At 68.6% G+C, this 110490-nt stretch carries 128 protein-coding genes and 1 pseudogene (2 of these 129 running past the window's edge); 85 read left to right on the top strand and 44 right to left on the bottom strand.

What is annotated here, in order from left to right; translation table 11 throughout:
* A protein-coding gene (locus tag ACIBK4_RS07020; RefSeq protein WP_328680157.1) for a DNA-directed RNA polymerase subunit beta' crosses the window boundary here: on the top strand, positions 1–1415 show its final stretch. Its footprint begins 2485 nt before the window's first position; only the last 1415 of its 3900 coding nucleotides appear in the window; the start codon falls outside the window, past its left edge; its stop codon occupies positions 1413–1415.
* Positions 1416–1501: 86 nt separating this feature from the next.
* Here ACIBK4_RS07020 and ACIBK4_RS07015 read toward each other — a convergent pair whose 3' ends face one another.
* From ACIBK4_RS07015 to ACIBK4_RS06920, 20 genes are all read right to left on the bottom strand, one after another.
* Positions 1502–1765, bottom strand: coding sequence for a hypothetical protein (locus tag ACIBK4_RS07015; RefSeq protein ID WP_369186288.1), 264 nt, complete (start codon positions 1763–1765; stop codon positions 1502–1504).
* Entirely contained in the window at positions 1752–1979 is a 228-nt protein-coding gene (locus tag ACIBK4_RS07010; RefSeq protein ID WP_398992795.1) for a hypothetical protein, read from the bottom strand. The genes ACIBK4_RS07015 and ACIBK4_RS07010 overlap by 14 nt, the downstream gene beginning before the upstream one ends.
* 26 nt (positions 1980–2005) lie before the next feature.
* On the bottom strand, positions 2006–2875 hold the full coding sequence (locus ACIBK4_RS07005) for a peptidoglycan-binding protein (RefSeq protein ID WP_398992793.1): 870 nt from the start codon (positions 2873–2875) through the stop codon (positions 2006–2008).
* Between the two features lie 113 nt (positions 2876–2988).
* Positions 2989–3636 carry a hypothetical protein gene (locus ACIBK4_RS07000; RefSeq protein ID WP_398992791.1) on the bottom strand — a complete coding sequence of 216 codons (648 nt, stop codon included), beginning with the start codon at positions 3634–3636 and terminating at the stop codon, positions 2989–2991.
* On the bottom strand, positions 3633–3923 hold the full coding sequence (locus ACIBK4_RS06995) for a hypothetical protein (protein WP_398992789.1): 291 nt from the start codon (positions 3921–3923) through the stop codon (positions 3633–3635). Before ACIBK4_RS06995 ends, ACIBK4_RS07000 begins: the two co-directional genes overlap by 4 nt.
* Positions 3916–6291, bottom strand: a complete 2376-nt coding sequence (locus ACIBK4_RS06990) for a hypothetical protein (RefSeq protein WP_398992787.1) — start codon at positions 6289–6291, stop codon at positions 3916–3918. The genes ACIBK4_RS06995 and ACIBK4_RS06990 overlap by 8 nt, the downstream gene beginning before the upstream one ends.
* On the bottom strand, positions 6278–7099 hold the full coding sequence (locus ACIBK4_RS06985; protein WP_398992785.1) for a hypothetical protein: 822 nt from the start codon (positions 7097–7099) through the stop codon (positions 6278–6280). Before ACIBK4_RS06985 ends, ACIBK4_RS06990 begins: the two co-directional genes overlap by 14 nt.
* A gap of 131 nt (positions 7100–7230) precedes the next feature.
* On the bottom strand, positions 7231–8289 hold the full coding sequence (locus ACIBK4_RS06980) for a hypothetical protein (RefSeq protein ID WP_398992783.1): 1059 nt from the start codon (positions 8287–8289) through the stop codon (positions 7231–7233).
* 31 nt (positions 8290–8320) lie between these two features.
* Positions 8321–8926: a hypothetical protein gene (locus ACIBK4_RS06975; protein WP_398992781.1), complete on the bottom strand. Its 606-nt coding sequence runs from the start codon at positions 8924–8926 to the stop codon at positions 8321–8323.
* Positions 8927–9037: 111 nt separating this feature from the next.
* Positions 9038–9469: a DUF3592 domain-containing protein gene (locus tag ACIBK4_RS06970; RefSeq protein ID WP_398992779.1), complete on the bottom strand. Its 432-nt coding sequence runs from the start codon at positions 9467–9469 to the stop codon at positions 9038–9040.
* 136 nt (positions 9470–9605) lie between these two features.
* Positions 9606–10439, bottom strand: coding sequence for a hypothetical protein (locus tag ACIBK4_RS06965; RefSeq protein WP_398992777.1), 834 nt, complete (start codon positions 10437–10439; stop codon positions 9606–9608).
* Positions 10440–10529: 90 nt separating this feature from the next.
* The gene (locus ACIBK4_RS06960) at positions 10530–10859 is read right to left on the bottom strand and encodes a hypothetical protein (RefSeq protein ID WP_398992775.1); all 330 of its coding nucleotides are present in this window, start codon (positions 10857–10859) and stop codon (positions 10530–10532) included.
* Between the two features lie 148 nt (positions 10860–11007).
* Positions 11008–11658 (bottom strand): hypothetical protein, encoded by a 651-nt coding sequence (locus ACIBK4_RS06955; RefSeq protein ID WP_398992773.1) that lies wholly within the window; start codon positions 11656–11658, stop codon positions 11008–11010.
* A gap of 137 nt (positions 11659–11795) precedes the next feature.
* Complete coding sequence (locus ACIBK4_RS06950; protein ID WP_398992994.1) at positions 11796–12146, bottom strand: hypothetical protein; 351 nt, start codon at positions 12144–12146, stop codon at positions 11796–11798.
* 65 nt (positions 12147–12211) lie between these two features.
* Positions 12212–12502 (bottom strand): hypothetical protein, encoded by a 291-nt coding sequence (locus tag ACIBK4_RS06945; RefSeq protein WP_398992771.1) that lies wholly within the window; start codon positions 12500–12502, stop codon positions 12212–12214.
* 101 nt (positions 12503–12603) lie between these two features.
* A complete protein-coding gene (locus ACIBK4_RS06940) occupies positions 12604–13182 on the bottom strand; it encodes a phage tail protein (protein WP_398992769.1) in 579 nt (192 codons plus the stop codon).
* Positions 13183–13276: 94 nt separating this feature from the next.
* Entirely contained in the window at positions 13277–13687 is a 411-nt protein-coding gene (locus ACIBK4_RS06935) for a hypothetical protein (RefSeq protein ID WP_398992767.1), read from the bottom strand.
* 339 nt (positions 13688–14026) lie between these two features.
* Complete coding sequence (locus ACIBK4_RS06930; protein WP_398992765.1) at positions 14027–14407, bottom strand: phage holin family protein; 381 nt, start codon at positions 14405–14407, stop codon at positions 14027–14029.
* A gap of 85 nt (positions 14408–14492) precedes the next feature.
* Positions 14493–14702 (bottom strand): hypothetical protein, encoded by a 210-nt coding sequence (locus tag ACIBK4_RS06925; protein ID WP_266860972.1) that lies wholly within the window; start codon positions 14700–14702, stop codon positions 14493–14495.
* A gap of 874 nt (positions 14703–15576) precedes the next feature.
* Positions 15577–16092, bottom strand: coding sequence for a helix-turn-helix domain-containing protein (locus ACIBK4_RS06920; RefSeq protein WP_398992763.1), 516 nt, complete (start codon positions 16090–16092; stop codon positions 15577–15579).
* Between the two features lie 217 nt (positions 16093–16309).
* Here ACIBK4_RS06920 and ACIBK4_RS06915 point away from each other — a divergent pair, with 217 nt between their 5' ends.
* The 19 genes from ACIBK4_RS06915 to ACIBK4_RS06825 all read left to right on the top strand — a co-directional run bounded on the left by ACIBK4_RS06915 (position 16310) and on the right by ACIBK4_RS06825 (position 37727).
* On the top strand, positions 16310–16933 hold the full coding sequence (locus ACIBK4_RS06915; RefSeq protein ID WP_398992762.1) for a WhiB family transcriptional regulator: 624 nt from the start codon (positions 16310–16312) through the stop codon (positions 16931–16933).
* Positions 16926–17597 (top strand): hypothetical protein, encoded by a 672-nt coding sequence (locus ACIBK4_RS06910; RefSeq protein WP_398992761.1) that lies wholly within the window; start codon positions 16926–16928, stop codon positions 17595–17597. Before ACIBK4_RS06915 ends, ACIBK4_RS06910 begins: the two co-directional genes overlap by 8 nt.
* Complete coding sequence (locus ACIBK4_RS06905) at positions 17594–17803, top strand: hypothetical protein (protein ID WP_398992759.1); 210 nt, start codon at positions 17594–17596, stop codon at positions 17801–17803. The genes ACIBK4_RS06910 and ACIBK4_RS06905 overlap by 4 nt, the downstream gene beginning before the upstream one ends.
* Before the next feature lie 168 nt (positions 17804–17971).
* Positions 17972–18529 (top strand): DUF1707 and DUF4190 domain-containing protein, encoded by a 558-nt coding sequence (locus ACIBK4_RS06900; RefSeq protein WP_398992757.1) that lies wholly within the window; start codon positions 17972–17974, stop codon positions 18527–18529.
* Positions 18530–18919: 390 nt separating this feature from the next.
* On the top strand, positions 18920–19291 hold the full coding sequence (rpsL, locus tag ACIBK4_RS06895) for a 30S ribosomal protein S12 (RefSeq protein WP_003948652.1): 372 nt from the start codon (positions 18920–18922) through the stop codon (positions 19289–19291).
* 3 nt (positions 19292–19294) lie between these two features.
* A complete protein-coding gene (gene rpsG, locus ACIBK4_RS06890) occupies positions 19295–19765 on the top strand; it encodes a 30S ribosomal protein S7 (protein WP_005481264.1) in 471 nt (156 codons plus the stop codon).
* A 39-nt stretch (positions 19766–19804) separates the two neighbouring features.
* Entirely contained in the window at positions 19805–21934 is a 2130-nt protein-coding gene (gene fusA / locus ACIBK4_RS06885) for an elongation factor G (protein ID WP_328830998.1), read from the top strand.
* A gap of 176 nt (positions 21935–22110) precedes the next feature.
* A complete protein-coding gene (tuf, locus tag ACIBK4_RS06880) occupies positions 22111–23304 on the top strand; it encodes an elongation factor Tu (protein ID WP_019072299.1) in 1194 nt (397 codons plus the stop codon).
* Positions 23305–23519: 215 nt separating this feature from the next.
* Complete coding sequence (locus ACIBK4_RS06875) at positions 23520–26651, top strand: glycosyl hydrolase 115 family protein (RefSeq protein ID WP_398992754.1); 3132 nt, start codon at positions 23520–23522, stop codon at positions 26649–26651.
* A gap of 33 nt (positions 26652–26684) precedes the next feature.
* Positions 26685–27095: a hypothetical protein gene (locus ACIBK4_RS06870; protein ID WP_398992752.1), complete on the top strand. Its 411-nt coding sequence runs from the start codon at positions 26685–26687 to the stop codon at positions 27093–27095.
* 119 nt (positions 27096–27214) lie between these two features.
* The gene (locus tag ACIBK4_RS06865; protein WP_398992749.1) at positions 27215–29230 is read left to right on the top strand and encodes a hypothetical protein; all 2016 of its coding nucleotides are present in this window, start codon (positions 27215–27217) and stop codon (positions 29228–29230) included.
* Positions 29231–29427: 197 nt separating this feature from the next.
* Positions 29428–29757 (top strand): hypothetical protein, encoded by a 330-nt coding sequence (locus ACIBK4_RS06860; RefSeq protein ID WP_398992746.1) that lies wholly within the window; start codon positions 29428–29430, stop codon positions 29755–29757.
* A gap of 193 nt (positions 29758–29950) precedes the next feature.
* The gene (locus ACIBK4_RS06855) at positions 29951–30301 is read left to right on the top strand and encodes a hypothetical protein (protein ID WP_398992744.1); all 351 of its coding nucleotides are present in this window, start codon (positions 29951–29953) and stop codon (positions 30299–30301) included.
* Positions 30302–30419: 118 nt separating this feature from the next.
* Positions 30420–30947, top strand: a complete 528-nt coding sequence (locus tag ACIBK4_RS06850) for a hypothetical protein (RefSeq protein ID WP_398992742.1) — start codon at positions 30420–30422, stop codon at positions 30945–30947.
* Positions 30947–32683 carry a translation initiation factor IF-2 gene (locus ACIBK4_RS06845; RefSeq protein ID WP_398992740.1) on the top strand — a complete coding sequence of 579 codons (1737 nt, stop codon included), beginning with the start codon at positions 30947–30949 and terminating at the stop codon, positions 32681–32683. The genes ACIBK4_RS06850 and ACIBK4_RS06845 overlap by 1 nt, the downstream gene beginning before the upstream one ends.
* 96 nt (positions 32684–32779) lie before the next feature.
* Positions 32780–34012, top strand: coding sequence for a type VII secretion-associated serine protease mycosin (gene mycP, locus ACIBK4_RS06840; RefSeq protein WP_398992738.1), 1233 nt, complete (start codon positions 32780–32782; stop codon positions 34010–34012).
* A 200-nt stretch (positions 34013–34212) separates the two neighbouring features.
* Entirely contained in the window at positions 34213–34695 is a 483-nt protein-coding gene (locus tag ACIBK4_RS06835) for a hypothetical protein (protein ID WP_398992736.1), read from the top strand.
* A gap of 14 nt (positions 34696–34709) precedes the next feature.
* Positions 34710–37001 (top strand): hypothetical protein, encoded by a 2292-nt coding sequence (locus tag ACIBK4_RS06830; RefSeq protein ID WP_398992734.1) that lies wholly within the window; start codon positions 34710–34712, stop codon positions 36999–37001.
* A 75-nt stretch (positions 37002–37076) separates the two neighbouring features.
* Entirely contained in the window at positions 37077–37727 is a 651-nt protein-coding gene (locus ACIBK4_RS06825) for a hypothetical protein (protein ID WP_398992732.1), read from the top strand.
* A gap of 18 nt (positions 37728–37745) precedes the next feature.
* Here the strand turns inward: ACIBK4_RS06825 and ACIBK4_RS06820 are convergent, their stop codons facing one another.
* From ACIBK4_RS06820 to ACIBK4_RS06805, 4 genes are all read right to left on the bottom strand, one after another.
* Positions 37746–39149 (bottom strand): S41 family peptidase, encoded by a 1404-nt coding sequence (locus tag ACIBK4_RS06820; RefSeq protein WP_398992730.1) that lies wholly within the window; start codon positions 39147–39149, stop codon positions 37746–37748.
* Between the two features lie 317 nt (positions 39150–39466).
* Positions 39467–39820 carry a hypothetical protein gene (locus tag ACIBK4_RS06815; RefSeq protein ID WP_398992728.1) on the bottom strand — a complete coding sequence of 118 codons (354 nt, stop codon included), beginning with the start codon at positions 39818–39820 and terminating at the stop codon, positions 39467–39469.
* Positions 39821–39870: 50 nt separating this feature from the next.
* Positions 39871–40617: a hypothetical protein gene (locus ACIBK4_RS06810; protein ID WP_398992726.1), complete on the bottom strand. Its 747-nt coding sequence runs from the start codon at positions 40615–40617 to the stop codon at positions 39871–39873.
* A 4-nt stretch (positions 40618–40621) separates the two neighbouring features.
* Positions 40622–40945 (bottom strand): hypothetical protein, encoded by a 324-nt coding sequence (locus ACIBK4_RS06805; RefSeq protein ID WP_398992724.1) that lies wholly within the window; start codon positions 40943–40945, stop codon positions 40622–40624.
* A 302-nt stretch (positions 40946–41247) separates the two neighbouring features.
* Here ACIBK4_RS06805 and ACIBK4_RS06800 point away from each other — a divergent pair, with 302 nt between their 5' ends.
* The 32 genes from ACIBK4_RS06800 (at position 41248) to truA (ending at position 59469) form a co-directional block, all read left to right on the top strand.
* Positions 41248–41436 (top strand): hypothetical protein, encoded by a 189-nt coding sequence (locus ACIBK4_RS06800; protein ID WP_398992722.1) that lies wholly within the window; start codon positions 41248–41250, stop codon positions 41434–41436.
* A 652-nt stretch (positions 41437–42088) separates the two neighbouring features.
* The gene (gene rpsJ / locus ACIBK4_RS06795; protein ID WP_003948644.1) at positions 42089–42397 is read left to right on the top strand and encodes a 30S ribosomal protein S10; all 309 of its coding nucleotides are present in this window, start codon (positions 42089–42091) and stop codon (positions 42395–42397) included.
* A 17-nt stretch (positions 42398–42414) separates the two neighbouring features.
* Positions 42415–43059 carry a 50S ribosomal protein L3 gene (rplC, locus tag ACIBK4_RS06790; RefSeq protein WP_019072287.1) on the top strand — a complete coding sequence of 215 codons (645 nt, stop codon included), beginning with the start codon at positions 42415–42417 and terminating at the stop codon, positions 43057–43059.
* Positions 43060–43064: 5 nt separating this feature from the next.
* The gene (gene rplD / locus ACIBK4_RS06785) at positions 43065–43721 is read left to right on the top strand and encodes a 50S ribosomal protein L4 (protein ID WP_037747970.1); all 657 of its coding nucleotides are present in this window, start codon (positions 43065–43067) and stop codon (positions 43719–43721) included.
* Positions 43721–44140, top strand: coding sequence for a 50S ribosomal protein L23 (gene rplW / locus ACIBK4_RS06780; protein WP_200681734.1), 420 nt, complete (start codon positions 43721–43723; stop codon positions 44138–44140). The genes rplD and rplW overlap by 1 nt, the downstream gene beginning before the upstream one ends.
* Before the next feature lie 38 nt (positions 44141–44178).
* A complete protein-coding gene (gene rplB, locus ACIBK4_RS06775; protein ID WP_007494772.1) occupies positions 44179–45015 on the top strand; it encodes a 50S ribosomal protein L2 in 837 nt (278 codons plus the stop codon).
* A 12-nt stretch (positions 45016–45027) separates the two neighbouring features.
* A complete protein-coding gene (rpsS, locus tag ACIBK4_RS06770; RefSeq protein ID WP_019055518.1) occupies positions 45028–45309 on the top strand; it encodes a 30S ribosomal protein S19 in 282 nt (93 codons plus the stop codon).
* A gap of 40 nt (positions 45310–45349) precedes the next feature.
* Positions 45350–45697, top strand: coding sequence for a 50S ribosomal protein L22 (gene rplV / locus ACIBK4_RS06765; protein ID WP_003974262.1), 348 nt, complete (start codon positions 45350–45352; stop codon positions 45695–45697).
* Complete coding sequence (gene rpsC / locus ACIBK4_RS06760) at positions 45697–46548, top strand: 30S ribosomal protein S3 (protein WP_398992718.1); 852 nt, start codon at positions 45697–45699, stop codon at positions 46546–46548. Before rplV ends, rpsC begins: the two co-directional genes overlap by 1 nt.
* 5 nt (positions 46549–46553) lie before the next feature.
* Positions 46554–46973 carry a 50S ribosomal protein L16 gene (gene rplP, locus ACIBK4_RS06755; RefSeq protein WP_010986348.1) on the top strand — a complete coding sequence of 140 codons (420 nt, stop codon included), beginning with the start codon at positions 46554–46556 and terminating at the stop codon, positions 46971–46973.
* Complete coding sequence (rpmC, locus tag ACIBK4_RS06750) at positions 46973–47197, top strand: 50S ribosomal protein L29 (protein WP_005481220.1); 225 nt, start codon at positions 46973–46975, stop codon at positions 47195–47197. The genes rplP and rpmC overlap by 1 nt, the downstream gene beginning before the upstream one ends.
* Complete coding sequence (gene rpsQ, locus ACIBK4_RS06745; RefSeq protein ID WP_019072282.1) at positions 47197–47484, top strand: 30S ribosomal protein S17; 288 nt, start codon at positions 47197–47199, stop codon at positions 47482–47484. Before rpmC ends, rpsQ begins: the two co-directional genes overlap by 1 nt.
* Before the next feature lie 97 nt (positions 47485–47581).
* Positions 47582–47950, top strand: coding sequence for a 50S ribosomal protein L14 (gene rplN, locus ACIBK4_RS06740; protein ID WP_003998823.1), 369 nt, complete (start codon positions 47582–47584; stop codon positions 47948–47950).
* A gap of 2 nt (positions 47951–47952) precedes the next feature.
* Complete coding sequence (gene rplX / locus ACIBK4_RS06735; RefSeq protein WP_019072281.1) at positions 47953–48276, top strand: 50S ribosomal protein L24; 324 nt, start codon at positions 47953–47955, stop codon at positions 48274–48276.
* Positions 48276–48833, top strand: coding sequence for a 50S ribosomal protein L5 (rplE, locus tag ACIBK4_RS06730; protein WP_019072280.1), 558 nt, complete (start codon positions 48276–48278; stop codon positions 48831–48833). Before rplX ends, rplE begins: the two co-directional genes overlap by 1 nt.
* A 5-nt stretch (positions 48834–48838) precedes the next feature.
* Positions 48839–49024, top strand: coding sequence for a type Z 30S ribosomal protein S14 (locus ACIBK4_RS06725; protein ID WP_003948630.1), 186 nt, complete (start codon positions 48839–48841; stop codon positions 49022–49024).
* A gap of 213 nt (positions 49025–49237) precedes the next feature.
* Positions 49238–49636, top strand: a complete 399-nt coding sequence (rpsH, locus tag ACIBK4_RS06720) for a 30S ribosomal protein S8 (protein WP_013001411.1) — start codon at positions 49238–49240, stop codon at positions 49634–49636.
* Between the two features lie 22 nt (positions 49637–49658).
* Complete coding sequence (rplF, locus tag ACIBK4_RS06715) at positions 49659–50198, top strand: 50S ribosomal protein L6 (protein ID WP_318018230.1); 540 nt, start codon at positions 49659–49661, stop codon at positions 50196–50198.
* A 3-nt stretch (positions 50199–50201) separates the two neighbouring features.
* Positions 50202–50585, top strand: a complete 384-nt coding sequence (gene rplR / locus ACIBK4_RS06710; protein WP_019055526.1) for a 50S ribosomal protein L18 — start codon at positions 50202–50204, stop codon at positions 50583–50585.
* 37 nt (positions 50586–50622) lie between these two features.
* A complete protein-coding gene (gene rpsE / locus ACIBK4_RS06705) occupies positions 50623–51228 on the top strand; it encodes a 30S ribosomal protein S5 (protein ID WP_006376045.1) in 606 nt (201 codons plus the stop codon).
* Positions 51228–51410: a 50S ribosomal protein L30 gene (gene rpmD, locus ACIBK4_RS06700; protein ID WP_006376032.1), complete on the top strand. Its 183-nt coding sequence runs from the start codon at positions 51228–51230 to the stop codon at positions 51408–51410. Before rpsE ends, rpmD begins: the two co-directional genes overlap by 1 nt.
* A 2-nt stretch (positions 51411–51412) precedes the next feature.
* On the top strand, positions 51413–51868 hold the full coding sequence (gene rplO / locus ACIBK4_RS06695) for a 50S ribosomal protein L15 (RefSeq protein WP_019055527.1): 456 nt from the start codon (positions 51413–51415) through the stop codon (positions 51866–51868).
* A 258-nt stretch (positions 51869–52126) separates the two neighbouring features.
* Positions 52127–53440, top strand: a complete 1314-nt coding sequence (gene secY, locus ACIBK4_RS06690; protein ID WP_366431054.1) for a preprotein translocase subunit SecY — start codon at positions 52127–52129, stop codon at positions 53438–53440.
* On the top strand, positions 53440–54105 hold the full coding sequence (locus ACIBK4_RS06685) for an adenylate kinase (protein WP_398992713.1): 666 nt from the start codon (positions 53440–53442) through the stop codon (positions 54103–54105). The genes secY and ACIBK4_RS06685 overlap by 1 nt, the downstream gene beginning before the upstream one ends.
* A 129-nt stretch (positions 54106–54234) precedes the next feature.
* Positions 54235–55071, top strand: a complete 837-nt coding sequence (map, locus tag ACIBK4_RS06680; protein ID WP_318018233.1) for a type I methionyl aminopeptidase — start codon at positions 54235–54237, stop codon at positions 55069–55071.
* A gap of 238 nt (positions 55072–55309) precedes the next feature.
* Positions 55310–55531, top strand: a complete 222-nt coding sequence (gene infA, locus ACIBK4_RS06675; RefSeq protein ID WP_003948620.1) for a translation initiation factor IF-1 — start codon at positions 55310–55312, stop codon at positions 55529–55531.
* Between the two features lie 59 nt (positions 55532–55590).
* Positions 55591–55704, top strand: a complete 114-nt coding sequence (gene rpmJ, locus ACIBK4_RS06670; protein WP_003998809.1) for a 50S ribosomal protein L36 — start codon at positions 55591–55593, stop codon at positions 55702–55704.
* A 205-nt stretch (positions 55705–55909) separates the two neighbouring features.
* The gene (rpsM, locus tag ACIBK4_RS06665; protein ID WP_019055531.1) at positions 55910–56290 is read left to right on the top strand and encodes a 30S ribosomal protein S13; all 381 of its coding nucleotides are present in this window, start codon (positions 55910–55912) and stop codon (positions 56288–56290) included.
* A gap of 69 nt (positions 56291–56359) precedes the next feature.
* Positions 56360–56764, top strand: coding sequence for a 30S ribosomal protein S11 (rpsK, locus tag ACIBK4_RS06660; protein WP_003956432.1), 405 nt, complete (start codon positions 56360–56362; stop codon positions 56762–56764).
* Positions 56765–56890: 126 nt separating this feature from the next.
* Complete coding sequence (locus ACIBK4_RS06655) at positions 56891–57913, top strand: DNA-directed RNA polymerase subunit alpha (protein ID WP_019055532.1); 1023 nt, start codon at positions 56891–56893, stop codon at positions 57911–57913.
* 83 nt (positions 57914–57996) lie between these two features.
* Positions 57997–58497, top strand: coding sequence for a 50S ribosomal protein L17 (gene rplQ, locus ACIBK4_RS06650; RefSeq protein ID WP_398992710.1), 501 nt, complete (start codon positions 57997–57999; stop codon positions 58495–58497).
* A 126-nt stretch (positions 58498–58623) separates the two neighbouring features.
* Positions 58624–59469 (top strand): tRNA pseudouridine(38-40) synthase TruA, encoded by an 846-nt coding sequence (truA, locus tag ACIBK4_RS06645; protein ID WP_398992708.1) that lies wholly within the window; start codon positions 58624–58626, stop codon positions 59467–59469.
* A gap of 36 nt (positions 59470–59505) precedes the next feature.
* Here the strand turns inward: truA and ACIBK4_RS06640 are convergent, their stop codons facing one another.
* From ACIBK4_RS06640 to ACIBK4_RS06630, 3 genes are all read right to left on the bottom strand, one after another.
* Positions 59506–61572: a glycosyl hydrolase family 28-related protein gene (locus tag ACIBK4_RS06640; RefSeq protein WP_398992706.1), complete on the bottom strand. Its 2067-nt coding sequence runs from the start codon at positions 61570–61572 to the stop codon at positions 59506–59508.
* Positions 61573–61645: 73 nt separating this feature from the next.
* Positions 61646–62020 (bottom strand): hypothetical protein, encoded by a 375-nt coding sequence (locus ACIBK4_RS06635; protein ID WP_398992704.1) that lies wholly within the window; start codon positions 62018–62020, stop codon positions 61646–61648.
* A gap of 142 nt (positions 62021–62162) precedes the next feature.
* A complete protein-coding gene (locus ACIBK4_RS06630; protein WP_398992702.1) occupies positions 62163–63041 on the bottom strand; it encodes a hypothetical protein in 879 nt (292 codons plus the stop codon).
* A 348-nt stretch (positions 63042–63389) separates the two neighbouring features.
* Here ACIBK4_RS06630 and rplM point away from each other — a divergent pair, with 348 nt between their 5' ends.
* The 3 genes from rplM to glmM all read left to right on the top strand — a co-directional run bounded on the left by rplM (position 63390) and on the right by glmM (position 65955).
* The gene (gene rplM, locus ACIBK4_RS06625) at positions 63390–63833 is read left to right on the top strand and encodes a 50S ribosomal protein L13 (RefSeq protein WP_013001400.1); all 444 of its coding nucleotides are present in this window, start codon (positions 63390–63392) and stop codon (positions 63831–63833) included.
* A gap of 44 nt (positions 63834–63877) precedes the next feature.
* Positions 63878–64405 carry a 30S ribosomal protein S9 gene (rpsI, locus tag ACIBK4_RS06620; protein ID WP_328831012.1) on the top strand — a complete coding sequence of 176 codons (528 nt, stop codon included), beginning with the start codon at positions 63878–63880 and terminating at the stop codon, positions 64403–64405.
* 191 nt (positions 64406–64596) lie between these two features.
* Positions 64597–65955, top strand: coding sequence for a phosphoglucosamine mutase (gene glmM, locus ACIBK4_RS06615; protein WP_398992700.1), 1359 nt, complete (start codon positions 64597–64599; stop codon positions 65953–65955).
* Positions 65956–66103: 148 nt separating this feature from the next.
* Here the strand turns inward: glmM and ACIBK4_RS06610 are convergent, their stop codons facing one another.
* The 6 genes from ACIBK4_RS06610 to ACIBK4_RS06585 form a co-directional block, all read right to left on the bottom strand.
* Positions 66104–67033 carry a DUF389 domain-containing protein gene (locus tag ACIBK4_RS06610; RefSeq protein ID WP_398992698.1) on the bottom strand — a complete coding sequence of 310 codons (930 nt, stop codon included), beginning with the start codon at positions 67031–67033 and terminating at the stop codon, positions 66104–66106.
* A 44-nt stretch (positions 67034–67077) separates the two neighbouring features.
* On the bottom strand, positions 67078–68046 hold the full coding sequence (gene coaA, locus ACIBK4_RS06605; protein WP_266776500.1) for a type I pantothenate kinase: 969 nt from the start codon (positions 68044–68046) through the stop codon (positions 67078–67080).
* A 114-nt stretch (positions 68047–68160) separates the two neighbouring features.
* Positions 68161–69069: a CbrC family protein gene (locus ACIBK4_RS06600; RefSeq protein WP_398992695.1), complete on the bottom strand. Its 909-nt coding sequence runs from the start codon at positions 69067–69069 to the stop codon at positions 68161–68163.
* A gap of 91 nt (positions 69070–69160) precedes the next feature.
* On the bottom strand, positions 69161–69586 hold the full coding sequence (locus tag ACIBK4_RS06595; protein ID WP_398992693.1) for a hypothetical protein: 426 nt from the start codon (positions 69584–69586) through the stop codon (positions 69161–69163).
* Entirely contained in the window at positions 69583–70050 is a 468-nt protein-coding gene (locus ACIBK4_RS06590; protein ID WP_398992691.1) for a hypothetical protein, read from the bottom strand. The genes ACIBK4_RS06595 and ACIBK4_RS06590 overlap by 4 nt, the downstream gene beginning before the upstream one ends.
* On the bottom strand, positions 69966–71315 hold the full coding sequence (locus ACIBK4_RS06585; RefSeq protein ID WP_398992689.1) for a hypothetical protein: 1350 nt from the start codon (positions 71313–71315) through the stop codon (positions 69966–69968). Before ACIBK4_RS06585 ends, ACIBK4_RS06590 begins: the two co-directional genes overlap by 85 nt.
* Positions 71316–71628: 313 nt before the next feature.
* Between ACIBK4_RS06585 and glmS the strand changes: the two genes are divergently transcribed.
* Complete coding sequence (gene glmS, locus ACIBK4_RS06580) at positions 71629–73476, top strand: glutamine--fructose-6-phosphate transaminase (isomerizing) (RefSeq protein ID WP_366431067.1); 1848 nt, start codon at positions 71629–71631, stop codon at positions 73474–73476.
* Here glmS and ACIBK4_RS06575 read toward each other — a convergent pair.
* Together ACIBK4_RS06575 and ACIBK4_RS06570 are read right to left on the bottom strand one after the other, a co-directional pair.
* Positions 73437–73643: pseudogene (locus ACIBK4_RS06575) on the bottom strand (DUF397 domain-containing protein); the annotation flags it as partial. The gene glmS and the pseudogene ACIBK4_RS06575 overlap by 40 nt on opposite strands.
* A 28-nt stretch (positions 73644–73671) precedes the next feature.
* On the bottom strand, positions 73672–74025 hold the full coding sequence (locus ACIBK4_RS06570; RefSeq protein ID WP_398992687.1) for a hypothetical protein: 354 nt from the start codon (positions 74023–74025) through the stop codon (positions 73672–73674).
* Between the two features lie 292 nt (positions 74026–74317).
* Here ACIBK4_RS06570 and ACIBK4_RS06565 point away from each other — a divergent pair, with 292 nt between their 5' ends.
* The 8 genes from ACIBK4_RS06565 (at position 74318) to tsaE (ending at position 81639) form a co-directional block, all read left to right on the top strand.
* Entirely contained in the window at positions 74318–74725 is a 408-nt protein-coding gene (locus ACIBK4_RS06565) for a hypothetical protein (protein ID WP_398992685.1), read from the top strand.
* Positions 74726–74909: 184 nt separating this feature from the next.
* A complete protein-coding gene (locus tag ACIBK4_RS06560; protein ID WP_398992683.1) occupies positions 74910–75461 on the top strand; it encodes an RICIN domain-containing protein in 552 nt (183 codons plus the stop codon).
* Positions 75462–75499: 38 nt separating this feature from the next.
* Positions 75500–75871 carry a holo-ACP synthase gene (locus ACIBK4_RS06555; RefSeq protein WP_398992681.1) on the top strand — a complete coding sequence of 124 codons (372 nt, stop codon included), beginning with the start codon at positions 75500–75502 and terminating at the stop codon, positions 75869–75871.
* Between the two features lie 183 nt (positions 75872–76054).
* Positions 76055–77491: an NAD(P)H-hydrate dehydratase gene (locus ACIBK4_RS06550; protein ID WP_398992679.1), complete on the top strand. Its 1437-nt coding sequence runs from the start codon at positions 76055–76057 to the stop codon at positions 77489–77491.
* Between the two features lie 205 nt (positions 77492–77696).
* Positions 77697–78599, top strand: a complete 903-nt coding sequence (locus ACIBK4_RS06545; RefSeq protein ID WP_398992677.1) for a L,D-transpeptidase family protein — start codon at positions 77697–77699, stop codon at positions 78597–78599.
* 55 nt (positions 78600–78654) lie between these two features.
* The gene (gene alr, locus ACIBK4_RS06540) at positions 78655–79923 is read left to right on the top strand and encodes an alanine racemase (protein WP_398992675.1); all 1269 of its coding nucleotides are present in this window, start codon (positions 78655–78657) and stop codon (positions 79921–79923) included.
* Positions 79920–81152 (top strand): alpha/beta fold hydrolase, encoded by a 1233-nt coding sequence (locus tag ACIBK4_RS06535; RefSeq protein WP_398992673.1) that lies wholly within the window; start codon positions 79920–79922, stop codon positions 81150–81152. Before alr ends, ACIBK4_RS06535 begins: the two co-directional genes overlap by 4 nt.
* Complete coding sequence (gene tsaE / locus ACIBK4_RS06530; protein ID WP_398992671.1) at positions 81118–81639, top strand: tRNA (adenosine(37)-N6)-threonylcarbamoyltransferase complex ATPase subunit type 1 TsaE; 522 nt, start codon at positions 81118–81120, stop codon at positions 81637–81639. The genes ACIBK4_RS06535 and tsaE overlap by 35 nt, the downstream gene beginning before the upstream one ends.
* A gap of 392 nt (positions 81640–82031) precedes the next feature.
* Here the strand turns inward: tsaE and ACIBK4_RS06525 are convergent, their stop codons facing one another.
* Positions 82032–82592, bottom strand: coding sequence for a hypothetical protein (locus ACIBK4_RS06525; protein WP_398992669.1), 561 nt, complete (start codon positions 82590–82592; stop codon positions 82032–82034).
* Between the two features lie 171 nt (positions 82593–82763).
* Between ACIBK4_RS06525 and tsaB the strand changes: the two genes are divergently transcribed.
* The 6 genes from tsaB to ACIBK4_RS06495 are packed head-to-tail and all read left to right on the top strand — an operon-like array spanning position 82764 to position 86034.
* The gene (tsaB, locus tag ACIBK4_RS06520) at positions 82764–83417 is read left to right on the top strand and encodes a tRNA (adenosine(37)-N6)-threonylcarbamoyltransferase complex dimerization subunit type 1 TsaB (protein WP_398992667.1); all 654 of its coding nucleotides are present in this window, start codon (positions 82764–82766) and stop codon (positions 83415–83417) included.
* Positions 83418–83446: 29 nt separating this feature from the next.
* Positions 83447–83965 carry a ribosomal protein S18-alanine N-acetyltransferase gene (rimI, locus tag ACIBK4_RS06515; protein ID WP_398992992.1) on the top strand — a complete coding sequence of 173 codons (519 nt, stop codon included), beginning with the start codon at positions 83447–83449 and terminating at the stop codon, positions 83963–83965.
* Positions 83958–85064, top strand: a complete 1107-nt coding sequence (gene tsaD, locus ACIBK4_RS06510; protein WP_398992665.1) for a tRNA (adenosine(37)-N6)-threonylcarbamoyltransferase complex transferase subunit TsaD — start codon at positions 83958–83960, stop codon at positions 85062–85064. Before rimI ends, tsaD begins: the two co-directional genes overlap by 8 nt.
* A gap of 14 nt (positions 85065–85078) precedes the next feature.
* Positions 85079–85348 (top strand): hypothetical protein, encoded by a 270-nt coding sequence (locus tag ACIBK4_RS06505; RefSeq protein ID WP_398992990.1) that lies wholly within the window; start codon positions 85079–85081, stop codon positions 85346–85348.
* Between the two features lie 24 nt (positions 85349–85372).
* The gene (locus ACIBK4_RS06500; protein ID WP_398992663.1) at positions 85373–85645 is read left to right on the top strand and encodes a hypothetical protein; all 273 of its coding nucleotides are present in this window, start codon (positions 85373–85375) and stop codon (positions 85643–85645) included.
* Positions 85642–86034, top strand: a complete 393-nt coding sequence (locus tag ACIBK4_RS06495) for a type II toxin-antitoxin system VapC family toxin (RefSeq protein ID WP_398992661.1) — start codon at positions 85642–85644, stop codon at positions 86032–86034. Before ACIBK4_RS06500 ends, ACIBK4_RS06495 begins: the two co-directional genes overlap by 4 nt.
* A gap of 12 nt (positions 86035–86046) precedes the next feature.
* Here the strand turns inward: ACIBK4_RS06495 and ACIBK4_RS06490 are convergent, their stop codons facing one another.
* The 4 genes from ACIBK4_RS06490 to ACIBK4_RS06475 all read right to left on the bottom strand — a co-directional run bounded on the left by ACIBK4_RS06490 (position 86047) and on the right by ACIBK4_RS06475 (position 91579).
* Positions 86047–88365: a glycoside hydrolase family 3 N-terminal domain-containing protein gene (locus ACIBK4_RS06490; RefSeq protein WP_398992659.1), complete on the bottom strand. Its 2319-nt coding sequence runs from the start codon at positions 88363–88365 to the stop codon at positions 86047–86049.
* A 34-nt stretch (positions 88366–88399) separates the two neighbouring features.
* Positions 88400–89272, bottom strand: coding sequence for a carbohydrate ABC transporter permease (locus ACIBK4_RS06485; RefSeq protein WP_398992657.1), 873 nt, complete (start codon positions 89270–89272; stop codon positions 88400–88402).
* A gap of 31 nt (positions 89273–89303) precedes the next feature.
* A complete protein-coding gene (locus tag ACIBK4_RS06480; RefSeq protein ID WP_398992655.1) occupies positions 89304–90119 on the bottom strand; it encodes a carbohydrate ABC transporter permease in 816 nt (271 codons plus the stop codon).
* Positions 90120–90250: 131 nt separating this feature from the next.
* A complete protein-coding gene (locus ACIBK4_RS06475) occupies positions 90251–91579 on the bottom strand; it encodes an ABC transporter substrate-binding protein (RefSeq protein ID WP_398992653.1) in 1329 nt (442 codons plus the stop codon).
* 108 nt (positions 91580–91687) lie between these two features.
* On the opposite strand from ACIBK4_RS06475, the gene ACIBK4_RS06470 reads away from it, so the two are divergent.
* The 5 genes from ACIBK4_RS06470 (at position 91688) to ACIBK4_RS06450 (ending at position 97231) form a co-directional block, all read left to right on the top strand.
* Positions 91688–92746, top strand: coding sequence for a LacI family DNA-binding transcriptional regulator (locus ACIBK4_RS06470; protein WP_398992651.1), 1059 nt, complete (start codon positions 91688–91690; stop codon positions 92744–92746).
* 132 nt (positions 92747–92878) lie between these two features.
* Positions 92879–94228 (top strand): endo-1,4-beta-xylanase, encoded by a 1350-nt coding sequence (locus tag ACIBK4_RS06465; protein WP_398992649.1) that lies wholly within the window; start codon positions 92879–92881, stop codon positions 94226–94228.
* Positions 94229–94360: 132 nt separating this feature from the next.
* Positions 94361–95413, top strand: coding sequence for an LCP family protein (locus ACIBK4_RS06460; protein ID WP_398992647.1), 1053 nt, complete (start codon positions 94361–94363; stop codon positions 95411–95413).
* 151 nt (positions 95414–95564) lie between these two features.
* Entirely contained in the window at positions 95565–95921 is a 357-nt protein-coding gene (locus tag ACIBK4_RS06455) for a YciI family protein (protein ID WP_019055574.1), read from the top strand.
* A 44-nt stretch (positions 95922–95965) separates the two neighbouring features.
* A complete protein-coding gene (locus ACIBK4_RS06450) occupies positions 95966–97231 on the top strand; it encodes an RNA polymerase sigma factor (protein ID WP_398992644.1) in 1266 nt (421 codons plus the stop codon).
* Between the two features lie 7 nt (positions 97232–97238).
* Here ACIBK4_RS06450 and ACIBK4_RS06445 read toward each other — a convergent pair whose 3' ends face one another.
* Positions 97239–98420, bottom strand: coding sequence for a methyltransferase domain-containing protein (locus tag ACIBK4_RS06445; RefSeq protein WP_398992641.1), 1182 nt, complete (start codon positions 98418–98420; stop codon positions 97239–97241).
* Positions 98421–98521: 101 nt separating this feature from the next.
* Between ACIBK4_RS06445 and ACIBK4_RS06440 the strand changes: the two genes are divergently transcribed.
* The 5 genes from ACIBK4_RS06440 to groL all read left to right on the top strand — a co-directional run bounded on the left by ACIBK4_RS06440 (position 98522) and on the right by groL (position 103090).
* The gene (locus tag ACIBK4_RS06440; RefSeq protein ID WP_398992639.1) at positions 98522–99481 is read left to right on the top strand and encodes a polysaccharide deacetylase family protein; all 960 of its coding nucleotides are present in this window, start codon (positions 98522–98524) and stop codon (positions 99479–99481) included.
* On the top strand, positions 99478–100173 hold the full coding sequence (locus ACIBK4_RS06435; protein WP_398992637.1) for a polysaccharide deacetylase family protein: 696 nt from the start codon (positions 99478–99480) through the stop codon (positions 100171–100173). Before ACIBK4_RS06440 ends, ACIBK4_RS06435 begins: the two co-directional genes overlap by 4 nt.
* 76 nt (positions 100174–100249) lie before the next feature.
* Positions 100250–100672: a hypothetical protein gene (locus tag ACIBK4_RS06430; protein WP_398992635.1), complete on the top strand. Its 423-nt coding sequence runs from the start codon at positions 100250–100252 to the stop codon at positions 100670–100672.
* 348 nt (positions 100673–101020) lie between these two features.
* Complete coding sequence (gene groES / locus ACIBK4_RS06425; protein WP_008747517.1) at positions 101021–101329, top strand: co-chaperone GroES; 309 nt, start codon at positions 101021–101023, stop codon at positions 101327–101329.
* Positions 101330–101464: 135 nt separating this feature from the next.
* A complete protein-coding gene (gene groL, locus ACIBK4_RS06420; RefSeq protein ID WP_398992633.1) occupies positions 101465–103090 on the top strand; it encodes a chaperonin GroEL in 1626 nt (541 codons plus the stop codon).
* 122 nt (positions 103091–103212) lie between these two features.
* Here the strand turns inward: groL and ACIBK4_RS06415 are convergent, their stop codons facing one another.
* Both ACIBK4_RS06415 and ACIBK4_RS06410 read right to left on the bottom strand, forming a co-directional pair.
* Complete coding sequence (locus ACIBK4_RS06415; protein WP_398992631.1) at positions 103213–103986, bottom strand: SDR family NAD(P)-dependent oxidoreductase; 774 nt, start codon at positions 103984–103986, stop codon at positions 103213–103215.
* Positions 103987–104094: 108 nt separating this feature from the next.
* Positions 104095–104763, bottom strand: coding sequence for an MOSC domain-containing protein (locus ACIBK4_RS06410; protein WP_398992629.1), 669 nt, complete (start codon positions 104761–104763; stop codon positions 104095–104097).
* An 80-nt stretch (positions 104764–104843) separates the two neighbouring features.
* Here ACIBK4_RS06410 and ACIBK4_RS06405 point away from each other — a divergent pair, with 80 nt between their 5' ends.
* The gene (locus tag ACIBK4_RS06405; protein ID WP_398992627.1) at positions 104844–105743 is read left to right on the top strand and encodes a LysR family transcriptional regulator; all 900 of its coding nucleotides are present in this window, start codon (positions 104844–104846) and stop codon (positions 105741–105743) included.
* Positions 105744–105821: 78 nt separating this feature from the next.
* On the opposite strand, the gene ACIBK4_RS06400 is transcribed toward ACIBK4_RS06405, so the two are convergent.
* Positions 105822–106148, bottom strand: a complete 327-nt coding sequence (locus tag ACIBK4_RS06400) for a WhiB family transcriptional regulator (protein ID WP_019055584.1) — start codon at positions 106146–106148, stop codon at positions 105822–105824.
* 380 nt (positions 106149–106528) lie between these two features.
* Here ACIBK4_RS06400 and ACIBK4_RS06395 point away from each other — a divergent pair, with 380 nt between their 5' ends.
* The 4 genes from ACIBK4_RS06395 to ACIBK4_RS06380 all read left to right on the top strand — a co-directional run.
* Positions 106529–107140 (top strand): response regulator transcription factor, encoded by a 612-nt coding sequence (locus ACIBK4_RS06395; RefSeq protein WP_003948568.1) that lies wholly within the window; start codon positions 106529–106531, stop codon positions 107138–107140.
* 266 nt (positions 107141–107406) lie between these two features.
* A complete protein-coding gene (locus ACIBK4_RS06390) occupies positions 107407–107994 on the top strand; it encodes a sigma-70 family RNA polymerase sigma factor (RefSeq protein ID WP_366431100.1) in 588 nt (195 codons plus the stop codon).
* Between the two features lie 177 nt (positions 107995–108171).
* Complete coding sequence (gene guaB / locus ACIBK4_RS06385) at positions 108172–109677, top strand: IMP dehydrogenase (RefSeq protein WP_398992624.1); 1506 nt, start codon at positions 108172–108174, stop codon at positions 109675–109677.
* A 104-nt stretch (positions 109678–109781) separates the two neighbouring features.
* Positions 109782–110490, top strand: partial view of a GuaB3 family IMP dehydrogenase-related protein gene (locus tag ACIBK4_RS06380; protein ID WP_033280066.1) — the 5' portion only. It continues 416 nt past the right edge of the window; only the first 709 of its 1125 coding nucleotides appear in the window; it begins with the start codon at positions 109782–109784; the stop codon falls past the right edge of the window.

Raw genomic sequence — 110490 nt, 5'->3', positions numbered from 1 at the left:
GTCCGATCAAGGCCTCCTTCCGTGAGGGCCTGTCGGTGCTGGAGTACTTCATCTCGACTCACGGTGCTCGAAAGGGTCTGGCGGACACGGCTCTGCGTACCGCCGACTCGGGTTACCTCACCCGTCGTCTGGTCGACGTCTCCCAGGACGTCATCATCCGCGAGGAGGACTGCGGCACCGACCGCGGCCTCAAGCTGCACATCGCGGAGCGCGGCGCGGACGGTGTCCTGCGCAAGGCCGACAACGTCGAGACCAGCGTGTACGCCCGTGCGCTGGCCGAGGACATCACCGTCGACGGCAAGGTGCTGGCCCCGGCCAACACCGACCTCGGCGACGTCCTCATCGACGAGCTGGTCAAGCACGGCATCGAGACGGTCAAGACCCGCTCGGTCCTGACCTGCGAGTCCGCCGTCGGCACCTGCGCCATGTGCTATGGCCGCTCGCTGGCCACCGGCAAGCTGGTCGACATCGGTGAGGCGGTCGGCATCATCGCCGCCCAGTCCATCGGTGAGCCCGGTACCCAGCTGACGATGCGTACCTTCCACACCGGTGGTGTGGCCGGTGACGACATCACCCAGGGTCTGCCCCGTGTCGTCGAGCTCTTCGAGGCTCGTACGCCGAAGGGTGTCGCCCCGATCTCCGAGGCCCAGGGCCGCGTGCGGATCGAGGAGACCGAGAAGACCAAGAAGCTCGTCGTCACCCCGGACGACGGCAGCGACGAGACGGCGTTCCCGATCTCGAAGCGTGCCCGTCTCCTGGTCAGCGAGGGCGAGCACGTCGAGGTGGGCCAGAAGCTCACCGTGGGTGCCACCAACCCGCACGACGTGCTGCGCATCCTGGGTCAGCGTGCCGTCCAGGTCCACCTGGTCGGCGAGGTCCAGAAGGTCTACAACTCGCAGGGTGTGTCGATCCACGACAAGCACATCGAGATCATCATCCGGCAGATGCTCCGCCGTGTGACGATCATCGAGTCCGGCGACGCCGAGCTGCTGCCCGGCGAGCTGGTCGAGCGTTCGCGCTTCGAGCAGGAGAACCGTCGTGTGGTCCAGGAGGGCGGTCACCCGGCCTCCGGTCGTCCGCAGCTCATGGGTATCACCAAGGCCTCGCTGGCCACGGAGTCCTGGCTGTCGGCGGCGTCCTTCCAGGAGACGACCAGGGTGCTGACGGACGCGGCGATCAACGCCAAGTCCGACTCCCTGATCGGCCTCAAGGAGAACGTCATCATCGGTAAGCTCATCCCGGCCGGTACGGGCCTGTCCCGCTACCGCAACATCCGGGTCGAGCCGACCGAGGAGGCCAAGGCCGCGATGTACTCGGCCGTCGGCTACGACGACATCGACTACTCGCCGTTCGGCACGGGCTCCGGCCAGGCCGTTCCGCTGGAGGACTACGACTACGGTCCGTACAACCAGTAGGCGAGCAGGCTGAGTTGAACTGAAGGGCGGTCACTCCGTTTCGTACGGGGTGGCCGCCCTTCGGCGTTGTATGAGCAGGCGTTGTCTCAGTGCGCGGTGATTTCGAGCGCGGTGACCACGACCGTCGCCACTGCGGCCAGCGCGCCGATGCTCGCCAGTGGCCAGCGGGACCGCTCCAGGGTGTCCAACCGCCGCTCGTGGTCGGCGAGTTGCTTGTCGGTCTGGTCGCTGCGCTGGACCAGCAGCGCGAGCGAGCCGTCGACCCGGGCGAACCCGGCCTCCAACGAGCCGCGCAGCCGCTCCAGTTCGAGGGCGACGGTGATCGCGTCGTTCGGATCAGTGTCGTTCATCGGCGTCCCCCGTCCGCAGCCACGCGGGCAACAGCGCCTGTACGGCGGGCAGGGCCATGACCCTGGTGACGCCGGCGGCGACGGCCAGGGCGCCGGCCACCCACGGGATCGTCTCGGCGACACCGGCGGCGTCGACGACCGCAGGAAGAAGGACACACAGGCCGACAGCGGTCTGGACTACGGTGCGGAGGGTTCGCTTGGCGGCCTCTGACATGGGTGGACCTTGCCTTTCCGTGGGGTTCAGGAGCTGTACGGGACCTTCAGCGCGGCCCAGGACGTGGCTCCCGGCCAGCCGTCCGCCGCGGTGCCGGTGTAGCCGAGCTTGCGTTGCCACTTGGCGTAGGAGGCCTTGTCCACGGTGGTCCACTGAGGGCCGGGGCCGGTGGTGTACGCCGAGCAGCCGACGGCGACCAGGCGCTTGCCCATCGCGGTGACGATCGCCGACTTGGGGTTCTTCTTGAACCAGTCGGCGCCGGGGAAGGGCTGGTAGGTGGGCTTGGCCGGTGGTGTCACCTTGGTGCCGAGGCGGGTGGTCACCCGGGTGCGGAAGTCGGCCATCGTGAAACCCCGGGGGTCGATCTTGGTGTTCGTCCACTCTTTGTGGCCGATCACCGAGTGGGCGTTCCAGCCGTGGGCTCGGCAGAGGGCGGCCGCGGCTCGGACCATCGCGTCCAGCTGGACTGCCGGCCAAGGGTCCTTGCCGTCGCCGAGGTTGACGCACTCGAAGCCGTAGAAGTGGACGTTGCCGTCCGTGTTGTTCTGGTTCGGGGCGGGGAGGGTGGGGCTCTGGGCGATGACTGCCTTCAGTACGTCTCCGTCGCCGCTGCCCGCGTGGTTGGCTCGGCCGTTGCCCACGAGGTGGACTGTGCCGTCCTTGGCGATGACTCCGTGGCAGAGGGGGCCGGGGAGGGCGGAGTGGCCGTTGAAGCAGAGGCTGACGGAACCGGTGGTGCCGGAGGTCACGGTGTGGTGGATGACCACGCCGTTGACCGGGCCCCAACTGCCCTTGCTGTTGCGGTTGTTGGTGCGCCAGCCGGAGTGTTCTACGACGGTGACGCCCTCGGCGCGCAGCGCGGCGACGAGGGCGTCGGCGGACAGAGGTGTGGACATGCGGTGGCTCCTTCGGCTTCGGGCGGATGCGGGTGAGGACAGACGAAAGCCCCGCGCCGCCGCCTGGGGGAGGGCGGCGGCGCGGGGCTCGGGGGAGGGGAGCGGGGGCGGGGCTACAGCACCGGGTCGACCCGGACGAACATCGTGTCGAAGGTGGCGGTGCTGGTCGCGTTGGCCGTCCAGAAGCACGGCACGGCGTTGTAGACCGTGCCCGCGGTGAGTCCCGTCACCAGGAACTGGGTCGAACAGGACGCCCTGTTGGTGCTGTTGACGACGGCGGCCCGGTCCTGGGACGAGGCCAGGAAGACCGACTTGTCGGAGGCCTTGTAGATGGTCGCGGACATGTAGGAGCCGTACGCCGCCGAGCTGTACATGTACGCGCCCAGGCTCACGATCACCTGACCGGTCGGCGGTGCGGTGAACGCGGCCGTGACCGCGGTGGTCGAGGAGTCGGTGAGCACCTCCACCGCCGTGGTGGAGACCGTCGTACCCGCGTCGTTGTTGAACTTGAAGACGGGGACGGGCGCGACCGGTGCCCACACCGTGCCGGTGTAGTGCGTGAGTTGGCCGGGACTGGACAGCCAGGCGACCATGCCGGCCACGGGTGTGGTGATCGCGTTGTCGCGGGCGGCGGCGGTGGCGTAGCGCAGGACCGTGCGGCCGTCGACCGCCTCGGCCATCGACTGGAAGTGCAGCGGCAGGTTGGCCGTGTCGGTGGGCTGGGGGTAGGGGAGCGAGCCGAGGGGGGTGTAGCCGGTCATGCGGTCTCCGTTTCTGATCCACCCGCGTCGGTGTCCGCGGCCGGTTCCTCCGTGCTGCTGACGGAGACAGCGGGCACGGTCTCCTGCGTGCCGTCGTCAGGCGCTTGCGGCTCCTCGGGCGGTTCCTCCATCGGCTCCGTCGCGACCTCCGTCACCGCGGCGGGTGCGGCGGTGACCGGGTCCGGGACCAGGTACTCGGCGAGCCCGCTGGTGACGGCGGCGGCGAGCTGGGCCAGCTGCTCGTCGTCCAGGGTGACCGGCACCGGTTCCGTCGGGTTCTCAGACATACGCCGACTCCTTGATCTGGCCCCAGGTGAACCCGGAGGCGGTGAGCGCGGCCAGGGTGGGGAAGGCCGAGGCCACGTCGGAGTAGCGGGACAGGGTCACGACGGCCGGGTCGGACGCGGTGTCGGGGGTCAGCCCGGTGTCGGCCGGTGTGCCGTTCGTGCGCGTGCCACGCAGGGTCAGGGTCTGCCGTACGCCGGTGTCGGCGGACTCCGTCGTGCTGATGCCGACCACCCAGGCCAGGGTGTTCAGCAGCGTGCCCGAGGTGTCGGTCAGCCGCACCACGTCACCGAGCTGGATGCGGGGGTCGTACAGCACCTCCACGTCGCCGATGACCGGCACGGGGTACAGCCCGGCGTTGTACATCGCGTCCGCGAGGGACTTGGCGGAGGCCAGGTCCTGGATCCAGTCGGTGCTCTCGCCGGTGTGCTCCTGGCGGCCGTAGTACCTCTCGCTCGCGGTCCCCGCCACATACGCGGTCGCCGACCGTTCCACGGGATCCGCCTTCGGCTTCAGCGTCATCAGGTAGACGGACGGGGTGCCGTCCTTCTTCGCCGTGTAGAGGGTCTGCGCGGTGCGGTTGGTGAACCGTACGACCAGATAGCCGTCCTCACGGCGGGTCAGCACGTCGACCGCGCCCTTGACCGCCGTGGTGCCGGCCGCGGTGGTGGCGAAGCGGACCTGGGAGCCGGCGGTGGTGACCGAGTCGTCGTCGGTGGCCGGCGGCCCGATGTCGAACTCCTCGTCCGCCATGACGTACGACACCGTCAGCGTGCCGTTCGCGGGGACGGACCGTACCGCCGTGTCGGTGTAGGTCGTGCCCTCGTCGACGCCGAAGTTCTCGAAGACCTTCGCGGGCTGGACGACGTAGTTGCGGCAGGCGTCGATCTCCTCGGTGAGGGTGAGCGAGGCGATCTCCCGTACCGAGGTGAGGGTGAGGTCCGCCGCCGTGGGTGTGGTGCGGAAGCGGGTGTGGTTGCGCCAGCGGAAGACACCGCGTTCGTCGAACTCGGCGGTCGACATGGCCGCCTTGGCGATCTGCCCGATGACCTCCCACTGCGATCCGGAGACCCGGGGCACCGCGTGCAGCGGGAGGATCGCGTCGTCGAGTTCGGCGGCCTTGGTCCAGGTGCCGGTCTGCGCGAAGACCGACGCCGACGGGAAGGCGCTCAGCCCGCTGGTGAGCTGGACGCCCTCGACGGCGACGCCGGTGACGAGCTTCAACTCGCGCAGTTCGGCGGCGGGTTGGATGCCGTACGGATGGGTGATCGGGAACGGCGCCCACTCCAGGACCGTGCCGTCGGGGCCGGTCAGCCGGGGCTGCACGGTGGGGTAGACGGTGTTGCCGGTGCTCACGCAGTCGAAGTAGGCGCCGATGTGCCAGACGCCCTTGAGGGCCTGGACGGCGGGCCAGTCGAAGTAGACGTGCAGGAGGTCGCCGCCGGCCGTGCCCGAGGTCATCTGGACCCGGCCGGTGGCGAAGTCGACGTTCATCGAGAGGGTGCCGGTGGCGCCGCCGGTGCGGTCCAGGACCAGTTCCGTACGGAACGTGTCGTCCGAGCCGACCGCGCAGTTCACCCAGGCCTCGACGAACAGCCGGCTGCCCGGCACGGTCACCCGGGAGCGCGGGAACCAGCTCGCCGTCACCGTGGTGGCGTCGGTGGGTTCGGCGGGCCCGGGCAGCAGGGCCATCTCGTGCGGGGCACCGTCCCGCGTCCAGGTGTAGTCGGCCGGGGCCGGCAGGGTCTCCGGCTGGCCGTACGGCGTGGCGAAACCGCCGTGCAGGGAGGCGTGGACGAGGGTGAGCGGCTGCCCCGCGACGAACTCCGGGTAGCGGGGCGGCGGTGCGGAGTGGAGGCCGGCCTGGCGCAGCAGCTCGTCCACGCACCAGGTGGCGGAGGCGACCGGCCGGCCGAGCCGGAATCCGGCGTACGGCTTCGGCAGCAGCGCGGGGCCGCGCAGCCGTTCGGCGCCGTCCAGGGCGGTGATCTGCACGGTGTCCGTACCGGCCTGCGCGGACCGGGAGCGGACGGTGCCGCGGAAGGCGGGCAGGGTCGTCGTGCCGACCCCGCCCCGGTGTACCACGGACTGCCCGGGGCGGGCGAGGTCGCCGGTGGCGCGCGGCGCCCAGGGGGCGTACAGCTCGGGCGCCAACGCCCCACCCGTACCGGACAGTTGGACCTGGAGCTGGGCCGCGGACGAACCGGAGAACGCCCGCATCGCGGCGGGCAGATCGGTCGCGTACGACCGCTCGATCTGCCAGGACTGCACCTGCGCGGAGACGTCCTTGCCGCCGAGCCGGGTGGTGTGCGCGGTGGTCCGTTCGCCGGCCGCGAGTGCGGCTTCGGCGGTGTCGTCAGCCTGTTGCACTGGATACCTCCACGAGGTCGAGGCCGATGGCGCGGTAGGGGAGGGGCCGGCCCGGGGTGTCGGTGTACCCGGTGACGGACATCGGGGGCAGGCCGTCGCCGGGGACGCCGTTCTCGGCCGTGCCGCCGTAGGTGAGGCAGGCGCCGGCGAGGGAGTACGTGCCGATCGCGCCGGGCATGGAGTACGGCGTCAGATAGCAGGCCCCGGCGGGCGCGGTGGCGGTGAGGACGCCGCCGGTCACGCCGGAGGTCGACAGCGCCACGCCGGTGCTGTCCCGCCAGGTGATCTGCACGGTCTGGGCACCGGACCCGGTGAAGGAGGGTGGCGGTTTGAACGACACCACGATGCCGGGAGAGACGGGGAAGAGACCGCTGAGCCAGCGCGGGTTGCGCCAGGCGGCCTTGCCCGCCGCGTCGGTGGAGTTCAGTACGTAGTCGCCGGCGGCTGTCGCGGAGATGGAACCGGCGCCGTTGCCGAGATACCACTGCATGCTCGCCAGCCCGGGGTCGCTGCGGCCCAGCGCCTGCTGGGGGTCGAGCACGTTGCCCGCGGCGGGGTCGACCACGGCGAAGGGACCGGCGCTCTCGACGCGGCGGGCGATGCGGTCCAGGGCACGGGCGTGCACGGGGGCGAGGAGGTCCCAGGCCAGCTTGAGCCGGCGGACGGGGGTGGGGTTGCGGGTGAGGGTGACCCGGCCGCCGAGAGAGGTGAACTCACTGGTGCCGAGGTCGGCGGTGCGGTCGAAGGACTTGGCGGCCTGGTCGATCTCGACCATGGCACCGGGCGGGCCGATCCAGAGGTTTCCCATGAGGGCTCCTGGGGTGGGCGGCGGTGTGCGGGCAGGCGGGAGGGTGGGCATGCGAGCGGGTTGGCATGCGGGCACGCGGGCGTGAAAAAAGCCGACAGCGGATGGGCTGCCGACTGCGGGGTGGGGCTGAACTACCGCCTGGCGAGCTGCCGTTGTCCCAGGAACACGGCGCGGGCGATCTGCTGCGAGTCGACCTGTACGACGACGGGTCGATCGGCGAGTTTCTCGACGGCGGCGGTGAGGGTGCGCAGGCCACCGCCGGAGCCGAGCATCCGTTCCAGCTTGCTGAGCGGGATCACGGCCTCGTGTTCACCGGCCTCGCCGAGGAGGGCGAGGGTGCCGCCGGTGCGGGCCTGGACGACCCCGCCGGCCGCGAGGCGGGGCACCGGGACGCTCAGGCGGGGGAAGGAGAAACCGCGTCCGCCGTACTTGGGGACCCAGTCGGGGATGCTGATGTGGATGCCGGCCAGGATGCCGAACAGGGCGTTCAGCGCCATGGCGAGGCCGGTCCACGGGGCGAGCATGGCGTTGCCGAGGCCCTTCAGCATCGGCCCCGCGCTCTTCACCAGCGAGCCGACCGCGCTGCCGATGTGCTTCATCGCGTACTCGACGCCCTTGCGCAGCACCGCGGTGATCTTGTCCATGTTGACGAACTGCGCGATGAGCGGCGTCAGCAGCGTCATCACCAGCCCGAACGGGCTCGCGGACATGGCCAGGTTGAGGCCCTTCTGCGCGAGCGAGGCACCCTTGAGGCCCTTGCCCAGGCCGCCCATCGACTTGCCGCCCTTGTCGGCGTTCTTGGCGGCCTTTCCTACGGAGGTCTCGACCGCGTCGGCCTGCTTCTTGACGGTCTGCAGCTCGCCGTGGGCGCCCTTGGCGGCGGACTTGAGCTTGTCCAGGGAGGACTTGAGCTTGTCGGTGCCGGTGCGGGCCTTGCCGAGGCCGCCGTCGGCGTTGGTCGCGGACGTCTTGAGCTTGCCGAGGGCGGTGTGGAGCTGGTCGGTGCCGGTCCTGACCTTGGTGAGGGCAGGGGTGGCCTGTCCGGCCGTCGACTTGATTCTGTTCACGGCGGTGTCGGCGTTGCCGGCGGCCTGACGCAGGGTGCCCACGCTGCCGGCCGCCTGACCGAGCGCCGTGCGGAATCTGCCCATGCTCGCAGCGGCCTGGTTCAGTGAATTCGCGAGACCCACGATGCCTCATTTCCTTGGGGTGGGAGGGGGTTCAGAGGACGCCTTCGAGTTGCTTGACCCGCTGTTCGAGCCCGGCCAGGCTCGCGCCGGCCCGGGTTGCCTGACCCGCGGCCCGCTGGGCGCTGTTGGTGGCGCTGCGCAGCAGGTTGTCCGCTCGGCCGGCGTCCTGCTGCGCTTTGCGGGCGTCGTCCCGCGCCTGGCCGGCCAGGGTCTTGGCCTGCTGGACGTGTCGTTTGATCTCGGTCTCGTAGTTCTTGACCTGTTCCCGTACGGCCTCCACACCGTCCAGGGCGTTCTGGACGGCCTGCTTCTGTTTGGCCTTGTCTTCTTTGTCCTGCTCGTTGGCATCACGGTGGAAGGCGCCGTTCAGCGAGAAGTTGGGGCCGATCTGCCGCCCGGCGAAGGTGAAGCCCTTCTCGTCCCACTTGAAGAGCGAGTGGTCCATCTTGAAGAGCTGGCTGCTCAGGGCGGTGGCCTGAAAGTCTCCCTTCGCCACGCTGAGCTGGAGGTCCTTGATCAGTTCCAGCTTCAACTTCGGAAGCTGCGCCGCGAGCACGGTGTTGGTCGTCTGCTGAGCCTGTTGAGCGGCCACCAGACGGGTTTGGTTCGGATCGAAAGGCTGAGAGGTCGCTCCCATGAATCCTCCTCGTGCGAATACGGGCAAAATGCAAAAAAAGGGGGCAATGGAAATGCCCCTGACCGGATCCGGTCAGGGGCGAAGCGGCGGCGGACGAGAGCCGAGGCCGGGTCAGGCGAGAGCGAGGACGACCTGGGCGGTGAGCCACGCGTCGAGGGCGGCGAGTCCGGCCAGCACGGGTGCGATCCACGCGAGGACGCGCCGGTGGGAACGGGTGGCCACGTTCAGGAAATCGGTCACCTCGGCCGTGGCCGGAGACGTCGGGTCGTACACGATGGGGAAGGTGCTGCCGGGCGAGAACGATGTCGAGGACACGCGGAACGAGTCCGCCTGGTGCTTCGTGCCGTCCGCGAGGGTGTAGGCGAAACGTACGGAGACAAGGTTCTCGCGCCATGACAGCGCGGTGCACTGTCCCGTCGCCGCCACACCGGAGGTGCTCAGGCGCAGGCACGCACGGTAACGGCGGAAAGCGTGGACGGTGACGACGCCGAGGCCTGTGCACGCGAGGGTCAGGATCAGCGCGTAGATGAAGGCGCCCGCCACGTCGATCCCCCTGTCGCACGTCGGCATCCGGTCGCCACATGATGTCGCAACCGCTGTGTGCTGTCGATGACTTGTGGGACGCCCGGAGAAGCTCTTCTTGCCGAAGAGGCCGCGTGCGATCTCGGTGGTGGTGCTGTCAGCCCGTCGGGCCGGACACCTCGACGAGGTCGAGGCTGATCGTGCGGTAGGGGAGGGGGCGGCCGGGGGCGTCGGTGTAGTTGGTGACCGACATCGGGGGCAGCCCGTCGCCGGGGACGCCGTTTTCCGCCGTGCCGCCGTAGGTCAGACACGCGCCCGCGAGCGAGTAGGCGCCGGCCGCGCCCGGCTTGGCCGTCGGGGTGAGGTAGGCGGCGTCGGCGGGGACGGTGCCGGAGACGGTCGCGCCGGTGGCGGTGGTCGAGCCGAGGTAGGTGCCGTCGGCCTTCTTGAAGTCGATGCCCACGCTGACGGTGCTCACCGCCGCGATGGCGGTCGGGGCGCGGAAGGACACCTGGAGGCCGGGGGTGGCGGGGAAGTTGCCGACGGTGTCGACGCAGCGCCAGGCCACCAGGCCGGTGGTGTCGGCGGCGGTGAAGAGGTAGGTGCCGGGTGCGCCCGTGGTCTCGGTGACCGCGCCGGTCGTCACCTTGAACCACTGGGCGAGGCCGGTGATCCCGGTGGCCCCGGCGCTGCCGAGCCCGGCGGCCTGGGCGGGGGCCAGGACGTTGCCGGCGGCCGGGTCGACGACGAACACCGGACCCGGGCGGTCGACGCGGCGGGCGATGCGGTCCAGGGCGCGCGCGTGCGCGGGGGCCAAGAGGTCCCAGGCCAGCTTCAGCCGGCGTACCGGACGGAGATCGCGGGTGAGGGTGGTGCGACCGCCGATGGACTTGTACTCACTGACACCGAGGTCGGCGGTGCGGTCGAAGGACTTGGCGGCCTGGTCGATCTCGACCATGGCGCCGGGCGGACCGATCCACAGGTTTCCCATGAAGTTCCCTTGTCGGTAGGCCTGTTGGGCACGTCCAAGCGTGCCGAGGGCAGAAAAAAGGGCCGACGGCGTGCGCGGTCGGCCGAGCCGCTACGACGGCTCGTCACCCGCCGGCGGTGCGGGGCGCCGGGCCGGGGCGGGCGGTGATGTCTGCTTCTGGCGGGGGAAGGCCAGGACCTGCGCCTGCGGGTCCCGGGCGGTGCGGGCTTCCTCGGCGCGGTGCTGTTGCCGGTGTTCCACGCAGTCGTGCCACCCCCGGCCGTACGCGGTGAATTCGCGGGCCTCGATCTCCGCCCGCGTCGTGATCACCAGGTCCGCCGGCAGGGCGTACCCCAATTGCCGGGTCAGCACCCGCCGCAGCTCGGCGGTACCGAGCTGTTCGCCGCCGCCCCGCGCCATGCCGTCGTCGTCCTTCGTCACGCGACCCCCACCCTCCACGCCGGCCGCGTTCCCGGCCGGCGACCGCACTGCCGTCTCTCTGCCGAACCCCTCGTTCGAACATGTGAACGATAACTCTTCGAGAGGATACATGAGCTGCCTGTGAGCGCCAGGGGAGCGAACGGGCCGGTCAGGCCACCTCGTACGTGCCGTTGACCCGGATGAAGTGGCCGCTCGCGAAGGCCGCGCCGAACAGTCCGCCGCTGCCGATCTGGGCGATCGCGGAGGACGTGGTCGACGACGGACCCCACAGGGTGTACGTCGTCGCTCCGCTGGTGGACGAGGGCTGGCAGGTGATCTGCGCACGGCCGCCGCCGCTGATCGCCATGCCGTTGAACTGGATCAGACCGCCGATCGGCCCCGTCGCGACGGGCAGGCTCAGGCCGTAAGCGCCGCTCCCGTACGTCGTCGAGGACCCGAACGCGGCGAACGCGGTGAAGTGGCAGACCTTGCCCACCACCGCGTACCTGCCGGTGAGGGTGCCGTCGCCGATCGCCGGGTTGGTCGTGGCGGCCGTCCAGACCGGGGTGTACGTGGTCCAGGCGCCGAGGGCGATCCAGGCCGTCCCGGTGTAGTAGCTGAGGGTGCCGGGCGTGGTGAGCCAGGCGACCATCCCCGCTGCCGGAGTGGCGACGGCGGCATCGCGTGCGGCGGCGGTGGCGTACCGCAGGACCGTGCGGGCGTCGATGCCCTCGGCGAGGGACTGGAGGTGCAGGGGGAGGTCGGCGGTGTCGGTGGGGGTCGGATAGGGCAGGTTGCCGAGCGGGGTGTAGGAGGTCATGGGGTGGCGTCCAACTCGTGGATGGGGAAGGGCTGTTACGGGGCGAGGCGGCGCGGAACCTGGAGCCCGGCGGGGGCCGATCGGCACTGCTCGGCCCTGCTTCGGCTCTACTGGGCTCCGCTCGACCCTGCTCGCCTCTATGCGAAGAACCGGGCGAGTTCGGCGGGGCTCGGGTTGTCTTCCGTCGCGGTGTCCGGCGGCGGGGCGGAAGTCCCGTGCGCGGGGGACGAGTTGTGCGTTTCCGGGCGCGGTACCGGCTTCGGGTACTCCAGCGGGTCGGCGTCCTCGTCCCGGTTGACCGTCGCGAACATCCAGTTCGCCTCGGCGAGTTGGTCGACGGCGGAGGCCAGCAGATAGTCGGTGACCGACCACTGGGCCGCCTCGCCGTGCAGGCCGTCCAGGGTCGCGCTGTCCCGTGGCAGGTGCTTGACGAGTACCGCGAGCCGGCGGGAGGAGAGCCGGCCGCGGTGCCAGTCGAGCAGATCCACGCCGTAGTGGCGGAGCAGATCCGCTTCGAGGGCCTCGGCGTGTTCGTCGACGAACACGCCGAGGCTCAGCCTTCCCCCAGGCCCAGCCCCGTCTCCTTGCCGTACGCCTCCAGGATCGCCGCGATGTCCTGCATCGTGACCTCGTGGCGGTCGAAGCGGGTGAACTGGGCATCGCCCATGAGCGCGCGCAGCAGGCCGTCCACGTCGTTGTCGTCCAGCTCGCGCAGGGTGCGCGCGGTCTTGCGGGACAGTTCGGTCGGGAGCGTGAAGGTGTCCTCGTCGAGGGTGAAGGACCAGGCGCGGCCGAGCGCCTCCTGACGCTGGGCGCGCGCGGCGCCGACGTCGAAGCTTGCCATGGAGCAACTCCTTGTGCTGGTACGGGAGATGGGCCGGGAGGGGGAGGCGGGGGGGGCCGGGGGAGGGTGTCCGGCCCCGCCCGCCGCTCAGGAGAGGTGGATCAGGAGGCGGCGTTGTACGCCGGGTCCTTCATCAGGAAGGTGGCCAGCGGCTTGGTGCTGTCGATCGAGAGCGCGGTGAAGGTGACGCCGAGCTTGATCGAGGAGGTGCGGGTGAGCGACAGCTCCTCGGTGTCGGTGACCTGGCCGCGGGCGACGACGAAGCGGTACGTGATGGCGGAACCGTCGGTGAACTCGACGCCCAGGGCCTTCTCGTTGAACTTCGGCTCGGAGGACAGGTCGTACTTGTAGATCCCGGAGCTGGTGGCCGTCTCCGCGGTCGCGTCGCCGCCCATGAAGAAGGGCAGCGTGTCTTCGTTGAGCTGGAGCATCTGGAACTTCAGCGTCAGGTCGCGGTCCGAGTAGATGAAGCGGGCCGGGGAGACCGACTGCCAGGTCTCGACCGGGTCCAGCTTGTCCTTCTTGGACAGCTTGATGCCGTCCACCGAGGTGTAACCGAGGTCCTTCCAGCCGGCCGCCCAGGCGGTGGTGACGTCGGTCGGCGCGGTCGTACCGACCGGGGCGACCAGGATGCGACCGGCTCCGGCGACGCGGATCTCGCCGGCGTTGTTGCCTGCCATGGGTAACTCCTTCTGAGGATGGGCGCGTCGGGACGCGTCCGGACATGACGAAGGCCCCGCCGAACGGCAGGGCCCGATCAGGGGGTAGGGGCGCTCAGGCGGCGGGACGGATGTGCAGCCGCACCGTGGAGTAGTAGCGATGGGCCGCCGACCGGTTCCAGTCGGGCAGCCAGCGCGGTCCGTCCGCCTCGGCGACATCGGAGACGTACGCCGTTCCGTACGACGTGCCGCGCAGCGCGAGCAGCGCCGAGCGGACCAGCAGGGCCAGGGTGTGGGCGCCGGTCTTGGTCGGGCCGTAGACCTCGAAGTCGACGAGGGGCTGGTCCAGGTGCTGGTCGTCGATCCAGGCCCCGCCGGAGCGGGAGACCAGGACGACCGGCTGGGTGCCGTCGAATCCGGCGGGCGGGACGTTGTCCACGGTCGCGGCGGCGAGTTCGGTGCGGTCGGTCAGGAAGTCGACGACGAGTCGTTCGACATCCGGGAAGGTGACCGTCGGATCGGCCAAGGTGCGGCCTCCCTTCGAGCGGGGGCGGGCGGGTTGTCGCGGGGGAACGCGGGAAGCTCTGCCGCTCCGTGGTTCCGTCGCGCTACGCGAAACGGCGGGGCCGGCCCGGTGTCAGGCACAGCTCCGCCGCTGCACCAACTGTGACATGTTGCGGGCGCGCGCGCAACCAATTGGGTTCCGGGGTGGCCGGCGAGTGTCGGTGAGTGCCGGGGACGGCGGTTGCCCCGCCGCGCCGGAGGGCGTGACGGGGCAACGGGTGGAGTGAGGTGGGTGGTTGCGTGCGGGGCGTCCGGTGTCCGCGATCTCGCTCCCGTACGTCGACTGAAGCCGGCCTGCGGGCTACGAGTCCTGCGGGACCGGTCGTGGGCCGAGTGCCAGCAGGACGAAGGTCGACGCTCGGACAACGACCCCGCCCAGCAAGGCGGTTGGGAAGCCGTCGACGTGCAGGCCGTCGCCCATCTTGCCGCTGAGCCAGGAGACGAGCAGCCAGATCAGGGTGTCCTGGACGATGCCGACCGCGCCCAGGGCCAGCAGCACGATCGGGTGGGCGCCCCTGATGTCGTCGGGGTAGGAGTAGATCAGCTGGTTCACGGCGGTGAAGACGATGCCGGCCACGAGCGCGTCGAACAGACGTGAATCGCCCAGCGCGTGGATGCCCGACAACAGGGCGGCGGCGAGCGCCACTCCCAGGTACGTGCCCAGTATTCGTCTGCCCCTCAAGGCGATCCCCCAGTCGCAGAAAGAAGATCGGCAGTGTATGCCGTACCGCGGACGCGTGCTCAGGGGTGGCGCACGGGCAACTCCCTTACCGGCGGCCCGAACGCGCCCGCCGCGCCTCCGTCAGCGCGTCCGTCCAGCCGGCGGCGTACGCACGCGACTCCCGGGTGAGCAGCTCCTCGTACACCTGGTCGAGCAGGGCCGTGCGGCCGGAGCCGGGGGCGTGCAGGAGGCGGGCGAGGCGCGTGTAGGTGTCGGTCGGCTGCTCCGGGGGATTGCTCGTGTCAGCTGTCGCCATGTCGGCCTGCTTTCCGATCTGTCCGCTGGGCTGGTGGTGCGGGAGGCGCTCCGGGGGCGCCCGAAACGCGTGTTCGAACTAGTGTACGAGTGATCCTGTGGTGCCGTCCTGGGTTTGCCGAGGAGTCTCTGTCGCTCGTGGTCCGGACCTGCGGTGATGCGGAATCCGGTGGAAGTTCCGCCAGGTTGGTGAAACAGGGTCCGCCCGTCCTCGCGCGGGGGTGCGCGCTGGGGCAGGGGACGAGAGCAAGGCTTACGGGGTGGATGCGGACGCGAGCGACGCGCGGCACGAGCATGCGATTCTCCAGGGCCACGAAGACGCCCGCGCCGACCGCGGACCACGCCGGACCAGTCCACCCTCGGAAGTTGCGCGGGTAGAGGAGCGGGGTGAGCGGGAACGGTCGGCGGCGGACGGGGTGCCGGTGCGGGGCGACGAGGGTGAGGCGCTGTCGCACCGGGGGCCGAACCGTCGTACGACGACGAGCCGGCACCCGAGCCCGCGGCCGACCCCGTACGGGACAAGGGTCGCCGCCCGCGGGAACCGTCCGAACCGCAGGGCGCCCGGGACGAGGACCGCCCCCGGCTCTCGGACCGGGCCCGGGGGAGGAGCGGGAGGAGAGCGGCGAGCGGGACGAACGGACGCCAGGGCCTCGCCGAGCCGGGGCCCGTACGAGTGCGCGGTGTCCGTACGGCCTGGCCTGCCACATCGGCGGCGGCTCAAGTGCGCGGGGGAAACGGGGAGTTGGTGGTGGGGGGCGAGTGGGGGGAGGGGCTGGTCCACGGTGACCTGGAACCTGGTGCACCCGTCGGCCCACGGGTGCCGTGCCTGCTCCGTCTGCTGTACGTGCCGTGCGATGACGTACCGCCGGTGAGGGTCAGTCCGCGCTCAGGGACGTCCCCGTTGCCGCTTCCGCCGGAATCCGCGCGCCCGCGCGACCGTGACCCTGCCTCGCCGTTGCGGCCTTGATCTCGACCTCGGTTTCGCTCGGCAGGAACTGTTCCACCACCTTGACGAACATCTCCCGTCGGTCGGCCGGCACCCCCAGCAGGTCCGCGACCTCCTCAAGGGTGGGGCGGCGGCCGAACTCGGTGCCGGGTGCGGGGGAGGCCAAGTGGTCGTGGGGGTCGGCCAGTTCCTCCGCGGTTAGCCGGCCGGAGCGGATGAGCATGTCGCGGACCGGCACGCCCAGTACGCGGGCGAGCCTGCGTGTGGTCTCCAGGTCCGGCATGCTCTGGCGCTGCAGCAGACGGGTGACGGCGGCGCGGTGGACACCCGCCTCGTCCGCGATCCGGGACTTGCCGCCGCCGCGCGGGCTGTCGATGTCGTAGCCGCGGTCGCGCATCAGGGCCTCGACCCACGCCGCGAACGCGTCCAGATCCTGGGTGGTCATGTCTGCTCGCTTTCTTCTGGATGGGGCGAGTTTAGCTTGCTTGCGCGCGCGGAATTACGTGCATGCGTGCAATTAGTGAGGAAAATCGTTGCCATGCAGGGGTGTTGGGCGTGGAGTGGGTGCCGGGAGTTTGGCATATGCATTGCGAGCGCGCACGCAATCTGTAAGGGTTGGGGCTTCGCTTCGCATGACTCGTTCACGTCGCCAGGGAGGCTCCATGCCCGAAGCCAGTTCCTCCTGCCCATCGGACCGCCGGCCGGACCGGCAGACCGCGCGGACCGCCGCCTGCGCCGGCCTCCCGCCCAAGGCGGTCTTCTCCAAGAAGGTCAAGGAGGCCGCCCCGGTCCTGCGGGCCTGCGCCCGCTGCCCGGTACGGCGGGAGTGCGAGCGGATCGTCGCGCCGGCCGACAACTGGTTCGACGGCGTCTGCGGCGGCCGTCTCTACCGCTCCGGGCGCCCGGTCGAGATCCCCGCGCACCTCATGCCGACCGCGCCGACCGGACCGGCCGCCTCGGCTGCCCTGACCGTCCCGACCGTGCCGACCGCTCCGGCTGCCCCGACCACTCCGACCACTCCGACCGCTCCGACCGCTCCGACCGCCCTGACCGTGCCGACCGCTCCGGCTGCGCCGACCGTCCTGACCGCGCCGACGACCCCGATTACTTCGGCTGCTCTGACCGCCTCGGCTGCGCCGGCCGTGCGGACTGGCCTGACCGCCTCGGCTGTGCCGACTGCACGGACCGGCCTGATCGCCCTGGCGGCCCCAACTGCCCGGTCGGCCCGGTCGGTGCGGCCTGCGCTGTCGACCACGCACGCTTCGCGGGGAGGCTCCCTTGCCTGATCCGAGTCCGGGGTCCGCCGCGGCGGACCCGACCACACAGGCCGCGCTCTGGATCGGCACGCTGCTCCAGCAGTTCCCCGAACTCGGCGTCGAACTCGCCCCCGGCCGCACCTCGCCGGCCCGCCGCGCACTCGCCCTGCCGCCCCCGGCCGACCTCGCCGACCGGCTTCGCGAGGAACGTGCGGAGGCCCTTCTCCTGGAACAACGGCACGGACTCGTCGCCCCCGGCCACAGCGCGGCCCCGCTGCGCCTGCACATCTCCGACACGATCCGGGACATCACCGACGGCGTCGTAGAACTGGAAGAGGCCGTGCGGGAGCGGCTCGGGCTGGCTCGTGTGCGGCGGGCGTCCGTGCCCGAGCGGTTGCGGCGGATCGCCGGACTGCTCGACGAGGTGGCCGGCGATGCCGTACTCGCCGCGCATGTACGGGACGAGACGCGGCGGATGGCTCGGCGCTGTGCGCGTGCGCTGGGGGACACCGAGACGGTCGTACGGGTGTCGGGGCGTTGCCCCTGGTGCGACTCGGTGTCGTTGCGGGCGTTCCCGGACCGGGGGGCGGTGCTCTGTGTGAACCCGGCGTGCCGTTGCTCGTTGCCGGACTGCGGCTGTCACGACGATCCGGCCTACCGGCACACCTGGGACGAGGGGGAGTGGGAGCGATGACGACATTCACCGGGGGCGGACTGCCGACGCTGATTCCCGGGCCGCTCGCCGCGCAGGAGGCCGGGGTCGCGCCCGCCACGATTCGCAAGTGGGTTCAGCTCGGGCGTCTGACGCCGGTCGGCAAGGCGGGGCGGGCCCAACTGTTCCGGCTGGAGGACGTGTTCGCGGCGGAACGTGCCGCCGGGGGCGGTCGCCGGGCACGTTGAGGGACGGCGGTGGAGGGCCACCCCGCTCCCCTCTATAGGGGGTTCAGGGATCTGTACGGGGGGCGGGGGTGGCCGACCTCTTTCGGTATCGGTGGGGAACCCGTGCCGTTTTCGGTGCGTTGGAGCATCATGGAGGCATTCGGTCTCCGGCGCCGGGGGAGGTGTTCCGTGTCGTACCCGACACCGTGGCAGGGGCAGTGGCAGGGACCGCACCAGCCGCCCCAGGGACCGAACGGGGCGTCGATGCTGGCCGCGACGGCGGACCGGGAGCGGACCGTGGACGTTCTCCGGGCCGGTTTCGCCGAGGGGCGGCTGCGGGAGGACGAGCTGGAGAAGCGGGTCGCCCGGGCCTACGACGCCCGTACGGTGGGCGAGTTGATGCTTCTGGTCGCCGATCTGCCGCAGGGTCCGCAGGTGCTGCCCGCCGTCCAGGCACCGCCGCCAGGGTTCCGGCCGGTGCCGCCGACGTTCCTGCCGCGCCCGGTGCCGCCGACCAACGGCAAGGCGGTCGGTTCGCTGGTCTGCGGACTGCTCATCGTGCCGACCCTGGGCCTCACCGGCATCCCCGCGGTGATCCTCGGCCACACCGCCCGCGCGGAAATACAGCGAACCGACGAGGGCGGCGACGGCCTCGCCCTCACCGGCCTGATCTTCGGCTGGCTCGCGGTGACGGGCTGGGCTCTGATGCTCCTCCTGATGATCGCGGCGACGGCGAGCTCTACGTGACGGTTCCCGTACCGGCTGGTTCCACCTGACGGTTCCCGTACCGGCGAGCTTCACCTGAGCGCTCCCGTACCGTGGATCCGTGAGCTCCGAGCCGTAGATTCGAAGATCGCGGACGAGGCTCGGCTTCGGCTTGGTTCCTGTCGAGCCGTGGGTGGCACCCATTTGTTTTGACCGCAGCGAATGAGGTAGGTACGCTCAGACCTTGTGCCTGGGGTGTGCCCTGGCTCTCGTGCGTGCCTTGAACCGCACTAAGGGAGCCGACACTGGCCACCGCAATCTGCGCCCCTTTTGCTTACCGGCGAAAGTCTGCGGGATTCGACACACCCGACCGCGTGGGTCGGCGACGTTCCAGGTTAGCTTCACCATCGGCACACAGAAACCGGAGAAGTAGTGCCTACGATCCAGCAGCTGGTCCGGAAGGGCCGGCAGGACAAGGTCGAGAAGAACAAGACGCCCGCACTCGAGGGTTCCCCTCAGCGTCGTGGCGTCTGCACGCGTGTGTTCACGACCACCCCGAAGAAGCCGAACTCGGCCCTGCGTAAGGTCGCGCGTGTGCGTCTGACCAGCGGGATCGAGGTCACCGCTTACATTCCGGGTGAGGGACACAACCTGCAGGAGCACTCCATCGTGCTCGTGCGCGGCGGCCGTGTGAAGGACCTGCCCGGTGTTCGCTACAAGATCATCCGCGGTTCGCTTGACACCCAGGGTGTGAAGAACCGCAAGCAGGCCCGCAGCCGCTACGGCGCCAAGAAGGAGAAGTAGAAAATGCCTCGTAAGGGCCCCGCCCCGAAGCGCCCGGTCATCATCGACCCGGTCTACGGTTCTCCTCTTGTCACCTCCCTGATCAACAAGGTGCTGCTGAACGGCAAGCGCTCCACCGCCGAGCGCATCGTGTACGGCGCCATGGAGGGCCTGCGCGAGAAGACCAGCAACGACCCGGTCATCACGCTGAAGCGCGCGCTGGAGAACATCAAGCCCACGCTTGAGGTCAAGTCCCGCCGCGTCGGCGGTGCGACGTACCAGGTTCCGATCGAGGTCAAGCCCGGTCGCGCCAACACGCTCGCGCTGCGCTGGCTGGTCGGTTACTCCCGCGCCCGTCGCGAGAAGACCATGACCGAGCGTCTGCTCAACGAGCTTCTCGACGCTTCGAACGGCCTCGGTGCGGCCGTCAAGAAGCGCGAGGACACCCACAAGATGGCCGAGTCCAACAAGGCCTTCGCGCACTACCGCTGGTAGTCGCAGACCCCATCGAGACCGAGAGAAGACTGAAGCCTTATGGCTACCACTTCACTTGACCTGGCCAAGGTCCGCAACATCGGGATCATGGCCCACATCGACGCGGGCAAGACGACCACCACTGAGCGGATCCTCTTCTACACCGGCGTCAGCTACAAGATCGGTGAAGTCCACGACGGCGCCGCCACCATGGACTGGATGGAGCAGGAGCAGGAGCGTGGCATCACGATCACCTCTGCTGCCACCACCTGTCACTGGCCGCTTGAGGACGACGACTACACCATCAACATCATCGACACCCCGGGGCACGTCGACTTCACCGTCGAGGTGGAGCGTTCGCTGCGCGTCCTCGACGGTGCCGTCACGGTGTTCGACGGTGTCGCCGGTGTCGAGCCGCAGTCCGAGACGGTGTGGCGTCAGGCCGACCGTTACGGCGTGCCGCGCATCTGCTTCGTGAACAAGCTCGACCGGACCGGCGCGGAGTTCCACCGCTGCGTCGACATGATCAAGGACCGCCTCGGTGCGGTTCCGCTGATCATGCAGCTGCCGATCGGTGCCGAGATGGACTTCAAGGGCGTTGTGGACCTGGTCCGCATGAAGGCGCTCGTGTGGTCCGCCGAGGCGGCGAAGGGCGAGATGTACGACGTCGTCGACATCCCGGCCACGCACGCCGAGGCGGCCGAGGAGTACCGCGGCAAGCTGGTCGAGGCCGTCGCCGAGAACGACGACGAGATCATGGAGCTGTTCCTGGAGGGCGTCGAGCCCACCGAGGAGCAGCTGTACGCCGCGATCCGCCGCGTCACCATCGCGTCCGGCAAGTCCAAGGGCGTCACGGTCACCCCGGTGTTCTGTGGCACCGCGTTCAAGAACAAGGGCGTCCAGCCCCTGCTCGACGCGGTCGTGCGCTACCTGCCGACCCCCCTGGACGTCGAGGCCATCGAGGGCCACGACGTCAAGGACCCCGAGGTCGTCGTCAAGCGCAAGCCGTCCGTGGACGAGCCGCTGTCCGCGCTCGCGTTCAAGATCATGAGCGACCCGCACCTGGGCAAGCTCACCTTCGTCCGGGTCTACTCGGGCCGCCTGGAGGCGGGTTCGGCTGTGCTGAACTCGGTCAAGGGCAAGAAGGAGCGCATCGGCAAGATCTACCGTATGCACGCGAACAAGCGTGAGGAGATCGAGTCGGTGGGCGCCGGCGACATCGTCGCCGTCATGGGCCTGAAGCAGACCACCACCGGTGAGACGCTGTCCGACGACAAGAACCCGGTCATCCTGGAGTCCATGGACTTCCCGGCGCCGGTCATTCAGGTCGCCATCGAGCCCAAGTCCAAGGGTGACCAGGAGAAGCTGGGTGTAGCCATCCAGCGTCTCGCGGAGGAGGACCCCTCCTTCCAGGTTCACTCGGACGAGGAGACCGGCCAGACCATCATCGGCGGTATGGGCGAGCTGCACCTCGAGGTGCTGGTCGACCGTATGCGCCGTGAGTTCAAGGTCGAGGCCAACGTCGGTAAGCCGCAGGTCGCGTACCGTGAGACGATCCGCAAGGCCGTCGAGCGCGTGGACTACACCCACAAGAAGCAGACCGGTGGTACCGGTCAGTTCGCCAAGGTGCAGATCGCGATCGAGCCCATCACCGAGGCCGACGGTCCGGCGTACGAGTTCGTGAACAAGGTCACCGGTGGCCGTATCCCGCGGGAGTACATCCCGTCGGTGGACGCCGGTGCGCAGGAGGCCATGCAGTTCGGCATCCTCGCCGGGTACGAGATGACGGGCGTCCGCATCACGCTGCTCGACGGTGCCTACCACGAGGTCGACTCCTCCGAGCTCGCCTTCAAGATCGCCGGTTCGCAGGCGTTCAAGGAGGCTGCCCGCAAGGCCAGCCCCGTGCTCCTTGAGCCGATGATGGCCGTCGAGGTCACCACGCCCGAGGACTACATGGGTGACGTGATCGGCGACATCAACTCCCGCCGTGGCCAGATCCAGGCCATGGAGGAGCGTGCCGGTGCACGCGTCGTGAAGGGCCTCGTGCCCCTCTCGGAGATGTTCGGCTACGTCGGCGACCTCCGCAGCAAGACCTCGGGTCGCGCAAGCTACTCGATGCAGTTCGACTCCTACGCCGAGGTTCCCCGGAACGTCGCCGAGGAGATCATCGCGAAGGCCAAGGGCGAGTAACACACACCGTTTGCACGCTTTAGGCTTGACACCGACCGCCGGGGTCCGAAGACCGGCAGCGGGACGAGAGATCGTCCCCGGAAACCGGGATCAGAACCCCGGCGGGCGGCATCCCAGCAAAGATCACCTGGCGCCGATGAGTAAGGCGTACCAGAACCACTCCACAGGAGGACCCAGTGGCGAAGGCGAAGTTCGAGCGGACTAAGCCGCACGTCAACATCGGCACCATCGGTCACATCGACCACGGTAAGACGACCCTCACGGCCGCCATTACCAAGGTGCTGCACGACGCGTACCCGGACCTGAACGAGGCCTCGGCCTTCGACCAGATCGACAAGGCTCCTGAGGAGCGCCAGCGCGGTATCACGATCTCGATCGCGCACGTCGAGTACCAGACCGAGACGCGTCACTACGCCCACGTCGACTGCCCCGGTCACGCGGACTACATCAAGAACATGATCACGGGTGCCGCGCAGATGGACGGCGCGATCCTCGTGGTCGCCGCCACCGACGGCCCGATGCCGCAGACCAAGGAGCACGTGCTCCTGGCCCGCCAGGTCGGCGTTCCGTACATCGTCGTCGCCCTGAACAAGGCCGACATGGTGGACGACGAGGAGATCCTGGAGCTCGTCGAGCTCGAGGTCCGTGAGCTCCTCTCCGAGTACGAGTTCCCGGGCGACGACCTTCCGGTCGTCAAGGTCTCGGCGCTCAAGGCTCTCGAGGGCGACAAGGAGTGGGGCCAGACGGTCCTCGACCTGATGGCCGCCGTCGACGAGTCGATCCCGACCCCCGAGCGTGACGTCGACAAGCCGTTCCTCATGCCCGTCGAGGACGTCTTCACGATCACCGGTCGCGGTACGGTCGTCACCGGCCGTATCGAGCGTGGTGTCCTGAAGGTCAACGAGACCGTTGACATCATCGGCATCAAGCAGGAGAAGACCACCACCACGGTCACCGGCATCGAGATGTTCCGCAAGCTGCTCGACGAGGGCCAGGCTGGCGAGAACGTCGGCCTGCTCCTCCGTGGCATCAAGCGCGAGGACGTCGAGCGCGGCCAGGTCATCATCAAGCCCGGCTCGGTCACCCCGCACACGGAGTTCGAGGCCCAGGCGTACATCCTGTCCAAGGACGAGGGTGGCCGTCACACGCCGTTCTTCAACAACTACCGTCCCCAGTTCTACTTCCGCACCACGGACGTGACCGGCGTCGTGACCCTCCCCGAGGGCACCGAGATGGTCATGCCGGGCGACAACACTGAGATGACGGTTTCGCTCATCCAGCCCGTCGCCATGGAAGAGGGCCTGAAGTTCGCCATCCGTGAGGGTGGCCGCACGGTGGGCGCCGGCCAGGTCACCAAGATCAACAAGTAGTCTTGGCTGCTTGTCTTGGCTGATCCGACCGGTCTCTGACTGGTAGGTCTCGAAGGGGCCCGTACGACTTCGGTCGTACGGGCCCCTTTGTCGTACCCGCCGCTCCCGGCCCGCTGTTACGAAACTATTCGGCGCGTACGACCCGTTGTCCCCTCCCTCCACTCGTCCCACCATTTGTCATGCCGCTGAGCAAATTCGCTTCGGAGGGATGAGTCATGGGCGAGCGCGTGAGCCGAAGAGCCGTTCTGGGGGCGGGAGTTGCCGCGGTGCCGGTGGTGTCGGGGGCGACCTTGCCGACGTCGACGTCGACACCGGGGTCTGTGGACGCGGGTGCGTACATCTCCTTCTCGCGTACTACGGGTGCGTTTCCCCTCGTCGGCGCCCCGGTCGTGGTGGACCCTGATGATCACCCGGGAGTCGTACGGGTAGCAGGGGACCTGAGGGACGACATCGAACGCGTCACCGGCGTACGCCCCGGGAACGCGCTCGCGCATGCGCGTGAGGTGGTGCTGGTCGGCACGATCGGGCGCAGCGCACTGATCGACGGCTTGGTGGCCGCCGGGAAACTGGACGTCTCCGGGGTGCGGGGCCGGTGGGAGACCTCGCTGCAGACGGTGGTCGAGCGGCCGATGCCGGGGGTGGAGCGGGCGTTCGTCATCGCGGGGAGCGACCCGCGCGGCACGATCTTCGGTGCCTACGACGTCTCGTACGGCATCGGGGTCTCGCCCTGGCACTGGTGGGACGACGTACCGCCGACGCGGCGGGATGAGGTGTGGGTGCGGCCCGGGCGGTACTCGCAGGGGACGCCGGTGGTGAAGTACCGCGGCTTCTTCATCAACGACGAGAATCCGGCGCTGGGGACGTGGGCGCCCGCGTACTTCGGGCCGGGGAAGGCGCCGGGGTATCCGGGGGGCTTCACCGCGGACTTCTACGGCCGGGTCTTCGAGGTGCTGCTGCGGCTGAAGGGGAACTACCTCTGGCCGGCGGTGTGGGGGCGGGCCTTCGCGGAGGACGACCCGGAGAACCATCGGCGGGCTGCGGAGTACGGGATTGTCATGGGCACGTCGCACGAGGCGCCGATGATGCGGGGGATCGAGGAGTGGAACCGGCATGCGGTGGCCGCCGTCCGGGACTCTTCGGGTGCGATCGTGACGCCGGGGCATGATCCGTACGGCGGGACGGGGGAGTGGTCGTATCGGCTCAACTCCTCGGCGATACGGGCCTATTGGCGGGCCGGTGTGCAGCGGATGGTCGACCAGGGGTTCGAGGGTGTCGTCACGCTGGGCATGCGCGGGAACGGTGACACGAGCCTCCCGGACGGCGACGGCATCGAGCTGATGCAGGAGATCATCGCGGCGCAGCGGCAGATCATCGAGGAGGTGACGGGGCGGCCGGCGGCGGAGACTCCGCAGGTGTGGACGTTGTACAAGGAGGTGCAGCGGTACTGGGACCGGGGGTTGAGGGCGCCGGGTGATGTGACGGTGGTCCTTACGGACGACAACTGGGGGAACATCCGTAAGCATCCGGATGTAGGGGATGGAGAGCGGGCCGGGGGTTATGGCCTGTACTACCACTTCGATTACGTGGGTGCCGGGCGGAACTACAAGTGGGTGGACACCGCGAACCTGCGGAACGTGTGGGAGCAGTTGCACGCGGCGTACGCGTACGGGAATCGTGGGTTGTGGGTCGCGAATGTGGGCGACCTGAAGGGGAACGAGCTGCCGACCGAGTTCTTCCTCAACTACGCGTGGGATCCCGAGAGTTGGGATCTCGGGGAGATCGGTGAGTGGGAACTTCGGTACGCGCGGCAGAACTTCGGGGCGGGGCAGGCCGATGAGATTGCCTCGGTGCTGGCGGCTTATGGGCAGTTGCAGGCCCGCCGCAAGCCGGAGCTGCTGAACCGGCGGATCACTCTCGTCGACGGGCAGGTGGTCTACGACGATCAGCAGACCCCCTTCGCCTTCGGGCACCGGGAGTTGGAGCGGGTCACTGAGGAGTGGCGGGAACTGGGGCGGCGGGCCGAGCGGATCGGGCGACGGTTGCCGGCCGGGGTGCGGGACGCGTGGTTCGAACTCGTCGGGTACGAGGTGCAGGCGACCGCCAATCTGTACGGGCTGAGGTCGGCCGAGTTCACGAACCTGCTCTACGCGGCGCAGGGCCGGGCCGCGACGAACGACCTCGCGGCGGAGGCGGAGGCGGGGCTGGAACGGGACTTCGCGTTGGCCGAGCGCTTCAACTCCGTTGTGGCGGGCGGGAAATGGCGGGGGTTCCAGACCCAGCCGCACATCGACTACGGGGATGTGGAGCGGTACGGGCCCAATGCCGGGTGGCAGCAGCCGGAGAAGGACAACGTGGCGTTGCCGGATGTGTTGTTTCCGGCGGTGCGGCGGATTGAAGTGCCGGTGGGGGCGGGGTTGGGGGTGGCGGTGGATGGTTCGGAGGGGGCGTGGCCTGCTGAGACGGGTGCGGCCGTACTCCCGGCATTCAGTCCGTATCAGACGCGGCCGCAGCAGTTCGTCGAGGTGTTCAACCGAGGTCGTATGGCTTTCGATTACCGGATTGACGTGTCGGTGCCGTGGTTGGTGGTGGAACGGGCGCGGGGGCGGGTTGAGCAGCAGGTGCGGGTGGAGGTGGGGGTGGACTGGGCGCGGGTGCCGGTCGGGCGGTTCGAGGGGGAGTTGACGGTGACCGGGGCCGGGGGATCGGTGACGGTCGGGTGCGTTGCCGAGAAGCCGTCGGGGCGGGGGCTGCGGGGGTTCGTGGAGGCGGGCGGGTACGTGGCGATCGACGGGGAGCACTATGACCGGGCGGTTGGTGGGTGGCGTCGTATCGAGGGCATCGGGCGGACGGGGAGTACGGGGAGTACCGGTCGGGGTCGTACGGGTCGTACGGGTCGTACGGGGGCGGCCGGGGCGGGGATGACGCCGTGGCCGGTGACGCTGCCCAGGCAGACGCCGGGTGGGGTGGACTCGCCGAGGCTGGAGTACGAGGTGAGTCTGGTGGCGGCGCCTTCCGGGGGCGAGGTGACGGTGTGGGCGTACCTGTCCCCTCGTAACCCTGCGTTGCCGACGGGTGGTCTGCGCTACGGCATCTCTCTCGACGACGGCCCGATCGAGACCGTCGACATCAACATCGGTGCAGATGACGGGCTGTTGAACGCGGTGTGGGCCCGTAACACCTCCGACAACGTCAACGCGACGGCGACGAAACACTCCGTGACGAAGGCCGGGGTCCACCGGTTGAGGTTCTGGATGGTGGACCCGACGGTGGTGCTGCAGCGGCTCGTGATCGACACGGGGGGTCTGCCGGCGCTGTACCTGGGGCCGTTGGAGAGCCGGCGGGTGTAGCCCGTGGTTGAGCGCGGAGGGTGACGGGTGGGCGTGACGGGCGTTTCGGGTGGCGTGCCGGGTGTGCTGGACGTTTCGGGGGTGCCGAGTGTCCCGGGAGTGTCGGCGCGGGGACGGGACCTGGCTTCGTCGCCGGGGGAGAAACGCGCTGCGGCGCGGGCGATCGAGGACCACATCGAGCCCGGCACGCGTGCGGCGGGGCGGTGGGCGGACGACGAAAACGGCGCCGCCGTACGGGAGTTCGCCGCGAAGGACGGGGAGGGGTGGGTCACTTCGGCGGCCCTGAAGAAGGCGCACGGGGCGTGGGCGGACCAGGTGAAGAACCTGATGGACCGGTTGGGCGCGGAGAAGGACGCGTTGCGGAGCGGGAACGCGGTGCTGACGAGTACGGATCTGGCGGTGGGGTCGGCGGTGCGGCGGCAGTCGTCGCTGGACACGTACTGAGGCCGGAGCGGGGCGGCGGGTCGACCGCCCGTCGGTCCAACGGGCGGTCGGGTCAGTGGAGTTACTGGTTCAGCGGAGCTATTGGGGCAACTGGGCGCATGCCGACGTATCACGAGATCATGACCACCGACCTCACCGCGCTGACCACGGCGGCGGAGCGCTGGGACGGCATGGCGGGCGAGTTCGAGAAGCAGGAGACGGCGTACCGGCGGGAGGTGCACGGCATCTCGATGGGTGCGTCGTGGACGGGGCTGAGCGCCGACGCGGCGAACGCCCGATTCGACACCACGCTCAAGGAGTTCCAGTACGCGCAGACCGAGGCCAAGGCGATCGCGGCGCTGCTGCGGGACGCGCACGACCGGTTCGTGGAGGTGCGGGGCCGGGTGGTGGCGGCGCGGTGGGACGCGGTCCGGGCGGGCATGCGGGTCTCGGACTCGGGCCTGGTCAGCCGGAGTTCGGACCAGCCGGACACCCCCGGCGCTCCCCAGGCCGTACAGGAGTGGCAGGACCGGATCACCAAGGCGGTACGCGATGTGACGGACGCGGACACGGGTGTGCGGGTCGCGCTGGCGGGGGTGGTGGTCGACTCCGAACTCCTCGCGGGTGGGCGGGGGTTCAACGGCAGGGCGAAGGGTGACGTCGAACAGTACGAGGCGGAGGAGACGGAGCGGTATCTGGAAAAGCTGGGCAGGGGTGGTGAGTTGACGGGGGCTCAACTCGCCGAGCTGGAACGGTCGTTCCGTGACAACAGCGAGGACGAGGGGTTCTCACGGATGGTCCTGGACGACCTCGGTCTCGCCGGCACGCTGAAGCTCACGAACGAACTGAACGACCGCATCCACGTTCAGGGCGGGGCGGGTGCGGGGGCGTACTCGGCGATCGAGACGGGTCTGGCGAACACGCTCGCTACGGCGACGAAGGACACGAAGTCGAAGTGGTACGGGAAGTGGCGCACAGAGATGCGGCGCGTGGGCGTTGAGCACTACGCCACGGATGCGCAGGGGCTGCACCTGGACAAGGCTGTCGGCTATCAGTCGCTCGTCACGCTGATGCAGAAGGGGCACGGCTACGCCCCGGGGATGGTCGAGGACCTCACCGACGACATGATCGCGGCGGAGAAGAAGCATCCCGGGATTTGGCGGGTGAAGGGTACGTATGCCGGGGCGCCTGGTGGTTGGTTCGCCAACGACCCCGTCGACGGGATGCTCGGCATCATGAGCCGGGATCCTGCGGAGGCGGCGCGTTATCTCCATTCCGACGCCCACATGAAATACCTCATGAAGGAACGGGACTGGAATGTCACCCTGAATGACGAGGGGGCGTCGAAGGGTGGTCGCTATGTGCCTCGGTTGGACGGGGATGACCGGGCGGGATTCGGGGCGGCGTTGCAGGCCGGGGCTACGGGGATCGATCCTGCGGATCCGGCGGGGGTTCGGGTGGGGGATCGGGCGACGAACGATGCGGTGTTCAAGTCCGCGCTTACCTATTTGGCGGACAGTGGGGATGAGTTTCCGCCGTCGTTGCGTAAGCCGATGGCCAACGTTCTGGTCAATCACGGGGGGACTGTGCATGCGGCGATGAGTGAGGTGGATGTTGGGCATTCGCCCGTGGATCAGCATCAGCTTTTCGAGGTGGCGAAGCAGGTGTCCAAGGATGAGGGGGCTTATGGGGTGTTGAACGGTGGGATGAACCAGTCATTGGTTTCGGATATCCATCACGACCGCTCGAACTCGCCCGGTTCGCTGATGCGGGCCGGCCGGACTGTTGGTTTTCTGGAGGAAGCACGGGTACAGGCTGCGGGGGATCCGAAGGTCGCCGAGTTCGAGACCAAGCCGTTCTTCGACAAGGCAATCAGTTATATCCCCGTGGTGAGCGGCGATGTGCAGACGGGGTTCGACTATGTGACAGACGAGTGGCTGGCTGATGAGCAGCGGAGGTTGGACGAAAAGCAGGCGAACGCCAATGTCCAGGCGTATAGAAAGAGGAACGGCCAACTGATGGCCCTCGCGGAAGAGTGGGAGAAGATCCATCATGCGGATGGCGATTCGTACTTCGACCCCAAGGCTGAGGTCAACAAGTCAGCCCGAGAAGGAATTGCGCAGGCAGCTGGCATGTCCGGAGAGCAGTTGAAGTGAATGTCCGCCAGTTCCTGACCGTGTTGACGATTTCCGTTCTCGCGGTTTCCTGTAGCCCCTCCAGTAGTCACGAACTCCCGGGAGCTATTTGCGGGACGCCTGTCAATCCTGCCATCACTCGTCCGCTCTTGAGGTCTGCGGGAGATTTTAGCGAGTTCACCCGTGTCGATCGGTCTGCGGCAATCACCGCACCCTGCGTGCTTCTCTCTGGGCGCGATCCTGTTCTCGATTTCCAGTTCTCCTGGGACGACACGGCAAGGGACCTTATGTACCTGGCGAAGGATACCGGTTCGGTCTCGGGAATCAGGGAACCACGGGCGATCGACTTCACCTACAAGACAATCGTCGGCACCGACGGAGCCATCTCGATCGCCCCCTGCAAAACGAACGGCGGCAAATACTTCACCCTCACCCTCCAAGTCCCCCAAATCAGCCTCATGGACCACACCCACCGCAAGGACATCGAGAAGTTCATGCGGGCCTACTTCCCCGCAACGCTCAAAACCCTGGGGTGCAAGGGACCGTAGAGGCAGCCCGTGCCCTGGCAGCGTTCGCGTTCCCAGGTCCGGAGGACGGCCGGCGCATAGGCGATGGACCTTGTTGATGCCCCGGTCATCGTGGTTGCCGTCGGTCGGGGCCGGAACGGGGTTGTCAGGAAGCCCCCCGTACCTGAGTACGAGCGCTCATGTGCCGCCCCGTTCCGTGCAGTTGGCTGGGGGCATGTCGATCACACAGGGCACTTCGGTACGCGGTACGTGGGTCGGGCCGCTGGTTGCGACGGTCGTCACGCTTCCCGCGGCCCTTGTCGCGTATGTCGTCGGTGGCCTCACGCCCATGGCCTGCGACGCCTGTGACGGAGCGGAGGCCGAGCGGTTCAGCCGGCGGTTCGACACCGGCTTCACGTTCCTTCAGGTGGGGCTTCTGGCCTCCTTCGTACTGCTGCTCGTCAGTTGGGGCCTGCCGCAGACCGAGCCGAACGTCGCCCGGCGCCGTGTGTTCGCCGTCCTGGCGCCCGGCACCGTCCTGTTCTCGTTCCTTCTCTTCGCCGCGACGATCCCGTATCCCAACTGACGGTGTTCGGATTGTCACTGGGTGTAGCTATGGTTGTTGTCGAGGCGCTGCTTCGCGACTGAAGCGACGGAGATGACGGACGAGTACGGCCGGTACGACCGGTACGGGGGAGGGCATTGTGCTGCCGAGCGACACTGGGGCGGCGGGGGCGTCGTGGACCTCGGGCATCTTCGACGCGGTGCGCGGCGCGGCCGTGGACGTGGCTACCGAGTTGACGTCCTTCACGGCGTTCCAGAAGCGCGTCGACCAGTTGATCCGCGATCTGAAGGGCTCGGACGCCGGCCCGGGCAAGGTCGGCGAAGAGCAGCTCGTACGGCAGCAGTTGGGTGGCGGTGGCGGCCAATGGACCGAGGCGGCCGGGCTGTTCACGGCGTACGAGACGGTCGTCGGTGAACTGGAGACGCTCTCCAGGCTGCTCTCCGACTCGATGGAGGGCATGAACATCGCGGTACTGGCCGCGCACAAGGGCTACCAGAACATCGACCTCGACGTCCGTGACCGTATGACCGCGATCAGCGCGGAGACGACGAGGCACTACGGGGGTGCGTACGACCCCCAGCTTCCGAAGAAGCTCGATATCGGCGGGGACGGGACGGCGCACGAGCAGGAACCAGCGACCGGGGGCGATGCGGGAGGCACGATCTGATGTCGGGGAAGGGGCCCGGTGCCACGGCCTTCGAGGGCATGAGCCACGAGCAGATGTTGGCGTGGCTCGACCAGGCGAACTCCGGGACGGTCCAGTCGGCCGCCGACCGTCTGACCGCCGCCGCCAAGGAGATCCGCAAGATCGGCGAAGAGCTCAAGGTCCGCCCGCAGCACGTGGATTGGAAGGGCGAGGGCGCGGACGCCTTCCGCGGTTGGGCCGCCGACCTCGCCAACTCCACCCTCCGCCTGGGCGACTTCAGCGACGACGCGGCGAAATGGCTGGGCCAGGCCTCCAACGCGATCGCCCACGCCCAGGCCTCGATCCCACGCGAGTCGAACAGCGCACGGGCGAACCTCGACGCGGTGACCCTGTCCCACTACGACCCGGACGCCACGACCGTCCACACCAAGTCTGCGAGCGAACTCGCCGCCCTCGCCGCCGTCGCCGCGAACAAGGAGAAGGTCCGCCAGGAGGCCGCGTCCCAGATGCTGAAGCTGGGGCAGTCGTATCGGTTGTCGGCCACGCAGTTGGAGGGGTTGGAGCGGCCTGCGTTTCCGCCGCCGCCCACAGAACTCCAACCGGCCGTCGGCAAGCGCGACGAGAACGTAGTGGTCTCTGCCGGAGGCGCGGGCAGTCGTACGACGTCCACGGGCGGCCCAGCGCGAGACCTGCCCCTGGCCGGGGTGTCTCCGGCGACGTCACGGGCCGTTGACGACACGGGCCCCGGTCCGGCGATCGGTGAAGCCCGCCCGCATACGACGGTTCAGCGGCCTTCGCCCGATGCGTCGGACCAGGTGGCGGTGAAGGTCGACAGCGCGCAGGCGCTCCCGCAGCCGTCGGCGCTGCCGGTGAGCCCGCTCGTGCCGTCGGACGAGAGTCGGACTGTCGGCACCGGGTCGCTGCCCATGGGAACAATGCCGACGACGATGCCGGGCGGGGTACGGAACTCCTCTTCGATCCCCTCGGGAACGAGAGCGGGTACGGGAACGGGGCGTACGCCCACCGGCGGGCGCGCTGTCGCTCAGCCCGCGCGAGGGGCGGCAGGGCCAGGGCCGCTCTCCAGGAGAGTGCCGGGTACCGCCGTGGAGGGCGGGCCGACAGGCACCGCGCGTCCCGTGACCGGAGGCCGTCCTGCGGGACCGCTGGGACGGGAATCGGCGCAGCCGACCACCGGGCGCGCGACCGGCAGCAGGAGCAGCAACGGCATCACCGGTGGCCGCCCCACATCACCGGCGGCCGGATCGCCGACCGGCCGGCGTGCCGGTGGGCTGCCGCGCGGCACTGTCATCGGTGGCGAGACAGACGGTACGACCGGTCGTGGTCCGGCCGGGCAGAGCTCCTCTACGGGGCGATCCTCCACGGGCCGATCCTCCACGGGTACAGGAGGCACGGGCGCCGGACAGCGGGCGACGTCCGCCGGACGCCGAGGCACCGGCGACGGTGTCGTGGGCGGTCGGCCGCAGCCCCAAGGGCGCTCGGGGGCCCGGCCGTTCACGTCCGGCGGCTCGGGCCTGGTGCGGAACCAGGATTCCGGTGGCACCGCGCCCGCACCCGGTCCGACGGGGCGTGCGGACACGCGGCCGAGCGGTTCCCGTTCGTCGAACGCGCAACGGAACGGCGAGCAGGACAGACGGACCGGTGGACAGGACAGACGGAACGGCGAGCGGGACGAAGAGCCCGGAGACCGGAGCGAGGAACCCGAGCCGGGGCAACCCATCGGCCGCTGGCACACCTAGCCTCGGCTACCGACTCCCCAGCCCGCAGGCCCCAGTCCCTCAGCCCGCCGCCCCCCTAACCCCCAAGTCCCCGTCCCAGTGACCAAGAGGAAGCAGATGCCTGCCAGCACGTCGAGGAAAGCCCAACTGGGGAGTGCCGTCTCCGCAACCGTGGGCCTGCTGTTGACGGTCCTGGTGGCCACGCCCGCGTACGCGGAGTCCGTCCGGGAACGGGAGTGGTACCTCACCGCCATGAAGGCCGAACAGATGTGGCAGACCAGTACGGGCAAGGGCATCACGGTCGCGGTCATCGACACCGGAGTGGACGACAGCCTGACCGATCTGAACGGCCGTGTGCTCGCCGGCAAGGACGAGGCACCGGACTCACCCGGCGACGAACACACGGACTACGACGGCCACGGAACCACCATGGCCCTCCTGATCGCCGGTACCGGCCAGGGAAACGGCGGCGACGGCACCCTCGGACTCGCACCGGGCGCCAGGATTCTCCCCGTCCGTGTGCCGGACAGGGGGTGGGACGCCGGCCGATACAGCAAGGAGTTCAGCCAGACCCTGAGCACCGCGATCCGTTACGCGGCCGATTCCGGCGCGCAGATCATCAACATCTCGATGGGCTCGTCCAAAGGGTCGGACCAGCTCTCGTCCGCTGTGAAGTACGCGCTGGACAAGGGATCACTCGTCTTCGCGGCGGTCGGAAACAGCGGTGCGGGCGGAAACCAGGTCGAGTACCCCGCCGCCACACCGGGCGTGGTCGGTGTGGGGTCGGTGGGCAGGGACCTGCGCAGGACCGCCGAGTCCGAGTACGGCCCACAGGTGGACGTCGCCGCCCCCGGCGACGAGATGTACCACGCCTGCCCGAACGGCAAGGACCTCTGCCGCTCCCACGGCACCAGCGACGCCACAGCCATCGCCTCCGCCTCCGCCGCCCTGATCTGGTCCCAACACCCCACCTGGACCAACAACCAGATCCTCCGCGTCCTCCTCAACACGATCGGCGCCCCGACGGACGGCGCGAAGCGCAATAACTCGATCGGGTACGGCATCGTCCGCCCGCGGGTCGCTCTGCAGAACCCGGGGAACCCTGGTCCGGCCGGGAAGTACCCGCTCCCGGATCTTGCCGCTGCACAGACCGCGCCATCACCCGGCTCGAACGCCTCAGCTTCCAGTGCGGCAGGCTCCCCGGCGAAGGGAGACGACCTTACGGCCGCTGACTCGTCCTCGGGGGACAGCGGTGGGAGCGTCCTCTGGGGCGGACTGGGAGTCGGTGCCGTAGTGCTGGCCGGCGGGGGTGCGGTGGCATTCCTCGCGCGTCGACGCAGACAAGCGTGAGCAGTCGGCAGTCGGCAGTTGATAGCCGGTGGTCGGTATTTGCGGCGCAGGCAGGTGTGAAGGAGCGATGCCGAGTGACCGTCAAGTGCCTTGGCTGCCAAGGCTGTTGGGTAAGTTGAGGAACTGGTAAGAAACCCTGGGGTCGGCCGAGCCGGCCGTTGGGGCACGGGGATCAGGGGATCGAGGGAGGACGTAGGGCGATGGCCTGGGACGAGTGGGAGCAGCTCAAGGCCGACGCGGCGCAGCGGGGCTCGGCGCACATGCGGCTCAACCAGCTTCCCGCGGACAGCGGAGCCGGCGGCGGTGGCAGCGGCGGCGATCTCGTCGTGCACCAGGACGACCTCGGCGCCGTAGGCCATGAGGCGTTCACCCTCCACGACGATCTCCGTACGGCGGCGGACGTCGACGGAATGGGCGCGGACAAGCAGGGCAACGGATCCACGATGCGGGCCGCTGCCGAGCTGAGGGCACAGGGCTTCGCGATGGGGTCCGCCCTGTCGCAGACCGTCACGACATGGACGAGCCAAGTGCAGTCACTCCTTCAGGCCTGTGCCCATATTTCGAACCACCTCGACTACACCCAGAAGACGCACGCGCATGACGACGCACTGATCGCGGCATCGGCGCGGGACGCCGGCGGCTCCGCTCTGTCGGTCTCAGAGCTCGACAAGTACTTCAAATAACGGGGGTTGCCGCGGTGTCCGGCGTCACGATGACGAACCTGGCGGAAGTCGATCTGGGGAAGCTGGAGAGCAGCGTCGCCGACTGGAAGTCCGTGGTCGACAAGGTCGACGAGCTGGCGACCCGGGCTGATACGGGCTTGCGGGCCAAGGCGGACGGTGCTCGCTGGGCCGGGGTGAACGCGGACGTCACACGGGAGTTCGTGGGAAAGACCGCCAAGGAGTTCAAGGACGCGCACGCCGAGGCCGGCAGCATCCACAAGGTTCTCGACGACGCCCACACCGAACTCGTCGAGATCCAGAAGAAGTTGACGACCGCGCTGCACAAGGAGGCGCCGGGACTCGGCGTCAAGGTGCAGGACTACGGGAACGAGGGCGGCAGCCCGGTGATCCACGTGTTCTTCCCGCACGATCGCACCACGGACGACACGCACACCCAGGAACAGCTCGACGAGGCACGCCACTTGGCCGGTCGCATCGCCAACCTGGTGGCCCACGCCCAGGAGATCGACGACTCGGTGGCTCGCGCCCTCGCCAAGAGCCATGGCAAGGACGGTCACAACTTCGGGTACGAGACGTACACGTCCCTGGACGACGCGGAGCAGCAGCGAGCCACCGAACTCGCCAAGCTCGGCACGGAGATGACCGACAAGCAGCTCGCCGAGTTCGACACCCTCATGAAGTGGAACGCGAAGGACCCCGACTTCAGCACCGCCTTCTACAAATCTCTCGGGGGAGCCGAGGAGACGCTTGAGTTCTACGGCCGTATGGCTCTCGACGGCACCGAGGGCGATGACAAACAGCGGCTGGCGCTGACCCGGCAGCTCCAGAGCAGCATGGGCATCGCGCTCGCCACGGCGACCGACACCGGCAACGAACCTCATCTGCCGACCACTTGGGGCGATGAGTTCAGGAAACTGGGAACCAAGCAGATCGCGCTCTATCCGGGCGCGATCAACTCCCCGTACGGCTACCAGATCCTCGGTGGGCTGCTTCGGTACGGGAACTACGATCCGAAGTTCATCAATCCCATCGCGGAACACATCGTCCAACTGCACCACGAGAACCCCGACTTCTTCGTGGGCAACAAGCCGATGACCGGGGGCGCCGACCTCGACTGGGGATTCAACCCGTCGGGGAAGACCGGTGCCGGCTACGACCCGCTCACCAGTGTTCTGGAGGGGCTCGGGCACAGCCCCGAGGCGTCGAAGCTGTTCTTCTCGGACGACATGACGCCCACGGTGTACAACGAGGACGGCACCGTGAGGAGCGGCACCCTCGACTACACGTACTTCGACGAGCTGACGAAGAAGGACTTCGAGTGGCCGCCGGACAGCCTCGTCGCCCCCGGCAGCGACGCCGCCGCGCACGCCCGTGACAGTGGCCCGGACGCGCTCGGTCACGCGCTGGAGGCGGCGACGCTGGGGCACGCGTACGACGACCCGGCGCCCAAGCTGGTCCGGGACGGGGTCTCGGCCGCGATCATGGAAAAGGTCGTGGCGACCTACGGCGACCCGGAGAACGTCCAGGACCCCGTCGCGGACAGCCTCGGCCGGATGGGGGCCGGCTACATCGACGATCTGAACTGGGCGCTGAACGACAACAAGGCGGACAGCCTGTTCTCCCCGACCGATTCGGGTGGCCATGCGCAGTTCGGATCAAGCGGTGCCATCAAGTTCCTGAGTTCGGTCGGCCAGCACCCGGACGGCTACTCGGACATCTCGACGGCTCAGCAGATCTACGGAACGAGCGCGCTGGAAGCACAGGCCGACGGGGACCGCATCAATCAGCCGCACGCCCGGGAGATCGTTCGTACCGGTGCGGAGATTCAAGGAATCCTCGATCAGTCCAGGGCGGATCAGGTCACGGCCGAGGGGCTCGCGAAGGATGAGGAATACAACAAGAGCCTGGGGCAGAAGGCGGGTTGGGTCTCGTTCGGTGCGGGCGTCGGCATCGCCGCCGGAGCGGCTTTCCTGCCACCTGTGGCTGCCGTCGGTGTGGCAGGCACGCTGATTCCTGTCGTCATGGGCGCGGGCCAAGGCGCCATCTCGCAGCAGATCAGCACCGTGATCGGCGACAGTGCCGAGACGATGCAACAGAACAGCGGAAGCACGGTTCAGGAGCAGCGGGCCGAGATCTATCGAGCGGGCCAGGGCGCAGCGGCATCCCCGATGAACAGTTTCATGCTGAGGCACGGGATTTCGAGCGACAACGACAGATTCGGGCAGGATCTGGAAGACGCCCTGAACAGTGGGTACGGGAAGGGAACCAACGGAGAGAACCAGCAGGGTGTGCTTCCCAAGACCTGACGCGAGACGTTGCCCGGTCCGTCGGAATTCCTGCTCCCGCCGCCGTACAGACGAATGGTATTGCTGATGAAATGCGTGAAGATCGCACCGCTTCTGGTCGCCGTGGCTCTCGCCGCGGCGGGCTGCCAGAGCGGGGGATCGAAGGCCGCGGATGCGGCGAGCCCGAGCGGGGCGGCGAGCGGATCCTGCGACAAGTCCTTGAGTACGCCGGTCAAGGCGGCCATGAAGCGGGTGGCCGACATTCCCGTCTCCGCGAAGACTTCGTTCATCGGAGATCCGCAACGGGCCGCTGACCAGGTGATCGCACGGTACGAGGCCGGGGGAGTCGGTGATCTCACCGGCATCGCCTTCTGCGGAGCCTACAAAGGAACTTCGGGACTCGATTCCGTGACGGTCAGTTACTACCTGCCTCAATCCACTCCGGAAAAAGGAGAGGTTGCCGAGACATTCAAGGAATACCGGATGGGGGAAACGGCTCTCGCCGGCGTCAAGGCCGGCGTTCTCTATTTCGAGTGCACCAGCGGCAAGTTCGGCGGGAATTCGGGAACGAGCGTTCTGATCCGGGGAGAAGTGCGGAGCCGGAACGAGACGAGCGAATCAGCCGCCGCGGCACGCGAGGACAACCTGCACATCCTGCACGACACGAGCCGCACTCTCGCGACCCTGCTCAACTGCAAGGAGAACTCCGGCCTTTCGGACACCTTCAGCATGCCGTCCGAGGCATAGACGGCCCGCACCTCTCGCCTACTCGGGCATCAGGCCCGGCCCCTCACCCCCGATGCCCCCCAACACCCCCACCGCCCCCACAAACCCAGAATCCCGCCCCTCCGAGAACTCCTCCTCCGTGAACACCGGCACCCTCACCTCCGGCGGAATCCCCGTCCCGTCGAACGTCCGGCCGGAGTCGGTGAGGAACTCCTCGTTCGGGAGCCAGGCCGCCATGCCGTTCGGCAACCTGCGGGTGAGGGTGTCCGAGAAGACGCCCTGGGTGGGCTGGCCGATGCGGATGGTCCTACCGGGGCGGTTCATCAGGGCCTGGGTGAAGGTCTCGCCCGCGCTCACCGTCGAGCCGCCGGTCAGGATCGCGATCGGGCCGGTGTAGCGGGGGGAGTGGGCAGGGAGTACCGGGATCGGTTCGGGGGTGGTGTGGTGGGCCGGGTTTTTCGGGTCGTTGCGGGCTCGCTTCGCGTACGCGACATACGGCGTGTCCGTCAGGCGGGACGCGATGTGGAGGCCCATCGCGTCGGAGCCGCCGCCGTTGATCCGGACGTCGATGATCAGGCCGTGCAGCCACCCCACCCGCTTCGACGTGAGGATCGTGTTCAACGCCCGGTCCAGCTCGGCGAGTTGGGACGCGTACGTGGGGTTCTCCTGCGGCAGGTAGCCGCCGAAGCCCGAGATGCGCAGGTAGCCCAGGTGACTGTCACCCCGTAGATCCGCGTACGTGATGCGGCTGTTGGCGAAGTCCCGGTGGTACGTCGCGCCCGGCAAGTCGTGCTGCTCGATGAACTTCTTTGTCCTGGCGTCCAGTTCGGGGCTCGGCGCCTGCGTGCCGGGGCGGCCCGTGCCGAACATGTGGTCGCCGTCCTGGACCACGACGTGCGCGTCGTGCAGCGGGCGCACCATCGTGCTGAAGATGTCGAACAGTTCCGCCCTGGTCGTGTCCGCGTGCACCCGCGGGCGGTACTCGGCCCGCACCGCCCGCCAGTCGACGCCCTTGGCCGCGAAGAAGGGGTAGTTCTCCTCGAAGGACTGCCAGAAGACGTCGAACGAGGTCAGGGGGTCCTTCGGCAGCGGCCTGGCGCAGTCCGCCGGGAGGGAGGCGATGCGGTGGAGCTGCTTGTGGCCCGCCGAGCTTGCCGTCGCCACCGACGCGTGGTTCGCGTCCTTGCCCGGCTTCACCGTCAGCACGTCCCCGTTCACCGTGTACGTCCCCGGGCCCGTCCGCCGGGCGGTGTCGCCCTTGAGACAGCTCACGGCGGTGGTCTGGTACTCCTGGTACGTCCCGTGGGTGAGGGCTACGACCGTGCCGTAGCCGTCCATGCGCCAGAAGCCGTCGATGGTGTGATCGGAGCCGGCGGCGGACGCGGCCGGTGCGGCGATGCCGGCGGCGAGGGTCAAAGCGATGACGGCGGCGGTTGTACGCATGTTCTGTTCTCCCCGTGGTGCGGCGGTTCGACCTGCATGACCTGCGTGTCTCTCAACCCTGATCGACAGGTCACCGCCCCGGCCATCCGGCACACCCGCGCATCGGGGTGAGGGAAACCCCCGAGTGGGGGCTGACGGTCAGCGCGACCGCGGAGCGGCAGTTGCCCCCTGCGGGAGGTGGCGCCGGTGTGAACACCCGGTGGGAGTCGCGCAGTTGTGAAGCGTCGAACTCCAGGTGATACCGATGGACTTCGACGATGGCGAGGCTGCGGCGAGGGTGACTCTTGCGTCGAGGCCGCCACCACCCTTCGTACGCATCAGGAAGCTCCCCGAGCAGAGCGCTCCTCCTCGATCTCTGCCGCCTGTTCCGCCAGGTACGCCCGTGCCGCCGCCTCCTGGTTCTCCCGTTCGCCGGGGGAGAGGCGGTCGTACTCGCGGAAGCCCTGAACCATGCGATCACCCAGTGCCTCCGCGTACGAAGGGACGCGGGCGGCCTCGCGCAGGCCCGTCCGGCCGCTGAGAACCTCGCGGGCCATCTCGCGCAGCGGATCGTCGGGGGCACGGTCGTCGGCGAGTTTCTGAAGTGCCTTGCGAAGCGACCGGGCGCGGACCTGGTCGCCGCCGGTGATGTTCATCAAGTCCGCGTCGCCGATGCGTAGTTCGTCGGACATGCGCGTTCTCCTTGTGGTGCGGGGGCGGTTGCCGGGTGCTGGGCGCGGTGTCAGATGGACGGGCTCGGATGGTCGTACTCGCCGATCTTCGTGAACTCGGAGATCGTTCCGTAGAGGGTCGCGCCGATGGTCTCCACCACACCGACGCTGCCGTTCACGATGCCCTGCACGTTGCCGAGGGCCTGGGTGGCCTGGCCCCACAGGCGGAGCATGTTCGCGATCTCCAGCGCCGCGAGGCCGTAGCCCACCACCGCGCCGACTCCGGTCCACGACAGGGTTGCCCCGGCCGCCATCTCGACGGCCGTGATCAACAGGCCGTCGATGATGCCGCCCAGGTAGCCGTTCACGGCCTCGGCCGTCGAGTAGGCGGAGTGGGCCAGGTGGTCGTACTCCGTCCTCAGCTTGTCGAACTCGTCTCTGATCTCTTCGAGTTTCGCCGCGCACGTGTGGAAGTACGTGTACGCCGCGTCGGCGGCACGGCCGTCCCACGCCTTGTCGAGCGTCCTGTTGCCGGACCTGATGTTGCCGGAGACCGCCTCGGCGGCCTGCCCCAACTGGCCCCAGACGTCACCGCACTTGGCGAACGACTCCCAGTCGCCGGCGAACCACTTGATCGCCTCGTCGAGCGGATTGAAGCCGAAGACCGCGCTGTACGCCTCCGTCAGCCAGTACGTCGGGCTCATCAGATCGCCGCAACTGTTGAACGTGTCGAGGATCGGGCCCTGGGCGTACTCGTCCGGGGCGGACGGGGCCCTGAGCAGAGCTGTCGGTTCGACGACATCGGTGAAGTCGGACATGGGGTTACTCGGCCGGGCGCTCGACGAGGGGGTAGGTCGCGTCGACGTGTGCCGCCACGGCCAGGTCCGTGTGTGCGTAGTACTTCTTGTTGCGCTCCAGCTCCGAACTCGCCGCCCCCAGGACTTCCCACAGCCTGTCCATCGCCAGGTTGACCGTCTTCACCGTCGACGTGTGGGTGGTCAGGAAGAGGTTCAGCAGGCCCTGGTCCGAGGCGTCGACGTCGGTGTACCTGGTGCAGTGGGTCTTGAAGTCCGCCGCGTCGAGCGCGGCACGGCCGACCTGACGTGCGTATCCACTGAGGGCCCAAGGGCTCACCCTGAGGTTCATGCGAAGCCTTCCGTGCTCGCGGCCGTGTTGCCGCCTCTGCCAACTCCCGTAGGGAGACGCGCGTTTCGCGAGTCGTCGGAAGAAACCGGAAGGAATGAATGAACAGGGTGATCTACGTCAGTAGAGTGCCCACCGTGACGAACCACGGGAGTCGGGCAAATGGCCGGAGCGGGGTCGGCCTCGACGACAGCGCAGTTGCGCGGGCCGCAGTCGACGACCGTGGTCGGAGTCTGTTCTCCGGTCTCACCTGTCTCTGTGCGATCCTGCTCGCTGTCGGATCGCTCTCGGTTCTAGGTCGGAGCGTGGCAGCCCGAGGGGAAGCGATCGGCGGGCTTCAGGTGGGCGCGGCCGTCATGGGGCTCGTGGTGGACGCGGGCGTGGTGTGGCTGGTGGTCCGGGCCCGGCGAGCCCGGAGCTGGGCGCCGCTGCTCGTCGCGTGCGGGAGCTGCCTGGGCTGGATGGCCGTCATGGCCCTCGCGGGGAGGGCCTAGGGTCTGCCGCGGGTCACGTCACGCGCGCGGGGTAATAAGGGTGTCTGTCGCGTTGGCGTCGCTCTTCTGTGCCCTTGTCCGCCTGCCGGGTCCCGGTCGCGGAGTGGTGCGGCAGGCGTGCAGCGGACTCGTGGCGGTGCGGATGGGCATGACCTGCGTGGAGTGATCAGGCTCGGTCTCGCGGGCATCTGGGTCCGGTCCCGGGCCCCCACCGCGCGCATGTGTTTGACCTACGTCACTCCAGGGGTAATCTCTACGCCCCGATTGGCCAGCCCCCTGCCCCATATGGCAGACTGTCGGAGTTGCTCGGTCGAGTGTTGATGCTGCGCGCCTCCCGTCGGGAGGACCGGAAGCGAGTCCCACGGTACTCGTCGTCCCAACTGCCTTACGGCAGCGCTGGGGCGGACGTACGGGAATCTTTCGGGAAGTGTCAGTGCGGCGCCGGCCAGGCACCCGGTGGGCTTCTTCGCCCTCGGCTTGCGGTTCCGGAAGGGCCGTGCTTTCCCAGCAGGGAAGTTCCGTATATGGGACTTCTGTGTCGGTGAGAGCGCGACACACCCGACCGCGTGGGTCGGAGGAATCGAAGAGCACGAAGAGTGGAAGGGCTTGCCGGGGTGCAGAGCGTTACTAGAGACAGGACTACTGAGTAGCCATGGCGGGACAGAAGATCCGCATCCGGCTCAAGGCCTACGACCACGAGGTCATCGACTCCTCGGCGAAGAAGATCGTCGAGACGGTGACGCGCACTGGTGCGTCGGTCGCGGGCCCGGTGCCGCTGCCCACTGAGAAGAACGTGTACTGCGTCATCAAGTCGCCGCACAAGTACAAGGACTCGCGCGAGCACTTCGAGATGCGCACGCACAAGCGCCTGATCGACATCCTCGACCCCACCCCCAAGACCGTTGACTCTCTGATGCGACTCGACCTCCCGGCCGGTGTCGACATCGAGATCAAGCTCTAGGGGTCGGTGAGCTGAAGATGGCTAAGCAGATCAAGGGCATCCTGGGCGAGAAGCTCGGCATGACGCAGGTTTGGGACGAGAACAACCGTGTTGTTCCCGTGACTGTTGTCAAGGCCGGACCCAACGTCGTGACCCAGGTCCGTACGAATGACTCCGACGGCTACGAGTCGGTCCAGATCGCCTTCGGCGAGATCGACCCGCGCAAGGTGAACAAGCCCCTCAAGGGCCACTTCGCCAAGGCCGATGTCACTCCCCGTCGTCACCTCGTCGAGATCCGTACCGCTGACGCCAGCGAGTACACCCTCGGCCAGGAGATCACCGCCGCGACCTTCGAGGCCGGCGTCAAGGTGGACGTGACCGGCAAGAGCAAGGGCAAGGGCTTCGCCGGTGTCATGAAGCGTCACAACTTCAAGGGCCTCGGCGCCGGTCACGGCACCCAGCGCAAGCACCGCTCTCCCGGCTCCATCGGTGGCTGTGCCACCCCGGGCCGTGTGTTCAAGGGCCTCCGCATGGCGGGTCGTATGGGCAACGAGCGGGTCACCACCCAGAACCTGACCGTTCACGCCGTTGACGCGGAGAAGGGCCTGCTCCTCATCAAGGGCGCGGTTCCTGGTCCGAACGGCGGCCTCGTCCTGGTCCGCACCGCGGCCAAGGGGGCCTGAGGACTATGAGCACCATTGACATTCTGTCGCCCTCCGGCGACACCGCCGGGACTGTAGAGCTCCCGGCCGAGATCTTCGACGTAGAGAAGATCAGCATCCCGCTGCTTCACCAGGTCGTCGTCGCACAGCTGGCCGCCGCCCGTCAGGGCACGCACAAGGTCAAGCGTCGTGGCGAGGTCCGCGGTGGTGGTAAGAAGCCGTACCGCCAGAAGGGCACCGGCCGCGCCCGTCAGGGTTCGACCCGCGCCCCGCAGTTCGCCGGCGGTGGCGTCGTGCACGGCCCGACGCCGCGCGACTACTCGCAGCGGACCCCGAAGAAGATGAAGGCCGCGGCCCTGCGCCACGCCCTCACCGACCGGGCCCGCAACGCTCGCATCCACGTCATCACCGGCGTGATCGAGGGCGAGACCCCCTCCACCAAGGCCGCCAAGAGCTTCCTCGGCAAGGTCAGCGAGCGCAAGAACGTGCTCCTGGTCATCGAGCGCTCCGACGAGGCCGCGCTGCTTTCCGCGCGCAACCTGCCCCAGGTCCACATCCTGGAGCCGGGCCAGCTGAACACGTACGACGTTCTCGTCTCGGACGACGTGGTCTTCACCCAGGCCGCTTTCGAGTCCTTCGTGTCTGGCCCCCAGGCCGCTGACACCGAAGGGAGCGAAGCCTGATGGCTACGCGTCACCCGAGCATCGCCTCCAAGGCCGCCAAGGCCAAGAAGGTCGCGCGCATCGCCAAGGCGAAGCGCCACGAGACCGAGGGCAAGAACACTGTCGAGACGCCGATCAGCAAGTCGTTCACGGACCCCCGTGACGTGCTGCTGAAGCCGGTCGTCTCGGAGAAGAGCTACGCGCTCCTCGACGAGGGCAAGTACACCTTCATCGTGGCCCCGGGCGCCAACAAGACCCAGATCAAGCAGGCCGTCCAGGCGGTCTTCTCGGTCAAGGTCACCGGGGTCAACACGATCAACCGCCAGGGCAAGCGCAAGCGCACCAAGACCGGTTTCGGTCAGCGCGCGGGCTCCAAGCGCGCGATCGTGACCCTCGCTGAGGGCGACCGTATCGACATCTTCGGCGGTCCGGCCGCGTAAGCGGGTCGGATCGTCCGATATCGGACGAGGACTGAGAAATGGGAATCCGCAAGTACAAGCCGACTACGCCGGGCCGTCGTGGCTCCAGCGTCGCCGACTTCGTCGAGGTCACGCGGTCCACGCCGGAGAAGTCGCTGGTCCGCCCGCTGCACAGCAAGGGCGGCCGTAACAACGCCGGTCGTGTGACCGTTCGCCACCAGGGTGGCGGACACAAGCGCGCCTACCGAGTCATCGACTTCCGTCGCCATGACAAGGACGGCGTGCCGGCGAAGGTCGCGCACATCGAGTACGACCCCAACCGCACCGCGCGCATCGCGCTGCTGCACTACGCGGACGGCGAGAAGCGCTACATCCTCGCCCCGCGCAACCTGCAGCAGGGCGACCGCGTGGAGAACGGTCCCGGGGCCGACATCAAGCCGGGCAACAACCTGGCGCTCCGCAACATCCCGGTCGGTACCACGATCCACGCGATCGAGCTCCGTCCCGGTGGCGGCGCCAAGTTCGCCCGCTCCGCCGGTGCCTCCGTGCAGCTGCTCGCGAAGGAGGGCTCGATGGCCCACCTCCGCATGCCTTCCGGCGAGATCCGTCTGGTCGACCAGCGCTGCCGCGCCACGGTCGGCGAGGTCGGCAACGCCGAGCAGAGCAACATCAACTGGGGCAAGGCAGGCCGCAAGCGCTGGCTGGGCGTCCGCCCGACCGTCCGCGGTGTTGCGATGAACCCGGTCGACCACCCGCACGGTGGTGGTGAGGGCAAGACCTCCGGTGGTCGCCACCCGGTCTCCCCGTGGGGTCAGAAGGAGGGTCGTACTCGTTCGCCGAAGAAGGCTTCGAACAAGTACATCGTCCGCCGCCGCAAGACGAACAAGAAGCGCTAGGAGCGGGTTTAGATGCCGCGCAGTCTCAAGAAGGGGCCCTTCGTCGACGGCCACCTCATCAAGAAGGTGGACGTACAGAACGAGGCCGGCTCCAAGAACGTCATCAAGACCTGGTCCCGCCGCTCGATGATCGTCCCGGCCATGCTCGGCCACACGATCGCGGTGCACAACGGCAAGACCCACATCCCGGTGTTTGTCACCGAGTCGATGGTCGGCCACAAGCTCGGCGAGTTCTCGCCGACGCGCACCTTCCGGGGTCACGTCAAGGACGACCGGAAGTCGAAGCGCCGCTAGCGCGGGGTGACCGACCATGACAAACACTGAAGGGACAACCATGGAAGCCAGGGCCCAGGCGCGGTACATCCGCGTCACGCCCATGAAGGCCCGCCGCGTGGTGGACCTCATCCGTGGCATGGACGCCACGGAGGCTCAGGCGGTCCTGCGTTTCGCCCCGCAGGCCGCGAGCGTGCCGGTCGGCAAGGTGCTGGACAGCGCCATTGCCAACGCCGCGCACAACTACGACCACACCGACGCCGACAGCCTCTTCATCTCTGAGGCGTACGTCGACGAGGGTCCGACCCTGAAGCGGTTCCGGCCGCGTGCCCAGGGCCGTGCCTACCGGATCCGCAAGCGGACCAGCCACATCACCGTGGTCGTCAGCAGCAAGGAAGGAACCCGGTAATGGGCCAGAAGGTTAACCCGCACGGGTTCCGGCTCGGCATCACCACGGACTTCAAGTCCCGGTGGTACGCCGACAAGCTGTACAAGGACTACGTCAAGGAAGACGTCGCCATCCGTCGGATGATGACGTCCGGCATGGAGCGCGCCGGCATCTCGAAGGTGGAGATCGAGCGCACCCGTGACCGCGTCCGTGTGGACATCCACACCGCTCGCCCGGGCATCGTCATCGGCCGTCGTGGCGCCGAGGCCGACCGCATCCGCGGTGACCTGGAGAAGCTGACCGGCAAGCAGGTCCAGCTCAACATCCTCGAGGTCAAGAACCCGGAGACGGACGCTCAGCTGGTGGCCCAGGCCGTCGCCGAGCAGCTGTCCTCCCGCGTCTCCTTCCGCCGCGCCATGCGCAAGAGCATGCAGTCGGCGATGAAGGCCGGCGCCAAGGGCATCAAGATCCAGTGCGGTGGCCGCCTCGGCGGCGCCGAGATGTCCCGCTCGGAGTTCTACCGCGAGGGCCGCGTGCCCCTGCACACGCTCCGCGCGAACGTGGACTACGGCTTCTTCGAGGCCAAGACGACCTTCGGCCGTATCGGTGTGAAGGTCTGGATCTACAAGGGCGACGTCAAGAACATCGCCGAGGTCCGCGCCGAGAACGCCGCTGCCCGTGCGGGTAACCGCCCGGCTCGCGGTGGCGCGGGCGGCGGCGACCGCCCGGCCCGCGGCGGTGGCCGCGGTGGCGAGCGTGGCGGCCGCGGCCGCAAGCCGCAGCAGCAGTCCGCGCCGGCTGCCGAGGCCCCCAAGGCCGACGCTCCCGCCGCCGCTGCCGCTCCGGCTGAGAGCACCGGAACGGAGGCCTGACCAAAATGCTGATCCCCCGTAGGGTCAAGCACCGCAAGCAGCACCACCCCAAGCGTCGCGGTCAGGCCAAGGGCGGTACGCAGGTTTCGTTCGGCGAGTACGGCATTCAGGCCCTCACGCCGGCGTACGTGACGAACCGCCAGATCGAGGCCGCCCGTATCGCGATGACCCGCCACATCAAGCGTGGCGGCAAGGTCTGGATCAACATCTACCCGGACCGCCCGCTCACGAAGAAGCCTGCCGAGACCCGCATGGGTTCCGGTAAGGGTTCTCCCGAGTGGTGGATCGCGAACGTGCACCCGGGCCGGGTCATGTTCGAGCTGTCCTACCCCAACGAGAAGATCGCCCGTGAGGCCCTCACTCGCGCAGCGCACAAGCTGCCGATGAAGTGCCGGATCGTCAAGCGCGAGGCAGGTGAAGCGTGATGTCGGCCGGTACCAAGGCGTCCGAGCTGCGCGAACTGGGTGACGAGGAGCTTCTCAACAAGCTCCGCGAAGCCAAGGAAGAGCTGTTCAACCTCCGCTTCCAGGCGGCGACCGGTCAGCTCGAGAACCACGGTCGGCTCAAGGCCGTCCGGAAGGACATCGCGCGGATCTACACCCTGATGCGTGAGCGCGAGCTGGGCATCGAGACGGTGGAGAGCGCCTGATGAGCGAGAGCAACGTGACTGAAGAGCAGACCGCTTCCCGCGGCTTCCGCAAGACCCGTGAGGGTCTCGTCGTCAGCGACAAGATGGACAAGACCGTCGTCGTCGCCGTCGAGGACCGCGTGAAGCACGCGCTGTACGGCAAGGTCATCCGCCGTACGAACAAGCTCAAGGCCCACGACGAGCAGAACGCCGCTGGCGTCGGCGACCGCGTCCTCCTCATGGAGACGCGTCCGCTGTCCGCGACGAAGCGCTGGCGCATCGTCGAGATCCTCGAGAAGGCCAAGTAATTCCTGCGGGGTAATTCCGCAGGACAGTTCCGCCAGGCTCCAACAGGGCTGATTACTCAGCCCTGTTGGGGAACCGGCAGACGATCAGGAGATAGACGTGATCCAGCAGGAGTCGCGACTGCGCGTCGCCGACAACACTGGTGCGAAGGAAATCCTTTGCATCCGTGTGCTCGGTGGCTCCGGTCGCCGCTACGCGGGCATCGGTGACGTCATCGTCGCCACCGTCAAGGACGCGATCCCCGGTGGCAACGTGAAGAAGGGTGACGTCGTCAAGGCCGTCATCGTTCGCACCGTCAAGGAGCGCCGCCGTCCGGACGGCTCGTACATCCGCTTCGACGAGAACGCCGCCGTCATTCTGAAGAACGACGGCGACCCTCGCGGCACCCGCATCTTCGGCCCGGTCGGGCGCGAGCTGCGCGAGAAGAAGTTCATGAAGATCATCTCGCTGGCTCCGGAGGTGCTGTAAGCATGAAGATCAAGAAGGGTGACACGGTTCAGGTCATCACCGGCAAGGACAAGGGCAAGCAGGGCAAGGTCATTGCCGCTTACCCGCGCGACGAGCGCGTCCTGGTCGAGGGTGTGAACCGGGTCAAGAAGCACACCAAGGCCGGCCCCACCGCCAAGGGTTCGCAGGCCGGTGGCATCGTCACGACCGAGGCGCCGATCCACGTCTCCAACGTCCAGCTGGTCGTTGAGAAGGACGGCAACAAGGTCGTCACGCGTGTCGGCTACCGCTTCGACGACGAGGGCAACAAGGTTCGCGTTGCCAAGCGGACGGGTGAGGACATCTGATGACTACCACCACCACTCCGCGTCTCAAGACGAAGTACCGCGAGGAGATCGCGGGCAAGCTGCGTGAGGAGTTCTCCTACGAGAACGTCATGCAGATCCCCGGCCTCGTCAAGATCGTGGTGAACATGGGTGTCGGCGACGCCGCCCGTGACTCCAAGCTCATGGACGGTGCCGTCCGTGACCTGACCACGATCACCGGTCAGAAGCCGGCCATCACCAAGGCCCGCAAGTCCATCGCGCAGTTCAAGCTGCGCGAGGGTCAGCCGATCGGTGCCCACGTCACGCTCCGTGGCGACCGCATGTGGGAGTTCCTGGACCGCACCCTGTCGCTCGCGCTTCCGCGCATCCGCGACTTCCGTGGTCTGTCTCCCAAGCAGTTCGACGGTCGTGGCAACTACACCTTCGGTCTCACCGAGCAGGTCATGTTCCACGAGATCGACCAGGACAAGATCGACCGCGTCCGGGGTATGGACATCACCGTGGTGACCACGGCGACCAACGACGCCGAAGGCCGTGCCCTTCTCCGTCACCTCGGCTTCCCCTTCAAGGAGGCGTAAGCGAGATGGCGAAGAAGGCTCTGATTGCCAAGGCTGCTCGTAAGCCCAAGTTCGGTGTGCGTGGCTACACCCGCTGCCAGCGCTGCGGCCGCCCGCACTCCGTGTACCGCAAGTTCGGCCTCTGCCGCGTGTGCCTTCGTGAGATGGCTCACCGTGGCGAGCTGCCGGGCGTGACCAAGAGCTCCTGGTAGTCCGGTACTTCCGGACTCCCGAAGCTCTCGGTAAGCAGAGGGCACGGTCAGGTGCCCACCCCTCCATGGCTTAGGCTAGGAGGGTTGGGCGCCTGATTGCCGCCCATACGACTTACTACGCCGTAGGTCCACCGCACCGCACCCGCCTCGTCTCGGATCGAGGAGAGGGATGGGCACCTGGAAACCCCGGCGAGAGAGGCCGAAGGCCAATTCATGACCATGACTGATCCGATCGCAGACATGCTTACGCGTCTGCGGAACGCGAACTCGGCATACCACGACTCAGTGACGATGCCGGCATCGAAGATCAAGTCGCACATCGCGGAGATCCTCCAGCAGGAGGGCTTCATCACGGGCTGGAAGGTCGAGGACGCCGAGGTCGGCAAGAACCTCGTCCTCGAGCTGAAGTTCGGCCCGAACCGTGAGCGCTCCATCGCGGGCATCAAGCGGATCTCCAAGCCCGGTCTCCGGGTTTACGCGAAGTCCACCTCCCTGCCCAAGGTGCTCGGTGGCCTCGGCGTGGCGATCATCTCCACGTCGCACGGTCTCCTCACCGACAAGCAGGCCGGCAAGAAGGGCGTAGGCGGAGAAGTTCTCGCCTACGTCTGGTAGCGGAAAGGAATCGGAAGAAGCTATGTCGCGTATTGGCAAGCTCCCCATCACGGTTCCCGCCGGCGTGGACGTCACCATCGACGGCCGTACGGTCTCGGTCAAGGGCCCCAAGGGCACCCTGACCCACACCGTCGCTGCGCCGATCGACATCGCCAAGGGTGAGGACGGCGTGCTCAGCGTCACCCGCCCCAACGACGAGCGTCAGAACAAGGCCCTGCACGGCCTGTCCCGCACGCTGGTGGCGAACATGATCACCGGCGTGACCGAGGGTTACGTGAAGAAGCTCGAAATCAGTGGTGTCGGTTACCGCGTTGCGGCCAAGGGATCGAACCTCGAGTTCGCTCTCGGCTACAGCCACTCGATCACCGTCGAGGCGCCCGAGGGCATCTCGTTCAAGGTCGAGAACCCGACGCACTTCTCGGTCGAGGGCATCGACAAGCAGAAGGTCGGCGAGGTTGCGGCCAACATCCGCAAGCTGCGCAAGCCCGACCCGTACAAGGCCAAGGGCGTCAAGTACGAGGGCGAAGTCATCCGGCGCAAGGTCGGAAAGGCGGGTAAGTAAGCCATGGCATACGGTACGAAGATCGCTAAGGGCGACGCTTACAAGCGTGCTGCCATCAAGCGTCGTCACATCCGCATCCGGAAGCACATTTCCGGTACGGCTGAGCGTCCGCGCCTGGTCGTGACCCGCTCCAACCGCCACATCGTGGCCCAGGTCATCGACGACATCAAGGGTCACACCCTGGCGTCGGCGTCGACCCTGGACACCTCGATCCGCGGCGGCGAGAGCGACAAGTCCGCGCAGGCCAAGTCGGTCGGCGCCCTGGTCGCCGAGCGCGCCAAGGCCGCCGGTGTCGAGGCTGTCGTATTCGACCGTGGCGGCAATCAGTACGCGGGGCGCATCGCCGCCCTGGCGGACGCCGCCCGCGAAGCCGGACTGAAGTTCTAGTCGCTTCCGTAGCTAGCGGAAAGAGAGAGGTAATCCAATGGCTGGACCCCAGCGCCGTGGAAGCGGTGCCGGTGGCGGCGAGCGGCGGGACCGGAAGGGCCGTGACGGCGGCGCTGCTGCCGCCGAGAAGACCGCGTACGTTGAGCGCGTAGTCGCGATCAACCGCGTCGCCAAGGTTGTCAAGGGTGGTCGTCGCTTCAGCTTCACCGCGCTCGTCGTGGTGGGCGACGGTGACGGCACCGTCGGTGTCGGTTACGGCAAGGCCAAGGAGGTGCCGGCCGCGATCGCCAAGGGTGTTGAAGAGGCCAAGAAGCACTTCTTCAAGGTCCCCCGTATCCAGGGCACCATCCCGCACCCGATCACGGGCGAGAAGGCCGCGGGCGTCGTCCTGCTCAAGCCTGCTTCCCCCGGTACCGGCGTTATCGCCGGTGGCCCGGTGCGAGCTGTCCTGGAGTGCGCCGGCGTTCACGACATCCTGTCGAAGTCGCTCGGTTCGTCCAACGCGATCAACATCGTGCACGCGACCGTGGCGGCCCTCAAGGGCCTGCAGCGTCCCGAGGAGATCGCGGCCCGCCGCGGTCTGCCCCTCGAGGACGTCGCCCCCGCGGCTCTCCTTCGTGCACGTGCCGGGGCGGGTGCGTAATGGCTCGCCTCAAGGTCACGCAGACGAAGTCGTACATCGGCAGCAAGCAGAACCACCGTGACACGCTGCGGTCGCTTGGTCTCAAGGGGATCAACACCGTGGTCGTCAAGGAGGACCGCCCCGAGTTCCGCGGAATGGTGCACACCGTCCGCCACCTCGTGACGGTTGAGGAGGTCGACTGATCATGGCGGAGAACAACCCGCTCAAGATCCACAACCTCCGTCCCGCCCCGGGCGCCAAGACCGCCAAGACCCGTGTGGGTCGTGGTGAGGCGTCGAAGGGTAAGACGGCCGGTCGTGGTACCAAGGGCACGAAGGCCCGTTACCAGGTTCCGGAGCGCTTCGAGGGTGGCCAGATGCCCCTCCACATGCGTCTCCCGAAGCTGAAGGGTTTCCGTAACCCGTTCAAGACCGAGTTCCAGGTCGTGAACCTCGACAAGCTGGGCGCGCTGTACCCCGAGGGTGGCGAGGTCACCGTCGAGGGTCTGGTCGCCAAGGGTGCCGTTCGCAAGAACAGCCTCGTCAAGGTGCTCGGCCAGGGCGAGATCTCCGTGGCGCTGCAGGTTTCGGTTGACGCCGTCTCCGGCTCCGCCAAGGAGAAGATCACTGCCGCCGGCGGTACGGTCACCGAGCTCGTCTGAGTTGTTTTCGGACCGAGCCTGACCAACGTCAGCATCAGCGGCCGGGGTTGTCCCTCTCTGGGGGCCAACCCCGGCCGTTTTTTCAGCAGTCGTGACTCATGGGACGTTCGATCGGTATCCCCTAGGGGCGTCGATGTAGGTAGGCTGTGCGGCTGGTACCCAGCGTCGTCTTGGCATGCCGTAATCTCGTTCCACAGGCCATCAACCACACTTAGTCGTCACCTCACGCGCGCACACGCGGGGGTCGCAGGAGGCACCGTGCTCACCGCGTTCGCCCGGGCGTTCAGGACACCCGACCTGCGCAAGAAGCTGCTCTTCACGCTCGGCATCATCGTGGTGTACCGGGTCGGTACGCACGTCCCGATCCCGGGCGTCGATTACAAGAGCGTCCAGACCTGTATCGACGTCTCGAACGGCAACCAGGGTCTGTTCGGTCTGGTCAACATGTTCAGCGGTGGCGCGCTGCTCCAGATCACGATCTTCGCGCTCGGCATCATGCCGTACATCACGGCGAGCATCATTCTGCAGCTGCTGACCGTCGTGATCCCGCGCCTGGAAGCCCTCAAGAAGGAGGGGCAGGCCGGTACGGCGAAGATCACGCAGTACACGCGTTATCTGACCGTGGCGCTCGCCATCCTCCAGGGCACCGGTCTGGTGGCCACCGCCCGCAGCGGCGCCCTGTTCTCGGGCTGCCCGACGGCGAATCAGATCGTCCCGGACCAGTCGATCTTCACCACCATCACCATGGTCGTCTGCATGACCGCCGGCACCTGCGTCGTGATGTGGCTCGGCGAGCTCATCACCGACCGCGGCATCGGCAACGGCATGTCGATCCTCATGTTCATCTCGATCGCCGCGACCTTCCCGTCCGCTCTGTGGGCCATCAAGAAGCAGGGCACGCTGGCCGGCGGCTGGATCGAGTTCGGCACCGTCATCCTCGTCGGCCTGGTGATGGTCGGCCTCGTGGTCTTCGTCGAGCAGGCCCAGCGCAGGATCCCGGTGCAGTACGCGAAGCGCATGATCGGCCGCCGTTCCTACGGTGGTACGTCGACCTACATCCCGCTGAAGGTCAATCAGGCCGGTGTGATTCCGGTCATCTTCGCGTCGTCGCTGCTCTACATCCCGGCTCTGGTCGCTCAGTTCTCCGGCAGCACGTCCGGCTGGAAGACCTGGATCCAGACCAACCTGACCAAGGGTGACCACCCGATTTACCTGGTCAGCTACTTCCTGCTGATCGTTTTCTTCGCGTTCTTCTACGTGGCGATCTCGTTCAACCCCGAGGAAGTCGCGGACAACATGAAGAAGTATGGTGGCTTCATCCCGGGCATCCGGGCTGGCCGGCCCACCGCTGAGTACCTGAGTTACGTACTCAACCGGATCACCTGGCCGGGTTCGCTGTATCTGGGTCTGATCGCTCTCGTACCGACGATGGCGTTGGTCGGTTTCAACGCAAGCGGCAACTTCCCGTTCGGCGGGACCAGCATCCTGATCATCGTGGGTGTCGGTCTCGAGACGGTGAAGCAGATCGAGAGCCAGCTCCAGCAGCGCAATTACGAAGGGTTCCTCCGCTGATGCGAATCGTCCTCGTCGGGCCGCCGGGTGCCGGTAAGGGAACGCAGGCTGTGCGCCTCGCCAAGACGCTGCACATCCCGCACATCTCCACGGGCGACCTCTTCCGTGCCAACATCAGTCAGGCCACGGAACTCGGCAAACTGGCGAAGTCCTACATGGACGCGGGCAACCTGGTCCCGGACGAGGTCACCATCGCGATGGCCAAGGACCGCATGGAGCAGCCGGACGCCGAGGGCGGCTTCCTGCTGGACGGTTTCCCGCGCAATGTGTCGCAGGCCGAAGCGCTGGACGAGCTGCTGAAGACCGAGGGCATCAAGCTGGACGCGGTCCTCGACCTGGAGGTCTCCGAGGACGAGGTGGTCAAGCGCATCGCCGGCCGCCGCATCTGCCGGAAGGACTCCAGCCACGTCTTCCACGTGACGTACAGCCCGCCCAAGCAGGACGGTGTCTGTGACACCTGCGGCGGCGAGCTGTACCAGCGCGACGACGACTCCGAGGACACGGTCCGCACCCGCCTGGAGGTCTACCACACGCAGACCGAGCCGATCATCGACTACTACAAGCTCCAGGGCCTGGTGGTCACGATCTCGTCGCTCGGTCCGGTGGAAGAGATCACGCAGCGGGCGCTGGACGCGTTGAAGCGCGAGGACGAGGGCGACAAGTAGTCAGCCAGCAGAACCGGCCGCGGTGCCCGCAGGGGTGTCGCGGCCGTACTGTTGTGTACGGCCATTTTGTGTCCGGCCGTTGTGTACAGCCATTCTTTGTGTCGCGGAAGACGGAGAGCGCAGGCCCCCATGGTGCAGATCAAGACCCCCGAGCAGATCGCCAAGATGCGCGAGGCGGGGCTGGTCGTCGCCGCGATCCACGCGGCCACGCGTGAGGCGGCCGTACCCGGCGCCAGCACGAAGGATCTGGACGAGGTCGCCCGCAAGGTCCTCGCGGACCACAACGCGAAGCCGAACTTCCTCGGCTACGGCGGCTTCCCCGCGACGATCTGCACCTCGGTGAACGAGGTCGTCGTCCACGGCATCCCGTCCGAGGACGTGGTGCTGAAGGACGGCGACATCATCTCCATCGACTGCGGGGCGATCATCGATGGGTGGCACGGGGACGCGGCGTACACCGCGTTCGTGGGGTCGGGGCATTCTCCGGAGCTGCTTGAGTTGTCGCGGGTGACCGAGGGGTCGATGTGGGCCGGGATCGCCGCGATGAAGCTGGGGAATCGGCTCGTCGACATCTCCCGTGCGATCGAGACGTACATCCGGCGGCAGCCGAAGCCGGGTGGGGGTAAGTACGGGATCGTCGAGGACTACGGCGGTCACGGCATCGGTACCGAGATGCACATGGACCCGCATCTGTTGAACTACGTGGAGAAGCGGCGGGGTAAGGGGCCGAAGCTGGTGCCGGGGTTCTGCCTCGCCATCGAGCCGATGGTGTCGTTGGGGACCCCTAAGACCGAGGTGCTGTCGGATGACTGGACGGTCATCACGACGGATGGGACGTGGTCGTCTCACTGGGAGCACTCGGTTGCTCTGACGGAGGAGGGGCCGCTTGTGCTTACCGCTCCTGATGGTGGTAAGGCGAAGTTGGCTGAGTATGGGATCACGGCTGCGCCGGATCCGCTCGCGTAGTTGTTTGTCTGCGCGCCCGGTGGGGGCTGGTCGCGCAGTTCCCCGCGCCCCTGAAATACAGGGCATTGCAGTGCCCTGTGCTTAGAGATCTCCGCTGCGGGGCATCCTTCCTCGATTCGTCTTTCCGAGTGGCCTGACGTAGACTGACTCGTCGGCTCTCGTGCACCCGCATGTCCGCATGCACCCCGCAAGGGGAACGCACGGAGTCGATCAAGGTAGTCGATTCGAAGGGCGAAGCGTGGCCAAGAAGCAAGGTGCCATCGAGATCGAAGGCACTGTCGTCGAGTCTCTCCCGAACGCCATGTTCAAGGTGGAGCTCCAGAACGGCCACCAGGTCCTGGCACACATCAGCGGCAAGATGCGTATGCACTACATCCGCATCCTCCCTGACGACCGGGTCGTGGTGGAGCTGTCTCCGTACGACCTGACGCGTGGCCGGATCGTCTACCGCTACAAGTAGATCTTGCCCAGGTTCCGCGCAAGCGGCGCCGAAGGCAACTGACCCGGAGAACCTCACCAATGAAGGTCAAGCCGAGCGTCAAGAAGATCTGCGACAAGTGCAGGGTGATCCGCCGTCACGGTCGGGTCATGGTCATCTGCGAGAACCCGCGCCACAAGCAGCGCCAGGGCTGACGCACGACCTTCCCTCTGCATCTTTCGCAGAGTTTCGCGCGACGCGAGCAATACATGTTCATACGCAGGACCCGGGCGTAGTAGGCGCCCGACACCCCCGGCTCGGAGGCTGGGGACCCACGCCGTACCAAGTCTTCTACGGAAGAGGCCGGCGGCTGGGATCCGGTTCTGCGGAAGACCTCCGAAGATCAACTGGAGCCATTGAATGGCACGCGTTTCCGGTGTCGACATCCCGCGCGAAAAGCGTGTGGAGGTCGCCCTCACCTACGTGTTCGGCATTGGTCGGACCCTTTCCCAGCTGACGCTGGCCGAGACCGGCATCGACCCCAACACCCGCGTTCGCGACCTCTCGGAAGAGCAGCTCGTCGCGATTCGTGAGTACGTCGACGCCAACATCAAGACCGAGGGTGACCTCCGTCGCGAGATCCAGGCCGACATCCGCCGCAAGGTGGAGATCGGCTGCTACCAGGGTCTCCGTCACCGTCGTGGTCTGCCCGTTCGCGGTCAGCGCACCAGCACGAACGCTCGTACCCGCAAGGGTCCGCGTCGCGCCATCGCCGGCAAGAAGAAGCCGGGCAAGAAGTAGTCCGCAGCGGACAACGCTTCACCAGCGGTCTTCGCTGTAGGACCGACCACCTCCCCGTAGGAGTAATAGATGCCCCCCAAGGGTCGTCAGGGCGCTGCCAAGAAGGTGCGCCGCAAGGAAAAGAAGAACGTCGCTCACGGCCACGCGCACATCAAGAGCACGTTCAACAACACGATCGTCTCGATCACGGACCCCTCGGGCAACGTGATCTCCTGGGCCTCCGCCGGCCACGTCGGCTTCAAGGGCTCGCGCAAGTCCACCCCCTTCGCCGCGCAGATGGCCGCCGAGTCGGCCGCCCGTCGCGCGCAGGAGCACGGCATGCGCAAGGTTGACGTCTTCGTGAAGGGCCCGGGCTCCGGTCGCGAGACCGCGATCCGCTCCCTCCAGGCCACTGGCCTCGAGGTCGGCTCCATCCAGGACGTCACCCCCACCCCGCACAACGGCTGCCGTCCGCCGAAGCGCCGCCGCGTCTGACTTTTCGTCGGGCGTACGGTTGTCTTGGGTTTCGGGCGGTATGGCACTCCGGTGACGTACCGCCCGTACCCTTGTAGTACTCAAGGACATCAAATAGTGGGTGTCCATGACTGAAGGACTCACTTCATGCTGATCGCTCAGCGCCCCTCGTTGACCGAAGAGGTCGTCGACGAATTCCGCTCCCGGTTCGTGATCGAGCCGCTGGAGCCGGGCTTCGGCTACACCCTCGGCAACTCCCTGCGTCGTACGCTCCTCTCCTCGATCCCCGGTGCGGCGGTCACGTCCATCCGGATCGACGGCGTTCTGCACGAGTTCACCACCGTGCCGGGCGTCAAGGAGGACGTCACCGACCTGATCCTCAACATCAAGCAGCTGGTCGTCTCCTCGGAGCACGATGAGCCTGTCGTGATGTACCTGCGCAAGCAGGGTCCGGGTCTGGTCACCGCCGCCGACATCGCGCCTCCGGCCGGTGTCGAGGTGCACAACCCCGATCTCGTCCTCGCCACGCTCAACGGCAAGGGCAAGCTGGAGATGGAGCTCACGGTCGAGCGTGGCCGCGGTTACGTCTCCGCCGTGCAGAACAAGCAGGTGGGCCAGGAGATCGGCCGTATCCCGGTCGACTCCATCTACAGCCCGGTGCTGAAGGTCACGTACAAGGTCGAGGCCACGCGTGTCGAGCAGCGGACCGACTTCGACAAGCTCATCGTCGACGTCGAGACGAAGCAGGCCATGCGGCCGCGCGACGCCATGGCGTCCGCCGGTAAGACCCTGGTCGAGCTGTTCGGTCTCGCCCGCGAGCTGAACATCGACGCCGAGGGCATCGACATGGGCCCGTCCCCCACGGACGCCGCCCTTGCCGCTGATCTCGCCCTGCCGATCGAGGAGCTTGAGCTCACCGTTCGGTCGTACAACTGCCTCAAGCGCGAGGGCATCCACTCCGTGGGTGAGCTCGTGGCTCGTTCCGAGGCCGACCTCCTGGACATCCGCAACTTCGGTGCGAAGTCCATCGACGAGGTCAAGGCGAAGCTGGCCGGCATGGGCCTGGCCCTGAAGGACAGCCCGCCCGGATTCGACCCGACGGCCGCGGCGGACGCGTTTGGCGCGGACGATGACGTGGACGCCGGTTTTGTGGAGACCGAGCAGTACTGATCGGTTGTTGCCGGTGAGCGTCCGCTCGCCGGGTCCTGACCCCGGTACCTGATACGGCCGGGGCAGATACCAAGGAGAAAGAAATGCCGAAGCCCACCAAGGGTGCCCGTCTGGGCGGCAGTGCCGCGCACGAGAAGCTGCTGCTCGCGAACCTCGCGAAGTCGCTCTTCGAGCACGGCCGTATCACCACCACCGAGGCGAAGGCCCGCAAGCTGCGGCCGTACGCCGAGCGTCTGATCACCAAGGGCAAGAAGGGCGACCTTCACAACCGCCGTCAGGTGCTTCAGGTGATCACGGACAAGAGCGTCGTCCACACGCTCTTCACCGAGATCGGCCCGCGCTACGAGAACCGTCCCGGTGGCTACACCCGTATCACCAAGATCGGTAACCGTCGTGGCGACAACGCGCCCATGGCTGTCATCGAGCTCGTTGAGGCGCTGACTGTTGCACAGGCTGCGACGGGTGAGGCCGAGGCTGCGACCAAGCGTGCTGCGAAGGACGCCGAGGTTGCTGCGCCGGTTGAGGTTGTTGAGGACGCGAAGCCGGCTGAGGTTGAGGCCGACGAAGAGTCCAAGGACGCGTAACACCGTTTTTGGGTGCCGGTCCGTCGTGGCTGGTCGCGCAGTTCCCCGCGCCCCTGAAGGGGCGCTTCAGTGGGCCCGTTCCTTCTTGGGACGGGCCCACTTTTGTGTAGGTGAAAGGATCTCGGTGTGAGTGATGACGTAGAGGCCGGGTTCGTACGCGTTCGGCTCGATCTCTCCTACGACGGGACCGGCTTCTCCGGGTGGGCCAAGCAGGCCGGGGGGCGGCGGACTGTGCAGGGGGAGGTTGAGGATGCGTTGCGGACGGTTACGCGGTCGGGGGCCGTGGCGTACGACCTGACTGTGGCCGGGCGGACCGATGCCGGGGTGCATGCTCGGGGGCAGGTGGCGCATGTCGATCTGCCGGGGGAGTTGTGGGCGGAGCATCGCGAGAAGCTGTTGAAGCGGCTTGCGGGGCGGTTGCCGAAGGATGTGCGGGTGTGGGGTGTGGCGGAGGCACCCGAGGGCTTCAACGCGCGGTTCGCGGCTCTGTGGCGGCGTTATGTGTACCGGGTGGGGGATCGGCCGGGGGGAGTCGATCCGTTGCTGCGGAACCATGTGCTGTGGCACGACTGGGAGTTGGACGTCGATGTGATGGACGCCGCTGCCAAGTCCCTTGTGGGGGAGCATGACTTCGCCGCTTATGCGAAGAAGCGTGAGGGGGCGTCGACCGTTCGGGAGATTTTTGACTTCGGGGTGCGGCGGCGGGACGACGGTGTCGTCGAGATCGAGGTGCGGGCCGACGCCTTCTGCCACAACCAAGTGCGTTCCATGGTGGGCGCGTTGCTGTTCGTCGGCGATGGGCACCGGGGTGCCGAATGGCCGCGGAAGGTGCTGGACGCGGGGGTGCGCGACAGTGCCGTGCATGTCGTACGGCCGCAGGGGCTGACCCTGGAGGAAGTCGCTTACCCGGTGGACGAGTTGCTGGCCGAGCGGCAGGTGCTGGCCCGGCGGGTGCGGGGCACTCTGCACTGAGGAGTTGGGCCCGCGCGGGCCCAACTCCCTTTCCCGCTACGCCGGTTCCACGATCAGCCAGGCCACCGTCGAGGTGTCGCCCGCAACTCCCTTGACGCTGAAGGACGTTCCGGCCGTGCGGGCGGAGACGTACGCGATGCCGGCGGGGGTGCCGCCGGGGGCCTGGACGGTTAGGAAGACGCGGCTGGTCGCCGTCACCGCGGTGGTCGCCACCGTCACCGCCGTGGCGCCGTTCAGGGTGAGGGTGCCCATCTTGGCGTTGGTGCCCTCTTTGACGCGCAGGCCCTTGCCGGCCAGGGCCGCCACGATGTCCGAGTCGGGGCTGCCGATCTGGGCCGGGGCGAGGCGGGCCCAGGTGGTGTCGCGGCCGGCGGAGCCGCCGGGGCCGAAGGTCTGGGTGCCGTTGATCTCGATGGCGAAGCGGTTGATGGCGTCGCCGGTGATCTGGGACTGGAAGGCGCGGGAGGCCGTGTCGGCGCCGGTGACGGCGTAGCCCTGGCCGGCGGCGCGGCTCTGGAGGAGGTTCACGCCGGGGCTGGAGTTGGCGTTGACGACGACCCCCGGGGTGGTGAACGACACCCGGCCGGTGCCGCGCGTGACGGTGACCGGGGTGTCGAGGGCGGTGCCGTCGTCGCCGTAGCGGATCAGGGCGAAGTCGGAGCCGTCGCCCGTGCCGGACTCGGCGGTGTCGGTGGTGCGCAGGGCCCAGCGGCGGTTCTTGCCGCGGCTCCAGAACTGGACGTCCCGGACGGTGCCGGCGGCCCCGGAGACCATGTGGACGTCGGACTTGTCCCAGGTCAGGGCGGTGGCGGTCTGGGTGCCTGCAGTGACGCCGCTGTGTCGGACCAGGACCGCGCCGGCGTCGTTGAAGGGGGCCGTGGTCCCTACGTATTCGCCGCCTACGACCGAGACGCAGCTCGCGGAGTTCAGGGCCGAGGTGGTGATGCCGTAGGCCGGGGAGTAGGAGCCGCCGTTGTCGTCGTCGCGGCCGACGCTGGTGGAGCAGCCGGTGAGGACCACGCCCTCGGCCGAGGTGCCGGTGATGGTGAAGCCGGAGGCGGTGGTGGCCGTTTTGCCGTCGCGTTTGGCCAGGCAGCCGAGGAGTTGGAGGAAGCGGCCGCCCGGTGACGTGGAGAGGTGGAAGCCGTCCTGGCCGTTGCGGTCGGTGTTGCAACCGACCAGCACCATCGAGTAGTTGATGCCGGTGATGCTGTAGCCGTGTTGCGTGTTCCACTCGGAGCGGCAGTCGACCATCGTGACGGCGTTGGGGTTGAGGATGTCGTAGCCGTTGAGGTCGTTGGCCTGGGAGTAGCACTGGAAGAGGTCGGCGTCGACCAGGCCGCCGCCGGTGCCCGCCGAGTCGCCCCAGGTGAAGCCGTGGCCCTCGTTGGCGACGCAGTGCACCTGGTTGAGCTGGAAGCCGGACGCGTTCTGGGCGTTGAGGCCGTCGCCGGTGAACCGCCAGATCGTCACCTTGTCCATGCCGACGTCCCGGACGCCGGGGCTGACGCGGACGCCGGTGATGGCGGTGCCCGCCTTGTTCAGCACGGTGAGGTTCTGGTCGTCGTAGCAGCCGCGCAGGGCGAGGCCGTAGAGCCGGGGGCCGCCCTGGTAGGCGGATTTGTGGTAGGCGTCGGTCGTCGAGGAGGCGTCCGGGGCCGGGTCGATGACGATCAGGGCGTCGCCGTCGAAGCCGGTGCCGAGGTCGGTGTTGCGGTACGTCGGCCGGAGGAAGGAGCCGACCATGAACGTGCGGTCCGGGAAGTGCGGGTTCCAGTCGCCGCGCAGGGTCACGCCCAGGGAGAGCTTCAGGGGCGAGCCGAGCTTGTAGCGGCCCGGCGGGAAGTAGACGGTGCCGCCCTGGCCGGCCGCGTCGATCGCCTTCTGGATCGCGGGCTGGTCGTCGGCGGTGTTGTCGCCGAGGGCGCCGTAGGCCACGTCCTTGACGTTCAGCCAGCCGGCACCGGTGTCCGCGGCGGCCGCCTCGCCGGCCACGGCGACCGTGGTGGCGAGGGCGGCCCCACCGAGACCGGCCGCAGTGGCGAGCATGCGGCGTCTTGAGGTGGATGCGGATATGGGTGTGGAGTGGTCGTGCGCGGTCATGGACAGGCCCCCCTGGATCCGGTCGCCGATCACTGCTCAGTGATCACTGATCGGGGAGGATCTCACAGGGCTGTTACGCCTTGTCCGTCCAGCTGGCCACGAGCTTGTACGTGTCGGGGTTGTTCTGCTTCGTGTACGAGTAGGCGTCGATCTTGAGCTTGTGGCCGTTCTTGAAGCTCATGTCGCAGGTCTTCGTCTTGCCCTTGCCCAGGACGGCGCAGGTGTCCAGCGTCGGGTTCTTCGCGGACACGTCCTCGACGTAGACCAGGATGCCGGTCTTGCCCGCCTTGGTGTCCCAGACCTTGAGGATCTCGCCCTTGGACGTGAACTTGGCCTTGCCGCCGGTGAAGGCGTAGTACGTCGACGCGGACGCCGTCCCGGCGGTGGCCAGCGTCAGGGCGACGCCTGCCGCCATGATCGAAGCGGTGACGCTCTTGCGGAACTTCATGCGTGAACCCCGTGTTTGTGCAGGTCGGTTGGCTGATCGCACGCCTGATGGCGCGTGCGGCCGACCCTGTCGAAGCCCCGGGGTGAAGTGGATCATGGGGTGCCGTGCCCACCTGCACGGAGGCGTCGAACCCGCGTCCCCGTTACTGCTGGGCCGCCGCCGAAGCCTGGGCCTCGCCGCGGGCGCGGATCTGGTCGAAGGCGAACTTGCCCAGGTCGTCGCCGATCGCGAAGACCTTGGTGTCCTTCGTCGTCACGTCCTTGCCGTTGGTGAAACCGGCGATCGTGAAGTAGGCGTAGCGGCCGTAGGCGTTGGTCGTCGTGCGGCAGACCGCGCCGTTGCAGAAGGCGCTGACGCCCGTGCCGGAGAGGGGCCTGATGATGCTCTTCTTGTCCGCCTGCGTCTTGACCTTCGTGGCCGCGGCCTCGGTGTCGAAGACGGCCACGCCGACCGTCACCGCGACGCCGTCCTTGATGTAGGAGACGCGCATGAGGCGGGTGCAGTCGTTCGCCGTGAGGATCTTCGGGAGGGTCGACTGGGCGGCCGAGGCGCAGTTCGTGGTGTCGGCCGTCGGGCCCTTCTTGTACACCGTCGAGACGACCGTCAGCTGGGTGCCCGGGAAGAGGGTCGCGGGGCTGAGCGGCGCGGTGTCCTTCGCCTTGCTGGAGATGAACTCCTTCGGGTCCAGCGGCGGGGGCGCGCTGGTCGGCGCGAAGGACGGCGAGGTGGCGTCGGCACTGGGCACGGAGGCGCTCGCGGGCAGGTTCGTGGGCTTGCCGGACGCGCTCGTGTCGCCGTTCGCCGACATCACGGCCATGGCGACGGCCGTCCCGACGGCCACCGTCGCGAGCGCGCCGCCGCCTATGAACAGCAGTCTCTTGCGCCGGTTGCGCGTCTCCGCCGCGTCGGCGAGCGCCGCCCAGTCAGGGGTCTGCTCGTCGACGTTGCCGCCCCACGGCTGCTGCGAATTGGGTTTCCAGGGATCCCACTGGGACTGGGGTCCCCCCTGTCCGAAGCTCATGGGTCGCATCCTAGACGGGGGGACGGGCGTACTGGTGCGCCTCAATGAGGCCTGAGGCAACTGACGTTGGGGATGTCACGGTAAGTATTTTCGCGGTTGCTGTCCGCAGCCGTACGGGGTGCTCCCGCCGCGTTTTGACCCGTCCGGGGCGGCGCGGGTACTCTTGCAGTTCGTTATGCGTATCGGCTTGGTCGTTCTCACGCGAGAGGCCCTTACGTAGGTTCCCTGGAGCAGTTACCAGTGGGCGGCATACGGGCAGGGTCCCCGGCATTGTCGTCCCCAGCTGCACGATCGCTTCAGTGATGCCATGTGTCAGGCCCTATCCACTGAAGAAGTGAAGGCTACGAAGTGCGTACGTACAGCCCCAAGCCCGGCGATGTGACTCGCCAGTGGCACGTCATCGACGCCCAGGACATCGTCCTCGGCCGTCTGGCTACCACTGCCGCGAACCTCCTCCGCGGCAAGCACAAGCCGACCTATGCCCCGCACATGGACATGGGCGACTTCGTCATCATCATCAACGCCGACAAGGTTCACCTGTCCGGCAACAAGAAGACCCAGAAGCTGGCGTACCGCCACTCCGGCTACCCGGGTGGTCTGCGCTCCGTCCGTTACGACGAGCTGCTGGCGAAGAACCCCGAGAAGGCCGTCGAGAAGGCCATCAAGGGCATGATCCCCAAGAACACCCTGGGCCGTCAGATGATCAGCAAGCTGAAGGTCTACTCGGGCGACCAGCACCCGCACGCTGCCCAGCAGCCGGTGCCGTTCGAGATCACCCAGGTCGCGCAGTAGTTCCGGCCACACCCCCTAAGACAGAAAAGAATCTGAGGAGAACCGTGGCCGAGACCACCGTTGAGCAGCCGGTCGAAGAGACCGAGACCGAGCTCGTCGACATCGAGAGCTACACCACCGAGTCCGACGTCCCCGTCGAGGGTGAGTACACGTCGGAGTCGCTCGCCGGCCGCTTCGGCGACCCGCAGCCCGCCGCCGGCCTGGGCCGCCGCAAGAACGCCATCGCGCGCGTTCGCATCGTGCCCGGCACCGGCAAGTGGAAGGTCAACGGGCGCACGCTCGAGGACTACTTCCCGAACAAGGTCCACCAGCAGGAAGTCAACGAGCCCTTCAAGGTGCTCGAGCTGGACGGCCGTTACGACGTCATCGCCCGTATCTCGGGTGGCGGCGTCTCCGGTCAGGCCGGTGCCCTGCGCCTCGGCGTGGCCCGCGCGCTGAACGAGGCCGACGTGGACAACAACCGCGGCGCCCTCAAGAAGGCCGGTTACCTCCGTCGCGACGACCGTGCGGTCGAGCGCAAGAAGGCCGGTCTCAAGAAGGCCCGCAAGGCCCCGCAGTACAGCAAGCGCTAAATCTCGCCTGCTGTTTGTACTCCGAACGCCCCGGCGGCACGCCACTTGTGCCGTCGGGGCGTTCGTTTATCACAGCCGGGGGCGTATAACGGCACAAGACGCTCAAAGGCTTGTGTGATCGGATGACCAGGCATCGTATGCCTGGAATGCAGGACTTTCTTGCAGGATTTTCGCCTTCCTCAGGAGGACAAGTGGGACGACTCTTCGGCACGGACGGCGTGCGCGGTGTCGCCAACGCGGATCTGACGGCCGAGCTGGCCCTCGGCCTCTCCGTCGCGGCGGCGCATGTGCTCGCCGAGGCGGGCACGTTCGCAGGCCACCGGGCGACGGCCGTGGTCGGGCGGGACCCGCGCGCGTCCGGGGAGTTCCTGGAGGCGGCCGTGGTCGCCGGCCTGGCCAGCTCGGGAGTGGACGTACTGCTCGTCGGTGTGCTGCCCACCCCCGCGGTGGCGTATCTCACCGGTGTGCTGGGCGCCGACCTCGGTGTGATGCTCTCCGCGAGCCACAACGCCATGCCCGACAACGGACTGAAGTTCCTCGCGCGCGGCGGGCACAAGCTCGACGACGAGCTGGAGGACCGGATCGAGAAGGTCTACGAGGAGCACCGCACCGGCGCCCCCTGGGACCGCCCGACCGGCTCGGGCGTCGGCCGGGTCCGGCACTACAACGAGGGGTTCGACCAGTACGTCGCCCATCTCATCGGCGTGCTCCCGAACCGGCTCGACGGGCTGAAGATCGTCCTCGACGAGGCGCACGGTGCCGCTGCGCGGGTCTCTCCGGAGGCGTTCTCGCGGGCCGGTGCCGAGGTCATCACGATCGGCGCGGACCCCAACGGGCTGAACATCAACGACGGTTGCGGCTCGACCCACCTGGGTCTGCTCAAGGCCGCGGTCGTCGAGCACGGTGCGGACTTCGGCATCGCGCACGACGGTGACGCCGACCGTTGCCTGGCCGTGGACCACACCGGTGAAGAGGTCGACGGGGACCAGATCATGGCCGTGATCGCGCTGGCGATGCGGGAGCGTTCCGCACTGCGCTCCGACACCGTCGTCGCGACCGTCATGTCGAACCTCGGCTTCAAACTGGCCATGGAGCGTGAGGGGTTGACGCTCGTTCAGACCGCGGTCGGGGACCGTTACGTCCTGGAGGAGATGAAGGAGCACGGCTACGCGCTGGGCGGCGAGCAGTCCGGGCACGTCATCATCCTGGATCACGCGACGACCGGTGACGGCACGTTGACCGGGCTGATGCTGGCGGCTCGGGTCGCCGACACCGGTCGTACGCTCAAGGATCTCGCGTCCGTGATGACGCGGCTGCCGCAGGTGCTCATCAATGTGCCGGACGTGGACCGTACGCGGGTCGGTACGTCTGCGGATCTGGCGGCCGCGGTTGCCGAGGCGGAGCGTGAACTCGGGTCTACGGGGCGGGTGTTGCTGCGGCCGTCGGGTACGGAGCCGTTGGTGCGGGTGATGGTGGAGGCGGCTGATATCGACCAGGCTCGGTCGGTGGCGGGGCGGTTGGCGGATGCGGTGAAGTCGGCGCTGGGGTAGTTCCTGGTTCCGGGTCGGGGGTGGGGGATCTGTGCGGTGCGGGCTGCGGGTTGGATGTGGCTGGTCGCGCAGTTCCTCGCGCCCCTTGAGGCGGTCCCGTATCTGGTCGGCCGCGCGTGTGTTGTGGTTGTTCGCGCCTCTGGCTGGGTCATGGTCGGCGGCGTTGTGTTGACCAGAGCCATTTTTGGGTCAGCAAGGTCAGGGTGCCTGCCAGGACGATGCCCAGTAGGTTCAGGAGGAGTTGTTCCGTCGAGCCCCATGCCTGGCGGTACTCGTTGTAGGCGAAGGCAACGGCCGCGTTCGCCGCGGCCGGGACTGTGGTGACCGAGATGGCCACGCCCACCAGGAGGCCCGACTTCGCCGAGGTCAGTGAGAGGGTGCCGGCGATGCCGGCGAGGACCGCAACGACGAAGGAGAAGGCGTCGGGCTGGTAGATGAAGTTGGTGTTGGGGCGGTCGGCCTCCAGCCTGACCTTGGTGAACAGGTCCACGGCGTCCATGAAGTAGCTGAAGCCGACCGTGACCAGCATGGCGACGGCGAAGCCGACGAGCAGCGCGATCAGGGAGCGCAGGGCGAGGCGGGGCGCGCGGCGCGCGATCGCCGTGCAGATGCCGGCCAGCGGGCCGAACTCCGGGCCGACCGCCATCGCGCCGACGATCAGGATCGCGTTGTCGAGCACCACACCGCAGGCCGCGAGCATCGTGGCGAGGGTGATGAAGGCGACGTAGGTGATCGAGAGCGTCGACTCCTCGTGCGACGCGTCGGCGAGGTGCTCCCACAGCACCGCGTCCGCGCCCTCGCCGGGTGCGTCGTCCTGGGCCTGGTCCGCCCGCTCCGACAGCGACAGGGCGATGTTCTCGACGGCGATCGAACCGGTCCGGTCGAGCCCCAACTCCCTTAGCGCGGCGATGAGTTCGTCGCCGGCCTCGCGGGCGACATCGCACATGACGACGTCGCCGACGGGGTTGCGGGCGGCGCCGGTCATGACGACGAGGTGGGCGGTGCCGACCGTCGTCTCGATGAGTCGGACCACGTCGTCGGTGCGGTCGGTGGGGGTGATGAGGCGCAGGTGCAGCATGGAGCCTTTTTAACAGGCCGCGCTCGTCCGCCTGTTCAGACTGTTCAGAGCTTGCGCAGGCTCAGTCGCTGGACCTTGTGGTCGGTGCCCTTGCGGATGACGAGGGTGGCGCGGCCTCGGGTGGGGGCGATGTTCTCCACCAGGTTGGGCTTGTTGATGGTGCGCCAGAGGGTGCGGGCGTAGTCGACGGCCTCCTCCTCGGAGACCTGGGTGTACTTGCGGAAGTACGAGTCCGGGTTCTGGAACGCGGTGGCGCGCAGCTTGCGGAACCGGTTCAGGTACCAGCGCTCGATGTCCTCGGCGCTCGCGTCGACGTACACACTGAAGTCGAAGTAGTCGGCGAGACCGACGCGGGTACGGCCGTCCTTGCCGGGGAGGGCCGGCTGGAGCACGTTCAGGCCCTCGACGATCAGGATGTCGGGGCGGCGGACCGTGAGTCGCTGGTCGGGGACGATGTCGTAGATGAGGTGGGAGTAGACGGGTGCGGTGACCTCGTCCTTGCCGGCCTTGATGTCGGCGACGAAGCGGGTGAGGGCGCGGCGGTCGTACGACTCGGGGAAGCCCTTGCGCGACATGAGCCCGCGCGCCTCCAACTCCCGCGTGGGGAGCAGGAATCCGTCGGTCGTGACCAGCTCGACGCGGGGGTGCTCCGGCCAGCGGGAGAGCAGCGCCTGGAGGAGGCGCGCGACGGTCGACTTTCCTACGGCCACGGAGCCGGCGACGCCTATGACGAACGGGGTGCCGGACTGGGAGCCCTGTTCGCCCAGGAAGGTGTTCAGGGCGCCTCTGAGGGCGTCCGTGGCGCCGACGTAGAGGTTGAGAAGTCTGGACAGCGGGAGGTAGATGTCACGGACCTCGTCGAGGTCGATGACATCGCCCAGGCCGCGCAGCTTCTCGACCTCCTCGGCGGTGAGCGGCAGCGGCGTCTTGTCGCGCAGCGCGCTCCACTCGGCTCGGGTGAGGTCGACGTAGGGAGTCGCCTCCGGCTTGTGCCGGTGGGCGCTCCGGGGCATCGGGGAGACCGGAGAGATCACAGTCCATTGTTAACGGAGTTTGAACGGGGTGGCGGGTGGGGTGCGTCACGTGGGGAGCGGTGGGGTTTCGTCGGCCGGTCGCTTCGTGTGTGGTCAGGTGAAATCCGCGTAGGCGAGACGGGTCTCGCAGATCCGGCACCGGAAGAGGTACGCGGTCGGCCCGCCGTCCTTGTCGAGCGCGTCGAGGAAGGCCTCGACCTGGTCCGGCGGCCATGTCCACGCTGCGCACTGCCGGCGGAGGTGGTCGACGGCGTCCGGGTACGCGGCGAGCTCCTTGCTTCCGGCGGGCCCGAGGAACGCGGCGCCGTCGCCGCAGTGCGTCAGCCAGTACGGGGACTGCCAGGCGGTGAACCCCGGTGTGCGGGTCAGGACGGCCATGACGACGTCCCGGGGTACGGCGCCCTCGACGGTGTCGGCGAAGGAGGCGTCGTAGCGTTCGGCGGCGGTTCCGGAGGCGATGCAGTACGGGCAGATGGCGGTGTCCGGGGCGTCGGCCGCGTAGACGGGACCGGTGTACACCCAGCCGCGTTCCTGCCCGCAGCACGCGCAGGGTTCGTCGGAGGCGGCCACGGAACCGGTGGAGACGGGGTCCGGGTGGTACGGGAAGCGGGGCAGGATCGGCCGTTGCCGGGGTTCCGGCTGCGGAGCGATGGCGAGGGCGATGGCCTGTCCGGTCAGGGCCGGCGGCGGGACCACGATCGCCTCCGCCCGCAGGTTGTCCGGGAGGTGCCCCCGGTCGGCCTCGGTCGTCAGGATCGCCGGGCGGCCCTCCGGGACGACCACCGCGCCGGTCCGACGGGCGAGTTCGGCGACGAGGTCGAGGACGCGTCCGGGGGAGGGGCGGTGGAAGGTGAGGCCGTGGGCGTCGCCGTAGACGTCCGTTGTTCCGCAGTCCTCGGCTTCGAGTGCTGTGAGCGCTGCGAGTACGTCGCGTAGCGCGGGCTCGTCCATCGGGGCGGGTTCTCCGCCGACGAACCGGCACAGGTAGAGGCTGTAGCTCACGTCGTCAGTTCGTTTCGTCGCGTTTCTCGGGTCGGGCCGGGCGGAGGAGGAAACGGATGGATCAGGGCCGGGTCGATCAGGACCGGGTGGATCAGGGTCGGAAGCCCGTCACCAGGACCATGCTTCCGTGCGCGTGTCCGTCCGGTTCCTCGACCTCGAATCCCGCCGAGGCGAGGATCCCCATGAGGGCTGCCTGCATGTGGTTGAGCACCGTGTTGTGGTGGCGCACGGCCGGGGGCGGGTTCGCGTAGTCGATGCCTTTCGCGAAGAGGTCGAGCGCGGGGTCGCGCAACTCCGCGTCCGTGTGCCAGTTCGCGTACACCCCGCCGTCGACGAAGGGCGTGACGTGTACGTCCACGCCGGGCAGGTAGTGCGGCCCGCCGCTGAGGTCACCCCGGTCCACGGGAAAACCGACGAGCCGCAGTGCCTGACACACCTGCTCGGCCAGTGCGTGGCGCGCTTCGACGATCTCCGGTGGGGCTTTCGGGGGCAGGTCGAATCGGGGGGTGTCCGTCATGGGGTCTCCTGGGCGGGCGTGGGACGTGGGGTGGGCGTCGGGTCGGACAGCGTTCCGAAGACCAGGACGTGGTCCGGGTTCATGGCGTCGTTGTCCGGCGTCGCGAGGACTCCCGCCGACAGCAGGATGTTGATCAGCGCGCTCTGCATGTGCAGGCCGATGATCCCGGGACAACGGACGACGGGTGCGTCGGGATCACCGGAGGTGAGGCTGTCGACGGCCGCACTGAGCATGGCGGGGTCGCATCTCCAGTTCAGGGACACGGGCGCCGAAGCCGTCTCGGCGTCGGGGTCGACGTAGACCACAGCGCCTGCCCGGTTGGTTGCTGTGGGCTCTCCGTCCCGGAAGGCGGGCAGGCCGGCTTGCCGGAGTGCCTGGATCACCTGCCCGGCCAGCGCCTCGCGTGCCTCGACGATCTCCGGTGGGGCTTTCGGGGGCAGGTCGAACACGGGGTGGTCGGACATGGGGTGGTCAGGCGCGGGGCGGTCGGGCATGGGGTCTCCGGTCGCTCGGTCAGTTCTCCGGGGCGAGGTGGCCGATGGTGTCCGGTACATGGGACGGGCCGTAGCCGAACTGGTCGCCGAGGGCTCGGTACGCGGCGTATCGGGGCGGGGTGGGCGCTGATCGTCCGGGTCGACAGTGCCGGGGTCGCCTCGTCGATCGCCTCCAGTACCGGCTGGGTGAGCGCGGTCCTGGCCGGTCCTACGACGGGTGTGTAGGCGGGGGCGACCTCCCTCAGGCGTTCCTCGCACACGTCCGCGATCAGCCTGAGCCAGTCCCGCCCGTCGATGCCGAGCCGGTCGATGTCGAGGCCCCGGTCGGACACGGCCAGCCACAGGGTGGTGAGGGTGTCGGCGCTCAGGGGGGAGTTCAGGAGGCGGTGGGTGTCCTCGAACAGCAGCGCCGCCGCGGTGCCCGGGGTCTCCGCGGAGTCGTCGAACGTCGCGGCGTGCGCCACGCCCTCCCGTGCCGTGGGTTCCTCCCAGAACGTGGAGAAGCGCTCCGCCAGGACCGAGATGCCGAAGTCTCCCGAGCGGTCGCGTCGCGCCGGGTCGATGGGCAGCCACTGGATGTCGAGGCCGTCGTAGATCAGCGGTCCTGGCCGGCCGAGTTCCGAGGAGAGTTCCATCAGGCGGTCGTACTGATCCTTGGCGACCGGTACCGCCCACGCTTTCAGGACGCGGAGCAAGAGGCGGAATCCGGTCTCCCCGTCGGCCTGCCCGGCGATGGCCTCCAGGGCCTCCGGAACCGTCGCGGGCAAGGTCCGCCCGGCACCGCCGTGTACCAGTGCGTGCCTCAACTCGGCTGCGGAGACGCGTATTTCGGCTACGACGGCTGCGCGCAGCTTCTCTTCCGCGAACTCGGGGGGCGATGGCGAGGGCCAGTACACCTGGGGCTTCTTGCGGGGCCGGGCCGGGTACAGCTCCGCGAGCCGGGTCAGCCAGCCGTGGAGGTCCGTCCCGAAGTCCGCCGGGTCGAAGCGCTCGTGCGTGGCCGCCAGCCAGGCCGCGCGGAGTGTCTCGTCCGGCAGATCGGAGTCGAGCAGGCAGCGGATGTCCACGCCGAGTTCCACGGCACCTTCGCCTTCGCAGTCACCGGCCACCTCGGCGGCGAACTCCCGTGCGCGCGCGAGGTCGGGTGCGGTGGCCGAGGCGAGTTTCCCGGCGAGCGCGCTCAGCCCGAAGTCGTCCTCGTAGAACGCGAAGAGCTGTTCGCGTTGTCTGGCCATGGTGTGGTTCCCCCGGGTGCTGGCTGTCGGCCGCTGGTCGACGGCTTGAACTGCCTGCCGCTGGTCCACGGCTTGAACTGAACGTCTGCGGATGGGCGGATTGGGTCAAGATCCGGTCAAGCGCGCGTCACTCTAGGCAGGTGGTGGGTGTCCTGAGCAAGGGATTTCCCTGCCGGTGGCGGGGATGGCGTGAAGTCGCCGACGGGCCGGGTGTACGGGACACGGGTGGCCGGTTTTCGATCATGGCCACAATTTCCGAAATCGGGCAAGAAGTGCCGTGTTCGGACGGGCTCCGGCGCCTAGGCTGCGGCGCATGTGCGGAATCGTGGGATACGTGGGGTCGCAGTCGGCGCTTGATGTGGTGATGGCCGGACTGAAGCGGCTGGAGTACCGGGGGTACGACTCGTCGGGTGTCGCCGTGCTCGCGGACGGCGGGCTGGCGGCGGCCAAGAAGGCCGGGAAACTCGTCAATCTGGAGAAGGAGCTGGTCGACCGCCCGCTGCCGGCGGGGTCGACGGGCATCGGGCACACGCGCTGGGCCACACACGGCGGCCCGACCGACGCGAACGCCCACCCGCACCTCGACAACGCGGGGCGCGTCGCGGTCGTCCACAACGGCATCATCGAGAACTTCGCCTGTCTGCGGGCCGAGTTGGCGGAGCGCGGGCACGATCTCGCCTCCGACACGGACACCGAGGTGGTCGCGCATCTGCTGGCCGAGGAGTTCTCGGGGTGCGCGGACCTGGCGGAGGCGATGCGGCAGGTGTGCCGGCGTCTTGAGGGCGCGTTCACGCTGGTCGCGGTGCACGCGGACGAGCCGGACGTGGTCGTGGGCGCGCGGCGCAACTCCCCGCTCGTGGTCGGCGTGGGGGAGGGCGAGGCGTTCCTCGCGTCCGACGTCGCCGCGTTCATCGCGCACACGCGCTCCGCGATCGAGCTGGGGCAGGACCAGGTGGTCGAGCTGCGGCGGGACGGGGTGACGGTCACCGGTTTCGACGGGGCACCGGCCGAGGTCCGTTCGTACCACGTCGACTGGGACGCGTCGGCCGCGGAGAAGGGCGGCTACGACTACTTCATGCTCAAGGAGATCGCCGAGCAGCCGAAGGCCGTCGCCGACACGCTGCTGGGCCGGATCGACGCGGCGGGCCTGCTCTCGCTGGACGAAGTCCGCATCCCCGTCCATGAGTTGAGGGAGATCGACAAGGTCGTCATCGTCGCGTGCGGTACGGCTTTCCACGCGGGCATGATCGCCAAGTACGCCATCGAGCACTGGACGCGGATTCCCTGCGAGGTGGAGCTGGCGAGCGAGTTCCGGTACCGGGATCCGATCCTGGGCGCGCGGTCGCTGGTCATCGCCATCTCCCAGTCCGGCGAGACGATGGACACGCTGATGGCGCTACGGCACGCGCGGGAGCAGGGGTCGAAGGTCCTGGCGATCTGCAACACCAACGGTTCGACGATTCCGCGGGAGTCGGACGCAGTGCTGTACACGCATGCCGGGCCGGAGGTCGCCGTAGCGTCCACGAAGGCGTTTCTGACGCAGTTGGTGGCGTGTTACCTGGTGGCGTTGTATCTCGGCCAGGTCCGCGGCACGAAGTGGGGCGACGAGATCCAGGCGGTCATCCGGGACCTGTCGCAGATCTCCGGTGAGGTCGAGCGGGTACTGGAAACGATGGAGCCGGTACGGGAGTTGGCGCGGTCGGTCGCTTCCAAGAACACGGTGCTGTTCCTGGGCCGGCATGTCGGCTATCCCGTCGCTCTCGAAGGCGCCCTGAAACTCAAGGAGTTGGCGTACATGCACGCCGAGGGCTTCGCGGCGGGGGAGTTGAAGCACGGGCCGATCGCGCTGATCGAGGAGGGCATGCCGGTGGTCGTCGTCGTTCCCTCGTCCCGCGGGCGGTCGGTTCTGCACGACAAGATCGTGTCCAACATCCAGGAGATCCGGGCGCGCGGTGCGATGACGATCGTGATCGCGGAGGAGGGCGACGAGACGGTCGTCCCGTACGCCGACCACTTGATCCGGATCCCGGCGACACCGACGCTACTGCAACCGCTTGTCGCGACGGTGCCGTTGCAGGTGTTCGCTTGCGAGTTGGCCACGGCTCGGGGCAACGAGGTTGATCAGCCTCGGAACTTGGCGAAGTCGGTGACGGTGGAGTGAGCGGGGTGCGTGGAGTGAGGCGGCTTTAGGGCTTCTACGAAGGGGGCGAAGGCTCCGGCCGGGAACGTGAGGGTGGCTCCGGCCGGGGTCTTTGAGTCGCGGGTGTCTGTGTGGGTGGGGTGGGTTGAGATTTCCACGCAGGGGTCACCGTCGCCTGGGCCTGAGCAGGACGACTTCCGCCGGGCGGTGGGGGCGTCACGGGGTCTTCAGAACAGTCGACGTCAGGGCAGCGGCGAGACTTACCGCTGGACAGCCCAACATCCCTGTCAGCACCCGGCGTTGACGCTGCGTCAGGTCGCCCACGAAGACCGCCGCGTCGGCGTTCGTCCGCGCGCGGAGTGTCGCCGCTTCGCGAACCTTGCCGTACGTCAGAAGCGTTCGCGAGGAATAGGGCAATGCCATCTTCTTGGCGCCGCCGGCCGAGACGCCCCGCCGCTGCACGATCCGGCCCACCTCCCGCGCACCGCGTGCCCCCAGCTCCCGCGCCGCCGCGTCCATCAGCTCGGCCCAGTCCTTCTGCTTGCCGGAGAAATAGCCGACGATCACCACGTCGGCACCCTCGACCTCAACTACCGAGGCGGGAGCCCGGTGTTGGGCCGCTCCGGCGCGATGAGCCGGACGCCGGTCGCGCCTTCGGGGCTGGTGCATGGGCCACAGGCTAGGTGCGCACCCCCTGCGGCGACACACGTTTTCTCGGCCCGGTTTCAGCGGCTCGCCCGCACCCCCCCCGCCCACTGAAAGCGCCCTGAGGCCGTCGTGAAACCCGGTGCGCGCAGGATCTGGGTCAGAAGGAAGCGGCGCACAGCCGGTCCGGAACCGACGAACCTAGGAGCGCATCACCATGGGTATCAACCTCACCGACCAGGACAAGCTCACCCTCCGCACCGCCGCGTACGGCGCCGTCTCGCTGATGGCCGCCGCCGGTGCCGCCGGTTCGCCGCACAAGGTCGCCACCCGGGGCAGCATCGCCCTCGCCTCCGCGACCGGGCCGATCGGCTACGTGCTCGCCGAGAAGTCGAAGATCACCGGCCTGCACGGCAAGTCCGTCGCCGAACTCGCCGACCGTATTCTCCCGGCCCTCACCGAAGCCATGACCGTGCTCAAGAAGCAGGACCCGGCCGAGGCCGACAACTTCCGCGGCACCGTCCTCGTCGCCCTCGACGCGGGCACCCGGACCGGCAAGAACCAGTCCAGCCCCGTCATGGCCGACATGGCCCGCAAGATCACCGGCGCTCTCGATGCCGCCTGAGGCGACTCGACTCCGAAGGCTGAACTACGAAGCCTCAGCTCCGAAGCCTGAACTCCGTAGGTTTTCATGGGTAGTTGGGTAGTGGGTACCCATCCCTCGCCGACCGGGCACCGGCAGTCTGTCGTACGGCGGCAGACGCCGTTCGAACATCCGGTACTCGGTAGCGGGGGATGACCCAATGGGTATGACCAGCACGCGTGTGAGACGTCCCGGACGGGCCGCCTCGGCGGCCGCGGCGGCAGTGGCGCTCGGTATGAGTGTCGTCGGGCTCTCGGCCGCCGGGGCCGGGACCGCCGTCGCCGGGCCGCAGGCGGTGACGTACCTGACAGTGACCAATTACAACAGCGGCAAGTGTCTCGACGTCCCGGAGTCCAGCTCCGACGACGGACAGGGGCTGGAGCAGTACGCCTGCAACGGTGGCCGCAACCAGCAGTGGGCGCTGCAGGCCACCGACAGCGGCTACTACCTTCTCCGCAACCTCAACAGCGACAAGTGCGCGGACGTCCGCGAGAAGAGCGTCGACGACAACGCCGTCGTCAACCAGTTCTCCTGCACCGGGGCGAGCAATCAGCAGTGGGCGCTGCGGGCCGCGCCGGCCGGTATCACCGGGTTTCAGCTGGTGGTGCGGCACAGTGCCAAGTGCATGGGTGTCGCCGGGGCGAGCGGGTCCGACAAGGCCGGGATCGTCCAGGTCACCTGCGCGGCCACGTTCAGTCAGTACTGGCTGTTCAGCTGATCCGTGTCGCGGGACGGCCCGGTCATAGGGTGCTCGGCATGAGCATCATCGGGGTTGGTATCGACGTGGCCGAGATCGACCGGTTCGCGGCGTCGCTGGCACGTACGCCCGGCATGGCCCAACGGCTCTTCCTGGACAGCGAGTTGCTGTTGCCCAGCGGGGAGCGCCGGGGGCCCGCCTCCCTCGCCGCGCGCTTCGCGGCGAAGGAGGCGGTGGCCAAGGCGTTGGGGGCGCCGGGCGGGCTGCACTGGACGGACGCGGAGGTCTACGTCGAGGAGAGCGGGCGGCCTCGGTTGCGGGTCACCGGCACGGTTGCCGCGCGGGCCGCCGAGCTGGGGGTGCGGGTCTGGCATGTCTCGTTGAGCCATGACGCGGGGGTGGCCTCGGCGGTGGTGATCGCGGAGGGGTGACGGGTGGGCGCCGTACGGCCTCGGCTGCGCCTTCGGCCTCTTTTGTTTCCCACCCGCACCGCCCGTGCAACTTTCGTTGTCGGGTGCGGGTGGCCCCTGTGGGGGCAGATCGCCGTCGGCGGCTGCCGGTTCCGTCGGGTGCGCGGGTGCGGTCTCGGTTGCTTCCGGGGCAGACTCGAACGTATGCGTACTGCGTACAGCGTGGAGACGGTAAGGGCTGCCGAGCAGCGGTTGATGGCGCGGGTTCCGGAGGGTGCGCTCATGCAGCGGGCCGCCGCCGGACTGGCCGTCACCTGCGCCCAGTTGTTGGGGCGGGTCTACGGCAGCCGGGTCGTACTGCTGGTGGGGAGCGGGGACAACGGGGGTGACGCCCTGTACGCGGGGGCCCGGCTCGCTCGGCGGGGGGCGGGTGTCACCGCTGTGCTGCTTGCTGCCGAGCGGGCTCACGCCGGCGGGCTTGACGCGTTGTTGCGGGCCGGTGGGCGTACCGTCTCCGCCGGTGATGCCGAGGTGGCCCTCCTCCGTGCCGATCTCGTTCTCGACGGGATCGTCGGGATCGGTGGGCGCGGTGGGTTGCGGCCCGATGCCGCTCGGCTGGCCGGGCTTGCCTCCGAGTCCGGGGGCATCGTCGTCGCCGTTGATCTGCCCAGTGGGGTCGAGGCGGACAGCGGTGAGGTGCGGGGGGCTGCCGTGCGGGCCGATGTCACCGTCACCTTCGGGACTCACAAGCCTGGGTTGTTGATCGATCCTGCGCGGGAGTACGCCGGGGCCGTGCGGCTTGTCGATATCGGGCTGGGGGCCGAGCTGCCTGACGAGCCCGAAGTGGAGGCTCTGCAACACGTCGATGTGGCGCGGTTGTTGCCCTTGCCGGGGGCCGGAAGTGACAAGTATCGGCGGGGAGTTGTGGGGATCGCGGCCGGGTCCGGGCGGTATCCGGGGGCCGCTGTGCTTGCCGTTGCCGGGGCCCTGCGGGGTGGTGCCGGGGCTGTTCGGTACGTCGGGCCCGCCTCTGATGCTGTGATCGCTCGGTTTCCTGAGGTGCTGGTGTCCGAGGGCGGGCCGCTCAAGGCCGGGCGGGTGCAGGCCTGGGTTGTCGGGCCCGGGGGTGGGGACGACGCCTCGGTTGTCGCGGATGTGGTTACCGCCGATGTGCCTGTGCTGATTGACGCGGACGGGTTGCGGTTGGCCGATCCGGATGCCGTACGGGGGCGGGGGGCGCCGACGTTGATGACTCCGCATGCGGGGGAGGCGGCCGCGTTGCTCGGGGTTTCTCGGGGGGAGGTCGAGGGGGCTCGGTTGGAGTCCGTGCGGGAGTTGGCCGGGCGGTATGGGGCGACCGTGTTGCTCAAGGGGGCGACCACGCTGGTTGCCGATTCGGGGGGTGGGGTTGTGCGGGTCAATTCGACGGGGACGGGGTGGCTGGCTACGGCGGGGAGTGGGGACGTGTTGTCGGGGCTCGCCGGGTCGTTGTTGGCGGCGGGGTTGTCGGCGTTCGATGCGGGGAGTGTGGGGGCGTATCTGCATGGGCTGGCGGGGAGGTTGGCTGCGGATGGGGCGCCTGTGGGGGCGCATGATGTGGCTGAGGCGGTTCGGGTTGCCTGGCGGGATGTGCGGGACTGAGTTTCTTTCGCCCCCGCCGCCCCTACCCGTCCCATCACTCGGGGCTGCGCCCCCAGACCCCCCTTCGGCCTGAACGGCCTCGTCCTCAAACGCCGGACGGGCTGAGTGAAGCCGGCCTGCGCTGGAAAGGCTTGCGCTCGTCAATAAGGGTGACCCCTCCGCGCGGCAGTCGGATCCTGTCGTGGGCGCGCGTTTCTCTGATCGCATGATCAGTACACGAATCGCGCACAGAAGTATCGCGGTGCTGCTCACCGCGGTGATCGCTCTCCCCGTAGGGGTCGGTAGTGCCTGGGGTGCCGATGGGCCGGTGCCGCCGGCGGCGGGGCCCGGGGAGACCGAACTGGTGCCGGGGGTGCCGCCGGGGCCGTATCAGCCGTGGCAGATCGATACGCCTGATCAGGCGCTTCCGCCGAAGGTGTACACGCCCAGCGCCGAGGAGGATCGGGTTGAGCCGCGGGACGCCGCCGCGGGGACCTACGCGCTCGTCGAGTACGTGCCGATCGCCGACGCCGTCGCCAAGGTGAGCTGCAGCAAGCAGACCGGGCCGTATCAGCGGGGCGTTGAACGGTGGCTGAAGCTGCGGGTGGACGGGAAGCAGTCCGGCGCCGACTGCAAGGCCATTCGTGCCTTTCAGAAGAAGGAGGGCATCAAGCCCGCCATCGGGTTCGCCGGGCCTGTGACGTGGGCTCGTATGCAGTTGATCGGTGCCAAGAAGAATCCGAACGCCGCCCGGAAATGTCCCGTCCGCTCGTACCGCGTCGCCTGTGTCGATCTCGATCGGCAGCTCACCTGGGTGCAGAAGGGGAAGAAGGTCGTCTTCGGGCCGGTGCCCATGCGGAGTGGGCGCAGTGGGCATGTGACCCGGGGCGGGTGGCACAAGATCTACTGGAAGCACAAGAACCACTGGTCGACGCTCTACAACAGCCCTATGCCGTATGCCCAGTTCTTCGACGGCGGCATCGCCTTCCACGCCGTCTACGGCAGCATTTACACCACCGTCGGCTCCTGGGGCTGCGTCAATCTGCGGCTGGCCGACGCCCGCAAGCTCTGGGGTGTCCTGAAGAAGGGCGACCGTGTGTACGTGTGGGGGCACCGGCCCGGGAACTAGCGAACAAGGAGGGCTCAGAGGGGGTGTCAGTCCCCTCTGAGACACTGGGGGTGCCATGAATGAGACAGCGACACAGCCCACCGCACCGTTGCGCGCCCGCGCCGAGATCGATCTGGGCGCCCTGCGGGCCAATGTGCGGACCCTGCGCGCCCTCGCGCCGGGCGCGGCCCTCATGGCCGTGGTGAAATCCGACGCCTACGGCCATGGGGCTGTGCCGTGTGCGCGTGCCGCCGTGGAGGCCGGGGCCACCTGGCTCGGTACCGCCACGCCCGAGGAAGCGCTTGACCTGCGGGCTCGCGCCGGGGTGCCCGACAGCGTGCGGATCATGTGCTGGCTGTGGACCCCGGGCGGGCCCTGGCGGGAGGCCATCGAGGCCGATCTCGATGTGTCGGTTAGCGGGATGTGGGCCCTGGAGGAGGTCGTCGCGGCCGCTCGGGCTGTCGGGCTTCCCGCGCGCGTGCAGCTCAAGGCCGACACTGGGCTCGGGCGCAACGGGTGTCAGCCCGGCGACGACTGGGCCGAGCTGGTCGGCGCTGCTCTGCGCGCGGAGGCCGACGGGCTGCTCCGTATCACCGGGCTCTGGTCCCATCTCGCCTGCGCCGACGAACCCGGGCATCCCTCCATCGACGCCCAACTCGCCCTCTTCCGCGAGATGGTGGCGTACGCGGAGCAGCGTGGGGTGCGGGCCGAAGTGCGGCACATCGCCAACTCGCCCGCCACGCTCACCCGTTCCGACTCGCACTTCGATCTCGTCCGGTCGGGCATCGCCGTCTACGGCATCTCGCCCAGCCCCGAGGTGGGGTCCTCGGCAGAGCTCGGGCTGCGGCCGGTGATGACCCTGAAGGCGTCCGTCGCGCTGGTGAAGCAGGTGCCGGGCGGGCACGGGGTCAGTTACGGACATCACTACGTCACCCCGGGCACGACCACCCTCGGCCTCATCCCCGTCGGGTACGCGGACGGCATCCCGCGGCACGCCTCCGGCACCGGGCCGGTGCTCGTCGGCGGGAAGTGGCGCACCGTCGCGGGGCGGGTCGCCATGGACCAGTTCGTCGTAGACCTGGGCGGGGACGAGCCGGAGGTCGGGGCGGAGGCGATCCTCTTCGGAGTCGGCGATCGGGGTGAGCCCACGGCCGAGGACTGGGCGCAGGCCGCCGGGACCATCGCCTACGAGATCGTGACCCGCATCGGAACACGCGTTCCCCGCGTCTACGTCAATGAGGTCGGCGTCGGCGAGATCGTTCCCGAGGTCGTCGGTGAGGTCATCCCCGGGTATGAGGGAGACGACGTAGCGCAGGGTTGTGACGTGAAGAGGAGCGGCACGTGAGCGAGAGCAGTGCGGAGGCGGTCGCCGCGGTCGCCTCCGCCGCCGCGGGCGGGAACTGGCGGAAGGTCACCGGTATCGCCGGTGCCGCGATAGGTGTGATCGCCGCCGGTGCCGCCGCCGGTGTCGCCATAGAGCGGATGACCGTCGGGCGCGGGATGCGCGAGCGGGCCCGGCTGGCGCTCGACTCGACCGGGCCGTACGGCTCGTTGCGCGGTACGCCCGGTACGGCACAGGCCGACGACGGGACCGAGCTGTACTACGAGGTCGACGACATCGAGCCCGATGTCACCGTCACGCCCAAGCGGCGGCGGCTCTTCGGGCGGAAGGCGCCGGCCCCCGTCACCGTCGTCTTCAGTCACGGGTACTGCCTCAACCAGGACTCCTGGCACTTCCAGCGGGCGGCGCTGCGCGGGGTCGTGCGGACCGTGCACTGGGACCAGCGCAGCCATGGGCGTTCCGCGCGCGGGGTGGCGCAGCTGGAAGACGGAATGCCGCTCACCATCGACCAGTTGGGGCGCGACCTGAAGGCCGTGATCGACGCGGCCGTGCCCGAGGGGCCGATCGTGCTCGTCGGGCACTCCATGGGCGGCATGACGGTGATGGCCCTCGCCGACCAGTACCCCGACCTGATCCGCGAACGGGTCGTCGCCACCGCCTTCGTCGGTACGTCCTCCGGGCGGCTCGGCGAGGTCAACTTCGGGCTGCCCGTCGCCGGGGTCAACGCCGTGCGGCGGGTGCTGCCGGGTGTGCTGAAGGCGCTCGGGCAGCAGGCCGCGCTGGTGGAGCGGGGGCGGCGGGCCACCGCCGATCTGTTCGCCGGGATCATCAAGCGGTACTCGTTCGCCTCGCGGGACGTCGATCCGGCGGTCGCGCGGTTCGCGGAGCGGATGATCGAGGGGACGCCCATCGATGTCGTGGCGGAGTTCTATCCGGCGTTCACCGACCACGACAAGACCGCCGCGCTGCCCCACTTCAAGGACATGCCGGTGCTCGTGCTCGCCGGGATCGGCGATCTCGTCACGCCCAGCGAGCACAGCGAGGCCATCGCCGATCTGCTGCCGGACGCCGAGCTGGTGCTCGTGCCGGACGCCGGGCACCTGGTCATGCTGGAACACCCGGAAGTGGTAACGGACCGCCTCGCCGACCTGCTCACCCGCGCGGGTGCCGTGCCGGCAGGGGCTACCGTAAGTGGCTATGGAAGCACCAGCAGCACCGCACAACGCGGCTGAGCCCCTGTCCGTATCGATCACCGTCAACTCCCCTGAGCAGATGGGGGAGTTGGGGCGCCGGCTGGCCAAGTTGCTGCGCGCGGGCGACCTCGTGATGCTCACGGGGGAGTTGGGCGCCGGCAAGACGACACTCACCCGGGGGCTGGGGGAGGGGCTCGGGGTCCGCGGGGCGGTGACCTCGCCGACCTTCGTGATCGCCCGGGTGCATCCCTCGCTCGGTGAGGGGCCGCCGCTTGTCCATGTCGACGCGTATCGCCTGGGCGGCGGGCTCGACGACATGGAGGATCTCGATCTCGATGTGTCGTTGCCCGAGTCCGTGATCGTCGTGGAGTGGGGCGAGGGGAAGGTCGAGGAGCTGTCGGACGACCGGCTGTCGATCGTGATCCACCGGGCCGTCGGGGATACGACCGACGAGGTGCGGCACGTCGCTGTCACCGGGCTCGGTGCGCGGTGGGCCGGGGTTGAACTGGGTGTGCTCGGCGCCTGACCGGGGGGTGCGGGCGGTGTGGGTTCCGACAAGGTGTCGGCAAGATGTTGCGTTCCGGGTCTCGGGCGTGGTCACATGGTATCCAGTTCGTAGTTAGGTCTACCTAACTACGTCTGCTCCCGGCTCCCAGGAGGCGTCCGTGTCGGCTTCAGAGAACCAGCGTGAGTGGGCGCGGCCGTCTGCGTTCGCTGGGGTGTCCATGCGGGAACTGTTGGCGGCGGGGGAGGCGGCGCGGGTGGTTTCTACGCCCCCTCGCGACCCGGAGCCGGTGGAAGTGCCGGGGGAGCAGTGTCAGCGTAAAGCGGCGTAGTCGGTCGTCTGCGGGGCAGTGGGGGCTGGTCGCGCAGTTCCCCGCGCCCCTAAGGGGGTTGCGCTGCCCCCCGTTTAATTGCTTAGCGGATTACGACGATGCTCTGGCCGATCGTCGCGAACTCCCACATGGCCGCGCCGTCCTCGGGCGACTCGCGGATGCCGCCCGACTTGGTCGTGGGGTCGGGGGCGTCCGTCGCGCCGCTTACCGCCGCGCTGAAGCCGATGGCGACGTTGTCCGCGTTGGTGAAGCGGACGACGTGCTGGATGGGGGTGCCGTCGGTGCCGGTGATGGCGTTCGAGCGGGAGGTGACCGGGTAGGTGCCCGTGGGCGGGTCGACCGTGCCGGGGGTGACCTTGAACGTGCGGTTGACCTTGTTGTTGTCGGCGACCAGCCATACCCGGTCGTCGTCCACCGAGTAGACGACCCGCTCGCCCGTGCCGGACCCGGCGGGCAGTGCGGCGGGGTTCTTCTTGTCGCGCGGGGCCTTCTTGGCGGCCACCGCCGCGGGGGACGCGCTCGCGTGGGCCGTGTCGCCCAGTCCGGGCGGGACCGTCGCCGATGCCTGGTAGGCGAGGAAACCGACCGTGGCGACGGCCGCCACGGTGAGCCCGGCCACGATTCCCGAGCTGCTGCCGGCCATCGGCGCCCACCTCCGCGTCTCTTGCGTCCACTGATGCGTCTACGTCCTGTGACGGTGTCCCGTACGGACCCGTACGTCCCGTAAGTCCGGTGACCCTAGGTGACCGTAGCAGCCGGGGCCGGGGTGACCGGGGCGGCCGTGCTCGCGGCGCCGGAGCCGTAGGCTGTTTGCGTGCTCTTGCTCGCTCTGGATACCGCCACCCCCGCCGTCACCGTCGCCCTGCACGACGGCGAGGCCGTCATCGCCTCGTCGAGTCAGGTGGACGCGCGCCGTCACGGTGAGCTGCTGCTCCCGGCCGTCGACCATGTGCTCGCCGACGCGGGGCTCACGCTCGACGCCGTCACCGGAATCGTCGTGGGCATCGGCCCCGGCCCCTACACCGGGCTGCGCGTCGGGCTGATGACCGCCGACACCTTCGGGCTCGCGCTCGACGTGCCCGTGCACGGTGTGTGCACGCTGGACGGCCTCGCCTACGCCGCCGACCTCGACGGCCCCTTCGTCGTGGCCACGGACGCGCGGCGCAAGGAGGTGTACTGGGCGCGTTACGCCGACTCCCGGACCCGTCTCACCGACCCGGCCGTGGACCGGCCCGCCGACATCGCCGACGAGGTGGCAGGGCTGCCCGCCGTCGGTGCCGGTGCGCTGCTCTACCCGGACACCTTCCCGGCCGCCCACGAGCCGCAGCACGTGTCCGCCGCCGCGCTCGCCTCGCTGGCCGCCGAGAGACTCGCGGCCGGTGTCGAACTCCCCGCACCCAGGCCTCTGTACCTGCGTCGCCCGGACGCCCAGGTGCCCAAGAACTACAAGGTGGTCACCCCCAAGTGACCGAATCCCTGAGCCCTCGGCTGCGCGAGATGCGCTGGTGGGACATCGACCCCGTGCTGGAACTGGAGAAGGACCTCTTCCCCGAGGACGCCTGGTCCCGGGGCATGTTCTGGTCCGAACTGGCGCATGCGCGGGGCGCCGAGGCGACCCGCCGGTACCTGGTGGCCGAGGTGGACGGTGCGGAGACCGAGAGCGGCGTACGGCTCGTCGGCTACGCCGGGCTCGCCACCACCGGTGACCAGGCCGACATCCAGACCATCGCCGTCGCCCGCGACCACTGGGGCACCGGCCTCGGTGGCACCCTGCTGACCGAACTCCTCACCGCGGCAAGCGAGTTCGAGTGCGCCGAGGTCATGCTGGAGTGCCGCGTCGACAACGTCCGCGCGCAGAAACTCTACGAGCGCTTCGGCTTCGCCCCGATCGGATTCCGGCGCGGCTACTACCAGCCGGGCAACGTCGACGCGCTGGTGATGCGCCTGACCACAGATCCTGACAGCAGCTCCGCTGCGGGCTCACCTTCCGTACAAGGAACCGAGATTCATGGCTGACTCACGCGACGAGCCGCTCGTCCTGGGCATCGAGACCTCCTGCGACGAGACCGGCGTCGGCATCGTCCGCGGCACGACCCTGCTGGCGGACGCGGTCGCGTCCAGCGTCGACGAGCACGCCCGTTTCGGCGGGGTCGTACCGGAGGTGGCGTCCCGCGCCCACCTGGAGGCGATGGTCCCGACGATCCAACGCGCGCTGAAGGACGCGGGCGTGAGCGCGCGGGACCTGGACGGCATCGCGGTCACGGCGGGCCCGGGCCTGGCAGGTGCGCTACTGGTAGGCGTCTCGGCGGCGAAGGCGTACGCCTACGTACTGGGCAAGCCCCTCTACGGCGTGAACCACCTCGCCTCCCACATCTGCGTGGACCAGCTGGAACACGGCCCGCTGCCGGAACCGACGATGGCGCTGCTGGTGTCCGGCGGTCACTCCTCCCTGTTGTTGTCCTCGGACATCACCTCGGACGTACGGCCGCTGGGCGCGACGATCGACGACGCGGCGGGCGAGGCCTTCGACAAGATCGCCCGCGTCCTGAACCTCGGCTTCCCGGGCGGCCCGGTCATCGACCGGTACGCGAAGGAGGGCGACCCTACGGCGATCACGTTCCCACGCGGCCTGACCGGGCCGCGCGACCCGGCGTACGACTTCTCCTTCTCCGGGCTGAAGACGTCCGTGGCCCGTTGGATCGAGGCGAAGCGGGCGGCGGGGGAGGAGGTGCCGGTGCGCGATGTGTCGGCGTCCTTCCAGGAGGCGGTCGTCGACGTCCTGACCCGCAAGGCCGTCCGGGCCTGCAAGGACGAGGGCGTCGACCACCTCATGATCGGCGGCGGTGTGGCGGCGAACTCCCGCCTGCGCGCCCTGGCGGCGGAACGCTGCGAGGCCGCCGGCATCCGCCTCCGCGTCCCGCGCCCCAAGCTCTGCACGGACAACGGCGCGATGGTCGCCGCACTGGGCGCGGAAATGGTGGCCCGCAACCGAGTCCCCTCGGACTGGGACCTGTCGGCGGACTCCTCCCTCCCGGTGACGGACCCCCACGTCCCCGGCCACTCCCACGACCACGACCACGTGCACGAGGTCAGCAAGGAGAACCTGTACTCGTGACGGTGGTCGCGTTGATGTGGGAGGCGAGGGCGGTCCCCGGGCGGGGCGCTGAACTGCTCGCCTGGGCACGGGACCAGCGACTTCCGACCGAGCCCTTGCGCCGGGAGTTTCTCCGCGCGCCCCAGGACCGGGTGCTCGTCATCACGTGGTGGGATGCGGAATACGAGGCCGAGTTGCCTGAACTGCCTGAGCCGGATGGGGAGTTGGTCATGCGGGCAGTGCATCGGTGGCGGTTCGAGTCGATGGGCGAACAGACGGCAGGCGAACAGACGGCGGGCGAATAACAAGAGTTTTGTTAAAGTGGGGTCATGGCTGAAGCTCCCGTGCCCGGTGAAGGCCCCGTCCGCCCGGTGTCCGTGTCGCTCCACGAGGGCACCATCGCCGCCCTCAAGGCGCGCACCGGCAAGCGAGGCATGTCCGCCTACGTCGAAGCGCTCATCCAGCGCCAGCTGGAGCGGGACCGGCTGCGGGAACTGATCGAGGACGCGGAGGCCGCGCACGGTCCGGTGGACCCGGCCGCGGTCGAGGCCAAGCGGGCTGTCCTGCGCGGTGGTTCGGCCGGCTCGGCCGACGTCGCGTGAGCGGCACGCTCGTCCTCGACTGCGAGGGCCTGTCCAAACTCGTCCGCCGCACTCCGGAACTCACCGAGTGGCTCGTCGCGGCCGAAGCAGAGGACATCCGCGTGGTCGTCAGCTCGGTGACCCTCGTCGAGGCCCGCGACCCCCGGACCCACCAGGCCCGCTTCGACCATGCCGTCTCGCGCGTCAACGTCGTCCCGCCCAGCGAGGCGATCGCCCGCCACGCGAGCAAGCTCCTCGCCGCAGCGGGTCTGCACGGGCACAAGTACGCACTTGACGCCATCGTCGCCGCGACGGCGCTCGCCTCCCCGGCACCCGTGACCGTGCTGACCTCGGACCCCGAGGACCTCCGGGACCTCTGCGGTGCCGGTGCCCACGTGATCAAGATCTGACCTGCGCCGGGGTCACTCGTCGGCCCGTACCTCCGTCTCGCACACCAGCCGTCGGTCGGTGCCGAGCACTCGTATCGGGCCCGTGAGATTCAGCCGGGTCGTATGCCGTACCTCCGCGCTGGAAACCCCCAACCTCAGCTCCAGCGCGCCCGGTTCGACCACCCGGCGTCCCGAGCGGTCCGTGAAGGCCGACAGGTCCGCGTGGAAGTGGAAGGTCAGCCTTGTCGACTCGCCGGGGGGCAACTCCAGTCGCTGGTAGGCGATCAGGCGGACGTCCGGGCGGGTTACCGAGGCGACCGGGTCGTGGAGGTACAGCTGGACCACCTCCGTGCCGGTGCGGGCGCCCGTGTTGCGGACGGTCAGTGTCAGGTCGTAGGAGCCGTCCGTGTCGATCTCCAACTCCCTCTCCAACTCCCTTGATTCGGCGGGCTCCCACGCGAACGTCGTGTACGAGCGGCCGTGACCGAAGGGGTACAGCGGGGTCGGGTCCAGGTTGCTTACCTCGTCGGCCAGGCCCAGTGGGGGTTGGAGGTACGTCCACGGTTGGCCGCCCGGCGCGTGCGGGACGCTCACCGGGAGGCGGCCCGACGGGTTGACGCGGCCCGACAGCACTCCCGCCACTGCCGGGCCGCCTTCCTCCCCAGGGAAGAACGCCTGGACCACCGCGCCCAGTTGGCCCTGCCAGCGGCCCAGCGCGTAGGGGCGGCCGGTCAGGAGGACCAGGACCACCGGGACGCCTGTTGATACGAGTGCGTCCAGCAAGTCGGCCTGAGCGCCTGGTAGTTGTAGGTCCGCCACATCGCAACCCTCGCCCGACGTGCCCCGTCCGAACAGGCCCGCGCGGTCGCCCAGTACCGCCACGCACACGTCCGCCTCCGACGCCCGCGCCACCGCCTCCTCGAAACCCGACGTGTCCGGGTCCGACACATCGCACCCCTCCGCGAACGTCACCTTGGCGTCCGGGAGTTCGGCCCGCAGCGACTCCAGCACCGTCGGGATCTCGATGCCCATCGGCACCTCGGGATGGTGCGTCCCCACGTGGGACGGGAAGGAGTAGCAGCCGAGCATCGCCAGTGCGTCCGCCGCCCTCGGGCCCACCACCGCGATACGAGCCTCTGGCGGGAGGGGCAGTACGCCGTCCGGGTTGTCCAGCAACACCACTGATTCTTCTGCCAGTTGGCGGGCCAGGGTCCTGTTCGCCGGTGAGTCCAGGTCGATCCGCTCGGTCGGCTCCGGGGTCCAGTCCTCGTCCAGCAGCCCCAACTCGGCCTTCTGCAACAGCACTCGACGCGCCGCCCGGTCCACCAGCGTCTCCGGGATCTCGCCCGCCCGCACCGCCTCCACCAACGGTTTCCCATAGCACTTCAGGGTCGGCAGCTCTACGTCGATGCCCGCCTCCAGCGCCGCGTGCGCGGCCTGTGCCGGGCTGCCCGCCACCCGGTGGAGCGTCTCCAGGAAGCCGATGCCGAAGTAGTCGGCGACGACCGTGCCGGTGAACTCCCAGTCGTCACGCAGGAGTTCGGTGAGCAGGCGCGGATCCGCCGACGCCGGGACGCCGTCCGTCTCGTTGTACGCCGCCATCACCGAGCGCGCCCCGCCCTCCCGCAGAGCCATCTCGAAGGGGGGAAGGGTGACGTCCGCGAACTCCCGCACCCCCGCCCGCACCGGCGCCAGATTCCGCGCCCCCACCGAGGACGCGTACCCGGCGAAGTGCTTCAGCGTCGCGACGACCCCGGCGGACTCCAGCCCCCGGACGTAAGCCGTACCGATGGTCCCCACCAGATACGGATCCTCGCCGATCGTCTCCTCCACCCGGCCCCACCGCGGATCCCGTACGACGTCCAGGACCGGGGCGAGACCCTGGTGGACGCCGGCCGAGCGCAGGTCCGCGCCGATGCGCCGGGCCATCTCCTCGACCAGCCCCGGGTCGAAGCTCGCGCCCCATGCCAACGGCACCGGATATGCCGTCGCACCCCACGCCGTGAAGCCCGCCAGGCACTCCTCGTGGGCGACCGCCGGGATGCCGAAACGCCCCGCCGCCGCGATCCGGCGCTGCGCGCGGGCCAGCGCCTGCGCGCCCAACTCCGGGTCCACCGGCGCCGTACCGAAGGAACGGGTGAGCTGGCCCAGGCCGTGGGTGATCAGCTCGTCCCAGTCGTAGTCCGAGGTCATCTCCCGCTGGAGCGGGGCGACTCCGTCGCCGTCCGTGGCGGCGCCCACCCACACGCCGTAGAGCTGGGCGGTCTTCTCCTCCAGGGTCATCCGGGCGAGCAGGTCGTCGACGCGGGCGGTGGCGGGCAGGGCGGGGTCGCGCCAGGGGGCGGTGGTCATGAAACTCCGTTCGGGAAAGGTGAGTTGGGGCGGCTCACTTGCCGCCCACGCCCATCAGGCCGCCGACCAGGGCGCGCCGGGCCACCAGGTACACGGCGAAGATCGGGATGCCGGACAGGACGACCGAGGCGAGCAGGGCCGGGATGTTCACGCCGAACTGGCTGACGTAGTTGAAGAGTCCGAGCGTGAGGACCCTGGGTCCGTCGGACTGGGTGAAGATCAGCGGGAAGATGAAGCCGTTCCAAGCCTGCAGCGCCGCGTAGATGACGACCGTGCTGATCCCGCCCTTGGTCATCGGGATCACCAGCTGGAACAGCATCCGGGTCGCCGACGCGCCGTCGAGCGCCATCGCCTCGTACAGGTCCTCCGAGATGTCCCGCAGCGTCCCGGTCAGGATCAGCACGGAGACGGGCATTGCGAAGGCTGCCGTAGGGAGGATGACCGCCAACAGGCTGTCGTAGAGGTTGAGTTTGGCGATCATCAGGTAGAGGGGGACCACGACTGCCTGTGCCGGGATCGCGACTCCCATCAGGAACAGCCGGAAGGCCGAGCTCGACCAGACGGAGCGCGTCCGTACGGCCACGTACGCCAGCGGGACGCACAGGACGAGCACGATGCCTACGACTGCCGCCGCCACGATCGCCGTGTTCGCGAGGAAGTGGCCGAAGCCGTTGTGCAGGACGGTGTTGTAGTTGGCGAAGGTCGGATCGGTGGGCGGCTTGAGGGCGTTGTTGCCCAGCGCCTTGTCCTGGCGGGTGAGGGACGCCGAGATCATCGCGTAGATCGGGATGATGACGACGGCGAGCCAGAGGAGGGAGCCGAGGCCGGCCAGGGGGTTGGGGCGCTTGCTCCAGTGCAGGCGTCGACGGGTGCGCGGAGGTTCCACCGGGTCCTCTGCCGTCTTCACCGGACGCGGCAACGTGTCGTGTGACACTCCGTCACATCCCTTCGCGGGTACTGCGCATGGCGCCGAAACCGGTGAGCCGGACCAGGACGAGGGAGAGCGCGGTGGCGATGACGACCAGGAAGGTCGCGATCGCGCTCGCGTAACCGAAGTCGTAGCTCTTGAAGCTGGCTTCGTACATCAGGTACGGCAGGATCGCCGTGTCCGTGCCGGGGCCGCCCTGGGTGAGGATCAGGACGGTCTCGAAGTAGGTGAGCGACCCGACGATCATCAGCACGCTGGAGGTCGTGGCCGTGTTGCGGAGTTGGGGCAACGTGATCGAGAAGAACTGCCGGTAGCGTCCGGCGCCGTCAATTGCCGCCGCCTGGTAGAGCACTTCGGGTATTTGCCGGGCCCCGCCCTGGTAGATGAGGGTGTGGAAGGGGATGAACTGCCAGCCCCCGACAAACACGATCGCGAGAAACGCACCGCTCGTGGAGCCCAGGGTGTCCTGGTGGATGATGCCGAAGTTCGGGTCGAGCAGCGCGTAGAACAGCAGGGCTATCGCCGTCGAGGACAGCAGGAACGGCACGAAGAAGATCGCGGAGAGGATCGCTCGGTTGCGCTGGCGGCCCGCTGCCCAGACACCGAGGAGGAGAGACACGACCGTCTGGAACACCCAGCTGGTCACGGTCAACAGGGCGGTAACGGTGAGGGATTGGGTGAGCCGATCGTCGTGCAGCAACTTGTCCCAGTTGGCGAGGCCGACCGGTTTCGGATCCCCGAGCCCGTTCCATTTGGTGAAGGAGAGATAGACGGCCAACACCATGGGCGCGACGGCGAAGAAGACGAAGAAGAGAACCCCGGGCACAGCCCAAACGCCGTGAGGTGCAGCGCCCCGATAGGGGCGCGGGGCTGTGTCATTTTGCGGCTCCGCCGCGGGGCGCGACAAGCCACGACGGGCCCGCAGTTGAACGACGGGCCCCTCCGCGGAGCGCTCGCTCACTTCAGCCCCTTCAACGCCGACACGAACTGCTCCGGCGAACTCTTCCCCACAAACAGTTTGTTGATCTCGGTCAACATCGGCGTGGACACATCCGGATCCACCGCCTGATCCCAGCTCAACGTGAACGCCGGCGCCTGCTGCACCATTTGGTACTGGAACTTCGCGAACTCGGGGTTGGGCGAGGAGTCCAGCAACTTCTCCGCGTTGGAGGTCGTCGGAATATCCCCGTTGGCGACAAGGTCCTTCGCGTACGCCTCCGACGCACAGTCCCGAAGGAACGCGATCGCCGCGTCCTTGTTACCCGTACGGGCGTTCACGGACCAGTAGTTGGTGGGGTTACCGACGACGTTACGGATATCCCCCGCACCCCCTTCGTACTTCGGGAAGGCGGCCCACCCCAGGTTGTTCTTCGCGAAGTCGGGAAACTTCCCGAGTTGCGTCGAGTACTCCCACGACCCCATCAGATGCATCGCCGCCTTGCCCTTGGCGAACACCGCGGGCGCCCCACCGTTGACGTACGACACGGAGCTGAACCCCTTGCCGAACGCCCCGTCGTCGATGAGCTGCTTGACCGTCTCGGCGGCCTTGAGGACGGCCGGGTCGCCCCAGCCGGACGCGTCACCGTTCTTGATCCGGTCGAACACGTCAGGCCCGCCGATCCGGTCGACCAGGTACTCCAGCCACATCAACTCGGGCCAGATGTCCGCACCGCCGAGCGCGAACGGCGTGATGTTCGCGGCCTTGAGCTTCTTGTTGATGTCGAGCAACTCGGCCCAGGTGGTGGGCGGTTGGAGCTTGTGCGCGGCGAAGACCGTCTTGTTGTAGAAGAGGATCACCGGCTGCATGCCACGCATCGGTATGCCGTAGTTCTTGCCCTTCAGCGCACCCGCCGCGAGCACCGACGGCAGGAAGCCGTTCTTGAGCACCGGGTCGGACTTGATGGTGTCGGTGAGGTCGACCAGCTGGTTCGCCTCCTGGTACGCCTTGATCGAACCGCCGCCCCAGTTGAAGAAGACGTCCGGCGCGTTCGGCGAGCCCATCGCCGTGCGCAGCTTGGCCGGGTAGTCCGTGCCCGGCACCTTCTCCAGCTTGATCTTGCCCTTGGCCTTCTTCGCCGCCGCCGACGCGTTGAACCGGGTGACGGCCTTGACCTGCACCTTCGCCGCGTCGTCGCCGTAGGTGAAGGCGGTGACCGTACTGCTGCTGCCGGTGCTGTCGCTGGAACCGCAGGCCGTGAGTCCGGTCGTGAGCAGGGTGGTGGCACCGGCGCCGAGCACCCAGCGCCTGCTGAACGTACGCCCGCCGTTGGACGTGTTGGGCTCCATGGACAGCACCTCTCGTGCGAATGTTTCGAGCCGTTCTACGAATGTTCCGGGAACGTAAGGCGCGCTGGGGGGTTCGTCAAGAGGTCGCGCAGGGATACGATCGCCGCCATGACAGCCCCGGATTCCGCCGAAACCCAGACAGCGGGTCGGCCGACGCAGACCGCCACGCTCGCCGAGATCGCCCGCGAGGCCGGAGTGTCGGCTCCGACTGTTTCGAAGGTCCTCAACGGCCGTGCCGACGTCGCCCCCGCGACCCGCACCCGCGTCGAGGAACTGCTCCGCGTCTACGGCTACCGGCGCCGCCGCGCCGAGGCGACCCGCTCCCCGCTGATCGACCTGGTCTTCCACGAGCTGGAGAGCGCCTGGGCGATGGAGGTCATCCGGGGCGTGGAGAACGTGGCGCGGGACTCCGGGCTGAGCGTGGTGCTGAGCGAGAGCGCGGGGCGGCTCACGCCCGGTCGGACCTGGGCCGACCAGGTCGCCGCGCGCCGACCGCACGGCGTGATCCTCGTCCTCTCCGGGCTCGACGAGTCCCAGCGGGCGCTGCTCACCAGCCGTTCCATCCCGTTCGTGGTGATGGACCCGGCCGGTGACCCGGGCGCGGATGTGCCGTCGATCGGTGCCACCAACTGGCAGGGCGGGCTTGCCGCCACCCGGCACCTGGTGGAGCTGGGGCACACCCGGATCGGCGCGATCAGCGGGCCGTCCCGGATGATGTGCAGCCGGGCGCGGGTGGACGGGTACCGGGCCGCGCTGGAGACGGCCGGGCTGCCGGTCGACCCCTCGCTGATCACCACCGGCGACTTCCACCACGAGGCCGGCTACCGGCTCGGGTTGCAGTTGCTGCGCCGTCCGGACCGGCCCACCGCCGTCTTCGCCGGCAACGACCTCCAGGCGCTCGGCCTGTACGAGGCCGCGCGCGAACTCGGGCTGCGCATCCCGGAGGACCTGAGTGTGGTCGGCTTCGACGATCTGCCGGTGGCGCGCTGGGTGGGGCCGCCGCTGACGACCGTACGACAGCCCCTGACCGAGATGGCCGAGGCGGCGGCGAAGCTGGTGCTCGACCTGGGGCGCGAGCAGGAGTCTTCGGCTGCGCGGCGGGTGGAGCTGGCGACCAGCCTGGTGGTGCGCAGTAGTACGGCGGCGCCGGCCCCGTTGGTTCCATAGCGTGCGCGGCCGGAAGGTGACGTGACCGTGGCGTGCGTGGCCGGAAGGTGACGTATTGACGAGTGGGGTGAGCCGCCCCACACTCCTCCGAAGCCAATCGGTTGCACAACCGAAACTTTCGGAGGCACCCGCATGAGATCTCTGAGAACCGGCTTGTCCCTGGCGGCCCTGTTCACCGGCGCCGTCCTGCTCTTCGCGGCACCCGCCGCACACGCCGCCGACACCCCGCTGCGCGACCTCGCCGCCGCGAAGGGCAAAGTCATCGGCACCGCGGTCACCGGCTCCAAGCTCACCGGCACGTACGGCGACATCGCCGGCGCCCAGTTCAGCTCGCTCACCCCCGGCAACGCCATGAAGTGGGGGACCGTGGAGCCGACGCAGGGCAGCTTCAACTGGGCGGAGGCGGACCAGATCGTCGCGTTCGCGCAGGCCCACAACCAGCAGGTGCGCGGCCACACCCTGGTCTGGCACAGCCAGAACCCGAGCTGGCTGACCAACGGCACCTGGACGTCGGCCCAGTTGAGCACCTTGCTCCAGAACCACATCAGTACCGAAGTCGGCCGTTACAAGGGGGAGATCACCGCCTGGGACGTGGTGAACGAACCCTTCAACGAGGACGGCACGTACCGCTCGACGCTCTGGTACAACGGCCTCGGCGCCAACTACATCGCGCAGGCGCTGACTTGGGCGCACGCGGCGGACCCGGCGGCCAAGCTGTACATCAACGACTACAACGTCGAGGGCGTCAACGCGAAGTCCACCGCCCTCTACAACCTGGTCAAGTCCCTGAAGGCGGCGGGCGTTCCGATCGACGGGGTCGGCCTCCAGGCCCACCTCATCCTCGGCCAGGTCCCGGCCACCCTCCAGCAGAACATCCAGCGCTTCGCCGACCTGGGCGTGGACGTGGCGATCACCGAGCTCGACGTACGGATGGCGCTCCCGGCCGACAGCACCAAACTCGCCCAGCAGAAGGCCGACTTCAAGAGCGTCATGGCCGCCTGCGTCGCCGTCACGCGCTGCGTGAACGTCACCGTCTGGGGCTTCACCGACTCCGACTCCTGGGTCGACAGCACGTTCCCGGGCTACGGGGCGGCGACACCGTACGACGCCAACTACGCGCCGAAACCGGCGTATTACGGCATCTCGGAAGCACTCGGCGGTACGACCACCACCCCACCGCCGACGAACGGGGCGTGCTCGGCGACGTACAGCGTGACGAGTCAGTGGAACGCCGGGTTCACCGGGCAGGTGACGATCGCGTGTTCCGGGGCCTCGCTGTCGTCCTGGAAGGCGAGTTGGGCGTACGGCGCGGGCCAGCAGATCACCCAAGCTTGGAACGCGACCTGCACCCAGTCGGGCACGGCGGTGAGTTGTGCCAACGCGAGCTACAACGGGACGGTCCCGGACGGCGGTTCGGTGACGTTCGGGTTCAACGCGTCCTGGAGCGGGAGCAACCCGGTGCCGGCAGTGACCCTGGGGTGAGGGAGACGGGGGAGGCGGAGGGGCCTCCGGAGGCGTGAAGCGGGGCTGAGAACCGTGAGATTTTCCGCAGAAAACCGTTCCGGGATGCCTCCCCTAACTTTCTCCTAATAATTCACACTTACGTTCCTCCCCGTGACGGACAAAGAGAACGTTGACGAGGACAGACGCGTGGGCCGGCGATCCAGAGTGCTGAAGATCGTCGGCCTCACCCTGGCAGGCGTCCTCGTCCTGGGTGTGGGCACGGCCGGCTGGGCCTACTGGCACCTCAACAGCAACATCAAGAGCGTCGACATCGACGGCGCGCTCGGCACCGACCGTCCCGCGAAGGCGGTGACCACACCCTCCGCAGCCGCGTCCGCGTCCGCCACCCCCGTGCCGACCGGCTCGCTGAACATCCTGGTCCTCGGCTCCGACTCACGCAGCGGCAAGGAGAACAAGGCGCTCGGCGGCGGCAGCAGCTCCGGCGCCCGTTCCGACACGGCGATGGTCGTCCACCTCGACGCGGGCCGGACGAAGGCCACGATCGTCAGCATCCCGCGCGACACCCTCGTCACGCGTCCGTCGTGCCCGCTGTCGTCCGGGGGTTCGACGTCCGTGGCGTACAACGCGATGTTCAACACCGCGTACTCGGTGGGCGGTCCGGTGTGCGCGGTCAAGACGGTCGAGTCGATCACAGGTGTCCGCATGGACCACTACATAGAGATCGACTTCGCGGGCTTCGCGAAGCTGGTGAACGCGCTGGGCGGCGTCACGGTCACCACGACGCAGGACATCAACGACGACGACAGCCACCTGCACCTCAAGAAGGGCACCCACCACCTCAACGGCAAGCAGGCCCTGGCCCTCGCCCGCACCCGGCACGGCATAGGCGACGGCAGCGACCTGGGCCGAATAGGCCTCCAACAGATGCTGGTGAAGGCCCTGTTGACCCAGATCTCCACCCACGACCTCCTCACCGACCCCACCAAGCTCTACGAGGTCACCGACGCGGTCACCGACAGCCTCACCACCGACACCGGCCTCGACTCCCTCAGCGAACTGATCAGCCTCGGCCAGAGCCTGAAGGGGTTGTCGGCGGACGCGGTGACCACGGTGACGATGCCGAACGTCACGGCGCCGTCGGATCCGAACCGGGTGGTGGCGAAGGAGCCGGCGGCGAGTGAGTTGTGGGAGTCGCTGCGCTGACCTGCGTAGACACGGAGGCGGAAAAAATCTTCGGGGAATTCCGGCGAGTGTGTCGATCCGCTCGCCCCTCGTTCGACGCATGGTTGAAAGGCCGGGAAGAGCCCGGTCGGACAACGTCAGAGAACGTCAGCGAACGACCCGAGGAGTCACCATGCCCCGCTACCTCTCCCTCGTGCAGATCGACGAGAAGACCGCCCCCGCCGAGGGCCCCAGCGCCGAGCTGATGCAGCGCATGGGCGAGCTGATCGAGGAGATCACCAAGGCCGGCGTCATGCTCGACACGGCCGGCCTCACCCCGACCGCGCAGGGCGCCCGCGTTCACTGGGAGGGCGGCAAGATCTCCGTGACCGACGGCCCGTTCACCGAGTCCAAGGAGGTCGTCGGCGGTTACGCGCTCATGCAGTGCAAGGACATGGCCGAGGCGATCGAGTGGACGAAGCGGTTCCTGAAGGTGCACGAGGAGTTCTGGACGGTGACGTGCGAGGTGCGGGAGATCGCGGAGGGCTGAGGGTTCCTTGGCTTGGGAGCACCAGAGGTGTTCGATGGTGGGTTGTGGAACCGGAAGCACAACCCACCGCCTCGCCCGTGACCGCTCTTGAGACCGTCTTCCGTATCGAGTCCCCGCGCATCATCGCCGCCGTCGCCCGCCTGGTCCGCGACGTGGGCATCGCCGAGGAACTCGCGCAGGACGCGCTGGTCGCCGCCCTGGAGCAGTGGCCGAGGGACGGTGTGCCCGACAACCCGGGCGCCTGGCTCATGGCCACCGCCAGGCACCGCGCCGTCGACCTCATCCGGCGCCGGGAGAACTACGCCCGCAAGCTCCAGGAGATCGGCCGCACCCTGGAGACGACGGCCCCGCCCGAGGAACCCTCGGCCCCCGACGACATCGACGACGACCTCCTGCGCCTGGTCTTCACGACCTGCCACCCGGTCCTGTCCCCGGAGGCCCGCACCGCCCTCACTCTGCGCCTCCTCGGCGGCCTGGCGACGCCCGAGATCGCCCGCGCCTTCCTCGCCCCCGAGCCGACGATCGCCCAGCGCATCGTCCGCGCCAAACGCACCCTGGCCACCAAGAACATCGCCTTCGAGGTCCCCTACGGCCCCGACCGCGAGGCCCGCCTCGGCTCGGTCCTGGACGTCATCTACCTGATCTTCAACGAGGGTTACGCGGCGACGGCGGGCGACGACTGGCTCCGCCCCAGCCTCTGCGAGGACGCCCTCCGCCTGGCCCGCCTCCTCGCCGCCCTGATGCCGAAGGAACCCGAAGTCCACGCCCTGGCCTCGCTGTTGGAGTTCCAGGCCTCCCGCTCCGCCGCCCGCACCGGCCCCGACGGCGACCCCGTCCTCCTCAAGGACCAGAACCGCCGCCGCTGGAACCGCCTCCTCATCGCCCGCGGCATCACCGCCCTCGGCCGCGCCGACGCCACGTCCACCGGCGCCCCCGGCCCCTACGCCCTCCAGGCCGCCATCGCCGCCTGCCACGCCCACGCGTACACCTACGACGAGACCGACTGGCCGACGATCGCGACCCTGTACGCCCTCCTCGCGACCCGATCCCCGTCCCCCGTCGTCGAGTTGAACCGCGCGGTGGCCGTCTCGATGGCGGAAGGCCCGGCCCCGGCACTGGAGATCGTCGACACCCTCGCCTCCGAACCCGCCCTGCGCGACTACCACTTGCTGCCGAGCGTCCGTGGCGACCTACTGCTCCGCCTGGGTCGTACGACGGAGGCGAGGGAGGAGTTCACCCGGGCGGCCGCCCTTGCCCGCAACGAACGCGAACGCCAACTGCTGCTGCGCCGGGCGGCGGAGGCGACCTAGAGGCGCCCTACACAGGCCGCCCGATCAACATCGCCGGCGCCCCCGCCACCCGAGTAAGAAACACCGTCGCCGAGTTGGGCCCCTGAGGCTTCACCTTCCGCCGCAGTTCCTCCGGCTCGACGGCCGACCCTCGCTTCTTCACGGTGAGGACGCCCACCTCCCGCTCCCGGAGCAGCGCCTTCAACTTCTTCACGCCGAAGGGGAGTTGGTCGGTGATCTCGTAGGCGGAGGCGTACGCGGTGGGCCGTAGCTCATCGGCGGTCACATACGCGATGGTCTCGTCGACGAGCCCGCCCCCGACCTCCTCCGCGACCTCGGCGACGAGGTGGGCGCGGATGACGGCGCCGTCGGGCTCGTACAAGTACCGCCCCACGGGACGGACTTCGGGGTCGGGCAGTCCGCGTCCGTGCAGAACTCGCGGGCCGGGGAGGAGGGTTGCCCGTACTGCGCCCGGCCGCACCCCCGCCCCGAACCACAGCACCGCCTCCTTCACGTCACCCCCGTCCGAGATCCACTCCGCTTCGGCCGCCGCCGGGATCGCCTCGTGCGGTACCCCGGGTGCGATCTTCAGCGCGGCGAGCGGGGCGGTCGTAGCGGCGCCGATGGCCCAGGACAGTGGCGGGGAGTACGCCTCGGGGTCGAAGATGCGGCCGCGGCCGCCGCGTCGGGCGGGGTCGACGAACACGGCGTCGTACGTGGACGTGTCGACGTCCGTCACGTCCGCTTCCCGTACCTCGATCAGGTCGGCCAGGTCCAGGGCCTCGGCGTTGGCGCGGGCGACGGCGACCGTCAGCGGGTCGCGGTCCACGGCCAGGACGCGTACCCCCGCCCGGGCCAGCGCGATCGCGTCGCCGCCGATGCCGCAGCAGAGGTCGGCGACGGAGGTCGCGCCGAGGGCCAGGAGGCGGCCGGCGCGGTAGGTGGCGACGGTGGACCGGGTGGACTGTTCGAAGCCGTTCGGGGTGAAGAACATCCGGTCGGCGTCCTCGGGGGTGAACTTCGCCGCTGCTGCCCGTTGACGTAGCCGCGCTTGGCCGAGGGCCGCCGAGACCAGGTCGGCGGGGTGGTCGCGGCGCAGCCGGGTGGCGACGGCGAGTTCCTTGGCCGGGTCGGTGCCGCGGACCTCGTCGAGGAGGGCGCGGCCCTCCGGGGTGAGCAGGGCGGCGAAGGCGAGTACGGGGTCGTTCACCGGGACATTGTGGGCCAGTCGGTGGACGGTGTGCCTCCGGTGGCGGAGTCGCGGCGGTGTCGGCGCGGGATCGGGGCCGGGGGCTGAAAAGATCCGACCCCATGCGAGTAGTCGTACAAAATGACATCAATCAGGCGTGTGGGGACCGGGCGCACGCGAATCCGCGCCGGAGGGCGGGCGCCCGTGGCGTGCTCGCCGCCCTCGCGCTCGCCGCTCTCGTCTCCGGGTGCGGCGCGTCCGGCTCGGGCGCGGGCGTCCATCCGGCGCAGGGCGCGCAGCCGTTGCACGCGCCCCCGGCCCGCGCGCTGGACTCCTACGCGAGCAAGTTGCGCGCCGCGTACGCCGCGCGGGTTGCCGCGGCCAAGCGCTGGGGGCTGGCGAAGGTGCCGCTCACGGCGCCGCCGGCGCCCGCGCACAAGCCGGAGATCACCGCGCGCAAGGGCTTCGAGGTGGACGACCAGGAGGAGCTGAACCTCCCGCCGGTCTTCACCACCATCCCGACGAAACAGAAGATCGTGTTTCTCACCATCGACGACGGTGAGAACAAGGACCCCGCGTTCCTGCGGATGATGAGCGACCTGAAGATCCCGTACACCGCCTTCCTCAGCAACTACCTGGTGAAGGACGACTACGGCTACTTCCGGAAGATGCAGGCGCAGGGGCACACGATCAACAACCACACCCTCACGCACCCGTATCTGCCGGGGCTGTCCTACTCCGAGCAGCGGCACGAGATCTGCGGGATGCAGGACATCATGAAGAAGCAGTTCGGCAAGGCCCCGACCGTCTTCCGGCCGCCGTACGGGAACTACAACCACGACACCCTCGTCGCCGCGAAGTCCTGTGGCATCAAGTACGCCCCGATCTGGGACGAGGAGGTGTTCGTCGACCACTGGGAGTACCGCGAGGACGACCGGTCCCTGCACCCCGGTGACATCGTCCTGACGCACTTCCGGGGTCGTGAGGACTGGAAGGGCACGATGGTTGACGACATGCGCCGCTTCCTGGGCAAGGTCACGGCGGAGGGCTACGCGGTGGCCCGCCTGGAGGACTACCTGTGAGGTTCGCGACCCTGCGGACGCCGGTGGCCGTCGCGTTGGCGGCCACCCTCCTCACCGGTTGCGCGCAGTCCGTCGACCCCATCGAACGGCTCGGCAAGAAGGCCGCCCAACGCGTCCACCCCCACGGCCCGACCCGCGAACAGCCGTACCGCCACTGGGGTTTGACGGCCCCACTGGCCCCCGCCCCGAAACCGTCCCCGCACCCCGCCGCCCGCTCGGCGGGCCCGGGCCTTCCGCCCGTCGTGGACCATGTCCGCACCCGGGACAAGGTCGTGTTCCTGACCTACGACCACGACGCGGGCGCGCGGCCGGCCCCGGGCTTCGCCGACATGGTCCGCGAACTGCGCCTGCCCGTCACCGAGTTCGGCACCACCCAGGACCGCCGCCCCGTCACGGGCCTGCCCTACGACGCCCAGCGCACCGAGATCTGCGGCCGCCGGACCCGGCTGCTGCGGCCCCCCTACGGCACGTACGACACGACGACCCGCCGTGCCGCGGCCGACTGCGGCATCTCCGCACTGGTTCTGTGGCGGGCCGCCACGACCACCGGAACGCTCACCTACACGCGCGGCGACCATCACCTGGCCCCGGGCGACATCGTCCGCATCGCCCCGACCGACACGACGGCCAGACTGTTGCGCGGCATCCAGGAGCAGGGCCTGACGGTGGGCCGCCTGGAGGACTACCTGTAGCGCGCGCCGGGAGTGTCGGAGGCCCCGGATAACCTGCCGCGCACGGCGAACAGCGGTGAGCGGAAAGGGCCTTGCGGTGGGTGGCAGCCAGTGGACCTCGACGGGGTCGTACCAGAAGGATCTCGAGTCGGCGTTCCGGCAGGCGCAGGAACAGGAACTGGCCATGGACGACCACGGGTTCCCGGGTCGGGACATCGTCGATCTGTGGGAGGACGACGGCTGGCGGGAGTACATCCTGACGGGCGGCACGTCCTCCGTGCTCGACTTCTACGACCTCGTCGACGCCGGGTCCGGGGACGACTTCGCCATGATGCGGCCACTGACCGAGGACGAGGTGCGCGACTGGGCGCCGGACGGCAGACCCACCCGCGAGCAATGGGTCGCGGCCCTGCGCACCTGGGTTCTGTCCTTCCCGGGCCGTGGGAGCGGTCGCTGCACGATCCTCTATCGCGAGGGCGAGCCGGCCGAGATCGGCTACTGGGGATGCACGGCGGACTAGCGCGGGAAGAGTTCGGTGCCGGTCGGCACACTTCAGCCCGTCCGGCGTTTGAGGACGAGGCCGTCCAGGCCGATAGCGGGGGTCTCGGGGCGCAGCCCCCAGGGGCGGCGGCAACCAAGCACAGGCCCGCCGGACAGCTCAGGGCGACGGGGAAATTCCGCTCAAGCGCCGCGGGCATTGGCACTCCGCTTGACCGAGTGCTAATCGCAGTCATAGTCTCAGACCTGGCACTCCCCCCTGGAGAGTGCCAATAGCGACGGGCAGGTCCGGCACCCGCGACGACGGATCCACCTGGTCGCCACCTCAGACAGTTAACCCCGTGAGATCTCCGAAGGGGGAGGTCGGATCGTGACGACCGCCAGCTCCAAGGTTGCCATCAAGCCGCTCGAGGACCGCATTGTGGTCCAGCCGCTCGACGCCGAGCAGACCACGGCCTCTGGCCTGGTCATCCCGGACACCGCGAAGGAGAAGCCCCAGGAGGGCGTCGTCCTCGCGGTGGGCCCGGGTCGCTTCGAGAACGGCGAGCGCCTGCCGCTCGACGTCAAGACCGGCGACATCGTGCTGTACAGCAAGTACGGCGGCACCGAAGTGAAGTACAGCGGCGAGGAATACCTCGTCCTCTCGGCTCGCGACGTGCTCGCGATCATCGAGAAGTAGTTCACCTCGCTTCAAGCACCATCTGAAGCACATTCTGTTTTGAGCTGCGCCCCTGGCCCCCGCGACCTTATGAAGCCGGGCGTCGGGGGCGTAGTTCGTTTCACCCACGTTTTCCGAGAGGGCTGAACCGCTCCCATGGCGAAGATCCTGAAGTTCGACGAGGACGCCCGTCGCGCCCTCGAGCGCGGCGTCAACAAGCTTGCCGACACGGTCAAGGTGACGATCGGCCCCAAGGGCCGCAACGTCGTCATCGACAAGAAGTTCGGCGCCCCCACCATCACCAACGACGGTGTCACCATCGCCCGCGAGGTCGAGCTGGAGGACCCGTACGAGAACCTCGGTGCCCAGCTGGTGAAGGAGGTGGCGACCAAGACCAACGACATCGCGGGTGACGGCACCACCACCGCCACCGTGCTCGCCCAGGCGCTCGTACGCGAGGGCCTGCGCAACGTCGCCGCGGGTGCTTCCCCGGCCGCCCTGAAGAAGGGCATCGACGCCGCCGTCAAGGCCATCTCCGACGAGCTGCTCGCCACCGCGCGGCCGATCGACGACAAGGCCGACATCGCCGCCGTCGCCGGTCTGTCCGCGCAGGACAGCCAGGTCGGCGAGCTCATCGCCGAGGCGATGGACAAGGTCGGCAAGGACGGTGTCATCACCGTCGAGGAGTCCAACACCTTCGGTCTGGAGCTGGACTTCACCGAGGGCATGGCCTTCGACAAGGGCTACCTGTCGCCGTACTTCGTGACGGACCAGGAGCGCATGGAAGCGGTCCTCGAAGACCCGTACATCCTGATCCACCAGGGCAAGATCAGCTCCATCCAGGACCTGCTGCCGCTGCTGGAGAAGGTCATCCAGGCCAACGCCTCCAAGCCGCTGCTGATCATCGCCGAGGACGTCGAGGGCGAGGCCCTGTCGACCCTGGTCGTGAACAAGATCCGCGGCACGTTCAACGCGGTCGCGGTCAAGGCCCCCGGCTTCGGCGACCGCCGCAAGGCGATGCTCGGCGACCTCGCCACCCTCACCGGCGGTCAGGTCATCGCCGAGGAGGTCGGCCTCAAGCTCGACCAGGTCGGCCTGGACGTGCTGGGCTCCGCCCGCCGCGTGACGGTCACCAAGGACGACACGACCGTCGTCGACGGTGCCGGCGACTCCTCCGAGGTCGCGGGCCGCGTCAACCAGATCAAGGCCGAGATCGAGAACACGGACTCCGACTGGGACCGCGAGAAGCTCCAGGAGCGCCTCGCGAAGCTGGCCGGCGGCGTGTGCGTGATCAAGGTGGGCGCCGCCACCGAGGTGGAGCTCAAGGAGAAGAAGCACCGTCTGGAGGACGCCATCTCCGCGACCCGCGCCGCGGTCGAGGAGGGCATCGTCTCCGGTGGTGGCTCCGCTCTGGTGCACGCCGCCAAGGTCCTCGAGGGCAACCTCGACAAGACCGGCGACGAGGCCACCGGTGTCGCGGTCGTGCGCCGCGCGGTCGTCGAGCCGCTGCGCTGGATCGCCGAGAACGCCGGCCTGGAGGGCTACGTCATCACCGCCAAGGTCGCCGACCTGGAGCCCGGCCAGGGCTTCAACGCCGCGACCGGCGAGTACGGCGACCTGGTGAAGGCCGGCGTCATCGACCCGGTCAAGGTCACCCGCTCCGCCCTGGAGAACGCCGCCTCCATCGCCTCCCTCCTCCTCACGACCGAGACCCTGGTCGTCGAGAAGAAGGAAGAGGAGGAGCCGGCCGCCGGTGGTCACGGCCACGGCCACTCCCACTGACGCCAGTCGGTGAACCCGTAGGACGTGTACGTCGAAGGCCCGGCGCCCCTCTGGGGGAGCCGGGCCTTCGCGTTCCGCCGGAACCTTCGTCACCGTGGCCGCCGTCATCGAGGCGGCTGCCGTCACTGCGGCCCGTACTTCCGCCCGGTCTTCGAGGTGACCCCGCCCAGCACCGCCTGCGGAGTGATCTTCACCAGGCCCATCAGCGCCTTGTACCGCGGGTCCGGGATCGACAGCGTCTTGCCGCGCGCCAGATCCGCGAGCGCCGCCGCGACCAGCTTGTCCGCGTCCAGCCACATCCAGTTCGGGATGTTGTCCGTGCCCATCCCGGCCCGCTCGTGGAACTCGGTCCGCACAAAACCGGGCGCCAGCGCCATCAGCCGTACGCCACTGCCCGCCAGGTCCTTGGCCGCGCCCTGCGTGAACTGCACGACCCACGCCTTCGAGGCGCCGTACGTCCCGCGCGGTACGAAGGCCGCGACCGATGCCACGTTGACGACCCCGCCGCGCCCGCGCTCCCGCATCGCCTCGGTCGCCGCGCTGGTCAGCCGCAGCACCGCCTCGCAGTGCACCTTGAGCATCTTCAGCTCGTCGGCCATGGATACGTCGAGATAGCGGCCCTTGTTGCCGAAGCCCGCGTTGTTGACCAGCAGGTCGACGGGGTTCTTGCGGTCGGCGAGGCGGGCGGCCACCGCCTCGATGCCCTCGTCGGTGGCGAGGTCGGCGGTGAGCACCTCCGCCTCGATGCCGTGCCGGTCGTGCAGTTCGGTGGCCTGCTCCCCGAGCCGCTGAGTGTTGCGCGCCACCAGCACGAGGTTGTGTCCGTCCGCCGCGAGCCGCCGCGCGAACGCGGCACCGATCCCCGCGGTCGATCCCGTAATCAATGCCGTTGTCATGGCGCAAGATTAGTGACACCGGGCGGGCCGGTCCGATCTCTGCACAGGCCCTCCCGATCCGTGACGTACGCGTGTCGAACAATGTGTCGAACACGCCGTGACGGCAGGTCAGACCGGGTACTCCGCGACATACTTCCGGGCCTGCGCGAGCGACTCCGGATGCAGCGCCTCGCCCGCCGGAAGCAGCCGCGGCAGCAGCTCCCGCTCGGTCGTCACCGCCCGGAACTGCAGGGCCACCGTCACGTCGTGGTCGGGCCGGTGCACGATCTCGATCGCGTCGCCCGCCCGGATCTCACCGGGTTCGATCACCCGCAGATAGGCCCCCGGAGCACCCTTCACGGTGAACCGTTTCACCCACCCGCGCTCGCCCAGATGGTCCTGGAACGTACGGCACGGGATCCGCCCGCAGGTGACCTCCAGGACCACCTCGGAACCGATCCGCCAGCGCTCGCCGATCCGCGCGCCGGACACGTCGAGCCCGAGTGTCGTCAGGTTCTCCCCGAAGGAACCGCTGGCCAGCGGGCGCCCCAACTCCCGCTCCCAGTCGTCGAGATCCTCGCGCGCGACCGCGTACACCGCCTGGTCGTCGCCCCCGTGGTGCCGCCGGTGACACACCGCGTCCCCGGCCAGCCCGCTCCCGGCGACGCCCTTGGGGCCGGGCGCGCTGACCCGCACCGGCGCGTCGGTCGGCCGCTTGTCGATGCCGGTCACGCCGTCGGGCTGGTCCGTGTACGGCACGGCCGTGGCCCGGCCCAGATTCAGCGAGAGAAGCTTCATGACGGCACGGTAGACGAGACCATCCCAAAGGTGCGCCGCATTGTTGGCCAACGCCCCCAAGAAACACTTATCCTCGGCGCGTGATCGAGGCCCGACATCTCCGTGTGCTGCGCGCCGTCGCCGCCACCGGCTCCTTCTCGGCGGCCGGGCGCGAACTGGGCTGCACCCAGCCCGCCGTCAGTCAGCAGATGAAGGCCCTGGAGACCTCGGTCGGCACCCCGCTGCTGATCCGCACCGGCCGCGAGATGCGGCTGACCCAGGCGGGCGAGGCGCTGGTCCGGCACGGCGCCGGCATCCTCGCCGGGCTGACGGCGGCCGAGGAGGAGGTCGCCGCGATCGCGGGCCTGCGCGCGGGCCGGGTGCGCCTGGTCTCCTTCCCCAGCGGCAGCTCGACGCTCGTCCCCACCGCACTGGCCGCCCTGCGCGCCGCGCACCCCGGCACCCGCGTCTCCCTGGAGGAGGCCGAGCCGCCGAACTCCGTTGAGCTCCTCCGGGAGGGCGACTGCGACATCGCCCTCGCCTTCCGCTACGAGACGGCGGCGGGCGCGGAGGACTGGTCCGACCTGGTGGTACGGCCCCTGCTCCGCGACCGCCTGGTCGCCCTGGTCCCGGAAAAACACCGGCACGCGCGCGTGCCGTCGGTCGCCATCGGCGAACTGGCCGACGACGCCTGGATCGCCGGCTGCCCGCGCTGCCGGGGCCAGTTGGTCGCGGTGTGCGAGGCCGCGGGCTTCACCCCGCGCATCGACTTCGCGACCGACGACTATCCGGCGGTCGTCGGCCTGGTGAGCGCGGGGCTGGGCGTCGCCGTCCTGCCCCAGCTCGCCATCGAGTCCGTGCGACCCCGGGGTGCGCGGACGGTGACGCTGGAACCGGCGGTGCGGCGGGAGATCGTCGCGCTCACCCTGCCCGACCTGGCGCAGGTACCGGCCGTGGCGGCGACGCTCGATCAGTTGGAGCGGGCGGCGCGCGGCAAATAGGCCCGCGAAAAATAGGGGGTACGCGTACGCGTACCCCTGTCGGAGACGTGTCGTAGGACAGGTTGGAGAAACGTTCCTTCAGTTGTTCGAAGCCATGTCCCCGGCGGCCGAAGCCGATACCAGCCGGTTGCGGGCACGCCCCATGAGCTCTTCGCGCTCGTCCTCGGTCAGGCCGCCCCAGACGCCGTACGGCTCGCGCACCGCCAGCGCGTGCGCCGCGCACTGTGCGCGGACCGGGCACCTCATGCAGACCTCTTTGGCCGAGTTCTCACGAGCGCTTCGTGCCGCACCGCGCTCGCCCTCGGGATGAAAGAAGAGCGAGCTGTCGACCCCTCGGCAGGCAGCCAGGAGCTGCCAGTCCCACAGGTCCGCGTTCGGTCCGGGAAGGCGGGAGAAATCTGCCATTGCGTGACCCCTTGTAGCCGTTATGGGCGGATACGGTGTCCACGACCGTACAACTACGATCTAAGGAGATGAAAATATGACTCATTGCGAATCTAGCCTCAGACACCAGCAAAAGGGAAGAAATAGGGCTGAATGGGGCACCGGTTGTGATGAAAGCTTGTGGGTCGGCCGCGCACGTCTCCACCGTGTCCGCACCCTCACGTAGAGTGCCGAAGATGGCACACGGCCCCGTAACTCTTTCGAGTGACCGTCGTTGAGAGTGCGAGGCGGTTGAAAACACAAGTGCTCGGGCAGGCGTCCGAGACGGTCGACCGCACAGGTGACGATTTCGTACCAGCCTGGAGGCTCAAGGTGACGCGCATCAGTTGCGGAGGGCGGCCATGACATCCGTCCTCGTCTGTGACGACTCCCCGCTTGCCCGAGAGGCGCTCCGCCGCGCGGTCGCGACCGTGCCCGGTGTCGAGCGCGTGACGACGGCGGCCAACGGCGAGGAAGTCCTCCGCCGCTGGGGTGCCGACCGCTCGGACCTCATCCTGATGGACGTACGCATGCCCGGACTCGGCGGTGTCGAGACCGTGCGGCGGCTGCTGTCCGCCGACCCGGGCGCACGCATCATCATGCTCACCGTCGCCGAAGACCTGGACGGCGTGGCCCTCGCGGTCGCGGCCGGCGCCCGCGGCTATCTGCACAAGGACGCCTCGCGCGCCGAACTGCGGGCCACGGTCACCCAGGCCCTCGCCGACCCGACCTGGCGACTGGCCCCGCGCCGGCTGCGGTCCGCCGAGATGGGCGCCGCGCCGACGCTCACCGCGCGCGAGATCCAGGTCCTCGAAGGAATGAGCCACGGCCGCTCGAACGCGGAGATCGGCCGTGAGCTGTTCCTCTCCGAGGACACCGTCAAGACACACGCACGGCGCCTCTTCAAGAAACTCGGCGCCTCGGACCGTGCACACGCCGTGGCGCTCGGTTTCCGGTGGGGCCTGGTCCGTTAGGACAAGGTCAGTGCGTTGCAGCGGGGGTACGACAATCCCCGCCTACCTCATGGTGGGCGGGGGCGGCAAAGGGGCCCGCCGGGTGCCCGCTGCTCGTTTCGCCGCGGATGCCGCATCCTTGAGATGTGGAGTTCCTCGGGGACGAGTCGGTCGAGCGGGAGGGGAGGGCGCAGGAGATGAGTTCCGGCGCACCTGCTCATAACGCTTCGGTGCACAACAACGGACGCGGTGCCACGGACCCTTCGGCCACAAGGCACCATGGACCGATGCGTGACGACGAGGCGGCCGGTGCCCCAGGGGCGATTGGTGGACTCGTCCTTCGCGCGGTCGACGGAGACGAGCAGGCGACCCACGATCTGCTCGCCCACGTCCACCCCCTGGCCCTGCGCTACTGCCGCACCCGGCTGTCCCGACTCCCGGGCGACGCACGGCACTTCGTGGAGGACCTCGCCCAGGAGGTCTGCGTCGCCGTCCTCCTCGCACTGCCGCGCTACAAGGACACCGGCCGCCCCTTCGAGGCCTTCGTCTTCGCCATCGCCGCCCACAAGGTCGCCGACCTCCAGCGCGCCGCGATGCGTCACCCGGGCTCGACGGCGGTGCCGTCCGACGAGATGCCCGAGCGGCCGGACGACTCCCTCGGTCCCGAGGAGCGCGCCCTGCTCAGCAGTGACGCCGAATGGGCCAAGAAACTCATGGCCAACCTCCCGGAGAACCAGCGCGAACTCCTCCTGCTGCGCATCGCCGTGGGGCTGACGGCCGAGGAGACCGGGCAGATGTTGGGAATGTCACCCGGCGCGGTCCGGGTCGCCCAGCACCGGGCACTGAGCCGACTGCGGGCACTGGCCGAGCAGTAGAGCCTTCCGCAGCGGCGCCTTCGCCCGCGGGGCCTTTCGTGAACAGTCGGGCGACGGCGTACGTACGAACATACGAAGCCTGGAGCGGGCCGTAGCCGTGGAATCGTGGAATTTGGTGACCGCGCTTCCCGTTAGCATGGACATCCGCACCGATCAAGGCCATTTGGGGAAGGTGTCATGACTGCCAACGTCGACGGAGTGCCCGCCAAATTCGCGACACTAGGGCTGACCTACGACGACGTGCTGCTGCTGCCGGGCGCGTCCGACGTGCTCCCGAACGCGGTCGACACCTCGTCCCGCATCTCGCGCAACGTCCGCGTCAACATCCCGCTGCTGTCCGCGGCGATGGACAAGGTGACCGAGTCCCGGATGGCGATCGCGATGGCCCGCCAGGGCGGTGTCGGCGTCCTGCACCGCAACTTGTCCGTCGAGGACCAGGTCAACCAGGTCGACCTAGTGAAGCGCTCCGAGTCCGGCATGGTCACCGACCCGATCACCGTCCACCCGGACGCCACGCTCGGCGAGGCCGACGCCCTGTGCGCCAAGTTCCGCATCAGCGGCGTCCCGGTGACCGACGGCAACGGCAAGCTGCTCGGCATCGTCACCAACCGCGACATGGCCTTCGAGACCGACCGCTCCCGTCAGGTGCGCGAAGTCATGACCCCCATGCCCCTGGTCACCGGCAAGGTCGGCATCTCCGGCGCCGACGCCATGCAGTTGCTGCGCCGCCACAAGATCGAGAAGCTGCCCCTCGTCGACGAGGCCGGCATCCTCAAGGGCCTCATCACGGTCAAGGACTTCGTCAAGGCCGAGCAGTACCCGAACGCCGCCAAGGACGCCGAGGGCCGCCTCATCGTCGGTGCCGCCGTCGGCGCCAGCCCCGAGGCCCTGGAGCGCGCCCAGGCCCTCGCCGAGGCCGGCGTGGACTTCCTGGTCGTCGACACCTCGCACGGCCACAACAGCAACGCCCTGAACTGGATGGCGAAGATCAAGTCGAGCGTCGGCGTCGACGTCATCGGCGGCAACGTAGCCACCCGCGACGGCGCCCAGGCCCTGGTCGACGCCGGTGTCGACGGCATCAAGGTCGGCGTCGGTCCCGGCTCGATCTGTACGACCCGTGTCGTCGCCGGCATCGGCGTCCCGCAGGTCACCGCGATCTACGAAGCGTCCCTCGCCGCCCGCGCGGCCGGCGTCCCGCTCATCGGCGACGGCGGCCTGCAGTACTCCGGCGACATCGGCAAGGCGCTCGCCGCCGGCGCCGACACGGTGATGCTGGGCAGCCTCCTCGCGGGCTGCGAGGAGTCCCCGGGCGAGCTGCAGTTCATCAATGGCAAGCAGTTCAAGTCGTACCGCGGCATGGGCTCGCTCGGCGCGATGCAGTCCCGCGGCCAGGGCCGGTCGTACTCCAAGGACCGCTACTTCCAGGCCGAGGTCGCCTCCGACGACAAGCTCGTGCCCGAGGGCATCGAGGGCCAGGTGCCCTACCGCGGCCCGCTGGCCAACGTCCTTCACCAGCTCGTCGGCGGGCTGCGCCAGACCATGGGCTACGTGGGCGCGGCCACCATCGGCGAGATGGAGACCAAGGGCCGCTTCGTCCGGATCACGTCCGCGGGCCTCAAGGAGAGCCACCCGCACGACATCCAGATGACGGTCGAGGCACCGAACTACAGCCGCAGCAAGTAGTCGGCAGGCTTCCTCAAGGGCGGCTCCGGGGACACCGGGGCCGCCCTTGTCGTACCCGTCGGCGATACTGGAAGACGCTGAAACGCAGAGGAAAGGCCACAGACGTGACTGAGATCGAGATCGGGCGCGGCAAGCGCGGCCGCCGGGCGTACGCCTTCGACGACATCGCCGTCGTCCCCAGCCGCCGTACGCGGGACCCGAAGGAGGTCTCGATCGCCTGGCAGATCGACGCCTACCGCTTCGAGCTGCCCTTCCTGGCCGCCCCCATGGACTCGGTCGTCTCCCCGGCCACCGCGATCCGCATCGGCGAGCTCGGCGGCCTCGGCGTGCTGAACCTCGAAGGCCTCTGGACGCGGTACGAGGACCCGCAGCCGCTGCTCGACGAGATCACCGAGCTGGACGTGGACGCCGCGACCCGCCGCCTCCAGGAGATCTACGCGGCTCCCATCAAGGAGGAGCTGATCGGGCAGCGCATCAAGGAGGTGCGCGACTCGGGCGTGGTCACCGCCGCCGCGCTCTCCCCGCAGCGCACGGCCCAGTTCTCCAAGGCCGTCGTCGACGCGGGCGTGGACATCTTCGTCATCCGCGGTACGACGGTCTCGGCGGAGCACGTCTCGGGCTCGCACGAGCCGCTGAACCTGAAGCAGTTCATCTACGAGTTGGACGTCCCGGTGATCGTCGGCGGCTGCGCCACGTACACGGCGGCCCTGCACCTGATGCGCACCGGCGCGGCGGGCGTCCTCGTCGGCTTCGGCGGCGGCGCGGCGCACACCACGCGCAACGTCCTCGGTATCCAGGTCCCGATGGCGACAG

This window comes from Streptomyces sp. NPDC050528 (assembly GCF_044457795.1).
GTDB lineage: Bacteria > Actinomycetota > Actinomycetes > Streptomycetales > Streptomycetaceae > Streptomyces.
Note: the sequence above shows the minus strand (reverse complement) of the source record. Positions and strands in the feature narration are given on the sequence as shown.

Excerpts from the sequence above, each read along its gene's own strand:
- glmS (WP_366431067.1), top strand. The coding sequence starts at position 71,629 with ATGTGCGGAATCGTGGGATACGTGGGGTCGCAGTCGGCGCTTGATGTG.
- ACIBK4_RS06585 (WP_398992689.1), bottom strand. The coding sequence starts at position 71,315 with ATGGCCAGACAACGCGAACAGCTCTTCGCGTTCTACGAGGACGACTTC.
- ACIBK4_RS06545 (WP_398992677.1), top strand. The coding sequence starts at position 77,697 with ATGATCAGTACACGAATCGCGCACAGAAGTATCGCGGTGCTGCTCACC.
- ACIBK4_RS06410 (WP_398992629.1), bottom strand. The coding sequence starts at position 104,763 with ATGAAGCTTCTCTCGCTGAATCTGGGCCGGGCCACGGCCGTGCCGTAC.
- rpsM (WP_019055531.1), top strand. The coding sequence starts at position 55,910 with ATGGCACGCGTTTCCGGTGTCGACATCCCGCGCGAAAAGCGTGTGGAG.
- ACIBK4_RS06610 (WP_398992698.1), bottom strand. The coding sequence starts at position 67,033 with ATGCTGCACCTGCGCCTCATCACCCCCACCGACCGCACCGACGACGTG.
- ACIBK4_RS06655 (WP_019055532.1), top strand. The coding sequence starts at position 56,891 with ATGCTGATCGCTCAGCGCCCCTCGTTGACCGAAGAGGTCGTCGACGAA.
- ACIBK4_RS06525 (WP_398992669.1), bottom strand. The coding sequence starts at position 82,592 with ATGGCCGGCAGCAGCTCGGGAATCGTGGCCGGGCTCACCGTGGCGGCC.
- ACIBK4_RS06470 (WP_398992651.1), top strand. The coding sequence starts at position 91,688 with ATGACAGCCCCGGATTCCGCCGAAACCCAGACAGCGGGTCGGCCGACG.
- ACIBK4_RS06685 (WP_398992713.1), top strand. The coding sequence starts at position 53,440 with ATGCGAATCGTCCTCGTCGGGCCGCCGGGTGCCGGTAAGGGAACGCAG.
- ACIBK4_RS06855 (WP_398992744.1), top strand. The coding sequence starts at position 29,951 with ATGTCGATCACACAGGGCACTTCGGTACGCGGTACGTGGGTCGGGCCG.
- ACIBK4_RS06595 (WP_398992693.1), bottom strand. The coding sequence starts at position 69,586 with ATGACGGACACCCCCCGATTCGACCTGCCCCCGAAAGCCCCACCGGAG.
- ACIBK4_RS06920 (WP_398992763.1), bottom strand. The coding sequence starts at position 16,092 with ATGACCACCCAGGATCTGGACGCGTTCGCGGCGTGGGTCGAGGCCCTG.
- ACIBK4_RS06955 (WP_398992773.1), bottom strand. The coding sequence starts at position 11,658 with ATGACCTCCTACACCCCGCTCGGCAACCTGCCCTATCCGACCCCCACC.
- ACIBK4_RS06965 (WP_398992777.1), bottom strand. The coding sequence starts at position 10,439 with ATGGGAAACCTGTGGATCGGTCCGCCCGGCGCCATGGTCGAGATCGAC.
- ACIBK4_RS06815 (WP_398992728.1), bottom strand. The coding sequence starts at position 39,820 with ATGTCCGACGAACTACGCATCGGCGACGCGGACTTGATGAACATCACC.
- ACIBK4_RS06590 (WP_398992691.1), bottom strand. The coding sequence starts at position 70,050 with ATGTCCGACCACCCCGTGTTCGACCTGCCCCCGAAAGCCCCACCGGAG.
- ACIBK4_RS06995 (WP_398992789.1), bottom strand. The coding sequence starts at position 3,923 with ATGTCTGAGAACCCGACGGAACCGGTGCCGGTCACCCTGGACGACGAG.
- fusA (WP_328830998.1), top strand. The coding sequence starts at position 19,805 with ATGGCTACCACTTCACTTGACCTGGCCAAGGTCCGCAACATCGGGATC.
- mycP (WP_398992738.1), top strand. The coding sequence starts at position 32,780 with ATGCCTGCCAGCACGTCGAGGAAAGCCCAACTGGGGAGTGCCGTCTCC.
- ACIBK4_RS06630 (WP_398992702.1), bottom strand. The coding sequence starts at position 63,041 with ATGAGCTTCGGACAGGGGGGACCCCAGTCCCAGTGGGATCCCTGGAAA.
- ACIBK4_RS06505 (WP_398992990.1), top strand. The coding sequence starts at position 85,079 with ATGTGGGAGGCGAGGGCGGTCCCCGGGCGGGGCGCTGAACTGCTCGCC.
- ACIBK4_RS06395 (WP_003948568.1), top strand. The coding sequence starts at position 106,529 with ATGACATCCGTCCTCGTCTGTGACGACTCCCCGCTTGCCCGAGAGGCG.
- ACIBK4_RS06835 (WP_398992736.1), top strand. The coding sequence starts at position 34,213 with ATGGCCTGGGACGAGTGGGAGCAGCTCAAGGCCGACGCGGCGCAGCGG.
- ACIBK4_RS06555 (WP_398992681.1), top strand. The coding sequence starts at position 75,500 with ATGAGCATCATCGGGGTTGGTATCGACGTGGCCGAGATCGACCGGTTC.
- ACIBK4_RS06440 (WP_398992639.1), top strand. The coding sequence starts at position 98,522 with ATGCGAGTAGTCGTACAAAATGACATCAATCAGGCGTGTGGGGACCGG.
- ACIBK4_RS06465 (WP_398992649.1), top strand. The coding sequence starts at position 92,879 with ATGAGATCTCTGAGAACCGGCTTGTCCCTGGCGGCCCTGTTCACCGGC.
- ACIBK4_RS06725 (WP_003948630.1), top strand. The coding sequence starts at position 48,839 with ATGGCGAAGAAGGCTCTGATTGCCAAGGCTGCTCGTAAGCCCAAGTTC.
- ACIBK4_RS06550 (WP_398992679.1), top strand. The coding sequence starts at position 76,055 with ATGCGTACTGCGTACAGCGTGGAGACGGTAAGGGCTGCCGAGCAGCGG.
- tsaD (WP_398992665.1), top strand. The coding sequence starts at position 83,958 with ATGGCTGACTCACGCGACGAGCCGCTCGTCCTGGGCATCGAGACCTCC.
- ACIBK4_RS06390 (WP_366431100.1), top strand. The coding sequence starts at position 107,407 with ATGCGTGACGACGAGGCGGCCGGTGCCCCAGGGGCGATTGGTGGACTC.
- ACIBK4_RS06560 (WP_398992683.1), top strand. The coding sequence starts at position 74,910 with ATGACCAGCACGCGTGTGAGACGTCCCGGACGGGCCGCCTCGGCGGCC.
- ACIBK4_RS06820 (WP_398992730.1), bottom strand. The coding sequence starts at position 39,149 with ATGCGTACAACCGCCGCCGTCATCGCTTTGACCCTCGCCGCCGGCATC.
- rplD (WP_037747970.1), top strand. The coding sequence starts at position 43,065 with ATGAGCACCATTGACATTCTGTCGCCCTCCGGCGACACCGCCGGGACT.
- ACIBK4_RS06985 (WP_398992785.1), bottom strand. The coding sequence starts at position 7,099 with ATGGGAAACCTCTGGATCGGCCCGCCCGGTGCCATGGTCGAGATCGAC.
- ACIBK4_RS06810 (WP_398992726.1), bottom strand. The coding sequence starts at position 40,617 with ATGTCCGACTTCACCGATGTCGTCGAACCGACAGCTCTGCTCAGGGCC.
- ACIBK4_RS07000 (WP_398992791.1), bottom strand. The coding sequence starts at position 3,636 with ATGACCGGCTACACCCCCCTCGGCTCGCTCCCCTACCCCCAGCCCACC.
- ACIBK4_RS06805 (WP_398992724.1), bottom strand. The coding sequence starts at position 40,945 with ATGAACCTCAGGGTGAGCCCTTGGGCCCTCAGTGGATACGCACGTCAG.
- rpsG (WP_005481264.1), top strand. The coding sequence starts at position 19,295 with ATGCCTCGTAAGGGCCCCGCCCCGAAGCGCCCGGTCATCATCGACCCG.
- rpsJ (WP_003948644.1), top strand. The coding sequence starts at position 42,089 with ATGGCGGGACAGAAGATCCGCATCCGGCTCAAGGCCTACGACCACGAG.
- ACIBK4_RS06865 (WP_398992749.1), top strand. The coding sequence starts at position 27,215 with ATGACCACCGACCTCACCGCGCTGACCACGGCGGCGGAGCGCTGGGAC.
- ACIBK4_RS06500 (WP_398992663.1), top strand. The coding sequence starts at position 85,373 with ATGGCTGAAGCTCCCGTGCCCGGTGAAGGCCCCGTCCGCCCGGTGTCC.
- rplV (WP_003974262.1), top strand. The coding sequence starts at position 45,350 with ATGGAAGCCAGGGCCCAGGCGCGGTACATCCGCGTCACGCCCATGAAG.
- ACIBK4_RS06925 (WP_266860972.1), bottom strand. The coding sequence starts at position 14,702 with ATGGCGACAGCTGACACGAGCAATCCCCCGGAGCAGCCGACCGACACC.
- rplO (WP_019055527.1), top strand. The coding sequence starts at position 51,413 with ATGGCGGAGAACAACCCGCTCAAGATCCACAACCTCCGTCCCGCCCCG.
- ACIBK4_RS06400 (WP_019055584.1), bottom strand. The coding sequence starts at position 106,148 with ATGGCAGATTTCTCCCGCCTTCCCGGACCGAACGCGGACCTGTGGGAC.
- ACIBK4_RS07015 (WP_369186288.1), bottom strand. The coding sequence starts at position 1,765 with ATGAACGACACTGATCCGAACGACGCGATCACCGTCGCCCTCGAACTG.
- ACIBK4_RS06475 (WP_398992653.1), bottom strand. The coding sequence starts at position 91,579 with ATGGAGCCCAACACGTCCAACGGCGGGCGTACGTTCAGCAGGCGCTGG.
- rplF (WP_318018230.1), top strand. The coding sequence starts at position 49,659 with ATGTCGCGTATTGGCAAGCTCCCCATCACGGTTCCCGCCGGCGTGGAC.
- rpmJ (WP_003998809.1), top strand. The coding sequence starts at position 55,591 with ATGAAGGTCAAGCCGAGCGTCAAGAAGATCTGCGACAAGTGCAGGGTG.
- ACIBK4_RS06905 (WP_398992759.1), top strand. The coding sequence starts at position 17,594 with ATGACGACATTCACCGGGGGCGGACTGCCGACGCTGATTCCCGGGCCG.
- ACIBK4_RS06565 (WP_398992685.1), top strand. The coding sequence starts at position 74,318 with ATGGGTATCAACCTCACCGACCAGGACAAGCTCACCCTCCGCACCGCC.
- ACIBK4_RS06635 (WP_398992704.1), bottom strand. The coding sequence starts at position 62,020 with ATGAAGTTCCGCAAGAGCGTCACCGCTTCGATCATGGCGGCAGGCGTC.
- rimI (WP_398992992.1), top strand. The coding sequence starts at position 83,447 with ATGCGCTGGTGGGACATCGACCCCGTGCTGGAACTGGAGAAGGACCTC.
- alr (WP_398992675.1), top strand. The coding sequence starts at position 78,655 with ATGAATGAGACAGCGACACAGCCCACCGCACCGTTGCGCGCCCGCGCC.
- rpsK (WP_003956432.1), top strand. The coding sequence starts at position 56,360 with ATGCCCCCCAAGGGTCGTCAGGGCGCTGCCAAGAAGGTGCGCCGCAAG.
- coaA (WP_266776500.1), bottom strand. The coding sequence starts at position 68,046 with ATGCCCCGGAGCGCCCACCGGCACAAGCCGGAGGCGACTCCCTACGTC.
- rplB (WP_007494772.1), top strand. The coding sequence starts at position 44,179 with ATGGGAATCCGCAAGTACAAGCCGACTACGCCGGGCCGTCGTGGCTCC.
- ACIBK4_RS06415 (WP_398992631.1), bottom strand. The coding sequence starts at position 103,986 with ATGACAACGGCATTGATTACGGGATCGACCGCGGGGATCGGTGCCGCG.
- rplW (WP_200681734.1), top strand. The coding sequence starts at position 43,721 with ATGGCTACGCGTCACCCGAGCATCGCCTCCAAGGCCGCCAAGGCCAAG.
- map (WP_318018233.1), top strand. The coding sequence starts at position 54,235 with ATGGTGCAGATCAAGACCCCCGAGCAGATCGCCAAGATGCGCGAGGCG.
- groL (WP_398992633.1), top strand. The coding sequence starts at position 101,465 with ATGGCGAAGATCCTGAAGTTCGACGAGGACGCCCGTCGCGCCCTCGAG.
- rplR (WP_019055526.1), top strand. The coding sequence starts at position 50,202 with ATGGCATACGGTACGAAGATCGCTAAGGGCGACGCTTACAAGCGTGCT.
- rpsE (WP_006376045.1), top strand. The coding sequence starts at position 50,623 with ATGGCTGGACCCCAGCGCCGTGGAAGCGGTGCCGGTGGCGGCGAGCGG.
- guaB (WP_398992624.1), top strand. The coding sequence starts at position 108,172 with ATGACTGCCAACGTCGACGGAGTGCCCGCCAAATTCGCGACACTAGGG.
- rpsC (WP_398992718.1), top strand. The coding sequence starts at position 45,697 with ATGGGCCAGAAGGTTAACCCGCACGGGTTCCGGCTCGGCATCACCACG.
- rpsQ (WP_019072282.1), top strand. The coding sequence starts at position 47,197 with ATGAGCGAGAGCAACGTGACTGAAGAGCAGACCGCTTCCCGCGGCTTC.
- ACIBK4_RS07005 (WP_398992793.1), bottom strand. The coding sequence starts at position 2,875 with ATGTCCACACCTCTGTCCGCCGACGCCCTCGTCGCCGCGCTGCGCGCC.
- ACIBK4_RS06945 (WP_398992771.1), bottom strand. The coding sequence starts at position 12,502 with ATGGCAAGCTTCGACGTCGGCGCCGCGCGCGCCCAGCGTCAGGAGGCG.
- ACIBK4_RS06455 (WP_019055574.1), top strand. The coding sequence starts at position 95,565 with ATGCCCCGCTACCTCTCCCTCGTGCAGATCGACGAGAAGACCGCCCCC.
- rpsH (WP_013001411.1), top strand. The coding sequence starts at position 49,238 with ATGACCATGACTGATCCGATCGCAGACATGCTTACGCGTCTGCGGAAC.
- ACIBK4_RS07010 (WP_398992795.1), bottom strand. The coding sequence starts at position 1,979 with ATGTCAGAGGCCGCCAAGCGAACCCTCCGCACCGTAGTCCAGACCGCT.
- rplE (WP_019072280.1), top strand. The coding sequence starts at position 48,276 with ATGACTACCACCACCACTCCGCGTCTCAAGACGAAGTACCGCGAGGAG.
- ACIBK4_RS06640 (WP_398992706.1), bottom strand. The coding sequence starts at position 61,572 with ATGACCGCGCACGACCACTCCACACCCATATCCGCATCCACCTCAAGA.
- ACIBK4_RS06845 (WP_398992740.1), top strand. The coding sequence starts at position 30,947 with ATGTCGGGGAAGGGGCCCGGTGCCACGGCCTTCGAGGGCATGAGCCAC.
- ACIBK4_RS06940 (WP_398992769.1), bottom strand. The coding sequence starts at position 13,182 with ATGGCAGGCAACAACGCCGGCGAGATCCGCGTCGCCGGAGCCGGTCGC.
- rplQ (WP_398992710.1), top strand. The coding sequence starts at position 57,997 with ATGCCGAAGCCCACCAAGGGTGCCCGTCTGGGCGGCAGTGCCGCGCAC.
- rpsS (WP_019055518.1), top strand. The coding sequence starts at position 45,028 with ATGCCGCGCAGTCTCAAGAAGGGGCCCTTCGTCGACGGCCACCTCATC.
- ACIBK4_RS06975 (WP_398992781.1), bottom strand. The coding sequence starts at position 8,926 with ATGGGAGCGACCTCTCAGCCTTTCGATCCGAACCAAACCCGTCTGGTG.
- rplP (WP_010986348.1), top strand. The coding sequence starts at position 46,554 with ATGCTGATCCCCCGTAGGGTCAAGCACCGCAAGCAGCACCACCCCAAG.
- rplX (WP_019072281.1), top strand. The coding sequence starts at position 47,953 with ATGAAGATCAAGAAGGGTGACACGGTTCAGGTCATCACCGGCAAGGAC.
- ACIBK4_RS06490 (WP_398992659.1), bottom strand. The coding sequence starts at position 88,365 with ATGACCACCGCCCCCTGGCGCGACCCCGCCCTGCCCGCCACCGCCCGC.
- ACIBK4_RS06875 (WP_398992754.1), top strand. The coding sequence starts at position 23,520 with ATGGGCGAGCGCGTGAGCCGAAGAGCCGTTCTGGGGGCGGGAGTTGCC.
- rplC (WP_019072287.1), top strand. The coding sequence starts at position 42,415 with ATGGCTAAGCAGATCAAGGGCATCCTGGGCGAGAAGCTCGGCATGACG.
- rpmD (WP_006376032.1), top strand. The coding sequence starts at position 51,228 with ATGGCTCGCCTCAAGGTCACGCAGACGAAGTCGTACATCGGCAGCAAG.
- ACIBK4_RS06915 (WP_398992762.1), top strand. The coding sequence starts at position 16,310 with ATGCCCGAAGCCAGTTCCTCCTGCCCATCGGACCGCCGGCCGGACCGG.
- rpmC (WP_005481220.1), top strand. The coding sequence starts at position 46,973 with ATGTCGGCCGGTACCAAGGCGTCCGAGCTGCGCGAACTGGGTGACGAG.
- tsaE (WP_398992671.1), top strand. The coding sequence starts at position 81,118 with ATGGAAGCACCAGCAGCACCGCACAACGCGGCTGAGCCCCTGTCCGTA.